At 66.1% G+C, this 106,980-nt stretch carries 121 protein-coding genes and 2 pseudogenes (2 of these 123 running past the window's edge); 46 read left to right on the forward strand and 77 right to left on the reverse strand.

Features of this window, described 5'->3' with window-relative positions:
* The 8 genes and pseudogenes from KLP42_RS01660 to KLP42_RS01695 all read right to left on the reverse strand — a co-directional run.
* A protein-coding gene (locus tag KLP42_RS01660; RefSeq protein ID WP_215564205.1) for a baseplate multidomain protein megatron crosses the window boundary here: on the reverse strand, positions 1–954 show its 5' end (the start). It extends 2,859 nt beyond the left edge of the window; the window shows 954 of its 3,813 coding nt (coding positions 1–954); it begins with the start codon at positions 952–954; the stop codon falls past the left edge of the window.
* Positions 955–1,003: 49 nt separating this feature from the next.
* Positions 1,004–1,444: an NlpC/P60 family protein gene (locus KLP42_RS01665; protein ID WP_215564207.1), complete on the reverse strand. Its 441-nt coding sequence runs from the start codon at positions 1,442–1,444 to the stop codon at positions 1,004–1,006.
* The gene (locus KLP42_RS01670) at positions 1,441–2,316 is read right to left on the reverse strand and encodes a phage/gene transfer agent baseplate hub protein (protein ID WP_215564209.1); all 876 of its coding nucleotides are present in this window, start codon (positions 2,314–2,316) and stop codon (positions 1,441–1,443) included. The genes KLP42_RS01665 and KLP42_RS01670 overlap by 4 nt, the downstream gene beginning before the upstream one ends.
* Positions 2,313–2,951 carry a DUF2460 domain-containing protein gene (locus KLP42_RS01675; protein WP_215564211.1) on the reverse strand — a complete coding sequence of 213 codons (639 nt, stop codon included), beginning with the start codon at positions 2,949–2,951 and terminating at the stop codon, positions 2,313–2,315. Before KLP42_RS01675 ends, KLP42_RS01670 begins: the two co-directional genes overlap by 4 nt.
* A gap of 13 nt (positions 2,952–2,964) precedes the next feature.
* Positions 2,965–3,522, reverse strand: a complete 558-nt coding sequence (locus KLP42_RS01680; protein WP_215564213.1) for a phage tail tape measure protein — start codon at positions 3,520–3,522, stop codon at positions 2,965–2,967.
* Positions 3,523–3,534: 12 nt separating this feature from the next.
* Positions 3,535–3,777, reverse strand: coding sequence for a rcc01693 family protein (locus KLP42_RS01685; RefSeq protein WP_215564215.1), 243 nt, complete (start codon positions 3,775–3,777; stop codon positions 3,535–3,537).
* Between the two features lie 140 nt (positions 3,778–3,917).
* A pseudogene (locus KLP42_RS01690) lies at positions 3,918–4,280 on the reverse strand (gene transfer agent family protein); the annotation flags it as partial.
* Entirely contained in the window at positions 4,280–4,687 is a 408-nt protein-coding gene (locus KLP42_RS01695) for a phage major tail protein, TP901-1 family (protein ID WP_215564219.1), read from the reverse strand. The pseudogene KLP42_RS01690 and the gene KLP42_RS01695, both read right to left, overlap by 1 nt.
* Before the next feature lie 373 nt (positions 4,688–5,060).
* Here KLP42_RS01695 and KLP42_RS01700 point away from each other — a divergent pair, with 373 nt between their 5' ends.
* Complete coding sequence (locus KLP42_RS01700; protein ID WP_215564221.1) at positions 5,061–6,290, forward strand: MFS transporter; 1,230 nt, start codon at positions 5,061–5,063, stop codon at positions 6,288–6,290.
* 6 nt (positions 6,291–6,296) lie between these two features.
* Here KLP42_RS01700 and KLP42_RS01705 read toward each other — a convergent pair whose 3' ends face one another.
* From KLP42_RS01705 to KLP42_RS01740, 8 genes are all read right to left on the reverse strand, one after another.
* On the reverse strand, positions 6,297–6,695 hold the full coding sequence (locus tag KLP42_RS01705) for a DUF3168 domain-containing protein (RefSeq protein WP_215564223.1): 399 nt from the start codon (positions 6,693–6,695) through the stop codon (positions 6,297–6,299).
* Positions 6,692–7,027, reverse strand: a complete 336-nt coding sequence (locus KLP42_RS01710; protein WP_215564225.1) for a phage head closure protein — start codon at positions 7,025–7,027, stop codon at positions 6,692–6,694. Before KLP42_RS01710 ends, KLP42_RS01705 begins: the two co-directional genes overlap by 4 nt.
* Positions 7,027–7,596: a head-tail connector protein gene (locus KLP42_RS01715; protein WP_215564227.1), complete on the reverse strand. Its 570-nt coding sequence runs from the start codon at positions 7,594–7,596 to the stop codon at positions 7,027–7,029. The genes KLP42_RS01710 and KLP42_RS01715 overlap by 1 nt, the downstream gene beginning before the upstream one ends.
* A 178-nt stretch (positions 7,597–7,774) precedes the next feature.
* A complete protein-coding gene (locus tag KLP42_RS01720) occupies positions 7,775–9,028 on the reverse strand; it encodes a phage major capsid protein (protein ID WP_215564228.1) in 1,254 nt (417 codons plus the stop codon).
* Positions 9,029–9,032: 4 nt separating this feature from the next.
* Positions 9,033–9,605: an HK97 family phage prohead protease gene (locus tag KLP42_RS01725; protein ID WP_215564230.1), complete on the reverse strand. Its 573-nt coding sequence runs from the start codon at positions 9,603–9,605 to the stop codon at positions 9,033–9,035.
* Positions 9,606–9,718: 113 nt separating this feature from the next.
* Positions 9,719–10,042 (reverse strand): DUF6107 family protein, encoded by a 324-nt coding sequence (locus tag KLP42_RS01730; protein WP_215564232.1) that lies wholly within the window; start codon positions 10,040–10,042, stop codon positions 9,719–9,721.
* A gap of 243 nt (positions 10,043–10,285) precedes the next feature.
* Positions 10,286–11,506, reverse strand: coding sequence for a phage portal protein (locus KLP42_RS01735; RefSeq protein WP_215564234.1), 1,221 nt, complete (start codon positions 11,504–11,506; stop codon positions 10,286–10,288).
* 257 nt (positions 11,507–11,763) lie between these two features.
* Entirely contained in the window at positions 11,764–12,411 is a 648-nt protein-coding gene (locus KLP42_RS01740; protein WP_215564236.1) for a hypothetical protein, read from the reverse strand.
* A 331-nt stretch (positions 12,412–12,742) separates the two neighbouring features.
* Here KLP42_RS01740 and KLP42_RS27085 point away from each other — a divergent pair, with 331 nt between their 5' ends.
* On the forward strand, positions 12,743–12,877 hold the full coding sequence (locus KLP42_RS27085; protein WP_286675426.1) for a hypothetical protein: 135 nt from the start codon (positions 12,743–12,745) through the stop codon (positions 12,875–12,877).
* A gap of 293 nt (positions 12,878–13,170) precedes the next feature.
* Here KLP42_RS27085 and KLP42_RS01745 read toward each other — a convergent pair whose 3' ends face one another.
* Positions 13,171–14,598 carry a DNA-packaging protein gene (locus tag KLP42_RS01745; protein WP_252192688.1) on the reverse strand — a complete coding sequence of 476 codons (1,428 nt, stop codon included), beginning with the start codon at positions 14,596–14,598 and terminating at the stop codon, positions 13,171–13,173.
* Positions 14,576–15,190 (reverse strand): hypothetical protein, encoded by a 615-nt coding sequence (locus KLP42_RS01750; RefSeq protein ID WP_215564238.1) that lies wholly within the window; start codon positions 15,188–15,190, stop codon positions 14,576–14,578. Before KLP42_RS01750 ends, KLP42_RS01745 begins: the two co-directional genes overlap by 23 nt.
* Positions 15,191–15,644: 454 nt before the next feature.
* Between KLP42_RS01750 and KLP42_RS01755 the strand changes: the two genes are divergently transcribed.
* A complete protein-coding gene (locus tag KLP42_RS01755) occupies positions 15,645–16,037 on the forward strand; it encodes a GFA family protein (protein WP_215564240.1) in 393 nt (130 codons plus the stop codon).
* Between the two features lie 34 nt (positions 16,038–16,071).
* Here the strand turns inward: KLP42_RS01755 and KLP42_RS01760 are convergent, their stop codons facing one another.
* Complete coding sequence (locus KLP42_RS01760; RefSeq protein WP_215564242.1) at positions 16,072–17,604, reverse strand: protein adenylyltransferase SelO; 1,533 nt, start codon at positions 17,602–17,604, stop codon at positions 16,072–16,074.
* A gap of 212 nt (positions 17,605–17,816) precedes the next feature.
* Between KLP42_RS01760 and KLP42_RS01765 the strand changes: the two genes are divergently transcribed.
* Positions 17,817–18,455, forward strand: coding sequence for an outer membrane protein (locus KLP42_RS01765; RefSeq protein ID WP_215564244.1), 639 nt, complete (start codon positions 17,817–17,819; stop codon positions 18,453–18,455).
* A gap of 88 nt (positions 18,456–18,543) precedes the next feature.
* Here KLP42_RS01765 and KLP42_RS01770 read toward each other — a convergent pair whose 3' ends face one another.
* The 8 genes from KLP42_RS01770 to KLP42_RS01805 all read right to left on the reverse strand — a co-directional run bounded on the left by KLP42_RS01770 (position 18,544) and on the right by KLP42_RS01805 (position 26,808).
* Entirely contained in the window at positions 18,544–18,747 is a 204-nt protein-coding gene (locus KLP42_RS01770) for a heavy-metal-associated domain-containing protein (RefSeq protein ID WP_143126661.1), read from the reverse strand.
* 53 nt (positions 18,748–18,800) lie between these two features.
* Positions 18,801–19,238, reverse strand: coding sequence for a Cu(I)-responsive transcriptional regulator (gene cueR, locus KLP42_RS01775; RefSeq protein ID WP_215564246.1), 438 nt, complete (start codon positions 19,236–19,238; stop codon positions 18,801–18,803).
* A complete protein-coding gene (locus tag KLP42_RS01780; RefSeq protein WP_252192689.1) occupies positions 19,235–21,775 on the reverse strand; it encodes a heavy metal translocating P-type ATPase in 2,541 nt (846 codons plus the stop codon). Before KLP42_RS01780 ends, cueR begins: the two co-directional genes overlap by 4 nt.
* 277 nt (positions 21,776–22,052) lie before the next feature.
* Positions 22,053–22,823: a class I SAM-dependent methyltransferase gene (locus tag KLP42_RS01785; protein ID WP_215564248.1), complete on the reverse strand. Its 771-nt coding sequence runs from the start codon at positions 22,821–22,823 to the stop codon at positions 22,053–22,055.
* Positions 22,824–22,915: 92 nt separating this feature from the next.
* Complete coding sequence (locus KLP42_RS01790; protein ID WP_215564251.1) at positions 22,916–24,022, reverse strand: hypothetical protein; 1,107 nt, start codon at positions 24,020–24,022, stop codon at positions 22,916–22,918.
* A gap of 39 nt (positions 24,023–24,061) precedes the next feature.
* Positions 24,062–24,598, reverse strand: a complete 537-nt coding sequence (locus KLP42_RS01795; protein ID WP_353844783.1) for an ImmA/IrrE family metallo-endopeptidase — start codon at positions 24,596–24,598, stop codon at positions 24,062–24,064.
* 341 nt (positions 24,599–24,939) lie between these two features.
* Positions 24,940–25,833, reverse strand: a complete 894-nt coding sequence (locus tag KLP42_RS01800) for an NAD-dependent epimerase/dehydratase family protein (RefSeq protein WP_215564253.1) — start codon at positions 25,831–25,833, stop codon at positions 24,940–24,942.
* A gap of 111 nt (positions 25,834–25,944) precedes the next feature.
* Positions 25,945–26,808: a DMT family transporter gene (locus KLP42_RS01805; protein WP_215564255.1), complete on the reverse strand. Its 864-nt coding sequence runs from the start codon at positions 26,806–26,808 to the stop codon at positions 25,945–25,947.
* A 453-nt stretch (positions 26,809–27,261) separates the two neighbouring features.
* Here KLP42_RS01805 and KLP42_RS01810 point away from each other — a divergent pair, with 453 nt between their 5' ends.
* Positions 27,262–28,620, forward strand: coding sequence for an aminotransferase-like domain-containing protein (locus tag KLP42_RS01810; RefSeq protein WP_215564257.1), 1,359 nt, complete (start codon positions 27,262–27,264; stop codon positions 28,618–28,620).
* Positions 28,621–28,645: 25 nt separating this feature from the next.
* Here KLP42_RS01810 and KLP42_RS01815 read toward each other — a convergent pair whose 3' ends face one another.
* On the reverse strand, positions 28,646–28,825 hold the full coding sequence (locus KLP42_RS01815; RefSeq protein ID WP_252192690.1) for a type II toxin-antitoxin system RelE family toxin: 180 nt from the start codon (positions 28,823–28,825) through the stop codon (positions 28,646–28,648).
* A gap of 236 nt (positions 28,826–29,061) precedes the next feature.
* Positions 29,062–29,529, reverse strand: coding sequence for a YcgN family cysteine cluster protein (locus tag KLP42_RS01820; RefSeq protein ID WP_215564259.1), 468 nt, complete (start codon positions 29,527–29,529; stop codon positions 29,062–29,064).
* 197 nt (positions 29,530–29,726) lie between these two features.
* On the opposite strand from KLP42_RS01820, the gene KLP42_RS01825 reads away from it, so the two are divergent.
* From KLP42_RS01825 to KLP42_RS01840, 4 genes are all read left to right on the forward strand, one after another.
* The gene (locus KLP42_RS01825; RefSeq protein WP_215564261.1) at positions 29,727–31,913 is read left to right on the forward strand and encodes a transglycosylase domain-containing protein; all 2,187 of its coding nucleotides are present in this window, start codon (positions 29,727–29,729) and stop codon (positions 31,911–31,913) included.
* 75 nt (positions 31,914–31,988) lie between these two features.
* Positions 31,989–32,576 (forward strand): DUF1214 domain-containing protein, encoded by a 588-nt coding sequence (locus tag KLP42_RS01830; protein WP_215564263.1) that lies wholly within the window; start codon positions 31,989–31,991, stop codon positions 32,574–32,576.
* Positions 32,569–33,123 (forward strand): DUF1254 domain-containing protein, encoded by a 555-nt coding sequence (locus KLP42_RS01835; protein ID WP_215564265.1) that lies wholly within the window; start codon positions 32,569–32,571, stop codon positions 33,121–33,123. Before KLP42_RS01830 ends, KLP42_RS01835 begins: the two co-directional genes overlap by 8 nt.
* 72 nt (positions 33,124–33,195) lie before the next feature.
* A complete protein-coding gene (locus KLP42_RS01840; RefSeq protein WP_215564267.1) occupies positions 33,196–33,345 on the forward strand; it encodes a hypothetical protein in 150 nt (49 codons plus the stop codon).
* A gap of 46 nt (positions 33,346–33,391) precedes the next feature.
* Here the strand turns inward: KLP42_RS01840 and KLP42_RS01845 are convergent, their stop codons facing one another.
* Positions 33,392–33,577: a hypothetical protein gene (locus KLP42_RS01845; RefSeq protein WP_215564269.1), complete on the reverse strand. Its 186-nt coding sequence runs from the start codon at positions 33,575–33,577 to the stop codon at positions 33,392–33,394.
* 799 nt (positions 33,578–34,376) lie between these two features.
* Between KLP42_RS01845 and KLP42_RS01850 the strand changes: the two genes are divergently transcribed.
* Positions 34,377–35,399, forward strand: coding sequence for a DUF2336 domain-containing protein (locus KLP42_RS01850; protein WP_252192691.1), 1,023 nt, complete (start codon positions 34,377–34,379; stop codon positions 35,397–35,399).
* 128 nt (positions 35,400–35,527) lie between these two features.
* Here the strand turns inward: KLP42_RS01850 and KLP42_RS01855 are convergent, their stop codons facing one another.
* A complete protein-coding gene (locus KLP42_RS01855) occupies positions 35,528–35,869 on the reverse strand; it encodes a DUF1491 family protein (protein WP_215564272.1) in 342 nt (113 codons plus the stop codon).
* Positions 35,870–36,209: 340 nt separating this feature from the next.
* Here KLP42_RS01855 and KLP42_RS01860 point away from each other — a divergent pair, with 340 nt between their 5' ends.
* Positions 36,210–36,443: a hypothetical protein gene (locus KLP42_RS01860; RefSeq protein ID WP_215564274.1), complete on the forward strand. Its 234-nt coding sequence runs from the start codon at positions 36,210–36,212 to the stop codon at positions 36,441–36,443.
* Positions 36,444–36,554: 111 nt separating this feature from the next.
* Here KLP42_RS01860 and KLP42_RS01865 read toward each other — a convergent pair whose 3' ends face one another.
* On the reverse strand, positions 36,555–37,415 hold the full coding sequence (locus KLP42_RS01865; protein ID WP_215564276.1) for a peptidoglycan-binding domain-containing protein: 861 nt from the start codon (positions 37,413–37,415) through the stop codon (positions 36,555–36,557).
* The gene (locus tag KLP42_RS27230) at positions 37,387–38,925 is read right to left on the reverse strand and encodes a sensor histidine kinase (RefSeq protein ID WP_215564278.1); all 1,539 of its coding nucleotides are present in this window, start codon (positions 38,923–38,925) and stop codon (positions 37,387–37,389) included. The genes KLP42_RS01865 and KLP42_RS27230 overlap by 29 nt, the downstream gene beginning before the upstream one ends.
* A gap of 447 nt (positions 38,926–39,372) precedes the next feature.
* On the opposite strand from KLP42_RS27230, the gene KLP42_RS01875 reads away from it, so the two are divergent.
* Entirely contained in the window at positions 39,373–39,822 is a 450-nt protein-coding gene (locus KLP42_RS01875; RefSeq protein WP_215564280.1) for a DUF5330 domain-containing protein, read from the forward strand.
* Positions 39,823–40,088: 266 nt separating this feature from the next.
* Positions 40,089–40,508: a SufE family protein gene (locus KLP42_RS01880; RefSeq protein ID WP_215564282.1), complete on the forward strand. Its 420-nt coding sequence runs from the start codon at positions 40,089–40,091 to the stop codon at positions 40,506–40,508.
* A gap of 106 nt (positions 40,509–40,614) precedes the next feature.
* Here KLP42_RS01880 and KLP42_RS01885 read toward each other — a convergent pair whose 3' ends face one another.
* From KLP42_RS01885 to KLP42_RS01930, 10 genes are all read right to left on the reverse strand, one after another.
* Complete coding sequence (locus KLP42_RS01885) at positions 40,615–41,385, reverse strand: DUF6456 domain-containing protein (protein WP_215564284.1); 771 nt, start codon at positions 41,383–41,385, stop codon at positions 40,615–40,617.
* 88 nt (positions 41,386–41,473) lie between these two features.
* Positions 41,474–41,899, reverse strand: a complete 426-nt coding sequence (locus KLP42_RS26810; protein WP_252192692.1) for a helix-turn-helix domain-containing protein — start codon at positions 41,897–41,899, stop codon at positions 41,474–41,476.
* 461 nt (positions 41,900–42,360) lie between these two features.
* Positions 42,361–42,789, reverse strand: a complete 429-nt coding sequence (locus tag KLP42_RS01895; protein WP_215564286.1) for a Ros/MucR family transcriptional regulator — start codon at positions 42,787–42,789, stop codon at positions 42,361–42,363.
* A 416-nt stretch (positions 42,790–43,205) separates the two neighbouring features.
* Positions 43,206–43,541, reverse strand: a complete 336-nt coding sequence (gene mnhG / locus KLP42_RS01900) for a monovalent cation/H(+) antiporter subunit G (RefSeq protein ID WP_215564288.1) — start codon at positions 43,539–43,541, stop codon at positions 43,206–43,208.
* Entirely contained in the window at positions 43,538–43,915 is a 378-nt protein-coding gene (locus KLP42_RS01905) for a cation:proton antiporter (RefSeq protein ID WP_215564291.1), read from the reverse strand. Before KLP42_RS01905 ends, mnhG begins: the two co-directional genes overlap by 4 nt.
* Complete coding sequence (locus tag KLP42_RS01910) at positions 43,915–44,388, reverse strand: Na+/H+ antiporter subunit E (protein WP_215564292.1); 474 nt, start codon at positions 44,386–44,388, stop codon at positions 43,915–43,917. Before KLP42_RS01910 ends, KLP42_RS01905 begins: the two co-directional genes overlap by 1 nt.
* Positions 44,385–45,941: a Na+/H+ antiporter subunit D gene (locus KLP42_RS01915; RefSeq protein ID WP_215564294.1), complete on the reverse strand. Its 1,557-nt coding sequence runs from the start codon at positions 45,939–45,941 to the stop codon at positions 44,385–44,387. Before KLP42_RS01915 ends, KLP42_RS01910 begins: the two co-directional genes overlap by 4 nt.
* A gap of 12 nt (positions 45,942–45,953) precedes the next feature.
* Positions 45,954–46,331 (reverse strand): Na+/H+ antiporter subunit C, encoded by a 378-nt coding sequence (locus KLP42_RS01920; protein ID WP_215564296.1) that lies wholly within the window; start codon positions 46,329–46,331, stop codon positions 45,954–45,956.
* Positions 46,331–46,750, reverse strand: a complete 420-nt coding sequence (locus KLP42_RS01925; RefSeq protein WP_215564298.1) for a Na+/H+ antiporter subunit B — start codon at positions 46,748–46,750, stop codon at positions 46,331–46,333. Before KLP42_RS01925 ends, KLP42_RS01920 begins: the two co-directional genes overlap by 1 nt.
* Entirely contained in the window at positions 46,747–49,110 is a 2,364-nt protein-coding gene (locus KLP42_RS01930) for a putative monovalent cation/H+ antiporter subunit A (RefSeq protein ID WP_215564300.1), read from the reverse strand. Before KLP42_RS01930 ends, KLP42_RS01925 begins: the two co-directional genes overlap by 4 nt.
* A 192-nt stretch (positions 49,111–49,302) precedes the next feature.
* On the opposite strand from KLP42_RS01930, the gene msrB reads away from it, so the two are divergent.
* Together msrB and KLP42_RS01940 are read left to right on the forward strand one after the other, a co-directional pair.
* Positions 49,303–49,710 carry a peptide-methionine (R)-S-oxide reductase MsrB gene (msrB, locus tag KLP42_RS01935; RefSeq protein ID WP_215564302.1) on the forward strand — a complete coding sequence of 136 codons (408 nt, stop codon included), beginning with the start codon at positions 49,303–49,305 and terminating at the stop codon, positions 49,708–49,710.
* Positions 49,711–49,982: 272 nt separating this feature from the next.
* Positions 49,983–50,891, forward strand: a complete 909-nt coding sequence (locus KLP42_RS01940; RefSeq protein WP_215564304.1) for a DMT family transporter — start codon at positions 49,983–49,985, stop codon at positions 50,889–50,891.
* Between the two features lie 63 nt (positions 50,892–50,954).
* On the opposite strand, the gene KLP42_RS01945 is transcribed toward KLP42_RS01940, so the two are convergent.
* Positions 50,955–51,857: a LysR family transcriptional regulator gene (locus tag KLP42_RS01945; protein WP_215564306.1), complete on the reverse strand. Its 903-nt coding sequence runs from the start codon at positions 51,855–51,857 to the stop codon at positions 50,955–50,957.
* 119 nt (positions 51,858–51,976) lie between these two features.
* Between KLP42_RS01945 and KLP42_RS01950 the strand changes: the two genes are divergently transcribed.
* Positions 51,977–52,495, forward strand: coding sequence for a phenolic acid decarboxylase (locus KLP42_RS01950; RefSeq protein WP_252192693.1), 519 nt, complete (start codon positions 51,977–51,979; stop codon positions 52,493–52,495).
* 137 nt (positions 52,496–52,632) lie between these two features.
* Here the strand turns inward: KLP42_RS01950 and KLP42_RS01955 are convergent, their stop codons facing one another.
* From KLP42_RS01955 to KLP42_RS01975, 5 genes are all read right to left on the reverse strand, one after another.
* A complete protein-coding gene (locus KLP42_RS01955) occupies positions 52,633–53,145 on the reverse strand; it encodes a GNAT family N-acetyltransferase (RefSeq protein WP_215564308.1) in 513 nt (170 codons plus the stop codon).
* A 129-nt stretch (positions 53,146–53,274) separates the two neighbouring features.
* On the reverse strand, positions 53,275–53,742 hold the full coding sequence (locus tag KLP42_RS01960) for a nuclear transport factor 2 family protein (RefSeq protein WP_215564310.1): 468 nt from the start codon (positions 53,740–53,742) through the stop codon (positions 53,275–53,277).
* A 128-nt stretch (positions 53,743–53,870) separates the two neighbouring features.
* Positions 53,871–54,539, reverse strand: a complete 669-nt coding sequence (gene trhA, locus KLP42_RS01965) for a PAQR family membrane homeostasis protein TrhA (RefSeq protein WP_215564312.1) — start codon at positions 54,537–54,539, stop codon at positions 53,871–53,873.
* Between the two features lie 149 nt (positions 54,540–54,688).
* On the reverse strand, positions 54,689–55,009 hold the full coding sequence (locus KLP42_RS01970; RefSeq protein WP_215564314.1) for a TraR/DksA family transcriptional regulator: 321 nt from the start codon (positions 55,007–55,009) through the stop codon (positions 54,689–54,691).
* 14 nt (positions 55,010–55,023) lie between these two features.
* Positions 55,024–55,434, reverse strand: coding sequence for a universal stress protein (locus KLP42_RS01975; RefSeq protein ID WP_215564316.1), 411 nt, complete (start codon positions 55,432–55,434; stop codon positions 55,024–55,026).
* 193 nt (positions 55,435–55,627) lie between these two features.
* Here KLP42_RS01975 and KLP42_RS01980 point away from each other — a divergent pair, with 193 nt between their 5' ends.
* Positions 55,628–56,494 (forward strand): VOC family protein, encoded by an 867-nt coding sequence (locus KLP42_RS01980; protein ID WP_215564317.1) that lies wholly within the window; start codon positions 55,628–55,630, stop codon positions 56,492–56,494.
* A gap of 90 nt (positions 56,495–56,584) precedes the next feature.
* A complete protein-coding gene (locus KLP42_RS01985) occupies positions 56,585–57,745 on the forward strand; it encodes an AI-2E family transporter (protein ID WP_215564319.1) in 1,161 nt (386 codons plus the stop codon).
* A gap of 23 nt (positions 57,746–57,768) precedes the next feature.
* Here KLP42_RS01985 and KLP42_RS01990 read toward each other — a convergent pair whose 3' ends face one another.
* A complete protein-coding gene (locus tag KLP42_RS01990) occupies positions 57,769–58,164 on the reverse strand; it encodes a DUF930 domain-containing protein (protein ID WP_215564321.1) in 396 nt (131 codons plus the stop codon).
* A gap of 147 nt (positions 58,165–58,311) precedes the next feature.
* On the opposite strand from KLP42_RS01990, the gene KLP42_RS01995 reads away from it, so the two are divergent.
* Both KLP42_RS01995 and KLP42_RS02000 read left to right on the forward strand, forming a co-directional pair.
* On the forward strand, positions 58,312–58,581 hold the full coding sequence (locus tag KLP42_RS01995; RefSeq protein ID WP_215564323.1) for a hypothetical protein: 270 nt from the start codon (positions 58,312–58,314) through the stop codon (positions 58,579–58,581).
* Between the two features lie 188 nt (positions 58,582–58,769).
* Entirely contained in the window at positions 58,770–60,887 is a 2,118-nt protein-coding gene (locus KLP42_RS02000; RefSeq protein ID WP_353844784.1) for a S9 family peptidase, read from the forward strand.
* Positions 60,888–60,895: 8 nt separating this feature from the next.
* Here the strand turns inward: KLP42_RS02000 and KLP42_RS02005 are convergent, their stop codons facing one another.
* Positions 60,896–61,990: an acyltransferase family protein gene (locus KLP42_RS02005; protein WP_215564325.1), complete on the reverse strand. Its 1,095-nt coding sequence runs from the start codon at positions 61,988–61,990 to the stop codon at positions 60,896–60,898.
* A gap of 492 nt (positions 61,991–62,482) precedes the next feature.
* On the opposite strand from KLP42_RS02005, the gene KLP42_RS02010 reads away from it, so the two are divergent.
* Positions 62,483–64,114 (forward strand): GGDEF domain-containing protein, encoded by a 1,632-nt coding sequence (locus tag KLP42_RS02010; RefSeq protein ID WP_215564327.1) that lies wholly within the window; start codon positions 62,483–62,485, stop codon positions 64,112–64,114.
* Between the two features lie 232 nt (positions 64,115–64,346).
* Positions 64,347–64,634, forward strand: a complete 288-nt coding sequence (locus tag KLP42_RS02015) for a hypothetical protein (protein ID WP_215564329.1) — start codon at positions 64,347–64,349, stop codon at positions 64,632–64,634.
* A gap of 82 nt (positions 64,635–64,716) precedes the next feature.
* On the opposite strand, the gene KLP42_RS02020 is transcribed toward KLP42_RS02015, so the two are convergent.
* The 4 genes from KLP42_RS02020 to KLP42_RS02035 form a co-directional block, all read right to left on the reverse strand.
* Positions 64,717–65,067, reverse strand: a complete 351-nt coding sequence (locus tag KLP42_RS02020) for a hypothetical protein (RefSeq protein WP_215564331.1) — start codon at positions 65,065–65,067, stop codon at positions 64,717–64,719.
* Positions 65,068–65,169: 102 nt separating this feature from the next.
* Positions 65,170–66,321 carry a CDF family Co(II)/Ni(II) efflux transporter DmeF gene (gene dmeF, locus KLP42_RS02025; RefSeq protein WP_215564333.1) on the reverse strand — a complete coding sequence of 384 codons (1,152 nt, stop codon included), beginning with the start codon at positions 66,319–66,321 and terminating at the stop codon, positions 65,170–65,172.
* Between the two features lie 85 nt (positions 66,322–66,406).
* Positions 66,407–66,679, reverse strand: a complete 273-nt coding sequence (dmeR, locus tag KLP42_RS02030; RefSeq protein WP_215564335.1) for a Ni(II)/Co(II)-sensing transcriptional repressor DmeR — start codon at positions 66,677–66,679, stop codon at positions 66,407–66,409.
* Between the two features lie 157 nt (positions 66,680–66,836).
* Complete coding sequence (locus KLP42_RS02035) at positions 66,837–67,586, reverse strand: cation efflux transmembrane domain-containing protein (protein WP_215564806.1); 750 nt, start codon at positions 67,584–67,586, stop codon at positions 66,837–66,839.
* Between the two features lie 87 nt (positions 67,587–67,673).
* Between KLP42_RS02035 and KLP42_RS02040 the strand changes: the two genes are divergently transcribed.
* Positions 67,674–68,087 carry a MerR family transcriptional regulator gene (locus tag KLP42_RS02040; protein WP_215564353.1) on the forward strand — a complete coding sequence of 138 codons (414 nt, stop codon included), beginning with the start codon at positions 67,674–67,676 and terminating at the stop codon, positions 68,085–68,087.
* A gap of 5 nt (positions 68,088–68,092) precedes the next feature.
* Here the strand turns inward: KLP42_RS02040 and KLP42_RS02045 are convergent, their stop codons facing one another.
* Together KLP42_RS02045 and KLP42_RS02050 are read right to left on the reverse strand one after the other, a co-directional pair.
* On the reverse strand, positions 68,093–68,416 hold the full coding sequence (locus KLP42_RS02045) for a type II toxin-antitoxin system RelE/ParE family toxin (protein ID WP_215564807.1): 324 nt from the start codon (positions 68,414–68,416) through the stop codon (positions 68,093–68,095).
* Positions 68,416–68,688, reverse strand: a complete 273-nt coding sequence (locus KLP42_RS02050) for a hypothetical protein (protein WP_215564355.1) — start codon at positions 68,686–68,688, stop codon at positions 68,416–68,418. The genes KLP42_RS02045 and KLP42_RS02050 overlap by 1 nt, the downstream gene beginning before the upstream one ends.
* A gap of 330 nt (positions 68,689–69,018) precedes the next feature.
* On the opposite strand from KLP42_RS02050, the gene KLP42_RS02055 reads away from it, so the two are divergent.
* Both KLP42_RS02055 and KLP42_RS02060 read left to right on the forward strand, forming a co-directional pair.
* The gene (locus tag KLP42_RS02055) at positions 69,019–69,507 is read left to right on the forward strand and encodes a GNAT family N-acetyltransferase (RefSeq protein ID WP_502941253.1); all 489 of its coding nucleotides are present in this window, start codon (positions 69,019–69,021) and stop codon (positions 69,505–69,507) included.
* A gap of 91 nt (positions 69,508–69,598) precedes the next feature.
* The gene (locus KLP42_RS02060; protein WP_215564359.1) at positions 69,599–70,162 is read left to right on the forward strand and encodes a type 1 glutamine amidotransferase family protein; all 564 of its coding nucleotides are present in this window, start codon (positions 69,599–69,601) and stop codon (positions 70,160–70,162) included.
* A gap of 12 nt (positions 70,163–70,174) precedes the next feature.
* Here the strand turns inward: KLP42_RS02060 and KLP42_RS02065 are convergent, their stop codons facing one another.
* The 4 genes from KLP42_RS02065 to KLP42_RS02080 form a co-directional block, all read right to left on the reverse strand.
* Entirely contained in the window at positions 70,175–71,146 is a 972-nt protein-coding gene (locus KLP42_RS02065; protein WP_215564361.1) for an ornithine cyclodeaminase family protein, read from the reverse strand.
* 81 nt (positions 71,147–71,227) lie between these two features.
* Positions 71,228–72,142: a c-type cytochrome gene (locus KLP42_RS02070; RefSeq protein WP_215564363.1), complete on the reverse strand. Its 915-nt coding sequence runs from the start codon at positions 72,140–72,142 to the stop codon at positions 71,228–71,230.
* Positions 72,143–72,229: 87 nt separating this feature from the next.
* Entirely contained in the window at positions 72,230–72,673 is a 444-nt protein-coding gene (locus KLP42_RS02075; protein ID WP_215564365.1) for a c-type cytochrome, read from the reverse strand.
* A gap of 179 nt (positions 72,674–72,852) precedes the next feature.
* Positions 72,853–73,692 (reverse strand): metallophosphoesterase, encoded by an 840-nt coding sequence (locus KLP42_RS02080; RefSeq protein ID WP_215564808.1) that lies wholly within the window; start codon positions 73,690–73,692, stop codon positions 72,853–72,855.
* Positions 73,693–73,830: 138 nt separating this feature from the next.
* Between KLP42_RS02080 and KLP42_RS02085 the strand changes: the two genes are divergently transcribed.
* Entirely contained in the window at positions 73,831–74,355 is a 525-nt protein-coding gene (locus tag KLP42_RS02085) for a GNAT family N-acetyltransferase (RefSeq protein WP_252192695.1), read from the forward strand.
* Between the two features lie 462 nt (positions 74,356–74,817).
* On the opposite strand, the gene KLP42_RS02090 is transcribed toward KLP42_RS02085, so the two are convergent.
* On the reverse strand, positions 74,818–75,420 hold the full coding sequence (locus KLP42_RS02090) for a superoxide dismutase (RefSeq protein ID WP_215564367.1): 603 nt from the start codon (positions 75,418–75,420) through the stop codon (positions 74,818–74,820).
* Positions 75,421–75,634: 214 nt separating this feature from the next.
* Here KLP42_RS02090 and KLP42_RS02095 point away from each other — a divergent pair, with 214 nt between their 5' ends.
* The gene (locus KLP42_RS02095; RefSeq protein WP_215564369.1) at positions 75,635–76,150 is read left to right on the forward strand and encodes a DUF4142 domain-containing protein; all 516 of its coding nucleotides are present in this window, start codon (positions 75,635–75,637) and stop codon (positions 76,148–76,150) included.
* A gap of 166 nt (positions 76,151–76,316) precedes the next feature.
* Here the strand turns inward: KLP42_RS02095 and KLP42_RS02100 are convergent, their stop codons facing one another.
* Together KLP42_RS02100 and KLP42_RS02105 are read right to left on the reverse strand one after the other, a co-directional pair.
* On the reverse strand, positions 76,317–77,204 hold the full coding sequence (locus tag KLP42_RS02100) for a branched-chain amino acid aminotransferase (RefSeq protein ID WP_215564371.1): 888 nt from the start codon (positions 77,202–77,204) through the stop codon (positions 76,317–76,319).
* A gap of 210 nt (positions 77,205–77,414) precedes the next feature.
* Positions 77,415–77,570, reverse strand: coding sequence for a hypothetical protein (locus tag KLP42_RS02105; protein ID WP_215564373.1), 156 nt, complete (start codon positions 77,568–77,570; stop codon positions 77,415–77,417).
* A gap of 133 nt (positions 77,571–77,703) precedes the next feature.
* On the opposite strand from KLP42_RS02105, the gene KLP42_RS02110 reads away from it, so the two are divergent.
* From KLP42_RS02110 to KLP42_RS02120, 3 genes are all read left to right on the forward strand, one after another.
* Positions 77,704–79,164: a phospholipase D-like domain-containing protein gene (locus KLP42_RS02110; RefSeq protein WP_215564375.1), complete on the forward strand. Its 1,461-nt coding sequence runs from the start codon at positions 77,704–77,706 to the stop codon at positions 79,162–79,164.
* Between the two features lie 31 nt (positions 79,165–79,195).
* Entirely contained in the window at positions 79,196–79,819 is a 624-nt protein-coding gene (locus KLP42_RS02115; protein WP_215564377.1) for an exopolysaccharide biosynthesis protein, read from the forward strand.
* Between the two features lie 197 nt (positions 79,820–80,016).
* Positions 80,017–80,844: an aldo/keto reductase gene (locus KLP42_RS02120; protein WP_215564379.1), complete on the forward strand. Its 828-nt coding sequence runs from the start codon at positions 80,017–80,019 to the stop codon at positions 80,842–80,844.
* A gap of 51 nt (positions 80,845–80,895) precedes the next feature.
* Here KLP42_RS02120 and KLP42_RS02125 read toward each other — a convergent pair whose 3' ends face one another.
* Positions 80,896–81,483 (reverse strand): YqaA family protein, encoded by a 588-nt coding sequence (locus KLP42_RS02125; protein WP_215564381.1) that lies wholly within the window; start codon positions 81,481–81,483, stop codon positions 80,896–80,898.
* Between the two features lie 110 nt (positions 81,484–81,593).
* Positions 81,594–82,070 (reverse strand): MarR family winged helix-turn-helix transcriptional regulator, encoded by a 477-nt coding sequence (locus tag KLP42_RS02130; RefSeq protein WP_215564383.1) that lies wholly within the window; start codon positions 82,068–82,070, stop codon positions 81,594–81,596.
* Positions 82,071–82,256: 186 nt separating this feature from the next.
* On the opposite strand from KLP42_RS02130, the gene KLP42_RS02135 reads away from it, so the two are divergent.
* From KLP42_RS02135 to KLP42_RS02145, 3 genes are all read left to right on the forward strand, one after another.
* Positions 82,257–82,679, forward strand: coding sequence for an organic hydroperoxide resistance protein (locus KLP42_RS02135; RefSeq protein ID WP_215564385.1), 423 nt, complete (start codon positions 82,257–82,259; stop codon positions 82,677–82,679).
* Between the two features lie 96 nt (positions 82,680–82,775).
* Complete coding sequence (locus KLP42_RS02140) at positions 82,776–83,159, forward strand: MbcA/ParS/Xre antitoxin family protein (RefSeq protein ID WP_215564387.1); 384 nt, start codon at positions 82,776–82,778, stop codon at positions 83,157–83,159.
* Entirely contained in the window at positions 83,119–83,907 is a 789-nt protein-coding gene (locus KLP42_RS02145) for an RES family NAD+ phosphorylase (RefSeq protein ID WP_215564389.1), read from the forward strand. Before KLP42_RS02140 ends, KLP42_RS02145 begins: the two co-directional genes overlap by 41 nt.
* Here the strand turns inward: KLP42_RS02145 and KLP42_RS02150 are convergent.
* The gene (locus tag KLP42_RS02150) at positions 83,879–84,325 is read right to left on the reverse strand and encodes a MarR family winged helix-turn-helix transcriptional regulator (protein WP_215564391.1); all 447 of its coding nucleotides are present in this window, start codon (positions 84,323–84,325) and stop codon (positions 83,879–83,881) included. The genes KLP42_RS02145 and KLP42_RS02150 overlap by 29 nt on opposite strands.
* 74 nt (positions 84,326–84,399) lie before the next feature.
* Here KLP42_RS02150 and KLP42_RS02155 point away from each other — a divergent pair, with 74 nt between their 5' ends.
* The 3 genes from KLP42_RS02155 to KLP42_RS02165 all read left to right on the forward strand — a co-directional run bounded on the left by KLP42_RS02155 (position 84,400) and on the right by KLP42_RS02165 (position 86,501).
* Positions 84,400–85,128, forward strand: a complete 729-nt coding sequence (locus KLP42_RS02155) for a DUF899 domain-containing protein (protein WP_215564810.1) — start codon at positions 84,400–84,402, stop codon at positions 85,126–85,128.
* 49 nt (positions 85,129–85,177) lie between these two features.
* On the forward strand, positions 85,178–85,645 hold the full coding sequence (locus KLP42_RS02160) for a DUF1579 domain-containing protein (protein WP_215564811.1): 468 nt from the start codon (positions 85,178–85,180) through the stop codon (positions 85,643–85,645).
* A 61-nt stretch (positions 85,646–85,706) separates the two neighbouring features.
* Positions 85,707–86,501: a VOC family protein gene (locus KLP42_RS02165; RefSeq protein ID WP_215564393.1), complete on the forward strand. Its 795-nt coding sequence runs from the start codon at positions 85,707–85,709 to the stop codon at positions 86,499–86,501.
* A gap of 22 nt (positions 86,502–86,523) precedes the next feature.
* Here the strand turns inward: KLP42_RS02165 and KLP42_RS02170 are convergent, their stop codons facing one another.
* On the reverse strand, positions 86,524–87,891 hold the full coding sequence (locus KLP42_RS02170) for an MFS transporter (protein ID WP_215564395.1): 1,368 nt from the start codon (positions 87,889–87,891) through the stop codon (positions 86,524–86,526).
* 59 nt (positions 87,892–87,950) lie between these two features.
* Between KLP42_RS02170 and soxR the strand changes: the two genes are divergently transcribed.
* The 5 genes from soxR to KLP42_RS02195 all read left to right on the forward strand — a co-directional run bounded on the left by soxR (position 87,951) and on the right by KLP42_RS02195 (position 91,249).
* Positions 87,951–88,421: a redox-sensitive transcriptional activator SoxR gene (gene soxR / locus KLP42_RS02175; protein ID WP_215564398.1), complete on the forward strand. Its 471-nt coding sequence runs from the start codon at positions 87,951–87,953 to the stop codon at positions 88,419–88,421.
* An 86-nt stretch (positions 88,422–88,507) separates the two neighbouring features.
* Complete coding sequence (locus KLP42_RS02180; RefSeq protein WP_215564399.1) at positions 88,508–88,864, forward strand: HNH endonuclease signature motif containing protein; 357 nt, start codon at positions 88,508–88,510, stop codon at positions 88,862–88,864.
* Between the two features lie 126 nt (positions 88,865–88,990).
* Positions 88,991–89,794, forward strand: a complete 804-nt coding sequence (locus KLP42_RS02185; RefSeq protein WP_215564400.1) for a DUF2243 domain-containing protein — start codon at positions 88,991–88,993, stop codon at positions 89,792–89,794.
* Positions 89,795–89,875: 81 nt separating this feature from the next.
* Positions 89,876–90,892, forward strand: a complete 1,017-nt coding sequence (locus KLP42_RS02190; protein ID WP_252192696.1) for an aminoglycoside phosphotransferase family protein — start codon at positions 89,876–89,878, stop codon at positions 90,890–90,892.
* A 54-nt stretch (positions 90,893–90,946) separates the two neighbouring features.
* A complete protein-coding gene (locus KLP42_RS02195) occupies positions 90,947–91,249 on the forward strand; it encodes an alkylphosphonate utilization protein (protein WP_215564401.1) in 303 nt (100 codons plus the stop codon).
* Positions 91,250–91,304: 55 nt separating this feature from the next.
* On the opposite strand, the gene KLP42_RS02200 is transcribed toward KLP42_RS02195, so the two are convergent.
* Together KLP42_RS02200 and KLP42_RS02205 are read right to left on the reverse strand one after the other, a co-directional pair.
* On the reverse strand, positions 91,305–91,445 hold the full coding sequence (locus tag KLP42_RS02200) for a hypothetical protein (RefSeq protein WP_215564835.1): 141 nt from the start codon (positions 91,443–91,445) through the stop codon (positions 91,305–91,307).
* Positions 91,446–91,658: 213 nt separating this feature from the next.
* The gene (locus KLP42_RS02205; protein WP_215564403.1) at positions 91,659–93,272 is read right to left on the reverse strand and encodes a helicase HerA-like C-terminal domain-containing protein; all 1,614 of its coding nucleotides are present in this window, start codon (positions 93,270–93,272) and stop codon (positions 91,659–91,661) included.
* 58 nt (positions 93,273–93,330) lie between these two features.
* On the opposite strand from KLP42_RS02205, the gene KLP42_RS02210 reads away from it, so the two are divergent.
* The 4 genes from KLP42_RS02210 (at position 93,331) to KLP42_RS02225 (ending at position 97,361) form a co-directional block, all read left to right on the forward strand.
* Positions 93,331–94,347: a YihY/virulence factor BrkB family protein gene (locus tag KLP42_RS02210; RefSeq protein ID WP_353844787.1), complete on the forward strand. Its 1,017-nt coding sequence runs from the start codon at positions 93,331–93,333 to the stop codon at positions 94,345–94,347.
* Between the two features lie 146 nt (positions 94,348–94,493).
* The gene (locus KLP42_RS02215) at positions 94,494–94,883 is read left to right on the forward strand and encodes a hypothetical protein (RefSeq protein WP_215564404.1); all 390 of its coding nucleotides are present in this window, start codon (positions 94,494–94,496) and stop codon (positions 94,881–94,883) included.
* Between the two features lie 121 nt (positions 94,884–95,004).
* Positions 95,005–95,826 carry a CPBP family intramembrane glutamic endopeptidase gene (locus KLP42_RS02220; protein ID WP_215564407.1) on the forward strand — a complete coding sequence of 274 codons (822 nt, stop codon included), beginning with the start codon at positions 95,005–95,007 and terminating at the stop codon, positions 95,824–95,826.
* 164 nt (positions 95,827–95,990) lie between these two features.
* Positions 95,991–97,361: a serine hydrolase gene (locus KLP42_RS02225; protein WP_502941254.1), complete on the forward strand. Its 1,371-nt coding sequence runs from the start codon at positions 95,991–95,993 to the stop codon at positions 97,359–97,361.
* A gap of 52 nt (positions 97,362–97,413) precedes the next feature.
* Here KLP42_RS02225 and KLP42_RS02230 read toward each other — a convergent pair whose 3' ends face one another.
* The 6 genes and pseudogenes from KLP42_RS02230 to KLP42_RS02255 all read right to left on the reverse strand — a co-directional run bounded on the left by KLP42_RS02230 (position 97,414) and on the right by KLP42_RS02255 (position 104,852).
* The gene (locus KLP42_RS02230) at positions 97,414–98,142 is read right to left on the reverse strand and encodes a L,D-transpeptidase (RefSeq protein WP_215564411.1); all 729 of its coding nucleotides are present in this window, start codon (positions 98,140–98,142) and stop codon (positions 97,414–97,416) included.
* 159 nt (positions 98,143–98,301) lie between these two features.
* Positions 98,302–99,126, reverse strand: coding sequence for a L,D-transpeptidase (locus KLP42_RS02235; RefSeq protein WP_215564413.1), 825 nt, complete (start codon positions 99,124–99,126; stop codon positions 98,302–98,304).
* A gap of 78 nt (positions 99,127–99,204) precedes the next feature.
* On the reverse strand, positions 99,205–100,188 hold the full coding sequence (locus tag KLP42_RS02240) for an alpha/beta hydrolase family protein (RefSeq protein ID WP_215564414.1): 984 nt from the start codon (positions 100,186–100,188) through the stop codon (positions 99,205–99,207).
* Between the two features lie 71 nt (positions 100,189–100,259).
* On the reverse strand, positions 100,260–101,909 hold the full coding sequence (locus KLP42_RS02245) for a cisplatin damage response ATP-dependent DNA ligase (protein ID WP_215564416.1): 1,650 nt from the start codon (positions 101,907–101,909) through the stop codon (positions 100,260–100,262).
* 364 nt (positions 101,910–102,273) lie between these two features.
* Positions 102,274–103,285 (reverse strand): annotated as a pseudogene (locus tag KLP42_RS02250) (ligase-associated DNA damage response exonuclease).
* Between the two features lie 61 nt (positions 103,286–103,346).
* A complete protein-coding gene (locus KLP42_RS02255; protein WP_215564418.1) occupies positions 103,347–104,852 on the reverse strand; it encodes an MDR family MFS transporter in 1,506 nt (501 codons plus the stop codon).
* Between the two features lie 117 nt (positions 104,853–104,969).
* Here KLP42_RS02255 and KLP42_RS02260 point away from each other — a divergent pair, with 117 nt between their 5' ends.
* Complete coding sequence (locus KLP42_RS02260; RefSeq protein WP_215564419.1) at positions 104,970–105,551, forward strand: MarR family winged helix-turn-helix transcriptional regulator; 582 nt, start codon at positions 104,970–104,972, stop codon at positions 105,549–105,551.
* Positions 105,552–105,567: 16 nt separating this feature from the next.
* On the opposite strand, the gene KLP42_RS02265 is transcribed toward KLP42_RS02260, so the two are convergent.
* Positions 105,568–106,980: the 3' portion of a diguanylate cyclase domain-containing protein gene (locus tag KLP42_RS02265; protein WP_215564420.1), read on the reverse strand. The gene runs 105 nt beyond the window's last position; the window shows 1,413 of its 1,518 coding nt (coding positions 106–1,518); its start codon lies off the right edge, out of view; the stop codon is at positions 105,568–105,570.

Raw genomic sequence — 106,980 nt, forward strand, 5'->3', positions numbered from 1 at the left:
ATCGCTCTGGCTGACGAGATGGGCCGCGTCGCGGCCCAGGCCGGCCACCTGCCAGTCCATCGAAAGTCCCGACCGCGCCGCCACCTCCACGCCCGGCAGGATGCGGCAGTCGCCGGCCCTCAGATCGGTGCCGAACCAGCTGACCACCAGCGCCACGCTTTGCAGGTTCGGGCACACCGCCTGCAATTCGTCGAGCGAGGCCTGCCAGTCGGTTGCGGCCTGCAGCGTGTGGCGGTTCAGCAGACGGGCGGTGCCGGTGCCGTCCTGCTCGCTCACCGGCACGGTGGCATAGCCGAATTCGGTGGCGCCCGGAATGATGGTAACCGCCCGCACCTGGCTCTCCAGCTGCCCGACCGGGCGCAGCACCTCGAACTGCAGCAGCGGAATGCGATTGCCGAAACTGTCGATCGGCAGCCGCTCGAACACCACATAGGCAAGGCCGCGATAGGCGGGAGCGTTGCCCGCCCCCTGTTTCGCCTCGATCAGCGGGTCCGGCAGCTGGTCCTCGCTGCCCCGGTAAAGGCGCATCTCGAGGGTCGTCAGGTCCAGTTCCCGCCCGTCCGCCCAGACGCGCCGCACATGCGCGATCTCGCCCTCGCACAGCCCGACGGCAAGATTGGCATAATAGCTGAAGTTTTCCACGCGGGTGCTGCCGCCGCTCGCCTTGCCGCCCTGGCGCTCCACGGTCACCTCCTCCTCGAAGCGCGTCGCCCAGATCAGCGTGCCGGCAATGCGCGCCGTGCCATAGACACGGGCAATCGGCGCGCCTTCATCGGCACCGGGCACGCGGGCGGTCGAAAGCCTTGTGCCGGTCACCGTGCTGGTACCCGCGATCAGCGCCTTGTCGAGCGCCGCGCCGGCAAGCCCGCCGGCCGCCCGCCCCAGCATCGCGCCGACAGGCCCGAGCACCGAACCGAGGGCTGCCCCGGCCGCCTGGAAAAGAAGTGTCGCCATGGAGGGAAAGCCTCGTTCAGGATGCCATCAGGAGGATGGCAGGAAAGCCTCAGGGAAAGCGATGAACGGCGACGATGCGCCGCCGCCAGGCCGGCACCAGGGCCGAGCGCGTCACGGCCTGCTGTTCATAGGCATGGATGAAATGGCCGGCATCGCACAGAACACCGGCATGCTTGGCGGCACAGCCGGCCCGCCAGCGAAACAGCAGCACATCGCCGGGTGCGGCGTCAGCCAGCGGCAGCGGCGGCCCGAACAGACGAAGCCCGGCATCCAGCAGCCGCTCCTCGCCGGAACGTTCCGCCCAGTCCGGTGCATAGGGCGGAACGGCTTCCGGCTCGGCCCCGTAAAGCTCCCGCCAGATGCCACGGATCAGGCCGATGCAGTCGCAGCCCACGCCGCGCGTCGCGCCCTGATGGCGATAGGGCGTGCCGATGAAGCCTGCGGCAATCGAAAGGACCGCAGCGCCCCGGCAGTCAGCGATGGCGCTCATGAAAACAGCGCGCCGCCGTCATGCAGGCGCTCCCCGTCGACGTAGGAATAGGCAAAATCGCTGCCCGGCACATGCGGAAAACCGCGGAAGTTCAGGTGATTGCCGAAGCGGGCCCTGCAGGTGGAAAAACTCTTGTCGCAACCGGCGGTCAGCACGAACCCCTCGTCCGCCGCAAGCGCCCGCTCCAGCGGCAGCCAGAGCGTGAGAGAGGCCGTGCCGTCGGCCTCGCGCACATGCCCATCCACCTGAGCCGTCTCGCCGCCGGAAAGCGCCAGCATGCCCCGGTCGAAGAAGCCGGTTGCAAAGGCGGAAAGCCCCGCCACCAGCAGACGGCTGCGGCTTTCCATGGCCAGCACCGTACCGGCAGCACGAAAGGCGGAGAGGTCCACCCGGCAGCGGGCGTCGCCCAGGCTGGCATCGCAGCGGCGGTTGTAAAGCCGGCCCTGCGGCTGGTCCAGCCGGTGCGCAAGGCTGCGCAGCTCGGCGGTGAAGCGGCCGCCGGCCCGCGTCACCTCGCCGATCTCGCGCACCGAAAGCCGCAGATGCTGGCTGGGATCGGCCCAGTTGACCAGATAGAGTTCCACCACCGCGCCGTCGAAGCGGCCGGCGGCCAGATCGGCCTCCGCAATGGCATCGTTCGAAAAGCCGCCCGCCACTTCGGCGGCGCTGGCCGCCATCCCCTCGCCCAGTTCCGCCTCGCTCGCCGCAAAGCCGCTCGCGGCGCGAAAGAGCGTGCCGTCGAAGGCAAGGTCGCGGTCATGGTCGGTGAAGCCCAGCACCACGCCGTCCTTGCGGCTCACCCGCCAGGCCTGGCAGGTCGTGGTGGCATCGCCGGAAAGATGCGCGGCAAGCGCATCGGGGATCGTCCTCATGGCAGGATCTCCGTCATCGGAATGGCCGGAATGCTGCCGGCATTGAAGGTCGAGAGGTTCACTTCGATGCGGTCGGTGGCAAAGCGCACCGGCACGTCGAATTCGAAGCCGGCCCGCACCGCCGCCCCCGGTGCCGGCACATGGCCGGAGGCGAAGGTGACGATTCCGGTCGTGACGTCGCAGGCGAAGGCGGAGGCAGGCTTCACCACGCCGGCCACCGACACCGTCACCGTGCCGGCCACCGGCTTGGCGATCGGCCGCTGATGGCTGCCGGCCGCATCCGCATAGGTCTTGCAGAGCGCAAATTCGGCGGTAGCGCCATCGCCGGTGCCGATCAGCTGGTCGCTGGCGGCAGGCACCTGCAGCGGCCCGCAGGATTTCCAGTCCACCGGATCGCGGAAGCGGAAGCCGTAAAGCTCGCCCAGACGCGCCTCGAAGAAGGCCTGCACCTCGTAGAGATCGGCGATCGACTTGATGCCCGATCCCGCATCATAGGCCCGTCTGGCATGGCGCCAGCGGGCATTGCGCTGCTCGCGCCCGTTCGACAGGTTGACGATGTCGGTGCGTCGCACAGGCCCGCCCGTGACCCCATGCGCCAGCCGCAGCGGAAAGCGCACCTCGTGAAAACCGCTCATCTGGATTTGCCCCTCACAGCCCGCGCCGGCCGCGCGCCACGCTGCGCGCCAGCATGGCGGAGACCTGCCCCTCGCTCTTGCGGAAGCTCGCCGCATCGGTCGCCGTCACGTTGAAGACGATCTGCGTGCCCCCGCCGCCACCGCCGGCCGCCACGCCCAGCGAACCATCCGCGCCGCGCTTCAGCGGCAGGATGGCCTCCGCGCCCGCTTCCCCCATCAGGCCGAGATCGCCACCCATCGGAAAATAGGTCGGCGCGCGCACCACCCCGCCGTCGGCAAAGGCGGTCACGGAGGTCGAGCTGCCCATCAGGCTGCCGCCAAGACCGGACACAAGGCTGGACAGGGTGCTTTCCAGCGGCTTCAGCGCCGAGGACAGCGCCAGATCGGTCAGCCGGTTGCCGAGCCCCTTCAGCACATCCTCCAGGCTCCGGCCGCTCACCGTGGCCGATCTCAGCGCGCCGGTCAGTGCCGCCCCGAACCGCTCGGATCGACTTTCCAGATCGCTCATCGCCTCGCCGAGCGCGCGCGTCGCCGCAAGCCTGTCGTCCAGCGTCTCATTATCGGTGTCCATCCGTCATCTCCCTCAATTAGTGCCGCCGTCCGCGCCGGAAGGCCGGTCCGGGAAGGCGCGCATCAATGCCGAAAGCCCCTCGCGCTTCAGTCCGCCCGGCCGCTCGGCCAGACCGCCGGCCATCGCGAAAAACTCGCGCGGTGTCAGCTGCCAGAAGTGATCGGGAGGAAGCCGCAGCAGGCAGAGCCCGGCATGCATCACTGCCTGCCAGGGAAAGCGCGGAACGGGGGCATCCCCGCCTGCTGCGGCCCTCAAGGGTTTGGCTCAGGCCCCGCCCCGCCCGCTGTCCGGTCATCGCCGCCGGCGCGTCCCTCGCCGAAGCTTTCCACCGCAACGCCTTCATGCCGGGCGCCGTCCGGTTCTGCGCCGTCCTGCTTGGTGCGGCCGGTACCGGCGGGCCTCGCCGCCGCCTCCCCCTCGCAGCCGAAGGCCGCTTCCAGCAGGGCTGCGGCAATCGCGGCAAAGGCCGCCACGCCGCCCTCTATGCTCATCTCGGCCACCTCCTCGTCGGAAAAGGTGTTGCCGCCGCCGCGCAGGCCGGCCCCCAGGATGCGCACCAGGTCGGTCGCGCTCAGCCGGCCGCGGCCAAAACGGGCGGCAAGCGCTGCCAGGTCGTCGGCGGCAAAGGCCGTCTCCAGCTCCGCCAGCGCGCCGAGTGTCAGGCAGAGAATGCGCCGCTCGCCGTCGATCAGCGCCTCGATCTCGCCGCGCCGCCGGTTGGCGCGATGGCCGGCCGCCGTCTGTCCGAACCGCGCCATCACAGGGCTCCGAAACTCAGGCTGCCGGCCGATTCCAGCGCCAGCTCGAAGCGGATCTCGCCATCGTGCTCGCCGGAATATTCAAGCGCGGTGATCTGGAAGGGACCGCTGATCGTGCCGAAGCCCGGCACCAGCACCTGCCACGCAAGGATCGAGCCGGCAAAGAAGGTGCTGCGCACCAGAAGGTCGGAGGCCTGATCCTTGAAGATCCCGGCGCCGGAAATGGCGGCGCGCTGCACGCCCGCTCCGGCCAGAAGCTCGCGCCAGCGTCCGGCGCTGCCGGCATCCGTCACGTCCACCGTCTCGGCATTGAAGGCCAGCCGGCGCGAGCGCAGGCCCGCCACCGTCAGCCAGCTGCCGCCATCATCCACCTTCAGCAGAAGGTCCTTGCCCTTTTGCGCCACCATGCGCCGTCTCCTTCGTCCGCGTTGAAATTTCTGTGACCGCACCGAACCGCGCCCGTCACTGCGGCCCGTCCGGCCCGGCAGCCGCTGCAAAGCCGATGCCGGGCACCGCAGCCTCTCCCCCTCGCACCGGCCGGCGGCCTCGGCGCAGCCCGCCTGGCCGTCGCCACACGCTGCCCGGCCACAAAGGCCGCGACAGGTGGCAATCTCCTGCGCGCCTGCCGATTGGTGCGCATGGCAGCTTGCGGCGGCGCGCCGGTTTGCTAGAACAGGCAGGCCGTCTTGCCCGCATCTTCGCATCCTTGCCGATTCCTGCCCCATCCTTGCCCGGCGCCTTTCCCTCTCGCCGTCACGGCATTCCGCTTCCGGAGCCCGCATGTCTGCCTTTCTCACCCGCACCCGGCTGATCGCCGTCCTGTCGCTCACGCAGATCATCGGCTGGGGCAGCGGCTTCGACATGGTGGCCGTTATCGGCCCGCGCATGGGGGCGGAGATCGGCCTGTCGAATGCGGTCATCTTCGGCGGCATCACCGTCATGATGGTGGTGAGCGGCCTTGCCGGCCCTTCGGTCGGGCGCATGCTGGCCCGCCACGGGGCGGCCCGGGTTCTCGCCATGGGCTCGGCCTGGCTGGGGGTCGGTCTGCTGCTGCTCAGCGCCTGCCATCATCTCCTCGCCTATGCCGCCACCTGGGTGGTGATCGGCTGGGGCGGCGCGCAGGCGCTGTCGACGCCCGCCTTTGCAGCGATCGTCGAGCGGGAGGGGGCGGCCGGCAAGCGCGTCATAGGGCTCACCATGATCTTCACCGGCCTGTCGGCGACGGTGTTCTGGCCGATCAACACCTGGCTGGCGGATGGCATCGGCTGGCGCAACACCCTGCTGGTGCTGGCCGCCCTGCAGTTCTTCGTCTGCCTGCCGCTGCATCTCTTCGCCCTGCCGAAGACCAGATCGAAAGCCGACGGGAGTTCGCAGCCCGAACCGGCGCCCCTCACGCTGTCGGAGGCCGAAAAACGCATCGCCTTCCTGCTGGTGGCGGCCAGCACCACCATCGCGGCCTTCGTCTCCTTCGGCTTTTCGCCGACACTGCTGGAACTCCTGCAGAAATCCGGTGCCTCGCCGGCGCTTGCCCTGCAGCTCGGGGCGGCACGCGGCGTCATCGCCATTTCCGCCCGCGCAGTGGATTTCGCCTTCGGCCGTCGCGGCAGTCCGCTTCTGACGGCACTCACCGGCACGCTCTGCATGCTGGCAAGCTTCCTTTTGCTGGCGCTGCTGCCCGGCACATCGCCGGTGCTGATCGGTTTCGTGGTGCTCTACAGCCTCGGCGCCGGCATCATGGCGGTGGCGCGCGCCGTGCTACCGCTCGCCGTCTTCTCGCCGCAGGAATACGGCCTGCAGTCGGCGCGCATCTCGCTGCCGCAGAACATGGCGATCGCCGTCGGCCCGCTCGCCTTTGCCGCGCTGATGGATGCCGGCGGCACGCTGCCGGCCCTTCTCGTCGCAAGCCTTCTGGTGGGCCTCTCCATCCTGCTGCTGCTGCGGCTCGGACAGCTGATCCGCAGCCGCAGGCGCGAGGTTCCGCCCGGCCTGCCGCCGGGCGCCATGGCCTGACCTTTCTCACTCCGTCACCGCCCGGAACGACAGTTCGACGACGAAGAGCTTCGTCTTCGGCTCGCGCCGGCTGCGCGTATTGCGCAGGAGCAGGCTGACCAGCACCGCGCCGGAAAGCGCAAGCGGCGCATCATGCAACAGCACCCGCAGCCGCTCGGCCACCGTCTCGGCCGCCTTGCGTCCCTCTCCTTCGGCCCAGACCTCGAGCGTCAGAAAATGCTCGGCCCCTGCCTCGGTCGCCGTGGAATAGTCGCGCGTCTCCACGCTGCCCGGCACCACGCAGGGAAGCCGCGGGCGAGGCAGCAGCCGGTCGCGAAACCCGTCCGGCCCGATCAACCCGGAGAGCACCGCGTCGCCGGCAAGCCGGGCGCGGATCGCCGCCAGCAGCGCATTCACCGCACTCATGACGCCTCCTCCTCGCAGTCGCAGACCAGATAACGTCCGCTTTCGTCCGGATCGCGCACCGCCTGGATCGCAAAGATCCGCGTGCCCTGGCGCAGCCGCTGGCCGGCAGCAATCCCGGTCTGCCACGGGATCCAGATGCGATGCGTCAGCACCACCCGTGTCGCGCCGGCCACCTCGGACGTGGCATGCGACACCGGCTCGATGCGCGCCCACACAGCGCCGGCTGAGTTCCAGGAGAGGCTTGCGCCGCCCTGCCCATCTGCCACCTCAACCGGCACCTCGCGCGTCAGCCGCGCCGTCCGCTGGCCGGGATCGAGAAGCGCCGCGCCCATCACAGCCTCCGCATCCGGTAGGGGGCGATCAGCCGCTCATAGCCCGCCGGCACGCCGGCCGGCTGGTCTTCCAGCGAAACCACGCCGCGAAAGGCATGCATATGCGCCACATGCAGCAGGATGGCGCGGGTGAGTGAAGCGGGCACATCCGCCCCCGCTTCGCCGAAGCCTGCAGTAAAATCGATCTCGATGCCGTTGATCGCCCGGCCCGGCAGCGGCCGGTTTTCAAGCCAGAGCCGTGCCGGCTGACGACCGGCATCCAGCACATGGCCGGTGAGCGGCACCGGCATCGCCTGCCCCAGCCCGTCATAGACCGAAACATCCTCGATCGTGCGCACCGGCCCGCGGGCAAGCGCCACAAGGCCATCCGCCGGCCAGTCGTCGAGGCACAGCCGCCATGCCTGCACCATCAGGCAAAGCCCTGTCTCGCGCTCCAGATGCGCCCGCGCCACCCGGATCAGCCCGGCAAGCAGCGCATCTTCCTCCGCATGGTCAAGACGCAGATGCGCCTTCACCTCGGCCAGTGTCACCGGCTCCGCAAGCGGCGGCTCGGTCAGGATATAGGTCATGGAAAAATCCTCGTGGATGGGATGTGGTGGCAGCGCACAGGCTGGGCCGCCACGCTCGTCTGCGTCCGAAACATCGTGGCTCGATCGGCACCAGGGCAGGCACGAGCCGGCTCTGCCTCGGACCTCGTACTGCCCAGAGAAGGCAGGCCACACCTGCCTCCCCCGCGGGCAACCCGCCTCAGCTTGCGGCGAACTTGATCAGCTTGATCGCCTCGAAGTTCTGCACGCCGCCGCCCACGCGCTTGGTGGTGTAGAACAGCACATACGGCTTGGCGGAATAGGGGTCGCGCAGGATGCGCACGCCGGCGCGGTCGACGACGAGATAGCCGGCGCGGAAATCGCCGATGGCAATCGACAGCGCATTGGCGGCGATGTCGGGCATTTCCTCGGCCTCCGCCAGCGGATAGCCCATCAGGGTCGCCGGCTGGGCGGCGGTCGCCGGGGGGCGCCACAGATAGTTGCCGTCGGCATCCTTGAACTTGCGGATTTCCCCTTGCGTCTTGCGGTTCATCATGAAGGTGGCGTTCTGCCGGTGGCCGGCGCGCAGCGAATAGACGGCATTCACCAGCACGTCGGACGGGCTCGAGGTGGCAAAGGCGCCGGCGGCACCGGTGGCGATATAGCCGAGATTGCCCCAGCTCCAGCTGGCATCGGCCACCGTCGTATAGGCGAGAAAGCCCTTCGGCTTGTTGGTGCCGTCGCCGCGCACGAAGGCATCGCCCTCCTGCTCGGCAAACACGATGTCCACCTCGCCGGCGATCCAGTCCTCGATATTGACGGCCGCATCGTCGAGCAGCGCCTGGGTGGCGGCCGGCATGGCGTAGAGTTCCATGGTCGGGAAGGAGAGTTCGGCCAGAGACGGCGTGTTGGTTTGCGGCCGGCTTGCCGTCTCCGCCACCCAGCCGGTGGAAAGCCCGGCCGTGGCAAACGGCTTCTTCAGCACCGAGGCGGAGACGGTGCGCACGGTGGACAGCGCCCGCATCGGCGAGACGACGGAGATGCGCCGGCCGATTTCGCTGTCGGTCTCGGCCGGCACCAGATAGCCGCCATCGGTGGCGGTGCCGACGGAAAAGGCCTTGGCCTGCAGTTCACGCAGGCCGGCCTCCTCGCCGCGGCGCACATAGGCGTCGAAGGCCGCCTTGTGCTCGGCCGCCTCCGGGCCGGCCTCGCCGCCGGCGCCAAGGGCAGGCCTCGCCTTCTTCAGCACCAGCTGGTCCAGCATCTTCTTCTGGTCGTCCATGGCGCGGTTGATGCGGTCCATCTTGTCGCGCGTCACCACGTCCGAGGAGAGCTTCTGCTCGATTTCGCCAAGCCTTCGGTCGTTCACCTCCTTGAAGGCCTCGAAGGCCTGCATGAAATCCTCGAAGGCGGCCGTCACCGTCTCCGGTACCGCCTTCACCTCCGGCGCATGAGCCCGTGCTGTGTCCGTCATGTTTTCATCCCTTGAACGTGGTTGCCATCATCAGTTTCGCCGTTCGCCGCAGGTTGCGGACGAGTTCGGTTTCCCGGTCGCGGAAGAACCGCGCATGCTTGACGTTGGAGACCCTCGCCGATGGCAGCATCGGAAAGGTCACCACCGAAATTTCCCAGAGATCGGCCTCCAGAATGCGCCGCACGCCGGTCTTGGCGTCCGTGCGGGCCTTCACGGTGCGAAAGCCGATGGAGAGCCCGTCCAGCGCGCCGCTCTTCATCAGCGAAAACACCTCGCGGGCCCGTGCCACACCACCGGACAGCAGGCCCTCGACATAGAGGCCGCGCGCATCCTCGCGGATGACCGTCCAGGCGCCGATCGGCTCGTGCGGGTCGTGCTGGTAGAGCATGCGCACGCCCCCCGCCCCGCGCTCCACCAGCGAATGGCGAAATGCGCCGCGTTCGATCACGTCCTTGCCGAGATCCACCTCGCCGAACACGCTGGCATAGCCGGAAAAGGTGCCGTCCCCGCCGAGGCCGGAGAGTTCGAGGCTGGCGAATTTGCGCGCGGTCGGGCGCGGCCCGCGATAGGCGTGCATGGCGTTCTCCTCAGAGGATGGAGTGGAAAAGGGGCCGCCGGCCTGCCGGCGGCGGTGCAGCGCCAGGACGCGCCGCAGGGGGCCGGACGCAAACGACCGGCCGTTCGGAAATGTCAGCGCCCGTCGCGGCTGCCGCCGTAGCGGCTGGCGAGCCGCTCCACCGCGCCCAGCACCCACCAGGCCGTCAGGCTGGCGGCAGCAGCCCCCGACAGCATGGTCTCGACCGGCGTAAGCTGGCCGGCAAGACCCAGCCGCTCGGAAAGCCAGAGGCCGGTCGGTCCCCCGAACATGATGCCGCAGGAGAGCCCGGTCATGAAGCGGCTTGCCGCCTCGCGCCCGCTCTTCGGCACCAGATAGACGAGCGAGACCCAGGCTCCCGCCGCCGCCCCGATCACCCGGGCGGCCAGCATGCCGCCCTCATGGCCCATGTCCGCCATGGCTTCATCCTCCCGATGCTCTGTGCTATAAGGGTTGCAAGGTTGCGTGCGCCTCCCGCAGGGGGCGGGCCGCCAATGTGAGTGCGTGTCAGCGGCCAGTGCCGCATTGTTGAATCATCGGAATCGCTTGGCAGCGCCGGTTGATGTGGCGCCTCCGCATCTTCACAAGGTGAGTCAACCGCCCGGCTTGCAACCGGGCGGAACGGCATCGGCGCAGCCGTTCAACTCCGCCCGATGTCCCCCTCACCCGGCGGAATAGCCGACGGCCTGCCGCTTTTCCGCATCGCTCAGAAAATCGGCGGACCCCACCCGCGCCCACAAGGCATCGCGTTCGGATGCCAGCCCCGGCACCTGGTCGAGATCGGGACGCAAGGTCAGCGCCTCGCCGTAAATCTCTGAAAACCAGTGAGAAAAGCGCGCCGTCGTCCGCGTCAGCAGCGGCACCACGGTCAGCCGGTAGAAGGCGCGATGCGCTTCCTGGTAATTGGCAAAGGTGTTGTCGCCGGGAATGCCGATCAGCATCGGCGGCACGCCGAAGGCCAGCGCAATGTCGCGGGCGGCGGCATTCTTTGCCTCGATGAAATCCATGTCCTTCGGCGAAAGCCCCATGGCCTTCCAGTCCAGCCCGCCTTCCAGCAGCAGCGGGCGCCCGGCATTCACCGCGCCGCCATAGCCGCTCTCCAGTTCGGCGCGCAGCCGCTCATACTGGTCGGGCGACAGATTGCCGCCATCCTTCGGCTGGTAGACCAGCGCGCCGGAGGGGCGAGCGGAATTGTCGAGCAGCGCCTTGTTCCAGCTCGCCGCCGCATTGTGCAGGTCGAGCGCGGCACCGGCGGCCGAAAGCGGCGGAAAGCCGCCATGGTCGTCGAGCGGGTGGAACAGCGTCAGGTGCAGCAGGCCGGGCCGCTCGCCATCGCCAAGCGCCGGCAGGCGGCGCAGCAGTCCGCCCACCCGGTAGTCATAGACCAGCGGCCAGCCATCGGCGCCCACCACCACGCTCACCCGGTCGGGCCGGAGCAGATGCAGTTCCCGCACCGCGCCGCCAACCCACAGCCCCTCCACATAGGCATTGCCCGACAGCAGCAGATGGCCGAACAGCGCCTCCAGAAAATCCGGCCCCGCCATGCGCGGGTTGGGCCGCGCGATCAGCGCCAGCGCCGGATGCGCCGACATTTCGCGCTCCCCCTCATAGGCGAGCCAAGGTACCGAGGCGGCGGCTTCGGCGATCATGCGCACCGCGCGGTAGACCACCGGGTTGCGCATCAGCCCGACCCGCGCCAGCGCCGCATAGGAACGGCCGGACCAGTGCGGCCCGCCCTCGCCGGAGACGATGGCGAAGCCAGCCGGCTGCGCCTTCCGGTCATGCGGCAGCGGCGCGCCGACCGCCGGCTCACGCTCTTGAGGACCGGGCACGGCAAGGCGATCCGCCGTGGCGCGCCACGGCAGGCGAAAAGGCATCTTCATGGGATCACATCCTCTGCAAGGGCACGCGAAGGCCGCCACCGCCACAGGCGATGGAACGGCCGCATGCCGGGTCTCGGGGCATGGCGCCAGGGTTCGACGCCCGGCTCACCCTCCGTCGCGGCGCCGGGGGCCGGACCGGCCTTCGGCAGCCAGCTCCGTGCGCAAGAACATTATCGGCGCGCCCGTCACCAGACGCGCCTGAGGCCGGCAAGCCCGCTCTGCGCCGCATCGAACGACGGACCGCCATGGTCCGGCGCTCAGGCAGCCTTGGTATAGCTGATTGCCGCGTAGAATTTCCGGGCATAGCCGGCAATGTCATCGGCCCGGTCCAGCCGGTTGATGATCTGGCGGGCGCCGCGCCAGTCCTCCAGCGAGCCGTGGAAGAAATCGCCGAGCTTCTTGCCGGTGAAGCGTCCGTGGATCATGCCGTCAAACAGGATATGCGCGGCCACATCGTCGTCGAGCGCCTTGTCCGGGTCGTTCTCGATGCCATAGGTGCGGTAATTGCTGCGTCCGGTGATCTGCACCAGACCGCGTCCGCGAAAGCGCCAGCCATCGCCGCTGGCCTCGTTGCCATTGCCGATCCGGTTGGCATAGGCGCGGTTGGCGATCTTTTCCGGGTTGCGCTGGCAGGCCTCGGCATCCGCCGGCGAAAAATACTTCGGAAACACCGCCAGCAGACGCTCGGCGCGGTAATTCAGGTTTTCCTGCACCGGCTGCATCGCGGCACCCGTCTCGTGATAGGCCGTGGCCAGCGCATAGGCGAGCCAGCGGTCGTCCTGCTCGGCATAGTTTTTCAGCCAGTGAATGACGATGCCTTCCAGTCCGTCGCCCTGCGTGGGCGTCATGCCCCTGGGAAACAGGCTCTGCGTCACCTGATCAAAGAAAAACACCGTGTTGATCATGCCTCTACCCCCTCCTTCTCTTTGGCCACGCGCCAAAGCAGGCGGCCGTTCCCTGCCGCCACGGCATCATGCCACAGATCGATTGCACTGCGCGAGACTTGTTCTTGTCCTTTACTTGATCGTCGCGTTTCCACACAAAATCCGCCTCCGATGCTGCGGCGCACCATCCTGCCAAACCCTTCAATCGATTTTAAATTTAGCTAATCGGTTTAGACGCCGAAGGCCCTCTTTACTTTCCGCTAACGCTATGGAACCAAACGATCACGGGGATGTTATTGCGCCCGCAACCTGTGGCCACACCCTTGGCCACCTCTGGAAGGAGATCACGATCATGCAGCAGCCCGCGACCGCCGCCGCCACTGTCACGACCCCGAAGCCGCAGATCCCCCAGCACCTGGTCGAGCGCCTGGAATCCGAGTGGAAGCAGATGCGCGAAGCCGCGCCCGCGCCGGGCAAGTCCCGCTGATCCCGTTCATCCATTGAGGCCGGAGGCAGGCTCTGCCCCGGCCCGACATGGCATGCCGGGGGCAGTCTGCTGCGCCCGGCCTCCTTTGCCCGGCTTTCTGTGCCCACCCTCCAATGCCCAGCCGCCAGTGCCCACCCCAGGTGCTTCGGCGGCAAGGCGGTTCCAGAACCGGGTCCGAGAGTCCGCAGGGCACACCGCCCCTTCCCTGAAGGGCATCATGTCCGCAAAGGCATCGCGCCCAAGTAGCGCCAAAGCAGCGCCCAAGCAGCGCCATCATCCTCCCCGAGCCCGCCTCACAGCCCGCGCACCCTGGGTTCCGCCTGCCCCTCCAGCAGCAGCGCCGTCAGCGCCCAGACCAGCGCATCGAGCCGGTCCGGAGAGCGGCCGCCGGACAGCCCGTCAGGCCCGAAGTCGCACATCTGGTCCTCCAGTTCGGCAAAGCGGCCGGCATGCGCCACCCGCCCCTGCTCGTAGAGCGCCGCCACCGGCTCGGCCCGCAGAAACTTGCCGCGCGTGGCGCGCACCTGTGTCAGCGGCAGGGTTTCGTCGACACTGCGCAGCATCGCCGCCACCATCTCGCCGCCCTGGTTCACCTCGGCCACCACCCGGTCGGCAGCGAAGCGGCGGAAGGTTTTCACCACCGCCTGCGCCCAGCCGGCAGGGCTCAACCCCTCCACCGAGCAATCGGCCAGCACCACGGCCCGCCCGCCCGTTTCCAGCCCGGCCACCACGATGCCGCAGCAGGATTTTTCGCCCTGCCCGGACGGCGGATCGACCGCCACGACGATGCGCCGCAGCGCCCCGGTAAAACGGATGACCAGCGCCTCGAGATCGGCGCGTTTCCACAGCCCGTCGCTGCGGTCCTCGATCAGTTCGCCCTCCAGTTCCTGCCGTCCCAGCCGCGTGCCGCGATAGCGCTCCTCCAGCGCGGCGAGAAATCCCGGCGCCAGATGCTCGGCATTGTCGCGGGTGGCGATCTTCACCAGCCGCGTGGCCGGATCGGCGATCAGCCGCTTCAGCACCGGCACCGGCCGTGGTGTCGTCGTCACCAGCTGGCGCGGTGCGGCCCCCAGCCGAAGGCCGAACTGCAGCATGTCGAACGTGTCGTCGGCATGTTTCCACTTGGCCAGCTCGTCGCACCAGGCAAAGTGAAACTGCGGCCCGCGCAGGCTTTCCGGGTCCTCGGAGGAAAAGATCTGCGCCACCGCCCCGGTCGGCCAGACCAGCCGGCGGCGGGAAATCTCGAAATCGGGCGCCAGCCGCCCGGCAATGCGGCAGATGCCGGAGACACCGTCGATCATCACCTCGCGGGCATCGCCCAGCGTTTCCGCCACCAGCGCAATGCGCAGGTCGCAGCGGGGCAAGGCGGTTGCCAGCCCATGCACCCATTCGGCGCCGGCGCGTGTCTTGCCGGAGCCGCGCCCGCCCATCACCAGCCAGGTGCGCCAGTCGCCGGCCGGCGGCTTCTGCTCGGCACGCCCCGCAAGCGTCCAGCTGCGGCTCAGACGAGCGGCCTCGCGCACCACGCGCTCCGGCAGGTCGATGCCGTGCCGCTGCAGGTCCATCACCGGCTCGCAAGGGACAGTCGCAACCGTTGCCACGCCCTGCGCCACATCCTTCGGCAGTCCACCAGCGCCGGGGGCTGCGCTTGCTGCCTTGCGGCCCTCGCCAACATGCTTCATGCCGTCGGAGAACTCCTCAAGCAGCGTCTTCGCTGACATCAATGCCTTCTGCCCCACCCGCGATGGGCGGTCCGGCCCCAGCCGCACCGTGGCCGCCGTCGACAGGGCGGGAAGTGCCGTGCTCGTTGTGTTCGCCTTCCATCTGCCAGCGCCGGAACAGTTCTGTCGCCCGCGCCTCGATAAGCTGCCGGACATCGCGCAGCGCCTCCTCAAACCCGGTTTCCTCGGCCCGCCTTTCGGCCTCCTCCGCCCGGTCGCGGGAAAGCTGCCGCTGCAGGCTGTCCACTTTCTCCAGCGTGCGCACGATCAGCGACATGGCGTCGGTCGCCGCCTTCAAATCGGCACGCGCCAGCTTCTGCGCCGCCTCGTCACCCTCGGCCGCCTGCCGCTCCGCCTCGGCACGCAGGGCCCGGAAGGCGAGGAACTGCGCCCGCATCTCGCGCGTCATCTCGTTCAGCAGCAGCCGCAGATCCTCCGCACCCGCCGCCGCCTCCGCCGATTTCAATTCCAGAAGTACCGCATCGGCTTCCTGCGTCAGCGCCGCATCGGCCGGCCGGCCGGCAGACAATGCCTCCGGCCCGGCACCGAACAGGCCAAACAGCGAAAGATCCACATCGACAAACGCATCCATGCGCCTCACCCCTTGCCCTTGCCCCGGCCCCGTCTATCGGCACAGACTGTCCCGACCTCGCGGGATGTTCCCCGCGCGGATCTCAAGCCCCTCGCCTCTGCGGATAAAAAAACGGCCCCAGGTTCGTGACAGAACCATGAGGCCGCAGACTGGAAGTTATCGCCCCGGCGTCGCCGCCAGTCGCAACTCTTCGACTATGCCTAGATCATGTCACAGCACCGTCACGCCGTCAAGGATTATTTTCCTATAACGCTGCATTTCCTGTCGGACCGGCGGGAGATCGGGCGACATGATACACCGTGAAACCGGCCAACGCATCGCTCACCCAGCCCCTGAGAGGTTGGAGATCTAGCCAGACACGCTGGAGGTTTTCCGGCACCCGTCCGCCGCCCCCGCCTTGAAACACCCCCGGCCTCATGCCAGTCAGGAGGCAAACCAGGGAAGGAGAAATCCGATGAACCCTCTCGAAGGCGGGTGTCTGTGCGGCAGGGTGCGGTTCGTGGCAAGTGGCGCTCCCTATCGCGTCGGCCTCTGTCATTGCCTCGATTGCCGCAAGCATCACGGCGCGCTGTTTCATGCCTCGGCGATCTTTCCGGAGGATGCGGTCGCGATCGAGGGCGAGACCGGCAGCTATGCCGGCCGCTTTTTCTGCCCGCATTGCGGATCGCCGGTCTTTGCGCGAACCGGCGATGAGGTGGAGATCAACCTCGGCTCGCTCGACCAGCCGAACCAGCTCGTGCCCGCCTATGAGCTCTGGACGCTGCGCCGCGAGGCCTTCCTGCCTGCGTTTGCGGGCCTGAAATCCTATCCCGGCAATCGCACCTCCAGCAGCCGGTCGGAGCCGTAGCGGCAAGCGCGCCTGACCGGAACAAGGCCGCTCCTCACGTCCCGCAAAAGGTCCGCAGCACCCGTTCCTCGTCCTTCGGCGCCTGCCTATAGTCGGCAAACTCCGGGCGGTCGCGATAGGGGTCGGAAACCGCCTCCAGCAGGCGGTGGAAGGGGGCAAGATCGCCCTCGGTCGCCGCCGTGATTGCCTCCTCGATGCGGTGGTTGCGCGGAATGATCGCCGGGTTGACCGCGCGCATCAGCGCCGCCGGGCTTGCTGTCCCGTCGCCCGCCGGCTGGCGGGCCAGCCGTTCGCGCCACAGCGGCAGCCAGCCCTCCGCCATCTGCCAGGGCGCGAAGCCTTCCACGAAGGCGGCTTCGGCGGCAAGCCCCGCTGCCCCGCCCGCCGCGTCCGCCTCGGCCAGCGCGGAAAGCCGGCGGAAGGTCAGGGTAAAATCGGCCCGCCCCTCCTGCATGGCGGCAAGCAGCCTCTGCGCCAGCTCGCCATCGCCCGGCTCCTCCGTGACAAGCCCCAGCTTGCGGCGGAACACGGCGATCCAGGCCGCCTGGAACTCTTCGCCAAACGCCTTCAGCACGCCGTTTGCCGCCTCCACGGCGCGCTCCTCGTCGGCGTCCAGCAGCGGCAGCAGGCATTCCGCCAGCCGCGCCATGTTCCACTGGCCGATGCCCGGCTGGTTGCGATAGGCATAGCGCCCCTGCTGGTCGATGGAGGAGAACACCTTCATGTGGTCGTATTCGTCGAGAAAGGCGCAGGGGCCGAAATCGATCGTCTCGCCCGAAATCGTCATGTTGTCGGTGTTCATCACCCCGTGGATGAAGCCGATACCGAGCCAGCGGGCAATCAGTTCCGCCTGCCGCGCCGCCACCCGCTGCAGCAGGGCGAGCGCCGGCCTGTCGGCCCCCTTCAGGTCCGGATAATGCCGGTCGATCACGTAATCCACCAGCTGCTGCACCGCCTCATTGTCGCCGCGCGCGGCAAAATACTGGAAGGTGCCGACGCGCACATGGCTTGCCGCCACGCGGGTGAAGACGGCGCCCGGCAGCACGGTTTCGCGATAGACCGGATCGCCCGTCAGCACGGCCGCAAGAGCCCGGGTGGCCGGAATGCCGAGCGCGGCAAAGGCTTCCGAAACGATGTATTCGCGCAGCACAGGCCCGAGTGCGGCCCGCCCGTCGCCGCGGCGGGAAAAGGGCGTCGGCCCCGCTCCCTTCAGCTGGATGTCGCGGCGCACGCCCCCGGCATCCACCACCTCGCCGAGCAGGATCGCGCGGCCATCGCCCAGCTTCGGCACGAAATTGCCGAACTGGTGGCCGGCATAGGCCATGGCGAGCGGCGCCGCGCCGGGCGGCAGCACATTGCCGGAAAAAATCGCCGCCAGGCGCCCGGTGTCGTTTTCGTCAAGGTCAAGCCCGAGATTTTTTGCAAGCGGCCCGTTGAAGGCAATCAGCACCGGGCCGGACACCGCTTCCGGATAAACGGAGGCGTAAAAACGTTCCGGCAGGCGCGCATAGGAATTATCGAATGGAAACAAAGCATTACTCCCTGTTGGATCGGCGTGCCGCGCCATCGTGCCCCCGCTCCGTTCGCCGCAGCATAAGGGCCTCGTCCCCCGAACCGCAAGCGGTGAAAAAGGCTCCAGCCCTGCCCATTTTGCGGGCGTCCACCCGGCGGCAGGCCTCATTTTCGATCATTGCTGATACTGTGTTGTATATTAGCTACAGCCGTTTGAACCGCACGCCCTAGATGCGAACCTGTTGCTCATGAAAGGGAAACGAGACCATGAAGAAAATCCTGCTCCTGGCCACGGGCCTTGCACTCTCCACCTCCACCGCAGCACTTGCGGCCGATGCCATCTACGAAGCACCGCAGGCACCCGTTGCCCAGGAGCCGATGGCCCCTGCCTTCACCTGGACCGGTCCGTATATCGGTCTGCTGGGTGGCTATGGCTGGGCCAATGGCGATTTCAGCGGTGCGGCAATCGGTTCTGACGATTTTGACGGTGGCCGTCTCGGTGGCTTCGTCGGCTACAACTGGGAAATGTCCAGCGGCTTCATCGTCGGCATCGAGGGCGACGTGAACTATGACTGGAACGACAACGACTATGCGGGCGGCTTCAGTGCCGGCACCGACTGGTCGGGTTCCGTGCGTGGCCGCGTCGGCTATGCGATGGACCGCGCGCTGCTGTTCGCCGCCGGTGGCTGGACGGCTGCCAACGGCTTCGTCGACGGACCGGGCATCGATTCGGAAGAGACCTTCAACGGCTGGACCGTCGGCGCCGGCGTCGATTATGCCTTCACCGACAAGATGTTCGGCCGTCTGGAATATCGCTACAACGACTTCGGCGACAAGGATGTCGGCGGCATCAATGCCGATTTCGACCAGCACGTCGTCAATGTCGGCATCGGCGTCAAGTTCTGATTGCCCGCGCGGTCATCCGTGCAGAAGCCCTCTCCCCGCCCGGCGGGGAGAGGTTTTCCGGCAGGCCTCCCGCCGGCCGGCAGTTTTCTCAGGCAAGCCCCAGCCGCTCCGGGCTGTAGCCCGCGTCACGGATCGCGGCTTCCGCCTTGCCGGCGTCGCCGCCCTCGATCGTCACCCGGTGGCCGGCGAGATCGACTGCGACGGGAACGCCCGGCAGCGCTCTGTCCAGCGCCTGTTTCACCGTCTTTTCGCAATGGCCGCAGGTCATGTCGGGCACGTGGAACGTAGTCATCTTTTCATCTCCTTCAGGGATATCAGGGTCTCGAATATGCCGCTCGTTGCGCCTCATTGCGCCCGGCGGCGCGGACGCGGAGCAGCCGGTGTCGGCGGTGGTGCGTGGCCGGCCAGATCCTCCAGGATCGGGCAGTCGGGCCGCCCGTCGCCGCCGCAGCAATGGGCAAGATGCGAAAGCGTCTTCACCATGCCCTCCATCTCGGCAATGCGGCGCTTCAGATCGGCAATGTGCTGCACCGCCACCGCCTTCACCGAAGCACTCTCGCGCGAGCGGTCCTGCCACAGCGCAAGCAGGCGCTCGGTCTCTTCCAGCGAAAAGCCCAGCGAGCGGGCCCGCTTGATGAAGCGCAGCACATGCACCTCGTCCTCGCCATAGACCCGGTAATTGTTGTCGCTGCGGGCCGAGGGCCGGATGAGGCCGATCTGCTCGTAATAGCGGATCATCTTGGCCGAAACGCCAGAGGCCTCCGCCGCCTGTCCGATGTTCATCGCATGCCTCCCGAAAGGTCGAGCGTCTTCAGCCGCAGCGCATTGGTCAGCACGAAGACGCTGGACAGCGCCATGGCGCCGGCGCCGATCATCGGCGACAGCTGGATGCCGAAGGCCGGATAGAGCGCGCCGGCCGCCAGCGGAATGAGCGCCACATTGTAACCGAAGGCCCAGAACAGGTTCTGGCGGATATTGGCAAGCGTGGCGCGGCTCACCGCAATCGCATCGACCGCCGCCGTCAACTCGCCGGCGGAAAGCACCACATCGGCGCTTTCGATCGCCACATCCGTGCCGGTGCCGATGGCAAGGCCCACATCGGCCGCCGCCAGCGCCGGCGCGTCATTGATGCCGTCGCCGACAAAGGCCACCCGTTCGCCGCGCGCCTTGAACGCCGCCAGCGCCTCCACCTTGCCGGCCGGCAGCACCTCGGCCACCACCTCGTCGATGCCGACCTGCGCGGCAATCGCGCGGGCCGTCAAGCGATTGTCGCCGCTCACCATGGCCACCTTGAGGCCCATGGCCTTCATCCGCGCAATCGCCGCGCGGCTCGATGGCTTCAGCGGATCGGACACCGCGAGGATCGCCGCCAGACGCCCGTCGATTGCGGCATAGAGCGGCGTCTTGCCGGCATTGCCCAGCGCCTCGGCCGTCTCGGCAAAAGATGCCACCGACAGGCCGAGCCTCTGCATGAACCGGTCGGCACCGACGGTCACGCGGCGGCCTTCGACAATCGCCTCGATGCCATAGCCCGCCTCGACCCGGATCGCGGAGGCTTCCGGCACGGCAAGTCCGCAGGCTCTCGCAGCCGCGAGGATGGCATCGGCCACCGGATGTTCCGAGCGCGCCTCCACTGCCGCGACGGCAGACAGCACAAACGCCTCGTCAAAACCCTCGGCCACCGCCACATCGGTCAGTTCCGGGCGCCCGCGCGTCACGGTGCCGGTCTTGTCCAGCACAACCATGCTCACGCCCTGCAGTTCCTGCAACGCATCGCCCTTGCGAAACAGCACGCCGAGTTCTGCCGCGCGGCCGGTGCCGACCATGATCGAGGTCGGCGTCGCAAGGCCCATGGCGCAGGGGCAGGCGATGATCAGCACCGCAACCGCCGCCACCAGCGCATGCGGCAAGGCGGGTTCGGGGCCGAAGAGCAGCCAGATCCCGAAGGTCAGCACAGAGACCGCCATCACCGCCGGCACGAACCAGGCCGTTACCCGGTCCACCACCGCCTGGATCGGCAGCTTGGCGCCCTGCGCCTGTTCCACCAGCCGGATGATCTGGGCAAGCAGCGTATCGCCGCCCACTCTGTCCGCCCGGAAGCGGAAGCTGCCGGCGCCATTGATCGTGCCGCCCACCACCGCGGACCCGGCCGCCTTTTCCACCGGCAGCGGCTCACCGGTCATCATCGATTCATCCACATGCGAGGCGCCGTCGAGCACGGTGCCATCCACCGCGATCCGCTCGCCGGGGCGCACGATCAGCACGTCGCCGGGCTCCACCGCCTCGGCCGGAATATCGACGGTTTCGCCGTCGCGCTCCACCCGTGCCGTCTTGGCCTGCAGGCTGAGCAGGCGGCGGATGGCAGCCCCCGTGCGGCCCCTTGCCCGCGCCTCCATCAGGCGCCCGGCCAGGATCAGCGTCACGATCACGGTCGCCGCCTCGTAATAGACATAGCGCGCCTCGGCCGGCAGCAGGTGCGGCGCGAAGGTGGTGACGAGCGAATAGGCATAGGCCGAGAGCACGCCGAGCGCCACCAGCGCATTCATTTCCGGATGGCCGCGGAAAAGCGCCGGCAGCCCGGTTTTCAGGAAGCGGAAGCCGGGGCCGAAGATCACCGCCGTGGCCAGCGCGCAATAGCCCAGATAGAGAAGCCGGGTATCGATCGCCCCCATCAGCCAGTGATGGAAGGGGGCATAGAGATGCCCGCCCATTTCCAGCACGAAGAGCGGCAGGGTGAGGAGAACGGCAACCGCCAGATCCCGCTTCAGCCGCGCGGCATCCTCTTCGTGATGATCATGCGGGCCGGCGCCGGCGGCCTCTCCCTGCGCATGCCCCGGCGCCTGCGCAGGACCGCCACCTGCCGCGACGGAGGCCCCCGGCTGCGGCGCAAGACCTTGCGCCTTCACCACCGCGCGCAGGCTGCGGGAAAGATCCCGCCCGAAGGCCTCCACCGTAACACTGGCCGCCCCCGGCGCAGGCGACACGGAGACGACGCCGGGCAGCGCCGCAAGCGCTTCGGCAAGCCGCGCGGCCTCGGCCTGCGTCGGCACCCGCTGCAGCGTAAGCGTCACCTGCTCCGGCTTCGGCTCGTAGCCCGCCTTGCGGATCGCCTCGGCCAGCAGGCCGGCGGAAAACCCCTCGCCCGGCTCAACCGTCAGGCTTTCGGTCGCAAAGTTGACGGCGCTGGAGGCCACCCCCGGCACCTTCGCCGCCGCCTGCTCCACCCGCCGCACGCAGGATGCGCAGCTCATGCCCTCCACGGGAATGATCAGCGGCTCGGCGCCGGAGAGTGTGCGGGCGGTGTTCACGGTCTGGTTCATGGCTTCAATCCTTCCGGGAGGCCTCAAGGGCATCCCTGTTTTCCCCCATGTAGGGCTTCCCATCATGGGAAGGTCAAGGGCGGGCAAAAACATTGGCCGGTGACAAAGCGGCGCAAGGACCGAGGCCCTGCCTTGCCCGGATCAGGTCTAGCCCGGATCAAGTTTTTCGGGGCTCGGGTTCTGGAGAGCGCAGGTCCGCAAGGCTCAAGCCGATGCAGGCAGGCACACGGGGATCAGGCCAACCGGGATGGGACCAGCCGGGCAGCTCATGCGACTGTCAGGCCTTGCCCATTTCGTAGAGATAGAGCTGCGTCCGGCGCCGGTCGGGCAGTTCCCACACGGCATCCGGCTCCACCTCCGGCACGGCAAAGCTGTTGGAGACGAGCAGGCTTCCGGGCCGCATCTCGGCCTTGGCCTTGGCAAACAGTCTTGGCATGGGTTCGGGCGAGAGGAAGGCATAGACGAGATCGGCCTCCGACAGATCCGTCGCCCACAGATCCTGCCGCAGAATGGTTCCGCGCCCGGTGAGGCGGGAAAGCGCTTTCGAGACGAGAAAGGCCATCGGCGCCGTTTCCACCCCGGTGGCCCGGCACTCTTCCCCCGAAAGCGCCCGCACCACGCCGCCAAAGCCGGAGCCGAGATCGAGGGCATGGCGCACCCCGCGCTCCCGCGCCAGATCCGCCAGCGCCGCCGCCGTGGCCCGGTTCGTCAGATAAAGCGGCACCCGCTCGCGCGCCGTGTTGGAATAGAAGAGATAGAGCAGCACGAAGGCCAGCCCGAAGGGCCAGGCGGGCAGGCTGCCGAATGTCAGCCCCAGCCCGAGCGCTGCCGGAAACAGAAGCGCGATCCACACCCACCAGACCGGCAGCCGCAACAGAACCGTCACCCCCGCCGCCACCAGCGCCTGCCCTGCCACCGCCGCCCACGGCCACCAGCCCCCCGCCGGCAGCAGAGGCCGCAGAAGGAGAAGCAGCGCCAGCACCAGCCCAATCGCCAGCCCCTGCGCCAGCACCGCACCAAGAATGGGAAACCGCCGGATCATGTTCATGCGGGGGAGGATAGAGGAAATTCGGGGGGAGCGGGAGTGGGGTTGAGCCGGAAGCTCTACTAGCTAGGATGAGGCCACCCAAGCGGACCTCGTTAGAAGGGCATCAGACGCGAACTCGAGGAACTGTCTTCGCTATCGGCCGAACCAAGTTTGCCATTGTCCTCCAGTGAAGGTACCAATTCGTCGAGAAAAGACTTCGCATCATCTAGCGAGTTATCATTCGGCACATCAGGATCGACAGCGTCTGCGATCTGCCGCACGTTCGCATCATCGATCTCAAGATGTTCATTAAACGCCGCTTGATAACGAAGATAACTCTCGGGCCATTCATCCCCCCAAGCCTTCTGCCCTTCGCCCAGACATGGACGATCGATGTTAGCCACCTCCATGAACGTTTCAAGGAAGTCACACAATGAGTGAGCTTGGACGGCGGCGTCTCCAGTCAAAGCTGCCTCTCGGCTTTTCAGTTTCGACTTGATTTCGCTACGTTCGGTATCGACGGAAATAACGGGATAAGGAGCACCATCGACTACCCCCTTCAAAGCTTCCCGGCCATGATATCCAAAAGAGTGCGGAAATTTCCTCCGGGCAGCAGCCTGCGCGAGTACGTAACCCAGTTGGACCGATACCACAAATCGATCTTCCGAAGCGTTTTTGGCTATTCGAAAGCCAGTATCTATCCCTTTCCCAAGAAAATCGAACTTACTCGGCGCATCGTCGGCGGCTCGCTCAAAATCCTCTGTATTTTCACTCGGCATCAATGCCGCTTCAGAGTGACCGGCAATGAGGTCAGACGTTACAGCGATGCTAACATTAGGTGCGGGGAACGCTGCCAGCCAACCGGCTCCCTTGAGTCGAAGCGGCTTGTCGTCCGCTTCCAGGCGCTTCGAATATTGCTCCAACGCCTTAAGAAAGGCGGACACAGAACTGGCCGCATGCTCCACGCTGTTCACGCGGCCGCAGAAGATAATTTCATCACCGATGGTCTTCCAGACCCGTGGTCGATTGCTTACTTCGCCCAGCAACTCTTCCCCATGCGCTCTTATAACCAAGTCGTAAGCACTTGCGACCGAGAATGGAAAATCCTTGTAGAAGGTACGAAACTCATCAATCCAAGCCGGCGACGGACTGCCATTTTGAGGCTCAGAGTGCTTCTTGCTAGCTTTGAACGCTGTCGATCCGACTAAATCGACCGACATGAAAAGGCGCATCCGGTAATGTGGACAAATCACCAATTATTAGATACCCAAAGTGCTCGCGCGAATTTCTGCTGCGCTTTGACTGACCCCAAAACACTTTGCCAACTCTTCGGAACTTCTGCCTACCGCATGGTGGCGTTGGCGGAAAATCTGTTCGGGCATCAGAAACGCTGCAGCAAACCAGTTCGCCTCCCACTCTGCACGTCTTTGTACTTGGTCAGCGGGATCAATTTTGCGCGTCGCGACCATAGGAACCCCGGGGTGGTCACGCTTGACTTTGGGAAAATGTAAGAACAAGTGTCCAAGCTCATGTGCGATCGTAAAACGATCACGTTCCGCCGTAGTCACGGTCGGCAGGAATATTTGAAACTCGCCACTTGGCTGCACAATGATCGACTCGGGAAACTCGTCACCAGGCTCAATTTCTTCGTGGAATGAAATTCTTCCACCCAAGCGCGAGATAAAAGCGCGCATATTTTCGCCAATCTCGTACTTCACGTGTTTGGCAACGTCTTCTGCAAATCTGTAAACGGCCGCTTTGCTTGCCCCAAGGGGGCTGGGTTTAACGAAATTCACGCCATCCTCCTCTCGTCTCGACTCGCCTGACAGGCACCATATGACTCAAATATGCATAGGCACCATTAAGGTTTCAATCCTTCATGGGTCTACAGCTGCGAATATAGGCGCCAGGACTCCATCTGGTAACTCGTGCTAGCCCTATAGCTTGCATTATTTTCCGACCCTGTCCCCTACCTTACCTATAGCAGGATTAAAAGTGCAGCCGCAGGCGATCGGAAGGCGGATCGACAACTATCGGGAATTCGAGTTCCATCTTAGACAGCCATAACTAACACGCAAAGCCGACAAGGACCCCGAGGAGAAGTTGCACGCAGGAGGCGAGCGCCCCCCCAAACAACCTACCGCATCACATATTTCCGCCAGTCGTGTTCCTCGCGAAAACCCAGCACCTCGCGGATCTTGGCATTGCTGATCGGCGCGTCAAAACCGTCGAGCGAACCGGTGATCGGGGTGCCGGGGGCCCATCGGGCGAGGAAATCGCGGGTGGGTTCGTCGGCGGTGATCGTGTCGTTGACGGCGTTGAACACCTGGAAGCCGAGGCCGTCCTTGCCCAGGCAGAGATCGACGATCTGGCCGAGGTCGCGGGCGTCGATATAGCTCCAGGCATTGCGCTTGCGCATCGGCGGATTGGCGAGATACTGCGGGAAGTTCGCATAATCCTCGGGCGAGACGACATTGCCGATGCGCAGCGCATAGATATCCGCCTTGAAGCGCATGGCAAAGGCGCGCGCCGTCTTCTCGTTCACCACCTTGGAAAGGCCGTAGCTGTCCATGGGGTCCACGTCATAGTCTTCCGTCAGCGGGAACTGGTGGTAATCCTTGTCGCCTTCCGCAAAGCACACGCCATAGGTGGTTTCGCTGGAGGCGATGACGACCTTCGGTATACCAAGCTTCATCGCCGCCTCGATGACATTGTAGGTGGAGAGCGTGTTGGCGGCAAAGGTGGTGTTGTCGGGCTGGATGAGAATGCGCGGCACGGCGGCAAAATGCACCACGGCATCCACCTTGGCCGGGCCATCCCCCGTTTCCAGCCCGTCGAAGCCAAAATGCTGGGAGAGCGCGTTGAACACTTCGCCGGAATGGGTGAGGTCGGTGATCAGCGTCTCCACGCCCTCGCCCGGAAAGGGTTTGAGGTCGAGGTTCAGCACCCGGTGCCCCTTTTTCTGCAGATAGGGCACCACATGCCGCCCCGCCTTGCCGCTGCCGCCGGTGAAAATGATCCGCTTGCCCATGGTAAAACGCCTCCCGAGTGATTGTTTCGCAGAGAGATAGGGGATGGGCAGGCGAATGGGAAGAGGTACGTGCGTCAGCGTCGCACGGCGCGGCTCGCCCCGGGCCCGGTCTCAGCGGGCAAAGCGGCGGGCGCCGGCCACGCAGGCCACCACGCAGAGCGTCACGGCCAGCATGGCGGGGCTGACCGCCTCTCCCAGCACCAGGGCTGCCAGAAGCAGGCCGAAGAAGGGCTGCAGCAGCTGCAGCTGGCCGATCGCCGCCGTGCCGCCGAGCGCCAGCCCCCGATACCAGAAGATGAAGCCCACCATCATGCTGAACACCGAAACATAGGCGAGCCCCGCCCAGGCCGGCGCCGAGATGGTGGCGAACGAGGCCGGTAGCGTCAGTGCCGCCATCAGCGCCATCACCGGCAGCGCGATGAGAAGCGCCCAGCAGATCACCTGCCAGCCGCCGAGTCTTCGCGAGAGTTTTGCCCCTTCCGCGTAACCCAGCCCGCAGAGCAGGATTGCCGCACACATCAGAAGATCGCCCGCAAGCGCGCCCTCGCCACCCTTCGCCAGCGCAAAGCCCACCACGCAGGCGCTGCCGAGGCCGGAAAACAGCCAGAACAGCGGCCGCGGCCGCTCCGCGCCTCTGAGCACCGCAAAGCCGGCGGTGGCGAGTGGCAGAAGCCCGATGAACAGGATGGAATGGGCCGACGTGATGGTCTGCAGCGCGAGCGCCGTCAGAAGCGGAAAGCCGACGACGACGCCAAGCGCCACGACGGCAAGCGGCACGAGATCCGCCCGCTCCGGCCTCTTTTCCCGCATGGCCAGCAGCAGGGCAGCACCGATCAGCGCGGCAATCACCGCGCGCGCCGAGGTGAGGAACAGCGGCGCCAGATCGCCGACCGCCACGCGGGTGGCCGGCAGAGAACCGCTGAAGATGATGACGCCCAGCAGACCGCTGCCGACGCCCCGGAAGGAGGTGTGCATGAATCCCTCGCCTGATATCCATGGAGATTCGCACCCTGGCAGAAGGCAGGGCTTGCCGGCGAGATACAGTCCGGTACAATTTCGCCAAACTGTATGGGCTCCATCTGCCATACAGTGACCGCGAGGACATGCATGCCGACCGCCCCTTCCCGCACCGCCATCGATGCCACACCGGCCACCATCGCCGCCCCGGCGCCGCCAGACCCGGTGCCGCAACCCCTTTCCCTGCCGGCTGTTTCCGCGCCAGCCCCTGCCCCGCCCGCCCCTGCCCCGTTCAGCCCTGCCCCGCTAGCCCCCGCCCCTCTAGCCTCTGCCCCGCGACATCCCGGCCCGCCAGACCCTGGCCCGCCCGGCACCGCCGCCGCGGGAGGCCCGGGTGAAGCCCCGTCCGCCGCCGCTCCCGTCGCCGCCGCCACGCTCGGCGCTGCCGCCCAAGGCCGCACGCGGCTGGTGATGGACACCATCCGCCTGCGCATTGCCGCCCGCGCGCTTGGCCCCGGCGACCGGCTGCCCTCCATCCGGGGGCTGGCGGCAAGCCTCGGCGTTTCGCCCTCCACCGTGGTGGAGGCCTATGACCGGCTGGCGGCGGAGGGGCAGATCCGTGCCCGGCGCGGCGCGGGCTTCTTCGTGGCACCGGGCGCCGCCCCGCCGCTGTCGCTGACGCAAACGGCAAGTGCCTCGGCCCGCGCGGTCGATCCCTTCTGGGTCACGCGGCAATCGCTCGATGCCGTCGGCGATCAGCCGAAACCCGGCTGCGGCTGGCTTCCGGCGGACTGGATGCCGCAGGCGGCGCTGCGCAAGGCCTTGCGCCACGTGGCGCGCGGCGACAACCGCCTGCTGACGGATTACAGCCCGACGCCAGGCGCGCTGTCGCTGCGCCGGGTGATTGCCGCCCGCCTTGCCGAGGAGGGGCTTGCCGTGCCGCCGGAGCAGATCCTGCTCGCCACCTCGGCCACGCAGGCGCTGGACCTCGTCTGCCGCTTCCTGCTGAGGCCCGGCGATCCGGTGCTGGTGGATGATCCCTGCTTCTTCAATTTCCAGGCGCTGCTGAAGGCGCATCGGGCGCGCATCGTCAGCGTGCCCTTCCTGCCGGGCGGACCGGATCCGGACGCCTTCGCGGCGGTGGTGGAGCGGGAGCGGCCACGCCTCTACCTCACCAATGCCGCCCTCCACAATCCGACAGGCGCCTCGCTCCTGCCGCAGGTGGCGCACCGGCTCGTGGCGATTGCCGCCCGATACGACATGCCGATCGTGGAGGACGATATCTTTGCCGATTACGAACCGGACCCTTCGCCGAGACTTGCGGCCCTTGACGGGCTCTCCAGCGTCATCCGCATCGGCAGCTTCTCGAAAACGATCTCCGCCTCGCTGCGCACCGGCTATATCGCCGCCCGGGCCGACTGGATCGAACCGCTGACCGACCTGCAGGTGGCCGGCCATTTCACCGGCCCGAGCCCCTTCGTGGCCGAGGTTCTGGCAGAACTGCTCACCGGCGGCTCCTACCGCAAGCACCTGGACGACCTGCGCCGCCGGCTGGCGGGTGCAAGGCGGGCGGCGGTGCAGATGCTCGCGCCGCTCGGCATCTCCCCCGTGCTTCTGCCCCGCGGCGGCTTCACCCTGTGGTGCCGCCTGCCAGACGGCGTGGATGCCGTCGCCATGGCCGAGGCCGCGCTTCGCCACAAAACCGTGCTCGCCCCCGGCAATGTCTTCAGCCCGACGCTGTCTGCCCCGAACCTGATGCGCTTCAACGTGACCCAGATGACCGATCCGCACCTGCCGGAGGTGCTGAGGGCGGCGATGCGGGGGGCGTGAGGGCGTGCCCCTCTGGCCGCCGCCATCACCGCCGATAGACCTCACGAGGATTGCCGACACGCACCACCGCGATCACGACATCCCGGTCCTGGATGCGGGCGATGATGCGATGGTCTCCGACCCGGTATTTCCACAGGCCCGCCAGATCGGGACCTCTCCAGGACTGCGGGGATCCTCCAGCCCGGCGAGCCGCTGGTGCAGGCAAAGCAGAATGTGCCGGACGACAGTGGCGCCCAGCGCATCGAGTTCCGTCGGCAGACCGTTCGAATTCAATCCGAGAGCCCGTACCGTTTCATCACATCAGACAGCGGCACCGTCTCGCCCTCCCCCGGTCAAGGCGGGAGAGACGCTCCGGCGCGATCCAGCCGTCTTCCAGATCATCGATATGAGAGGCAATCGCTTCCTCGGCCAAATCCGCACCGGCCCGAAAGACGCCAGGATTTACCGCCCCCGCGCCGTCTCCCCCACCGTCAGCGGCCAGTCCACGAGGTAATCCTCGAAATCATCGACATCCACCTCCTCCTCGGAAATGGTGCGGCCTTGGGCGGAAATGCCGGCCTGGTGCACGGTGTCGGGGTCGCCGGAGACGAGCGGGTGCCACCAGTAGAGGTCCTCGCCGTCGCGCACCAGGCGATAGCCGCAGGTGGGCGGCAGCCAGGAAATGTCGTGCACGCTCTCCACCGTCAGCTGGATGCAGTCCGGCACCGTCTTCTGGCGGTTCTCGTAGTCCTTGCAGCGACAGCTTTCCCCGTCGAGCAGGCGGCAGGCCACCGAGGTGAAGGCCACCTCGCCGGTGTCCCAGTCCTCCAGCTTGTTGAGACAACAGAGCCCGCAGCCGTCGCAGAGGCTTTCCCATTCGGCCTGGGTCATTTCGTCCAGGCGTTTCGTCTTCCAGAACTGATTTTCCATCTTGTCTTTTTTAGCACCGGCTGATCATAGTCGGAAGGTGGGTCCGGCAAAGCGGTTGCGCCCGCGCTGGCGTCAACCATTTGTCAGCCATTTTTGCCGTACTACCGGGGTCTCCGGCATCTGCGGTCGTGGGAAGGCTTTTCCTGCTTCGCGGCGCAAGCGTCAAGCCGTCCCGGTCCCAGCAAGGAATTTCCAAGGTGCAGGACGATCCCCATCCTCCCCGAAAACCGCGCCGGCGCAAGCGCCATCTGCTGCTGCGCATCGACAGCTGGATCGATTCCACCGTCTGGACCGCCGGCTTCCGGGCCGCCGAGATCTGGGAGGAGATCACCATCTTTTCGCGCCGCTTTCGCGTGCGCGGCTGGAAGCGGGTGGTGGTGGAACTGGCCGACGAGGCGATGACCTTCGGCACGGCGGGCTTCGTGCTGCTGCTCGCGCTGGCGCTGCCGGCCTTCGAGGAAACCAAGAAGGACTGGCGCAACCATGGCGATTTCGCCGTGACCTTCCTTGATCGCTACGGCAACGTGATCGGCCATCGCGGCATCATCCACGAGGATTCGGTGCCGATCGACAAGCTGCCGGATCATCTGGTGAAGGCAGTGCTGGCGACCGAGGATCGCCGCTTCTTCGACCATTTCGGCATCGACTTCCTGGGTCTTGCCCGCGCGCTCAACGAAAACGCCAAGGCAGGCGGCGTGGTGCAGGGCGGCTCGACGCTGACGCAGCAGCTCGCCAAGAACCTGTTTCTCACCAACGAGCGTTCGCTGGAGCGCAAGATCAAGGAGGCCTTCCTGGCGCTCTGGCTGGAGGCGAACCTGTCGAAGAAGGAGATCCTGCGCCTTTATCTCGACCGCGCCTACATGGGTGGCGGCACATTCGGGGCGGCGGCGGCGGCACAGTTCTATTTCGGCAAGAACATCACCGATGTGAACCTTGCTGAAGCCGCGATGCTCGCCGGCCTGTTCAAGGCGCCGGCCAAATATGCCCCGCATGTCAACCTGCCGGCGGCGCGCGCCCGCGCCAACGAGGTGCTGACCAATCTGGTGCAGGGCGGGCTGATGACCGAGGGCCAGGTGGTGGCGGCGCGGCGCAACCCGGCCAGCATCATCGACCGGGCCGAACAGCCGGCGCCGGATTACTTTCTCGACTGGGCCTTCGAGGAGGTGCAGCGGCTGGCGGCGGAGGGCCGGCTGAAGAAGCATTCCGTCATCGTGCGCACCACCATCGACATGGGCCTGCAGCAGGCCGCCGACGATGCGGTGGAAAGCTCGCTGCGCGAATATGGCGACAGCTACAAGGTCAAGCAGGGCGCGCTGGTGATGATCGAGACCGGCGGGGCCGTGCGCGCCATGGTGGGTGGGCGCGATTACGGCGAAAGCCAGTTCAACCGCGCCACCAGGGCGCTGCGCCAGCCGGGCTCCTCCTTCAAGCTCTACACCTATACGGCTGCGATGGAGCACGGCTTCACGCCGGAGACGATGATTTCCGATGCGCCGATCACCTGGCGCGGCTGGTCGCCGCAGAATTATGCCCGATCCTACAAGGGCCGCGTGACCCTGCTGACGGCCATGGCGCAATCGCTCAACACCGTGCCGGTGCGCCTTGCCAAGGAGGAGCTCGGCATCGACGTGATCGTCGAGACGGCAAAGAAGATGGGCGTCGAAACCCCGCTGCGCTCCGACAAGACCATTCCGCTCGGCACCTCGGAAGTCACCGTGATGGACCAGGCCACCGCCTATGCGGTGATGCCCTCCGGCGGACTTCAGACGCGGCGCCACGGCATTGCCCAGGTGATGGATTACGAGGGCGACGTGCTCTACGATTTTGACCGCGACGAGCAGCCGGCCCAGCGTATCGTCAGCGAACAGGCAACGGCCTCGATGAACCGCATCCTGACCCAGATCCCGGTGATCGGCACGGCGCGGCGCGCAGCGCTCGATGGCGGCATCGTCACCGCCGGCAAGACCGGCACCTCGCAGGCCTATCGCGATGCCTGGTTCATCGGCTTTACCGGCAATTACACGGCCGCCGTCTGGTTCGGCAATGACGACTTCACCTCCACCAACAACATGACGGGCGGCTCGCTGCCGGCCATGACCTTCAAGAAGCTGATGGATTACGCGCACCAGGGCATCGAGCTGAAACCCATTCCCGGCATCGACAATCCGCTGCCGAACGGCAACCACGCGACCGGCACCACGGTTGCCGCGGCCAAGGGTACGGAGCCCGCCCTTCCGGGCCTCAGCCGCCCGCGTTCGCTTTCGGCCGAAAGCACGCGGCTTCTGCGCCGCATTTCCCGTGATCTCGCCCACGCCCCGCCGCTTCCCGCCCGGAAGGTGGCGGAGGCAGTGCCCGCGGCCATCAACGCGCGCGTGGAGCGGTGACCGACCTTCGCCATTTGCCGGCCCGGCAAACAATGCTACCGCTCCTCATCCCGAACCGCAGAGGTTGACTCGCTCGTGTTCCGCCTGCCCCTTCTCGTCGCGCTCGCCCTGATCGTCGCCTTCGGCGTCGGCATCGGTTCGACGCTGGTGGCGCTTCGGGCCACCACCGGTTTCGGCGCCATCCGGCTGGGTGCCTGGGAAGCCTTTCCCGAGGCACAGACCATTGCCGCCGATCCCTATGCCAAGGCGCACCGCGCCAATGGCGGGCGCCTGCTGTACGGCAGCGCCGAGGGCCTCACCTTCACGGCGGCGGTGGATGAGGGGGGCGAGAGGCTGAACGGCAACTGCACCTATCTCGTTTCCGGCCAGACCCCGCAGGCACGGCTGTGGACGCTGTTTTCCGCCGTGGCGGAGGATCGCCTGCCGAATGCCGCGACCGGGCTGCCGGTGGCGCTGAATTCGCGCATGGTGCTGCGCGAGCGCGATGGCAGCTTCGTCATCAGCGTCGCGCCGACGGCGGAGCCGGGAAACTGGCTGGCCGTGGAGGCAGCAAAGCCCTTCCGTCTGGTGCTGACGCTGCTCGACACGCCGACGGCCGGCAGTTCCGGCCTCATCGACCTTTCCATGCCGCGCATCGACCGCATCGGGTGCGGCCATGCTTAAGATCCTGCTGGCCATCCTGACGGGCCTTGTCGGCGCTGCATTGCTGCATCTGGTGATCATTCTCGCCCTGCCCTATTACAGCGAGCGCGATGCCTATAGCCGCGTGCTGGGCGAAGGCCAGCCGTTCCGCTTCCACTCGCTGGGGGCAAGCCGCGATGCCGCCGGGCTGAGCCGCAACGATCCCTTCCTCGACCTTGCCGTCTGCGCCTTCGACCTGGACGAAAATCCGGTGCGGCTGACGGCCTCGGGCGCCGTGCCCTTCTGGTCGCTGGCGACCTTCGACAGTGCCTCCAACGAAACCTTCAGCATCAACGACCGCACCTCCGTCGGCGGCACGCTGGACGTGATCCTGGCGACGCCCCTGCAGGCAACCCGGTTGCGCAAGGCGCTGCCGGCCGCCCTCGACCAGTCGATCATCGTCGAAACATCCGCACCACAGGGCTATGCGGTGCTGCGCGCCATGGCGCCGCAGGCAAGTTTTCGCCCGGGGGCCTTGCAGTTCCTGGCGCAGGCTACCTGCAGCCCGATGGAGATGAGTGCCAATTAATTCGCGACGTTTGCGTCCTATGTCGCGGCGATCCGCAGCCACGGAATCGCGATCATCGACAAGGGCGCCTCGGTGCCGGATGCCAGGACTTTCGAGAATGGCAGCCTGGTTGTCGGCCAGAATGTCGGTCTGCTGCGGGCCATCCAGCCGGCAAGCGTCATCATGCAGGACCTGATTGCCGGCTACTGGCGGGTGGCCGCGCACGAGTTGGCTGCGGAGTGAGCGCCGGGATCTCCTCGCCGCAGGCAACAGCCGGCCAGAGGCCGGTTCAGTGCTTGTCGAGCCTGAGCGCCATCTCGTCCATCAGGCGGTGGCTCATCTCCTCGGGCCGCTCGTAGCGCACGCCCGTAAACAGAAGCACCGCCGCCTCGGCTGTCTCCGGCGGCCGCGATGACGGCTGCGGGCGACGTCGATGCTCTGCCCGCCATGTGTTCATGACCACGATCTCTGCCATGCTCGTCTCCATCAAAAGAGTTCGAGACGGATGAAGGACGGACCGATTTCACCCTGCCCCCTTTCGGGGCCGGCGCACCTCGCCTGCGAGGCATCTGCGCCTTTCTCGTCAGCCCCGGCGGCCTCGCAGCCGGGAATCTGCGCCAGAAGAAACGCATGGAACCGATGCCGGTTTCACGGGTCTGCAACTATATGCGGCCGGGTTCGAACCGGATCATCGCGGAACAGTGGGTTGCAGAATCATTTATGCGTTCCCACTGAAATACAGCCACAACGACGTTAACAATTCGCTAAAGGCAGGGCAATGCGCCACACTCTCTGCCGCGCCTGCAGCGCCCCGTTGCGGGCCTGTTGCGAAAGCGGCAGCGGGCCGTCCCCCAGCTGTCGCAAAAACTGTGGAAAAGGTGGGGTTTGCCGCGCGCTCTTCACGCAATGGGCGATCGGTGCGGCGCGCCGCTGGGGCCGCAAAAGCCGGCCACGCCGCCCGTTTTGCGCCTCTGCGACCTGCCACGGGGCGATACAGGACGAGGCAGGGCAACACAGGCAGGCAGCCCGCAGGCCCGAAGCGGCACGCCGTCTTCACCAGCCATTAACCTCATTCCGGTAGCATGCTTTAACCATGCCATGACGATCGGGGAAGCCGTTGCGACGGTCCCTCCCGACGTCATCGACTGCCCGTCCAGAGGAGATGACGGCGGCCCCCGGGGGACCTGCGCGCACGCTCTGAGCCTTGTATCGTTTGTAATGCGTCGGTGGATAGGACCGTGGACCGGTATCGTGAACTTGAGAGGCCGCAGGCCATGCGCAGAAAGGATGTGGTGCTGATGGCCACGGTCACGAGTTTCGAGGAACTCGAGCGCCCGACGAAGTCGGAACTGCGCCAGTTCGCGGAACTCTTCAAGCCGCTTTTCCAGGCCTCCGGCGACGAGGCCAGACGCCAGGCCGTTGCCGCCCTCTCCCGATCCCCGAACATTCCCCCCGCCGTCGCCTTCTTCATCGCCAGCCAGCCGATCGCCATTTCCGCGCCCTTCCTCGCCGGTTCCGCCTGCCTTACCGACGAGATGCTGATCACCATCGCCCGCACGCAGGGTGGCGACCACGCCCGCACCATCGTGCGGCGCGAGAACCTGTCGCCGAAGGTCATCGATGCACTGGTGGGTCTGCGCCATGCCCGCCGGGCACCGGAGAGCGTGCGGCGGATCGAACAGGCTGACGCACAGACGACCGATGCGGCCGCCGCCCTGCCGCTGCAGGATGCCGTGGCAGCGCCCGTCACGCCGGCCGAGGCGCCTCTTTCCGAAGGCGCGGCGCGCGCCGCCCGCGAGGAAGCGCTGCGCCAGCAGATCAAGAACCTTGCTGCCCATCTGCACCGCGCCCCGGAGGACAGGCTGGGCCTGCGCACCGTGACCGAGGTGCAGGAAGCGCTGCTGGTACGCTTTGCCCGCGCCGGCGAGGCCGACGGCTTTGCCACGACGCTTGCCGACACGCTCACGGCCAGCCGCTGGCTTGCCGAACGCATCATGCTGGACATTACCGGCCATCAGCTTGCCACCACGCTGAAGGGCATCGGCATGCGCGAGAGCGAGGCGCTTTTCGTGCTGGAGCGTTTCTATTCGCCGCTGCGGGAGCGGATCGGCGACGTGACGCGCAGCCGGATCCTGTGGGACGCACTGGAAGAGGATGCCTGCGGACGCCGCGTCGAAGCCTGGCGCCGCGCCGACCGCCATACCTATGCCGAACCGGTGGCGCCGACTGCCCCGGTCGAAGACAGCGCGGAACGGCTTGCCGTCCACGATCTGCAACGGCGGCGCCTCGCCCGCTGAAGGCGGGGTTCGCGGCCGGCAAGACAGCGTAAAGGCGAAATCACCCCAGGCACGGGACGGACCCCTGCGTGCCGCGCCTTCCAGCCCCCGCAGCCCTCAGCCGGCAGCAACCTGCCCGGCCCGGCCCTTCAGGCGCTGGCGCCCACCACCGCAAACAGGCCGTCCACCGTCTCCGTCTCCAGTTCCACCAGCCACAGGTCGCTGTCGAAGCGCCGCTCGCGGGCAATCAGCGCCTCCACCTCGGCAGGGTCGGCGCGGTGCAGGCGCCGTTCGAACGCGCGCTCGCCATCCTCGCCGGCCAGCATCTGCGGTGCCGGTCCGTAGAGGTCTTCCGTGCCATCGCGAAAGCGGTGACGGATGAAGATGGCGCCTGCCTGATCGGCACCGCGCTTTTCCACGGCAGCAAAGCCACCGGCGGAAAACACCCGGCGCAGCAGGGCCGAGACGACGATATCGGATCTGAGACGCATTGCCTTTCCACGCTGCTGAACGGCCGGCAGGACCGCAATTCCTTCGCGTATGCGCCAGTTGCGCCCGCAACACAAGCGCAGCCTGTGCGATCAGGGTTTCTGCCGCGACATCGGCTGGAGTTTCGACCGGAGGCCCGGCCGGTCGTCGAACCGGGGGCGGAGACGACTGCGCGGCCGTGCCTTGGCCCCTGCGGTTCGAAACGGGAAAGTCACGCCGGCCCTTCAGCCTTTGTTTATCGCTTGCACCGCAGCATCGGCTGCCGCCTTCGGGCAAGCTTCACCCCTTATCAGCGGAGTGGCGAGCGGTAGAACAGTGATCCCGTCACCAAAAGGAGGGAAAATGGCGAAATACAAGTACCAGGAGCATCTGGTTTCGTCCAACGTGCCGGCCTTCGACAAGGAGTGGCAACCCGGACAGATCCCGCCCAATTCCGGCATCTATCGCTGCAAGACCTGCGGCGACGAGATTGCCCTCGGCAAGGGCCAGGCCCTGCCGCGCGATCATCACCAGCATCCGGTGCTGGGTCCGGTCGCGTGGGTCATGCTCGTCTTTGCCCAGGAGCACCCGAAATGAGGCACTGTCGCCCGCCCGAAAGCGGGGGCCTCGACGCGTCCGGCGCCTGACGCGGCTGCAGGCAAGGCTGGAACGGGCTTTTCCTTCGGTCCATGCCGCGAAGGCGACAGATCAGAGTGCTCCGATCGATTTCAGCTTGTCGAGCACGGCCTGCGACGGTTCGCCGGTGACCGGCAGGCGGTAGTGCTTCTGGAAATGGCGGATCGCCGCCTTTGTCTGTTCGCCGACCACACCGTCCACGGTCACGTCGCGATAGGCGATGTTCTGCAGGCCGCGCTGGATCTCGATGATCCGCTCCACCTCGGCGCCAGCCGAGACCGGCACCGGCTTCAGCACCGCCTCGCCTGCCTGCCGGGCCCGCGATACGGCGGCGATATCGGCCGGCGGGCGCGGCGCCGGCGCGGCGGCCGGCAGGGTGTCGGATGCGCGGATGGCGGCCGCCACCGGATCCGGCGCCTCGGGCAGCAGTGCGGGGCGCGGCAGCGGAATGACCTGCGGAATGACAGCCGGCATCTCATGCGCCGCGGAGCTTGCAGCAGCAGCCGGCGCGGCGGCGGGAACGGCTGCGGCAGCAACCGGCGGCACGGACGAGGCCGCTTCGTCCGCCGCCTTGACGAGTGCCGCAACGGCATCCTCGGCGGCAGGGCTCGGCTTGGCCTCCGGCGCCCGCTCGATATGGAAGGTGGTCACATCGACGGGCGCGGCGAACCGCATCGGCCGGTAGCCGGCAATCGCTTCCGGATCATCGGGATCGCGCGTGGCGAGGAAGGGCGAGGGATGGCTGCGCGGCTGATACCACAGCGCATTGGCGGCCACGAAGGAGAAGACGACACACAGACCAAGCGTGCCGAAGACGGTGCGGGGATAGCGCGCGGCCTGGCTGGCGGCAGCCGAAAAGACCTGAACCACAAGGCTCGGCCGTCGGGCCGGAGCCTTTCTGCGGTCAGGCGATTTTCGCTTTCGCGCCGTCATGCGCAAATCCCTGTCTACTCGTTGCGGGTCCGGCGGCAAGATGGGCCAGACGCGGGGGGAATTCAAGCGGCTCGCAGGCCTCATCCGGTGTATCGCTCTCGCCGCGACCTTCCGCCGGAAGGGTGACGCTTACCACGGTTCCTTCGCCAGGGCGACTTTCGATCCTGAACTGTCCACCGTGCAGGGACACCAGTCCCTTGACCAGGGCAAGGCCGAGCCCGGTGCCCTCATGGGCGCGGTTATAGGCATCGTCCACCTGCATGAAGGGCTGGCCGACCAGTGCCAGCTTGTCGGCGGCAATGCCGATGCCGGTATCGCTGACGACGAGCGTCACGCCACCTTCGCCCGAAGCCACCGCATCGATGGCGACGACGCCGCCGGCCGGCGTGAACTTGATGGCATTGCAGGCGAGGTTGATGAGGATCTGCTGCACGGCGCGGCGATCCGCCACCAGATCGCCCAGCCCGCGTGCTACGCGCGTGGTCAGCGTAACGCCCTTGTTGCGGGCCTGCAGGTCCAGCATGGCACGGCAGGCTTCCACCGCCTCGCCGATGCGGAACGGCTCGGTGACCAGCGCATAACGGCCCGCTTCCAGCCGGCTCATGTCCAGCATGGTGTTGACCACCGAAAGAAGATGCGTGCCCGACTGGCGGATCAGTGCCACATATTCCTTCTGGCGCTCGGTTTCCAGGCGGCCGAAATATTCGCCGGCCAGCACGTCGGAAAAGCCGAGAATGGCATTCAGCGGCGTGCGAAGCTCGTGGCTGACGGCGGCGAGGAAGCGCGACTTCGCCTCGTTGGCGCAGCGCACCTCGGCGGCGCAGGCCTCCACCTCGTCGCGCAGGCACTGCTCGGCGGTGATGTCGCGGATCTGCACGAAGACCTGGCGCAGGTCGCCCGCCGCATCGGTGACGGCGGAAAGATCGAGCCGCATGCTGAGAAACTGGCGCCCGCCCTGCACGGTGAAGCCCTGTTCGACGCGCAGATCGACGCTCGCCCGGCTGTTGCCCTGGCGCAGACCATCCAGCGCCTGCAGCACGGCGATGCGATCGGAAACATGGGCGATCTCGGCCAGCATCAGGCCGTCGCGCTCGCGCAGCGCCGCCGGCAGCAGATCGCGGTCGCGGCCGCCGAAGCGGATGATCGCGCCCTGCGGATCGCAAAGCAGCGCGACGCCGGGGCAGACCTCGAAGGCCGGATCGATCTGTTCGCACTCCGCCGCTTCGGGACGCACGACACGCGCCAGCGCAACCGCGCCGGCGGAAACGGACAGCAGGCAGACCAGAACCAGAGAGACGCCAAGCGGCAGCGCCAGCGCCGGGCTGGTGACCAGGGACAGCGTGAGCGGCAGAAGAACGAGACCGAGCAGCGCGCAAAGCGCCAGCATGCGCAGCGTGGACCGGTCGCAGGCGCGCACCTGGTCCCGATCGCTCATCTGCTGCAGCCAGCCAACAGCCAGGTGATCCAGCACATGGATCGCCCTGCCGCCAATGGAATTGAATACGCGCACGCCTGTACCTTACCGCGAACTCTGAATGGCCGACCATAGGCGCCAGTGACTTAAGGAAAGGATAAAAACAGCGGCCGCCGGACGGGACGAAGGGCGCAATTTCGCGTTTTAGGTGTTCCGGTTTGAAGCATCTACCGTTGTGGTTAACGGCGTGTAAGCGCGGATTTGCGCCTTATTTTAGCGAAAATGTTAGGTTTCGGTGCAAGCGACACAAAAGAATCTCTTTGTTTTCTCGCAAAGGCACGGTAATGAAGGTTAACGCGATCCGCTAAAATGAGACCGAAAGTCGTTTGGAACTCTCGCGGCGGGTTGTTCGTTAAAATGCGATGCAAATTCGAGATGAAGTTGAGCAGTTGCTGTAATAGCGCGTTTTTCCAGTGCCTCTAGGCTCGGTGTCGCGCCCCGGACGTGGGTCCGAGTGGGTGCCGAGCAGGCGGGTGAAGGCAGATGTGGTTTCTGATCAAGGGTAGCGTTTTCTTTGCGATGGGTCTTGTCGTGCTGTCCTATTTCAGCACGAACACCAGCATTGCGCCTGCTGGCGAAAAAACCTTCCAGATCTCCGACGCCATCAGCGCCGCGACCGAAGCCTATTCCTATCTGAGCGCCATCTGCGACGAAAAGCCGGATGTCTGCCAGAAGGGCAGCGAAACGCTGACGGCGCTCGGCTTCCGCGCCAAGGAAGGTGCCCGCGTGGCCTTCCAGTTCCTCGACAGCCAGCTGGCAACCGCCGAAGCCCCGGTCGAGACCGCGCCGGCCGCAACGCCCGCGGTAGTCGATGTACCGCGCGGCGCCCGCCAGCCGATGCCGCAGCGGGTTGCCAACAACCAGTTCGTCCGCACCGACGACCAGTTGTCGACCGGCTCCGTGCCGGTGCCGCTCGCCCGCCCGATTCACTGATTTCCCTCCCCGCCCGACCCGACAAAGCGGCCGCCATGCGCCCTTTCGGCATGGATCGCCGCCCCTTTGCATGATGAAAGCTGTGGCCGGGGCGCAAGCCTCAGGTTTCCCTCGCCTGCCGAGGCGCCTATATGTGAAGACAGAAGGCTGAGACGAAACGCGCACCCGACGGAGCGGTGGCGCGTTTCGTCATCCCAGCCGTCCCGGCCGGCCCCGTGACGCGGGCAAGGCCGGGCCCTGCCAACCGAAGCCATGCGGAAGCCGCCATGACCAGCATCGACCAGATCATCGACGATTTTGCCTTTCTCGACGATTGGGAGGATCGCTACCGCTATGTCATCGAACTCGGCAAGGCGCTGCCGGATCTCGCCGAGGAAAACAAGACGGCGCAGAACAAGGTGAATGGCTGCGCAAGCCAGGTCTGGCTGGTCACCCATCGCGGCGACGGCGCCGACCCGGTGCTGACCTTCGAGGGCGATTCCGATGCCCATATCGTGCGTGGCCTGGTGGCCATCGTGCTCGCCGCCTATTCCGGCAAGACCGCATCGGCCATTGCCCATTATGACGTGTTCGACGTGTTCAACCGTATCGGCCTGGTGGAAAACCTCTCCTCGCAGCGGGCAAACGGCCTGCGCTCCATGGTGAAGCGCATCCGCGACGAGGCACAGGCGCTGGCCGCCGCCTGAGGGCGTTCGACCGAAAGTGTTCGACCGCAGGTGTTTGACTGGGGGCCTTCGACTTCGGCCCTTCGCCGGGCGCCGCACCGGGTGCCGGCCCCCGAAAGCCGGCGCCTCATAGTTCCGGGCGATAGCCTTCCGCACCCCAGGCGTGGCGACGGCGCGCCCGCACGTCTGGCGGTGCGTAATGCCGTTCGAGCGCCAGAAGCGCCGTGCGCAGCATCAGCTTGGCCGAGCGCACCGGCCAGCCGCGCTCCTGCTCCACCCGTTCCAGCCCCTTGCCAAAGCAGCAGACATCGAGCGCCACGCCGGACAGTTCCGGCCCCATGGCCTCGACCGCCCGCCCCACCCGCAGCCGGGCGGCCATCGCGCTGTCGGTGAGATCCGGCTGGCCGCCCCGCATGCCGGGCGTGCGCGTCGACAGCCGTGGTTCCCAGCTTGCGGTGACGCACGGCGCCAGATGGCCGCGCTCGAAATCGACCGACAGCCGTTCGCCGGCCTCGATGGTTCCGGGCGGGAAGAAGGGCTGCCCTTGCCTGTCCTTCAGCCGGCCGAGATGGGCAAGCGGCGATTCCAGCAGGTTGCGGCGCACCGTCTCGGCGGCGCCCGCCACCTCCACCCTGTCTTCCACCAGCAGGCGATGCTGGCCGGCAAAGGTCTCCTCACCCTGTGTCGCAAGATGCCGGCGCAGATAGCTGGCGGCCTCCTTGCGGGCATGCACGGTTTCGCCCTCCTGCGTGAGCAGGCCGGCAGCCAGCGCCGCCTGAAGCAGGCCGGCAGCATGCACGGTCTGCCCGCCCTCCCCGGTCAGAGCAAGCATCCGCGCATCGGCCTGCGCCTCCACCCGGCATGGTCCACGCAGCACCTGCCGCAGAAGACGCAGCATGGGCCGCCCGGGCGACGGTTCGCAGGCCCCTGTCGCAGCGGTTTGCGGCGCCGGGCCTTGCGCTGCACCCCGCCTGGTCTTGCTCCGTTCATTCATAGCGCGGCACCTCGCGGCAGCCGAACACGGTGGCCACCATGCGCTCCACCGTCGAGACCAGATCGTCGAAGGCGGCATCGTCGCGCCGGTCCTCCACCACGCTGCAGGCATGGCCGACCGTCGAGCGGTCGCGGCCGAAGGCATCGCCGATATCGCCCTGGGGAATGCTGAGCGACACATGGCAGACATACATGGCAATCTGCCGCACATGGCACAGCATCCGGCGCCGGTCGCGGCGAAAGCTCGCCCGATCCGCCGTCATCATCACCAGTTCCGCCACCAGATGCCGCACGATGCGGCAGACCTGCGGCAGCGGCAGGCTGGCGGGCGCAACAAAGCATGGCAGCGGCGCAAGGGCCGCCGGATTCTCCGGCTGAGCAGGAAATGCCGGTGTCTCTGTTCTGTTGATATCAGGCATGAACAACTCCCGTGATAGGAATTAATTCATACACCCTATGCCGAAACGGGGGACGAGCGAAAGCCTGCGCCGCCAAACATCCGTTGATTTTGCGCGGAAATTTTATGACAGACTGTAAAATTTTTGGATTATTTTCCTCACCCTCTACCGAATTTGAGGGGGAAGACGGGGGAATGCGACCGTGCGCACCACCTTTGCCGGGCTCAAGGCGCGAAGGCTATGCCAGGCAATGACCGTAAACGACCGGTTTTCGGAGGCTCGCCCCCTGATCGACACCGGCCGCTGACTGGCATCATCTGCCGGTCGACAACCATCGGCATGGAAAAACACCAGCGGCGTGGATGGCAGGCATGCGCCGACGGACTCAGACAGAACGCGCCGCCGGGGCGGCAGATCCGCTCCGGCCGACACATGTGGCAATGACCGGCGGGCGATGCCCCTGCAGGCCGGTCATCCGCCGTTTACTTGGCGCGCTTGCGGCGCTGGCCGAGACCCATTTCCTTGGCGAGGCGCGAACGGGCCTCGGCATAGGAGGGAGCCACCATCGGATAGTCGGCCGGCAGGCCCCACTTCTCGCGATATTCTTCCGGCGTCATGTTGTAATGCGTCATCAGGTGCCGCTTCAACGACTTGAACTTCAGGCCGTCTTCCAGGCAGATCAGGTAATCGTCCTCGATCGACTTGCGGATCGGAACCGGCGGCTTCGGCTTTTCGACTGCAGCAGGCACAGGCGCAGGCGAAGACGTGTTGCTGAGTGCATTGTGCACGTCGGAAATCAGGTTGGACAGATCGCCCACCGGAACGACGTGATTGCTGACATAGGCGGCTACGATATCGGCGGTGAGTTCCACCAGCAGATCGGAGCCCTTGCCCGCGGTAACTTCGGTCATTTCAAATCTCCTGTTCGTTTCGCTGGCAACTGTATCACCCTGATACAGAGCCGTCGCAGAGCAGCCCGAAGAACTCCATTCCAAACCCGCTTTTCGACCAAAACATGGATCCACCCCTAGATCCATACGGGTCTGAACGAATTTCCCGGCGCCATCAGAAATACCGGCCGATGGATTCTGTGCCCTTTTGCCTCGTGTGACCGCTGGCGGACATCAAACGCTGGCAAGAGGCACCCCGAACTCGGTCGATATTCGTGCTCTACTGGAATGCGATTAGCATTGTTCGCCGCAAAGTCCAAATACAATCTTCGTAACTTAGACTATTAGGCACTTTGTCCTACGAGTTTAAGCGCTTACTGATTGATTATCGCACAGACCGCGGCAAGCGGAAGTAAATGTGTCAGACACACCGATTATCAAGGGTTATCCCGGCGCAGATGGTCGACCACGGTCGAAGCGTGCAGCCGGTAGCCGACCTTGTGGGCGGCGCGCGCCAGCAGGTGGGCGGAGATGGGCGCGGTGAGAATGAAGAAGAGGAAACCAGCTAAGGCTCTGGAAAACGTAGACAAATCGCCCGAATGCAGGCCTGCGGCAAGCAGCAGGAGACCCGATCCCACCGTGCCGGCCTTGGAGGCGGCATGCATGCGGGTGAACACATCCGGCAGCCGGATCAGGCCGATGGAGGCCACCAGCGCGAAGGCGCCGCCGGCCACCAGAAGTAGAACCGTCACGAGCGTCAGTACAAGGCTCATTGCTTGCCCCCATGTGCCATTTTGGATCGCTTGCCGGATCCGGATCGGTGTCCCGGGCGCGGCCGGGCGGCATTTTCCGGCTCGCCCTCCTCATCCGCCGTGCCGCGCGACAGGATGAAGCGGGCAAAGGCGACGGTGGCCAGGAAGCCGACAAGGCCGAGAGCGATCGCCACGTCGATGTAAAGGGTAAAGCCGGTCTTGATCGCGATGACGGCGATGAAGCCGATGGCGATGCCGACCAGCATGTCGAGCGCCACCACCCGGTCGGCCAGCGTCGGCCCTGCTACCACGCGGCAGACGGTGACGAGGAAGGACAGGGCCAGAAGCGCCAGCGACAGCCAGATACCGGCGGAAAGGATCAATGCGTCGCTCATCAGCGGAAAGCCTCCATGATCTTGCGCTCGAACCCGTCGCGGATGTCGCGCCGCGCCCCTTCGATGTCGGAGCAATCGACCGCGTGGACATACAGCGTGCGGCGGTCTTCCGACACGTCGACCGACAGCGTGCCGGGCGTCAGCGTGATGAGGTTGGCAAGCAGGGTGATCTCGAAATCGCGATCGACCGTCAGCGGAAAGGCGAAGATGCCGGGCCGCGCCTCAAGCTTCGGCCGGGTGACCAGCACCGCCACCTTCCAGGCCGACAGCGCCAGTTCCCTGAAGAACAGCAGCACCAGCGACAGGATGAGCCCGATGCGGCGCAGATAGCTGACACCCTGTGCCTGCTCGCGCACCAGCCCGATGGCGAGCGCCGAGACGACGAAGCCGAACAGGAAGTTCAGGAAGGTGGCGCTGCCGCTGACCGCCACCCAGACGACGGCAAACAGCACGTTCATGGAAAAGGCGGTCATTGCGCACCTCCCGTCGGGAAGACAGAGCCGATATAGGCCGAAGGATCAAGCAGCCCGCCAGCTGCCTGCTGCGACAGGGCCAGCGGCCATTCGGGAAACAGGCCGAAGCCGGTGATCAGCAGCACGAGCGCCAGGATCGGCCCGAAGGCGCGCCAGTCGAGCCGCGCCGGTACAGCCAGCGGCACCGCCGCCGGCCGCCAGTAGGCGAACAGGAAGACGCGGCCAAGCGCGATGGTGGAGAGGAAGCCGGACAGCAGGATGCTGCCGGCCAGCCACCAGGCGCCGATATCGAGCGAGGCCTTGACCAGCACGATCTTCGGCCAGAGGCCGGAAAAGGGCGGCAGGCCCGCCACCGCGAAGAACAGCGCCAGAGACACGAAGGCAAAGCCCGGCTGGCGGGCATAGATGCCGCCGATCGACTGAAGCGTCCACTGGCCGGTCAGCGCCGCGGCACGGCCGATCACCAGATAGAGCGCCGTCATGGCCAGGATCGAATGCAGCGCATAGAAGATCGCCCCGGACAGCCCCGCCACGCTGCCGATGGCGATGCCCGCCATCATGTTGCCGATGCCGGCGATCACCGCATAGCCGGCGAGACGGCGCAGGTCGTTCTGGGCGATCATCGAAAGCGCCGCCAGCACCATGGTCAGCGCCGCAACCACGGCCACCACCAGGCTGAGTTCCTCCGTCTGCAGCGGAAACAGCATCACCATCACCCGCAGCAGCGCATAGATGCCGATCTTGGTCAGCAAGCCGCCGAACAGCGCCGACACCGTGATGCGCGGCGTGTGATAGGAGGCCGGCAGCCAGAAATTCACAGGGAAGGCGGCGGCCTTCATGGCAAAGGCGAGGATGAACAGCGCCGAGAGCGTCATCAGCGGCGCACCGGAGGCGGAGCGCACCTTCAGCACCAGGTCGGCCATGTTGAGCGTGCCGAATACCGCATAGAGATAGCCGACGGCGATCAGGAAGAAGGTGGTGCCGAGCAGGTTCAGCACCGCATATTTCATCGCCCCGTCGATCTGCTCGCGCTCGGAACCGAGGATCAGCAGGCCGAAGGAGGAGATCAGCAGCACCTCGAACCAGACATAGAGATTGAAGATATCGCCGGTCAGGAAGGCGCCGGACACGCCGGCCATCAGCAGCAGCAGGAAAGGGAAGAAGCCGTAGCGCAGGCCGCTGTCGCTGATATCCGACAGCGCGGCAACGGCCGCGGCCAGCGCCACCACCGCCGAGACCAGCGCCATCACCGCGCCGAACACGTCGACGGAGAAGGCGATGCCGAAGGGCGGCAGCCAGCGGCCCATCACCATGGTGACGGGGCCTTCGGCGAGCACCTTCCACAGCAGAAGGGCATCGATCAGCACCAGCAGCGCAAGGCCGGCAATCGCGATCGGCCCGTGCAGGCGGATGCGGTGGCGCAGCATCATCAAGACGGCGCCGAGGCCGATCATCAGCGCCGGCGGCAGCACCACCAGCCAGTCGGCAAGCGCGGTCGGCGTCATGACGAGCGCGGCGGAGAGATCGACGGGGGTCGAGGTCGTGGCGGCCATGGTCGTCCTTCCTCAGTAGCCAAGCGGCGGCATGGGGTCATCCTTCGGTTCGGCGAGCCGCATCTCGTCCGTGTTGTCCGTGCCGAGCTCCTGATAGGCGCGATAGGTCAGCACCAGCAGGAAGGCGAAGAAGGAGAAGGAAATGACGATGGCCGTCAGGATGAGCGCCTGCGGCAGGGGATTGGCGGTGCCCGGCGGCAGCGCATCGAGCCCCTTGCCGATGATCGGCGGCACTTCGCGCGTCAGCCGGCCACCGGTGAAGATCAACAGGTTCACCGCATTGCCGAGAATGGCGATGCCGAGCAGCATGCGCACCGAATGCTTCGACAGGATCAGATAGATGGCGGCGGCGAAGAAAGCACCGACGAGAACCGAAAGCAGCACTTCCATCAGTCGCTCTCCTTCTCTTCCAGAGCAAGCGCGATCGAGGTGATCGCACCGACGACGACCAGATAGACGCCGATATCGAAGGTCATCACGCTGGACAGCGGCACCTCGACGCCGAAGAGGTGCGGATAGATCCAAAGCCCGGTCATGAACGGCACGCCCAGAAGGACGGAGACGAGGCCGGAGACGGTGGAGAGCAGCAGCCCGAAGCCGGCAATCGACATGGGATGAAAGCGGATCGCCCGGCGCACCGCGGCCACGCCATAGGCAATGCCGTAGATGGCGAAGGCGGATGCCGCGATCAGCCCGCCGATGAAGCCGCCGCCCGGTTCGTTATGGCCGCGCAGCAGCACGAACACCGAAAAGAGGATCATCAGCGCCGTGAGGAAGGGCGCGACCGTGCGGAAGATCAGCGTGTTCATGACTTGCCTCCTGCGCGGCTCGCATCCGCCGCGTCCGGATCATTGTCGGCCGGGCGCAGCGTGCTGCCGGCCCGGATCCGGATCAGCGCCAGAATGGCAAGGCCGGTGATCATCACCACGGCAATCTCGCCCAGTGTATCGGTGCCGCGGAAATCGACGATGATGACGTTCACCACATTGGCGCCATGCGCGATGGCCTTGGAATAGGCGTTGAAGAATTCGGTCAGGCGGTTGTCGAACACGCCCTCGGTCGATTTCAACAGCAGCAGCATGAAGCCGAGGCCGCAGGCAATCGCGATCGTCGCGTCGAACAGCATCTGGCCGATGGGGCGATGGTCGGAGGGCGACAGCCTCAGCCGCGTCATGGCGAGCGCCAGGATGACCACCGACAGCGTTTCCACCATGAACTGGGTGAAGGAGAGGTCCGGCGCGCCGAACAGCAGGAAGATCACGGCAACCGCAAAACCCTGGATGCCGAGCGAGACGATGGCCGACAGCCGGTTGCTGGCCCTCAGCACCGCCACCAGCCCCGACAGGGCGATGAGGAAAAAGGCCCATTCATGGATCATCACCCCGGATGGCAAGAGCGGCGCGCCCGGCCATTCGCCATAGACGAAGGGAGGCACCAGAAGGGTGAGCGCCAGAAGGATGAAGGTGGCGGTGACATAGATCTCCAGCCGGCCCGGCTGGATGATGCGCGTCACCCGCACGGACAGACGGACGAGGCCGGCAATGGCCGCATCGAAACCGCGGTCCGGCCCCGGCCCGATCGCCTCGAGCAGCCGAGACATCAGTGTGCGGATGCGGCCGATCTGCAGATAGAACAACACGCCGAGCCCGACGGTTATGAGCGACAGCAGCAGCGGAATGCCGAGATGCGGTATGGTGGAAATGGTGACTGTGGTCGGCGCTCCTTCGACGGCGCTGGCCATCGGCGAGGAGATGAAGCGGTGCACCGGCCCCGACACAAGGCCCGCGGCAAGCCCGAGCACGGCCAGAACCACCGGCCCCAGCCACAGCAGCACCGGCCCCTCATGCGCGTGCTTCGGCGTTTCCACCGGCCGCCCCAGGAAGGGCTTCAGCGCCACCGCGAAGGCGAGCGCGAACATCAGCCCGTTGCCGAGCATTGCCACGCCGGCAAACAGCATGGAGCGCAGATCGCCCCCGGCCAGCGCATAATAGATTTCCTCCTTGGCGAGAAAGCCGAGGAAGAGCGGCAGGCCGCCCATGGAGAGCGCTGCAAGCAGGGCTGCCGCGAAGGTGATCGGCATGGCGCGGGCAAGCCCGCCGAGACGGGTCACGTCACGCGTTCCCGCCTCGTGGTCGATGATGCCGGCCACCATGAACAGCGCGCCCTTGAACAGCGAATGCGCCACCAGATAGAGCACCGCCGCCTCCACCGCATGCGGCGTGTCGAAGCCGGTCAGCATCACCAGCAGGCCGAGCGAGGCCATGGTGGTATAGGCCAGCATCAGCTTGAGATCCGTCTGGCGCATGCCGAGGAATGTGCCGGCAATCAGCGTTATGCCGCCGAAGAAGGGCAGCAGGATCTCCCAGGCCGGCATGTCGCCCAGCACCGGGTTGAGGCGCATCAGCAGATAGACGCCGGCCTTCACCATGGTGGCCGAGTGCAGATAGGCCGAGACCGGGGTCGGCGCCTCCATGGCGTTCGGCAGCCAGGCATGGAAGGGAAACTGCGCCGACTTGGTGAAGCAGCCGCCGAGGATGAGGAGGAGTGCGGCCAGATAGAAGGGGCTCTGGCGCACCAGTTCGCCCTGATGCACGACCAGCGACAACTGCGTCATGCCGGTGATGTTCCACAGGAAGATCAGCCCGGCCAGCAGCAGCAGGCCGCCGCCGCCGGTGATGACCAGCGCCTGCAGCGCCGCGCGACGGGCCGCTGCCCGCTCGTGGTCGAAGCCGATCAGCAGGAAGGAGGTGATCGAGGTCAGCTCCCAGTAGACGAACAGCATCAGGAAACTGTCGGACACCACCACACCCAGCATGGCGCCCATGAACAGCAGGATGAAGGCGAAGAAGCGTCCCTGCTGCGGATGGCCCTTCATGTAGCCGCCGGCATAGAGCACGATCAGCGTGCCGATGCCGGTGATCAGCAGGGCAAAGGTCAGCGACAGTCCGTCGATGAACCAGGAGAAGGAAAGATTGAAGCTGGGCGCCCAGGCATAACCGCCCGTCACCACCTCCCCGGCGGCGATTTCGGGCAGATAACCCAGAAAGTAAAGGCAAGAAAAGGCAGGGGCGAGCGCCAGAATCCAGGCGGCCCGGTGCCCAAGAAATCGCGTCAGGGAAGGAGCAGCCAGTGCCGCCATGAATGGCAGGAACAAACATACCAAGGTCATTGCGGCGATATCACCCTCCTGCCAGCGCGTCGAAATTCGTGTGAAGTCTCCACCCCCCGGCCGAGACAAGCCAGCCCTACTTAAGGCATGGTTTTCCACCTCTCAATGTTTTTAGAGGAAAAATCGCCGCCCAAGCCGCCTTTATGACCCGGATGTGAACACCTATCTACCGTTGGAACACAGGAGACGCCAATGCAAGACCAGATCAAGCCGAAGCTGCAGAAGACGGATGCCGAGTGGCGCGAACAGTTGACGGGCGAGCAATACCGCATCCTGCGCGAACACGGCACAGAGCGTGCCTTCACCGGTCCATACTGGAACAGCAAGGAGAAGGGTCTCTACCGCTGCGCGGGCTGCAACGAGCCGCTGTTCGTCTCCGACACCAAGTTCGATTCCGGCTGCGGCTGGCCGAGCTATTTCGCCCCGGTGCGCGCGGATGCGGTGGTGGAACTGCGCGACACCTCGCACGGCATGGTGCGCACGGAGATCCGCTGCGCCACCTGCGACGGGCATCTCGGCCATGTCTTTCCCGACGGCCCGAAGCCGACCGGGCTGCGCTACTGCATCAACGGCCATGCCATGGTGTTCGAGGCGATCTAGCGGATCGACGCCGCAGCCCCAAGCCGCATATCGCCCGACGGCCTATCCTGACGGATCCGCTGCGGGCCGCGCCGGCAGGATCCGGCGGGAACGCATCAGGGTGCCGGTGGGCTGCGCCGGCAACCGCCCGGCCAGACAGGCGAGGTCGACAAGGGCGCCGCCGCCGCGGTGCGTGGCGGACCACCGGGACGAGACAGTTTGACCGCGGCCGAAGCATCCCCTGGCGGGAAGAGGATAGGTTCCGGACAAGACCGACAGGAACCGACAGCCCGATGCCCGAGAAAACCTCCCTTGCCCGCGAACTCCTTCTGCTTCTGCTGCTCGCCACCTGCTGGGGATCGGCCTATACCTTCATCAAGGTGGGCATCGAGACGATCCCGCCGGTCACGCTGATTGCCGCGCGCACCCTGATTGCCGGCGGGCTGCTGCTCGTGATCCTGCGGCTGCGCGGGCTTCGCATGCCGCGGGACCGTACCGTCTGGCGCCGCTTCCTGGTGCAGGCCTGCCTCAACAGCGCTGTCCCCTTCACGCTGATCGCCTGGGCGGAACAGAGCGTCGATGCGGGACTTGCCGTCATTCTCAATTCGCTGACGCCGGTCGTCACCTTCCTCATCACGGCGCTCGTCACCCGGCACGAAGCGGTATCCGGCCGCAAGCTTCTGGGTGTCGTGGCCGGACTGACGGGCGCGAGCCTGATCATCGGCGTCGGTGCCCTGGATGGGCTGGGACGCGATGTGGTGGCACAGTTCGCCGTGGTGGCCGCCACCGTCTGCTATGCCTGCGCGGCCATCTACGGCAAGAATTTCAAGGGCCTCGATCCGATGATGCCGGCGGCGGGGTCGCTGGTCTGCGGTGCCGTTCTGCTCTTTCCCGCAAGCCTCGTCCTCGATCATCCCTGGACGCTGAGCCCGTCGCTGCCGTCGCTCGTGGCCCTGCTGGCGCTGTCGGCCTTCTCCACCTCGCTAGCCTTCGTCATCTATTTCCGGCTTGTGCAGACGCTCGGTTCGGTCGCCACCACCTCGCAGGCCTATCTGCGCGTGCCGATCGGCGTGGCGATCGGCGCCATCTTTCTCGGCGAGCGGCTGTCGCTGACCGCCTGGATCGGGCTTGCCTTCGTGATGATCGGCGTGATCGCCATGACGCTGCCCGCCCGTCGTGTCTCGCCTCAGAGCTCACCATAAACAAGGGGATCCGGCCTTCCCCTGCGGACGGACGAAGACCGGGAAAGCTGGCATCTGCCCGGTTCAAGTTGAACCCGGCAGATTGCCGGCGACATCGCCCTCGCGCAGCAGCCGGCCTAAAATGGCGGCGGGATGTTCGCCGTGCAGATCCTCGCGCGCCATGCACAGGCCATGCAGAACCGGGCGCATCTGGCCGATGCCGATGGGCAGGCTGCGCAGCGTGCCGCGCTCCAGATCCTCGCGGATCGCATCGAGCGGCAGCCAGCCGAAACAGAGCCCGTTGCGCACCGCGTCGATGGCCGAGTCCATCGTGTTCATCCGCCAGATGCGCCCCTGCGGCGACACGTCCCCGCCATTCGCTTCCAGCCCGCGCACCTCCACGCACGGAAAGCGGGCAAGTGCCGCCTGCCGCAGGCCCGATGGCAAGGCATGCAGCGGATGCTGCGCATGGGCGACCGCGATCAGGTCGACATGGGATATGATATCGACCCGGCGCTGGCCGGGGGCGGCGACGAGGACCCCGACATCATAGGCATCCGCGTGCGTATCCTCGATCGTCCAGCGGACGGTCTCCGTCAGATGCACTTCCGCATCCGGACAGCGGACGGAAAAGGCGCTCAGGGCGGCGAACAGGCGCCGGCGGGAAAACAGCGTATCCACCAGAAGGCGCACCGCGACTGCCCCGCCCTTCTCCAGACGCTTGCCGAGCCGCTCCACCCGCATCAGGTCGTCCAGCAGCGGCGTCACCTCTGCCAGCAGCATGGCGCCTGCTTCGGTAAGCGCCGCCCGCCGGCCCTGGATCGACAGAAGCTCGACGCCCACCGCCTCGTGAAGGCGGGCCACCGCATAGCTGACGGAGGACTGGCTGCGGTTGAGCCGCTCCGCCGCCGCGGCAAAACTGCCCTCTTCGACAATGGCGCGCAGCACGCCCCAGTGTTCGAGGCTGGAGCGGGGAAGCAGGGACATGCGGCCCTCCCGGACAAAGATCAATCGGATAATTAGATTAATTACACCCAACTTCAGGTCTGGAACAAGCGAAACGCTACGATAACATGCCAAATATCCGATCAAACAAGGAGTTTCCCATGTCCGACCCCTTTGAATCCACCAAGCCCGAAGAGCTGACGGCCTTCATCGGCAAGCACTTCATCTACACCTATGAAAACGGCTGGCAGTACGAAATGTACATCAAGAACGACCGTACCATCGATTACCGCATTCACGGCGGCATGGTGGGCGGGCGCTGGGTGCGCGACCAGATCGCCCATATCGTGCGGCTTTCGCCGGACGTCTTCAAGATCTCCTGGGACGAACCGACAGGAACCACGGTCAGCGTCGCCGTCAACCTGGCGAGCCGCCGCCTGCATGGCGTGATCTTCTTCCCCGCCTGGATCGCCGCCGATCCGATCAGGACGGTCTGCTTCCAGAACGAGCATCTGGATCAGATGCGTGCGTTTCGCGATGCAGGCCCGACCTATCCGAAGCTCGTGATCGACGAGTTCGCCGACATCACCTATCTGGAAGATTGCGCCGCCAATGACGAGACCATCATTGCCTGCGCCCCCGACAGGCTGCCGCAAGGCTATGCCTCCCGCCGCAACTGATCCGGTTGTCACAGGCATTCCTCACCGCGCCGCCACGGCCTTCGACGACAGACCACGGATCGGATAGAAGATCATGCCTCGTGGCGAGATAGGCCAGAGGTGCATCAGAAGCGACGGGAGAGGCCCTCCCGTCGCCGTCACTGCGCCCCGCTCACCTGCAGTTCCAGGCAGGCGAGATCCAGCCAGCGGCCGAACTTGATGCCGACTTCGCGGTGAATGCCGACAAGGCGAAAGCCAAGCCCCTCATGCAGACGCAGGGAGGCGGCATTGCCAGCCTCGACGCAGGCGATCATCACATGGATATTGCCGGCCCTTGCCCGTTCCACCAGGCGGCGCATCAGCGTGCGGCCGATGCCGCCGCCCCGCTGGTCGCGCCGCACATAGACGGAATGCTCCACCGTGTGGCGGAACCCTTCGAAGGCGCGCCAGTCGCCATAGGAGGCATAGCCGGCCACCCGGCCATCGACATCGGCCACCAGCACCGGAAAGCCGCGCGCCTGACGGGCGGCAAACCAGTCGCGGCGATTGGCGAGATCGACCAGATTGTCGTTCCAGATCGCGGTGGTATGGGCAACCGCGTCATTATAGATCTCGAGGATGGCGGGAAGATCCGCGTCCGTTGCGTCGCGGATCAGCGGTTCGGTCGGCATGGGCGTCGTCCACTATAATTTACAACTTGTCTCTGATAGCAGACTCCATTGTCGAACGTCCAGTGGCGCGGCAGCCGCGGGCGACCTTACGCCAGTTGGCAAACCAAGGTCCCTCCCCGCCGGTCGCGCTCAGGAATAGCCGCCCTGGGCACGCTGTTCGGCCATTTCCTCCTGCGCCCGGTCCAGCTCGCTCTCACCGGCCCTATCATCGGCCGTGCCGCCGGCGGCGGACTGCAGCGACGGGATCCGGGCCGGATCGAAATAGCTGCGCAGCGCGGCAATCTGCCCGTCCTTCTCCTCCAGCACGGTAACGCCGCCATAGGAAAAGGGCTTGCCGCCGATCATGCCGCGGCTTTCCCATTCGAGAAACGAGATGTTGCCCTGGCTTGCCGTCTGGCGGAATTCGGAGGCGACGTCCTTGAAGCTTGCGCGATAATCGCGCCAGAAGCGCGCCGGCCCGTCGCTGCCCGCCTCGCGGCTCAGCACCGGGTTGGAAACGGTCGCATCATCGCGGAACAGGGAGAGAATGGCCTCCACCTCGCCGGCCTGTTCCAGCTTGCGAAGCGCCTCGACGAAATCCCGTGCAAGTGTCGACATGGTTTTTCCTTCCTGATCGGATTGTGCTCAGGCACCAACCCGCGGAAGGCCATGCGGTTCCCTGGCCGGACGGCGACCGCCGCAAGCAAGGAGAAGAACGCCGCGCCCGAAAAGCCCGGCGCACGGCTTCAGATGCCGGGCGAGGACAGGCTGAAGCAGGTGAGCACCGCCGAATAGTGAACGGCCGCCGCCGCCACGACAAAGGCATGCCAGATGGCATTCTGGAAACGCAGACGCTCCCAGACATGGAAGATCACGCCGAGCGAATAGATGACCCCGCCGATGACGATCAGCCACAGCGTGACGGGCGCCAGCAGTTCCGACAGATGCGGCACCACCACGACGCCGCTCCAGCCCATGCCAAGATAGAGCAGGATGGTCAGCCGGTCGTAGCGGCCGGGAAAGGCGCATTTCAACACGATCCCGATCACCGCCATGCTCCAGACGAAGATCAGCATGGCAAGCACCAGCGGATCGGAGGCGCCGCGCTGCAGGAAGGGCGTGTAGGTGGCGGCGATCAGCACGAAGATCGCCGAGTGGTCGAAGCGGCGCAGCAGCCATTTGGTGCGCGAATGCGGCCAGATATTGTAGGTGAACGAGATCGACAGACAGAGCAGAAGGCCCAGGCCATAGGTCCAGGCGGCCGCCAACTGGCCGTAGCTGGACCACAGGGTGGCATAGAAGATCAGCGCCGTCACGCCGATCAGCGCAAACACGATGCCAATGCCGTGCACCACGCCATCGGCGACGATCTCGTGAAAGTCATAGGTTCGGCCGAAGCGGAACAGGTCACTCATGCAATGCAATCTCCGTCTCGCACAGGATGCAGGTCCGGCATGAAAACGCAACGGGCAGCCGCCCGTTGCACCATCACATTGCATTGTGATCTGTTAAGACTTTTTGACCGTGATGCGGCGGCTGGCCGCATCACGGCTGTCGGGCCGCCTCACGCCTCGGCCATGCAGTCGCTGCAGAGCGCCGCATGCGGCACGGCGGCAAGCCGCTCTTCGGCAATCGGTTCGCCGCAGCGCGCGCACAGGCCGAACGTGCCGGCGGCAATGCGCCCCAGCGCCGCCTCGATGGCCGCCAGTTCCTTCTGCCCTGCCTCGCCCAGCCCCTCCAGCACCTCGTCATTGTTGCGCTCGATGGCGCGGTCATCGTCATCCGGATTGCCCGGCTGGTCGAGATCCTGCTCGATCTTCTGCAGCCGGCGGTCCAGTTCGGCGCGACGCGCTTCCAGAACGCGCCGGTAATGATCGGTGTCCATCCGTCGTCTCCCGCTCAGCGATCGACCAGCACCGAGCACTTGGCGTGCCGCACGATGCGGTCGGCGGTGGCGCCGATGAAATAGTTGGAAAAGTCCGGAACATGCGAGGCAAGCACGATCAGATCGGCGTGATTGGCCTCGGCAGAAGCGAGGATCTCATGCGCCGGCCCGCCCTGGCGGATCTCGATCGAGGCATCGAGGCCGAGCTTGTCGCGCAGCGCGCCGATCCGCGCATTGGCATCCGTGCGCGCCTGCCCCATCAGATCGGTCGGGATGTCGATGGTGAGATAGCCCGGCACCTCCTCGACCACGTTGACGATGGTGATCTTGCCGTCCGTATCCAGAAGGGTCGCTGCCTTTTCGAGAATGCGCTCTCCCTTTTCCATCTGGGCAATATCGATGGCGACGACGATGGATCTGTACATGATGTTCTCCCGGATCGTGTGAATGGCGCCAGTCTCCACCCGCAGGAGGTGCTGCGCCTTGAGCAAGGTCAAATGGGGAAGACAGCATCGTCTTCTTTTATCGAACGAAGTTTCGCCGGTTTGCCATCTATGTTGAACGCGCCCGCACGCCTATATCGGGCCGGGTTCCTCCTCTCCCGGAAGGCGATGTGCCATGACAGACCAAGCTGCTCCCTCCTTCGCGCTGACGCGACCGGCCCATGTGGATACGGCGCATCTTGTCGTGCAGGATCTCGACCGCGTGGCGGGCTTCTATCGCGACATCATCGGGCTCACACCGCTCGACGCCTCGGCAAGCGGGCAGGTGCTCGGCGTTGCCGGCACGCCGCTGCTGACGCTGACGACCGACCGGACGGTGGCGAAGGCGCCGCGCACGGCGGCCGGCCTGTTCCACACCGCTTTCCTGGTGCCGAACCGTCGCGCGCTCGGCGCCTGGCTTGCCCATGCGGCGCATGCCGGCGTGCGCCTCGACGGCGCCTCCGATCATCTGGTCAGCGAGGCGATCTATCTCTCCGATCCGGAAGGCAACGGCATCGAGATCTACCGCGACCGCACGCCGATGGAATGGACCTATTTCCCGGACGGCACGGTACAGATGGCGACCGAACGGCTGGACCTGCAGGCGCTCTACGACAGCGCGCCGAAGGGCGCCTGGGGCGGCATGGAGGATGGCACCGCGATCGGCCACATCCACCTGCAGGTCGGCAATATTCCGGAAGCCGACGCCTTCTATCGCGACGTGCTGGGCCTGAAGATCATGGCGCGCTATCCGGGTGCGAGCTTCTTCGCGACCGGCGGCTATCACCATCACGTGGCGGCCAATATCTGGAACAGCCGTGGCGCCGGCGCCCGCGGCACCGGCATGACAGGGCTTGCCGGCTACGCGCTGAAATTCAACGAAGAGGGCGAGCTGGCGCGGGCGCTGGCTGGCCTGGAACGCCTGGAAATCGCCGCCACCCGCAGCGCGCAGGGATGGTCGCTCAACGATCCCTGGGGCATAGGCCTGACGCTCTCGGCCTGAGGAAGCGGGTCCGACTGCCGTTTGGCGGGACCGGAGCCGGAACCGGCGCAACTCTCGCGCGTTGACGCGGCGCAAGAGGGACCCCGGACAATGGCAACGACTTCCGCCCGCCAGGGCAGGCAAAATGGCAGCATGAGACGGCGCGTGATGGAAAAGGGGTCGACGGACGACGTCGCCGTCTACCGCGCCGATGCAACGGAATTGCTGCCACTGGGGCGCGAGGCCCTGGAGGTGGCCAAGGCCTGGGCGGTGATCGGCATCTTCCTGATCATCGGCTTTGCGGTGGTGCATCACCTGTCGCTGATCCTGAAACCGGTGACGCTTGCCATCGTCATCGGCATGATCCTCGGCATGGTGGCCGAGCGGATGGGCGAATTCGGCATTCCCCGCTTCGGCATCGCGCTGATCCTTTCCACGCTGGTGATGGCCTCGGTCTTTCTCGTCATCAACGCGCTGGCCGAGCCGGTGGCGACGCTGCTGCAGGACGGTCCACGCGTGGTGGAGAACGCGATTGCCCGCATCACACCCTTCCTGGAACGGCACCACTGGCTGAACATCACGCCCGCCACCTTCGAGACCGGGCCGATGTCGATGGAGAAACTGATCGAGAACAGCGGCAATATCCTCAGCATCGTCTCGGTCAGCCTGACGCCCGCCGTCGTGCAGGGGCTGATCTTCTTTGCGGCGCTGCTGCTGTTCCTCTACGGGCGTCTGCGGCTGCGCCGCACCATCATCATGGCCTTTCCGACCCGCCGCCAGCGGCTGCTGGCCATCCGCATCATCAATGCGATCGAGGAGGTGCTCGGCTATTACTTCGCCACCGCCAGCCTGATGTACATGGGGCTTGGCGTGGTGATGACGCTGATCGCCTATGCCGGGGGGCTGCCCATGCCGGTGCTCTGGGGCATCTTCGCCTTTCTCTCCAGTTTCATCCCCTTTCTCGGCATCACGGTGATGACGCTGTCCGTGGCAATTGCCGGCATCCTGACGCATGAGGCGCTGCTTCTGGCGCTGCTGCCGGCCACGGTGTTCTTCCTGGTGCACCTGGTGATGGAGAATCTGGCCTTTCCGGCGGTGATGGGGCGGCAGTGGGAAATCAATCCCTTCGTGGTCTTCCTCGCCATCCTGTTCTGGACCTGGATGTGGGGTGCTGTCGGCGCCATGCTGGCGCTGCCGCTCTCGCTGATCGTCATGACCATGGCGCAGGAACTGTTTCCGGAGCGCCGGACGATGCCGCAACTGCCCGATTGAGGCGGCTGCGGCACCGAAACCCTTCAGTCATAGAGGTAGTACTGTTCCCACCGCTCGCGCGGCACCTTGGCGCCCACCTTGTAATCGAAGGACTTGATGTCCAGCCCGTCATTGGCGGTCAGGCACTTGTAGCGCAGGCGATACCAGTCGCCCCGGCTGCGGAAGACAGCGCCGGGTGCGCGGATGAGATCTCCCTTTTCCACCGTGTCGCCAAAGGTATAGGCGATCACCTTGTCGGGCCGGAACCCTTCCTTTTCCCGGGCGATCCGGTTCATCGCCTCGATATCGCACCGCTGTTCGCGCCGTTCCTGTGGCGTCAGCGCATCGAGCTGGCGCACGATGCGATTGTCGATCGCCTGGGCAGGCAGCGCGGGCAGGACGGCCAGCACCACCGCGGCAAGAGAAATTGATCGTTTCATGCGTTTCATTTCCAAATCACGTCGGACGCGGCGAAACCTAGGGAAGGTGTGCCGGAATGACCACCTACCGGAAGACGAATCGCGCAAAATGTGATCAACAATCCCGGACGGCGGCGCGCGGCGACCAGCCGACACGGGAGCACCGGCATGGTGGAGGCAGAACCGGAGAGTGCGAGCATCCGACCGCTTTCGGATGCACGCAAGGAGCAGATCAAGCTGCGTGCCACCTTTCTGAACGGGATCGGCATCGGCGTGATGCTGATCGGGGTGTTTACCCCGGTGACGCGGATGATCTACGGCGACATGCGGCCGGATATCAGCCAGATCTGGCTTGCGGGAGGGACCCTTGGTTGCTTTGTGCTGGGCAGTACATTACATGTGTTGGCGGGCTGGATCCTGCGAGGGTTAAGCGAATGATGGAAAATCTGTTGCTCATCAGCTTACCGGTGATCGGTGTCGCCATGGCGATCGGCGTCGTCTACTGGCAGAGCTGGCGCGACGGCGTTCTGCCCGGCCAGCGCTCGAAGAAGAAGTAAGCCTCCTTGCTCTTGGCCTGAGTGCCGCCTATCTCTGGCAGACCTTTCAGTCGATGCCGGAGTTTTCGCGTGAACAATCCCGTGGCCCGTTCCAGGGCTCTCTTCCAGAACCTCCCCACCCCGCCGAAAGCCGACAAACGGCCGGTGAACGACAGCCGCCACGGCATCACCCGCACGGACGACTACGGCTGGCTGCGCGCCGACAACTGGCAGGCGATGTTCAAGGATCCGTCGATCCTCGATCCGGCGATCCGGGCGCATCTGGAAGCGGAAAACGCCTACATGGAAGCCGCACTCGGCGACACGGCCGACCTGCAGAAGACCCTGTTTGCCGAAATGAAGGGCCGCATCAAGGAGGATGACAGCTCCGTGCCGATGAAGGATGGCCCCTTCGCCTATGGCACGCTCTATGTCACCGGCGGCGAGCAGGCGCACTATTTCCGCACACCGCGCGACGGCGGCGAGCGGCAGGTGCTGCTGAACGGCGACCGCGAGGCCGAAGGCAAGGATTACTTCCGCCTTTCCGGCATCGACCACTGCAGCGACCATTCGCTCGGCATCTGGGGCTATGACGACAAGGGATCCGAATATTTCACCCTGCGCGTGCGCAATCTCGAAACCGGCGAGGATCTTCCCGACGTCATCGAGAACACCGCCGGCGGCGGTGTGTGGGCGCCGGACGGCAGAAGCTTCTTCTATACGCTGCAGGACGAGAACCACCGCCCGTCGAAAGTCTTCCACCACCTCCTCGGGCAGCCGCAATCGGCCGACCGGCTGGTCTATGAGGAGAAGGATCCCGGCTTCTTCATGGGCGTCGGCGGCTCGCTGCTGGACGATGTGATCTATATCGACATCCACGATCACGAGACGTCGGAATACCGTATCCTCTCGACCACGGACCTGACGGCCGAGCCCTTGCTGGTGGCGGAGCGCGAAGAGGGCGTGGAATATTCCATGACCGAGGGCGGCGAGATCTTCTACATCCTGACCAATGACGGCGGCGCCAAGGATTTCAAGATCATGGCCGCACCGGTTGCCGCGCCGGGCAAGGAGAACTGGGTGGAGGTGGTGGCGCATGAGCCGGGCCGCCTCATTCTCTCGCATGCCGCCTATGCCCGCCATCTCGTCTGGCTGGAGCGCCGCGAGGGCCTGCCGCGCATCGTCATCATGGACCGCGCAAGCGGCGAGCAACATGCGATTGCCTTTGCCGAAGAGGCCTATTCGCTGGGCCTGCAGGGGGCTGCGGAATACGACACCGACGTCATCCGCTTCTCCTACTCCTCCATGACGACACCGAGCCAACTCTTCGACTACAACATGGCAACCCGCGAGCGGGTGCTGTTGAAGACGCAGGAAGTGCCCTCCGGCCATAACCCGGACGACTATGTGACGCGCCGCGTGATGGCGCCCGCGCATGACGGCGAACTGGTGCCGGTTTCGCTGCTCTATCGCAAGGATACCCGGCTTGACGGCTCGGCGCCGTGCCTTCTCTATGGCTACGGTGCCTATGGCATCACCATTCCCGCCTCCTTCTCGACCAATACGCTGTCGCTTGCCGATCGCGGCTTCATCTACGCCATCGCCCATATCCGCGGCGGCAAGGACAAGGGCTTTGCCTGGTACGAGGACGGCAAGATGGAGCACAAGGAAAACACCTTCCGCGATTTCATCGCCGCCGCCGACCATCTGGTGAAGGAGGGCTTTACGTCCTACGACAACATCATTGCCGAAGGCGGTTCGGCCGGCGGCATGCTGATGGGGGCGATCGCCAACATGGCGCCGGAGAAATTTGCCGGCATCATTGCGGCCGTGCCCTTTGTCGATGTCTTGAACACCATGCTGGACGACACGTTGCCGCTCACCCCGCCGGAATGGCCGGAATGGGGCAATCCGCTGGACTCCGAGGAGGAATATCGCTGGATCGCAGCCTATTCGCCCTATGACAATGTGGCAGACAGGCCCTATCCGCCGATCTTCGCCATCTCCGGCCTTACCGATCCGCGCGTCACCTATTGGGAACCGACCAAGTGGATCGCCCGCCTGCGCGATACGGCGCCGGAGGCAGGCCCCTATCTCCTGAAAACCAACATGGCCGCCGGCCATGGCGGCAAATCCGGGCGCTTCCAGCGCCTGGAGGAAATCGCCTTCGAATATGCCTTCGCGATCAAGGTGGCGGGGAAGATGTAACCGAAGGCTCAGCGGGCGTCGAGGGCGGCAGGTGCCGATCCTCGGCCCGCCAGCCGGCGGCGCACCGGCTCGTCATAGGCACGGTTCAGCCAGACGCAGAGAAGCGCCGTTGCCGGCACCGCGCCCCACAGGAACCACAGATCCCGCTGGTGCACGGAAAGCCCCAGCCAGCGGGACAGGGCGGCCATCAGGCTCATCAACGGCATGTGCAGGATATAGATCCCGTAGGAGGCCTCGCCCAGCGCATGGGCCGCTCGCCGGATGGGACCCGCAAGCCGGACACCGGACGCCAGCCGCAGCAGGCAGGGCCAGACGACAACCACTACCGCGAGATCGAATTGCGGGCGAAGCGCTACGGCGGGCGTTGCTGCAAGGACGAAGGCGCCCGCCATCAGCACCAGCGGCAGCACCGGGCCAGGAACCGGGCCGAGTGGCAGGAAGCGGCGCATGAAGATGCCGCACAGGAACGAGAAGAAGATCCACCCCAGGCCGCCCTCCAGACTGTCCCAGCGGGTTCCGACATCCAGCCCGGCATGATGCCAGGTGACCAGCGCGAGCAGCAGTCCGGCGAGGCCGATCAGCCAGGCCAGCCGCCGGCGCGTCAGCAACAGCGCCATGCAGCCGAAGGCAAGGTTGAGGAGGATTTCGAGAAACAGCGACCAGGCGGGACCGTTCAGCGGAAAGAGCTGCGTCGGGCTGATCGACAAGGCCGGCGGCACCGGCAAGAGGACGGCGGAAAGAACGAAGCTTGCCGCGAGATCCAGCCGGGAAAAGGCACCGATGCCCTCACGCCCGATCCGCTCCAGGACCACCAGGGCCGAGATGAGAAGTGACAATGCGTAGAGCGGGTAGAGGCGCGCCAAACGGCGCCGCAGGAAGACCAGCGGCGAAAGCCCCGTCCGCAAACGCGCATCATAGGCATGGGCGATGACGAAGCCGCTGAGAAGGAAGAACAGGTCGACCGCGAGATAGGCACCCGGAAGCCATCCATCCGCAAACCGGGTATAAAACTGCAGGTGAAGACACATGACGGCGATGGCCGCAAGTCCCCTTGCCCCATGCAGGGCATCGAAGCGCTGGGTCTCTGTGGCGGCTGTCTGCATCGACTGCATCCTCCTTGAAGGTGGGGACGGAAGAACCGGTGCGGTAGGCAGGCACGGGAACCCAGCCCCGGACCTGCGCCGCGCCCCCCCGCAGCCGCGGCCTGTCATAGACCCGCCGGGCCGTTGCCGGCACCGCCGCCACGTCCCTCGAACCGATAAGACAGCAATAGGTTCTGCCAACCGGAGACAAAACGGGGCGCATTAGCGCGCAGGCAACGTCTGCCGCAGCAAGATCGGCGCCCGTTGCGCGCGATCGGCTGTATTCACCCCGACGCTCAGCCGGAAATAGTGTCGAAAAACAACATTTTTTCGCTTTGTCATGCAGATGTGACGCTCGTGTTTGCCTGAATTTGCTACATGTCGTCCTGGGGAAGCGCGAATCGCCGGGGAACAGGCCGCAGGCAGGCGGCGAGGCGCAAAGATCTGCGGCATGATTGTTGCCGAGTCGTGCCGATTCGCTACAATAACCCAAAAGGGGCGGGGTAAGGCATTTTGGAGACGTCAGTCGGGCTGCTCGGAGCGACAATCGTTCTGGCGCTGATCATCATCGTTGGCACGCTGCGCGCACCCAATGCGCCAGGACGCTATGCCTTTGCCCTGTCCGTGCTGATGTCGCTATGGTGGACGGGCTGCGTGCTCTATCGCCACAGCGTGGCCGATTTCGAACAGCAGCTGGTGGCCACCAAGCTCGCCTGGTTCGGCATCATGGGCACGCCGCTTTACTGGTCGCTGAGCTTCGTCACCTATGCGCGCGGCCGCCAGCCGGAAACGCTGGGGCAGATGGTGGTGATCGGCCTGATCTCCACCTTCTTCGGCATCATCGCGCTCACCGATTCCTGGCACCATGCCATGTATCTGGAGCTGCTGGATGCGGATGCCATGCTGTTTCGCCACGGCTGGGCCTATTGGGCCGCCCTCGGCATCGCCTATTCGACGATGACGGTGGCCTCCATCACCGGCACGGTGCTGACCATCCGCCACCGCAGCATCCACCGCTGGCAGATCCTGTCGCTGCTGATCGCCGCGCTGGTGCCGTGGATCGCCAATATCGCCTATACGCAGTACAATTTCACGCTGTTCAACGACGATCCGACGCCTTTCGTTTTCGTCGGCGCCGGCGCCTTCATGCTCGGGGCGCAACTGCTGGGGCGGCTGTTCGTGGTGCCGCCGATCGGGCGGGAAGCGATTTTCTCGATCCTGCCCGATCCGGTGATCATTCTGGACGAGGCCGGGCGCATTCTGGAACTGAACCCGGCTGCGGCAAGCCTGCCCGGCCTTCCCCAGCACCCGATCGGCGAGGTATTGCGCGAGCCGGCCGAACTGACCGCACTTCTGGCCCGCACCGCCCATGGCGACGAAGAGCGGCACGAACTGACGCTGGCCGGAAGCGGCGCCTCCTACGAAATCTCGATCCACTCGCTGAAGCCCTGGGGCCGCATGGGCGGACGCATGATGGTGATGCGCGACATCTCCCTGCGCAAGGCCGACCAGAACCGGCTGGCGAGCCTGTCGCACGATCTGGAAGCGCGGCTGCAGGAGAACCTGCGCCTGCAGGAACTGCTGCGCGAGGAGGCCTTGCGCGACCATCTGACCGGGCTCCACAATCGCCGGCACGCACAGAACATTCTGCCCGACCTCCTGTCGGCCCAGACCTGCGGTGGCGTCGCGGCGCTCGCCATTCTCGACATAGACCACTTCAAGAGCTTCAACGACCGGTTCGGCCATCAGGTGGGCGACGAGGTGCTGAAGGTCTTCGCCGAAACGCTTCTGACCGGTCTCGGGCCTGGCGACAGCCTGTTCCGCTGGGGCGGCGAGGAGTTTCTGATCTATCTGCGCGGCACCAGTCGCGCCGAGGTGCTGGCCTGCTGCGCGCGGTGGCGCGAGGCACTGCGCGACATCCGCGTGCCCGGCCTGCCCCATGCGAGCCTCACCTTTTCGGCCGGCATATTCCTCTGCCCGGCAACCGGCGCAAGCCTGGAAGCCGCGATCAAGGCCGCCGACCAGGCGCTTTACGACGCCAAGGCTGCCGGCCGCGACCGCTGCTGCCTGGCGGGCGACCCGCGGTCGGGCTCCTGCCCGACGGCAAGCGGACCGGCTCGTCAGGGCATTGCCTCGCTCGTCTGAGATTCGCCGCACCGGGATCCGGCGGGCAGTTTCGGCGAGCCGATTCCCGCATACAACCGATCCGTCCCGCCGAAATGCGTAAAAACGCGCCCCTTGCGGGCAAATCAGCCGGCACCCCGGACAAGCGCCTGTCTGTCAATGCCCCGTTTTTCGCATTGCGAAAAGCCGCAAGCCTCGCGCAAGCTTGATAAGTTAACACTTTCTTAACGATAACCAGCACGGACACACAGCCATGCAGATCCAGAGCGGGCTGAGCGGCTACGGCTATTCGGGGCGTTCCTACAGTATCGAACGCCGAACCGAAGCGGCGACCGAACAGCGTCAGACAGATCAGCCGCAGCGCTCCGCGTCTGCGCTGACCGGCAGCAGCACCCTTTTATCCTCCTCCCTTGCCAACGCCCTGTGGGCGGTGGAAAACGCCCGCAGCGATGCGGGACAGGCCGGCCATGAGACGGCTCCCCTTCTCCAGACTCCGGCCGGCTCGATCGAGAAGGTCGAGGACGTCTATTCCGAGTTCTGACGGCGCCGGGGCGGAACAGCCCTCCCCGGCAACCTTATTGCAGAGCAACATCTGAGACCCACATCAGGGCCAGCGTGTGCCCTTAGTTCGTTGGCGAATAGCAGTCGATCGCCAAGCTTCCCCGTTGTCCAACGACCCGGCAATCCCTGTAGACGCAACGATAGCCGTTGTTGAAACTGGTGTTGTCCGCCGCCGGGATAACGACATTCATGTACGTCGCGCTGGTGACGGCACCATTCAGCGTCACCGCAGCCGCATTGGGCTGCAGAACGACATTCCTCCCATCCTGGAAGTTGACAGTCACATCTTGCGTGCATGCATTGCGGGTCGGGTTATTGTTGAATGTCTGCACATATTGAGCATGGGCAGGAACAACGATCGTTGTGAGAGCCAGGCACAATGCGCCAAGGAGTGAGAAAAGATACCGGTTCATCGGATGTCTCCAAGTTTGGAATGAACCGCCCAGAATGCAATCATGAGGCGCATTTATAGTTTTTGCAATTATTAATTTTTCTTGCGTCCCTTGTCGCCCCCCTCACGCCGCCCGGCTCACCTCCACGGTGACATGCGAGAGCGTGTCGAGATCCTTCAGCCTGTCCTTGTAGGCCGCCGGCTCCAGCGGCTCGGAAGCCGAAAGCGCCACGATGGCGGCGTGGTGGCCGGGGCCGACCTGCCAGACATGCAGGTCCGTGACCTGCCCTTCCGCCATCGCCAGCCGGGCCCGGATCTGCTCCGCCAGCCGCCCTTCGTCCGGCACCACATCGAGCAGCACGCGGGAGGTGTCGCGGATCAGCGCCCAGGACCAGCGGGCGATCACCAGACCGCCGACAATGCCCATGACGGGATCGAGCCAGATCCAGCCATAGGCGCGGCCGAGCAGCAGGGCGAGAATGGCCAGTACCGAGGTCAGGGCATCGGCCAGCACATGCAGATAGGCGGCGCGCAGATTGTTGTCGCCGGCATGCCCGTGATGGCCGCCATGATGGTGGCCACCATGGCCGTGCCCGCCATGATGCCCCGCATGGTCGTGACGTCCGTGCGCTGTCGGCTCAGGGTGAGCATGGTGCGCCACATGATCCCGATGGTCGTGGTGATGATGGCCCGCCTCATGGTGGTCATCATCATGACCGTGAGGGCCATGATCCTGGGCATCATGCTGGCGGGGGCCGGCGTGACGGGCAGGACCGTGATGGTGACCATGGTCGTGACCGTGATGATGCGGCTCGTCGCGCAGCAGCCATGCGCTGACGAGATTGACGGCAAGACCAAGCACCGCGACCAGGATTGCCTCGCCGAAGGCGATCGGCACCGGTTCGGCAAGCCGGAACAGACTTTCGACCGCAATCAGCAGCGCGATCAGCGCCAGCACCACCGCGCTGGCAAAGCCCGCCAGATCGCCGAGCTTGCCGGTGCCGAAGGTGAAGCGGCCGTTTCGCGCCTCGCGCCGCGCATACCAGTAGGCGACCGCGGCAATCAGCATGGCGCCGGCATGGGTCGACATGTGCCAGCCATCCGCCAGCAGCGCCATCGAGCCGAACAGGCTGCCGGCGGCAATCTCGCCCACCATCATCGCCGCCGTCAGCGCGATGACGAAGCCCACCTTGCGTGCATTGCGATCGTGGTTTTGCCCAAGGAAGACATGCTCGTGGACAAGGCCATCGGGCGACGGAGGGGTCTGCGAGGTCATGGGGTTCCTCCCGGTTTGAAGGTCGGGCGCCGCATGGGCGCGTTCCCCGCCGCGGCGGATGCCACGGCGGCTTCCTGCATCAGGTTCAGCGTATGTAGGTGCGCAGCGCCGCCGCCAGTTCCTCGGCCGCCACGGCGCGCTCCGTCTCGCCTTCGGCATGCACCACATGTTCGGTGAGATGCGCCTCCATCACCTCTCCGGTGAGGCCGGAGAGAGCGCCACGGATCGAGGCCAGCAGTTGCAGCACCTCTCCGCACGGCTTTTCCGCGATCAGCGCCCGCTCGACGGCTTCCATCTGCCCCTTCAGGCGGCGCACGCGGGCCAGCAGCTTTTCGGCATCGCGAATGGTGTGGGACATGGGTGGCGCTCCAGTACTATACCCCCCTACCCTATGTTGGTGACACGAAAAGAACAAGACCCGGGAGGAAGCACGTGACGCGGGCCTTGATGCGGGTCTTGACGCGGCTTGGCGGATCGGCGGCGCACGGGGGGACGCCGCCTTCTGCCACCCTCCGTCAGCCGGAATGGGCGTGGTGGTGCACCCCATGGCGATCGCCGCCGGCATGATCAAGCGCGCAGCAGGCGGACGGGCTGCCGCTTGCTGCGGGCGCGCCGCCATGCGGATGCGCGCCATGATCGGGATCGACGGCACCGCCCGCCCGCCACTCCGCCCGGGACTGGCTGAGGATCTGCACCGCCGAGGTGAGGAAGAGACCGGCCATCACGGTGGCGACGGCAAGGTCGGGCCAGGCGGTGCTGGTGCCCCAGACGCCGAGCGCGGCGATCATGACGATGACATTGCCGATCGCATCGTTGCGCGAGCACAGCCAGACGGAACGCACATTGGCATCGCCGTCCTTGTAGCGGACAAGGAGAAGCACGCTGGCCAGGTTGGCGAGGAGCGCCAGCAGGCCGATGAGACCCATGACCGGCGCCTCCGGCACGCCGGCGACGAAGACACGATAGAGCGTGGCGCCGAACACGAAGAGCCCCATCAGCAACAGGCTGATGCCCTTGGCCGCCGCCGCAAGGCTGCGCACCTTCAGCGAGGCGCCGATGACGGCCAGCGAGATGCCGTAGGTGACGGCATCGGCGAAGAAATCCAGGGCATCGGCCTGCAGCGCCTGCGAGCGCGCCATCTGGCCCGCCGTCATCTCCACCACGAACATCGTCGCGTTGATGAGGATGACGGCCCAGAGCCTGCGTTTGTATGCGGGCGAAAGCCCCTCGAAACTCGCCTTGTGGTCGCAGCAGCCTGCGCTCATCATGTCACCTCTGTCGCTTGCAATTCTTCTGGTGACACCACAGATAATTCCTCTAGCGGCTAGAGGTTCAAGAGGCGGAGTGCAAAAATGTTTTCGATCGGCGAAGTGTCCCGCCGCACCGGCGTGAAGGTGCCAACCATCCGCTATTACGAGCAGATGGGCCTGATGGCGCCCTCCGAGCGGTCCGAGGGCAACCAGCGCCGTTACGGCCGGGGCGATGTGGAACGGCTGACCTTCATCCGCCACGCCCGCGACCTCGGTTTCGAGATCGACCGCATCCGCGAACTTCTGGCGCTCAGCCAGCATCCGGAAGCCCCTTGCGAGGGGGCCGACCGCATTGCCGGCGCGCATCTGACCGAAGTGCGTCAGAAGATCGAACAGTTGAAGCGGCTCGAAGCCGAACTGGAGCGCATCGTCTCCCACTGCGGCGGCCACACCGTGGAGGATTGCTATGTAATCCGCGCCCTTTCCGACCACGGATTGTGCGAACACGAACATTGAGGCGGCTATTGCCCGTCCGGATCATCCCGATAGAGCGCCTCATAGTCGCGCCCGCCATAGAAGATATTGGTGATCTCGACCTGATCCGAACGCAGGACATAGGCAATCACGGCCCGTCGCTCGAAGGGAACGGTCCGCAATCCGGGAACAAGGTCATCGCGTCGTCGACCGCCATCCGGCGCATCGCCGATACTGCGGCAGCGCGCCATCATGCGTTCGACAAATCCGCGCGCCGTCGCCTCGTTGCCGCTCCGCTCCAGAACGAACAGATAGATCGCACGAAGATCGGCCAGCGCATCTTGCCGGTAGGCCACCGGCAGCCGGCGGATCATCGCAGGGACGCGGCCGACCGCTGCATGAAGTCGCCCATTGACCGCTCGGCCTCATCGGCTGGAACCGGGGTCTTGCCGTCCTCCAGCGAATGCTGCACACGCTGTCGCAGCCGTTCCAGGCGCTGCACCGGGCCCTCCCCGCTCATCACACGCACGGCAGCCTCGATCGCCGCAGCCGTCGAGGGATAATCGCCGCGCTCCACGCTGAGGCGCAAAACCTCCAGCGTTTCCGACGAAAGATCAACGGCGATGCGTTCGGTCTTGCCCATTGCAGCCTCCGGCCATGGTGGCGATCCGACATCATCCTTATCCCTGCCTGCGCCTTCTGGCGACAGCTTGGCCTTGGAGACGGAACCGTGTTTGCGCAAGCCAATCATACCAGCCCCCGCCCCGCAAGTCACACACCCCTTGACACCTGCAGAAATCGGGCGCATGCATGGCGTCATGATGATCGAACGCGCACCCATTGCTGCCACGTATTTTTGGGCCTACCGGTAACGGGCGGCTCGACAGATCACAATGTCAACAAGCCGCCGTCAGGCGGCTTTGTTGTTAGAAGACGGCACCTGACGGCACGAGAAAACCAGAGGATGCCGCAAATGCCTGAAGATACCGAAATCTCCCTTCTCCGCCCGGCCGTGGTGAACATCCGCGTCGCCAAGCCGCGTGACCTGCCGGAACTCAACGAAATGATCGCCCTGCTCGCCGCCCATCACGGCGATGCCTCGGCCATGACGCCGGAAACGCTGGAGCGCGACCTGTTCGGCCCCATGCCGTGGATCCAGGCGCTGGTGGCCGATGGCGGCGACGGCCTGATGGGCTACGCCATTCTGGTGCCGCTCTACAGGGCGCAGGAAGGCAAGCGCGGCATGGACCTGCACCATCTCTTCGTGCGCGATGGCCATCGCGGCCACGGCATCGGCCAGCATCTGGTGGCGCGCGCCCGCGACTGTGCCCGCGCCCAGGGCTGCGACTACCTTTCCGTCTCCGCCGCCACCGGCAATTTCGCCGCCCACCGGTTCTACGAGCAGATGGAATTCATCGCCCGGCCCGTCACGGGCATGCGCTTCCTGCAGCCGCTGGCGTGACCCGTCCGCGTCACGGCGCGACAGGATCGCGCCTGACACCGGGGCGCCCCTGCCCCGCACCCGTGACATGCGAACCAAGGGAGAACCGCGCATGACCCGCATCGCCATTGCCCTGACGCCCGATTATGCCGACTGGGAGATCGGGCTTCTGATCGCCGTCGCCCGTAGCTTTCTCGGCGCGGAGATCGTCACCGCCTCGCCGGAGGGGGCGCCGGTCACCTCCATGGGCGGCCTGCGAGTGACGCCGGACTGCGCCTATGCCGGGCTTGATCCGGACGCCTTCGACGCGCTGGTCATTCCCGGCGGCATGAGCTGGGAAAAGGGCACGGCACCGGATCTGTCCGGCCTCGTCCACGCCTTTCGCGACCGCGGGCGCCTGGTGGCCGGCATCTGCGCGGCCGCCAGCGCGCTTGCCGGCACCGGCATCCTCAACGAAGTCGCCCATACCGGCAATGCGCTCGCCGCCCATCAGGCCGTGCCCGGCTATGGCGGAAGCGCGCTCTACCGCGACCAGCCGCAGGCGGTGTCCGAGAATGGAATCGTGACGGCGCCCGGCACCTCGCCCTTCACCTTCACCGTGGCAATTCTGACGGCGCTTGGCCTTTGGACGCCGGAGGCGGACGCGGAGATGGCGGGTTTCGGGCGGGAATTCTGACGCCGCCTCGCCTCAGTCGAGAAGGTCGATCCGGCGACCGAGCCCCGCCGCCACAGCGCGGCGATAGGCAAGCCAGCCGGCCGCCAGATCCTGGAAGGCAAGACCGACACTGCCGAACACGGTGATGGCATCCGGATCCGTGCGCCCGGCGCGCGTTCCCGCCAGCACTTCGCCCAGTTCGGCATGAATGACCTCGGCGCCAAGCCCGGCGCCGCCGACGGCGCCCATCTCGAGCGCCAGCCGGCGATCATCCACCACCACCCGTGCCCGCTCCAGCACCTCGGCTGCCACCTCGCATTTGCCGGGCTGGTCCGGACCGAGCGTGGTGATGTGCATGCCGGGCCGCACATGACGGCGGTAAAGGAAAGGCTCGCGTGCCCAGGTGGCGGTGATGACGATATCCGCCGCCTGCATCGCCTCCTCCAGGCTGCCGCAGCCGACCGCCGCGATACCGGCACAGCAGGGCTGCGCCAGATAGTCGGCCACCGCCTGCGGCACGGGATCGAAGACCTGCACCCGATCGATCCGCCGCAACAGCCGCAGCGCGGCCAGTTGCGCACGCCCCTGCGCACCGGCCCCGATGATTGCCACCGTGCGGGCCTCGGGCCGTGCCAGCGCATCGGCCCCCAGCGCACCGGCAAGGCCGGTGCGCAGCGCGGTCAGGTAACTGCTTTCCATCATCGCCAGGAGGTCACCGGTCTGCAGGTCGTTCAGCAGCAGCACGCCGCGGATCGCCGGGTCCCGGCCGGGAAACTTGGCATGCACCTTCACGCTATAGGCGGGAATGCCGGGCACCAGCCCGGGCGCCAGCAGCATGCCGGAAGCACCCGCCGGCACGTCGGAAACCGGCAGCGGCACCGGAATGCGCATCGCCTCCACGCTGCGGCGGGTGGAATAGGCGACAAAGGCCTGTCGCAGGGCATCGAGCAGCGCCTGCTCGTCCAGCAGTGCGCGCATGTCGGCGCGCGTCAGCATCAGGGTCATGACCGGTCCTTCGGGAAACCATGCGGCGGGAAGGCCAGCATGGCCGATCTCCCCTGCCCGAGACAAGGGGCGCGCGGGATTCTATCGCGCCGGAACCGCCTTCAGATAGGCGGCAATCGCCTGCAGATCGCTTTTCGGAAGGTGCGCCAGGTTCTGCTGGACCTCCACCATCGAGCCGCCGACGCTGTCGAAATCGGGGGTGAAGCCGGTTTCGAGATAGGTGACGATCTCCTCTTCGCTCCACTGGCCGATGGATTGCGAGCCGGGAGTGATGTCGGGAATGCGGCCCTCGCCTTCCGGGTTCGGTCCGCCGGCCAGCCACTGGCCGGCCTGGAAGCCGCCGAGCACATTGCGCGGCGTATGGCATTCGCCGCAATGGCCGGGGCCTTCCACCAGATACTGGCCGCGCTTCACGGCATCGCCGGCCTCGGCAAGATCGACACGCGGCGCATCCGAGAAATAGAGCAGTTTCCAGCCCCCGACCGCGATGCGCATGTTGAAGGGGAAGTTCAGCGCATGCGGCGGCGCGATCGCGTCGCTTGCCGGCAGGCTCTTCAGGTAGCCGAACAGGTCGTTGATGTCCTCGCGCGTCATGCGCGCATAGGAGCCGTAGGGAAAGGAGGGGTAGAGATGCTCGCCCTTCGCGCCGACGCCGCGGGTCATGGCATCGCCGAACTGCGCCAGCGTCCAGCCGCCGATGCCGGCCTGCGGATCGGAGGAGATGTTGGGCACATGGAAGGTGCCGAAGGCGGTGGGCAGCGCGCGGCCGCCGGACAGGACCTTCAGAGCCTCGCCCTGCGCCCCGGCGGCGGCATGACAGCTGGCGCAACCGCCGGCCCAGAACAGCACTTCGCCATGCGAAAGATCCGGCGCGGCAAGGCCCGCCCAGTAGGAGGCAGGATGCGGATCGGGCTTTGTCAGCGCATAGGCGACGCCGGCCCCCACCGCTGCGGCAACCACGCCGGCCAGGGCAAACTTGCTCCAGATCGAGGCCATCCCCTTCCCCTTTCGGTCAGCTCAGACACAACAAGACGATTCGCCGCCGGGTGTGGCCCGGCGGCGGCAAGACCGTTCGGACACGCCTCAGCGCTTCAGGCGATAGGTCTGGTGGCAGGCACCGCATTCGGATCCCAGCGTCTGCATGGCCTGGCCAACACCGGCCTGATCCGCCGGCATGGAGGCGAGAACCGTCTGGGCATCGCTGGAAAGCTTCTCGGCCTTGGCCTTGAAGTCGGCGGGGTTCTGCCAGATGGCCGGCGCCGCTTCCGTCTCGAAGCCGGTCTCGGAACCGGCCGGGAAGTGATTGGGGAAATCCTTGGCGGATTCGGCGATCGTGGAAAGCGCGGTCTTCACGGTGGCAGCGTCATAGGGCTTCTGGCCCTTGGCAATCGCGCCGAGCGCGCCCATCGAGCCGCCGATCTTCTTCATCAGATCCTGTCGTACGACCTGCGGTTCACCCGCAGCAAAGACGGCGCCCGCGCCAAGACAGAGCGCCAGAATGCCGGCGGTCACCAGTTTCAGTTTCATGGAAAATCTCCCCTTCTGTCGACGCCGGACCCACCCCGGCATTTCCTGCGACGGGGCATGATGGCATGGCATGCACTTGATTTACATGACGTTTGAGCAGGCACACACAGATGTGATGACCACGCGGAAAGCGAAAGGGCAAGGCGGCCTTGCCGGCCGTTGCCGAGCCTGCAGCCGGCTCAGCGCGGCAGAACCCGGCTTTCCTCGCGGCCGAAGCCGCGCACCTCGATGCGATCCTCATGCAGGCCGATCAGAGAGAAGGCATTCTGCCGCTGCGTATCCACCATGCCCCTGAGATTGAGGAACCAGCATTTGCCGGCACGCGCCACGCCGCCCGCATGATAGTGGCCGCACAGATAGGCAATCACATGCGGCGCGGACGAAAAGAGATCGGCAAGCGCCTCGGCGTCCCACAGGGCGTGGTCGCTGTGGGGATAAAGCGGGAAATGTCCCATGGCGATGACCGGCTGGCCAAGCGCGCGCGCCGCCTCCAGCTGGCCGGCGATCCAGGTGAACTGGCGCTGCGAAATGCCGGCATTCCACTCCATGGCATTGATCGCGCCCTTCGCCTTCAAACCCGCAAGCCGCGCCGAAGCCTGCGCATTGGCGTCGGAGCCGGGCATTGTGGCAAACAGGCTTTCCTCGCAGCCGTCGATCACGACGAAACGGATGCCGCCGCGCACGAAGCTGTAATAGGGCGCCGGCATGCCGAGCAGCGCATGCACGCTATCGAGATGCTCCGGATCGACCAGGAAATCGTGATTTCCGGGCAGGAACAGGCATTCGTGGCGCGAGCGCCGGTAGATGGAAAGCGGTGCCTCGAAATGCTCAATGCCCCGATCCACCAGATCGCCGAGCGTCATGACGAAGGAGAGATCCTCGCCCTCGAAGGTGGCGATCGCCTCGGCAAGCTTGCCGAGACTCGCCCGGAAATGACGGTCGAGCACCGTGTTCGGATCGAGATCGGCATATTGCGGATCGGCAATGAGGCCGAAGCGGAGGAGAGGCTGGTTTGGCATGCGGCGGCAATAGCCGGCTGGCGTGACACGGTTGTGACAGGCGATCTGCCACAGCCCCCGGCACGGGCGCGGCGCTTTGTCCATTGACCGCGCCACGTCACCGGCTTAACCGCCGATGCCCTGACCGGAGAAGACCCCATGAAAGACACCCTGCCGCCCCCCGCCGACATGATCGACCTTCGCCCCGTGCTGCGCAGCGACGCGGCCGATCTGCTGGCTGCCAATCTGGACAGCCTGCCGCAGCATCACCCCTGGGTCTGCCCGCCGACCGACGAACCGGGCTTCGAGGCCTGGTATGGACAGGTGGTGACGGGCGCCAATGTGAGCCTGATCGCGCGACTTGCCGCAACCGGCGGCATCATCGGCGTCTTCAACCTCAGCCAGATCGCGCTCGGCAATTTTCGCAGCTGCTATCTCGGCTATTACGGCATGGCAGGGCTTGCCGGGCGCGGGCTGATGACGGCAGCGCTGAACAGGGTGCTGGCTTATGCCTTTGACGAGATCGGCCTGAACCGCATCGAAGCCAATATCCAGCCGGGCAACCATCGTTCCATCGCGCTCGTTTCCCGCTGCGGCTTTTCGAAAGAGGGTTTTTCGCCGCGCTACCTGAAGATCAACGGCGTGTGGTGCGACCACGAGCGCTGGGCACGGCTGGCGGACTGAGGAGAGCGAGACGCCAGAAGCAAGACCGCCGGCCCCTTCCGGGCACCGGCGGTCTGCCTGTCGGATCAGAATTTCACGGCGAAGCCGGCACGCAGCCGGGACGGCTTCAGATCCTGCCCCGCAAGGCTGCAATCACTGATGCCGATCAGCGTGCCGATCTCGGAACGCCGGAGGATGAGGCGAAGCGTTTGGCAGGCTGCCGATACCGGGGCAGAAAGTCGGCTTCAGCCTCACAATTTCCGCAGTGTCATCCACCAGCACTACGGGGAGCGGTCCGGCCGGGTCCGGGACATGACTGTCTTCGGCTCTGGCGGGCGGACTTTTTCCTGTTTCATCGCGGGCGTTTTTCAGCGCCGCTCTGTGTCGGCGCGGGAAACCACGGCAAAAGAAAAGGCCCCGGCGCGAACCGGAGCCTCTCAGAAACGACAGGAGACCGGCAGAAGGCGCCGGTCCTTGCGCTGCTTACTTCGTGGCGGCTTCGTACATTTCCAGGACGTAGTCCCAGTTGATCAGGCTGTCGACGAAGGCTTCGAGGTACTTCGGGCGGGCGTTGCGGTAGTCGATGTAGTAGGAGTGTTCCCAGACGTCGACGCCGAGGATCGGGGATGCGCCGTGCACCAGCGGGTTTTCGCCGTTCGGGGTCTTGGAGATGACGAGCTTGCCGTCCTTGACCGAGAGCCAGGCCCAGCCGGAGCCGAACTGCGTGGTGCCGGCGGCAACGAAATCGGCCTTGAACTTGTCATAGCCGCCGAGGTCGCTGTCGATGGCGGCCTGCAGCTTGCCGGGCAGCTTGGTGCCGCCGCCATCCTTCTTCATCCAGTTCCAGAAGTGGATGTGGTTGTAGTGCTGGCCGGCATTGTTGAAGAGGCCGGCATTGGTGCCGTAGGACTTCTTGACGACTTCTTCCAGCGACAGGTCGGCCATGCCGGCTTCGGCGGCCAGCTTGTTGCCGTTGTCCACGTAAGCCTTGTGGTGCTTGTCGTGGTGGAATTCGAGCGTTTCCGCCGACATGAACGGGGCGAGCGCATCGTAGGCATAGGGGAGTGCGGGAAGTTCAAAGGCCATGATCTTACTCCTTTTCGGCAAAACACCTGAAGCGATGTTGAGGCGGAACATAGGTTCCAACGCGGCGCTAGGCAACCGTGCGCGCGGCTAAAACGGTACGCCATTTTTGCCATTCTCCCGCACCTTGGACACAGCGCGCGACGGGAGCCGCTTCAGCGGGAACTTCGCGGGCCGGCAGCGGTTCTGGGCGCGGGCGGAGCACAGGAGAGAGACCATGAACAGACGCACCATTCTGGCCGGCATGGCGCTGGCCGGCACGCTGCCGGTCGCCGGCCAGGCGCTTGCCCAGACAGGCCAGGCCACGCAGGCCGCTTCCGGCAAGGCGCTGGATCCGGCGAAGATGAAGGCACTGATGGGCGGCGATTTTGCCACCGCCAGCAGCGAGCTTGCCCGGCAGAAGGGCACCGCCAATGCGGTGAAGGTGTTCGCCCAGCTGGAGATCCGCGAGCAGGCCGCCGTTGCGAAAGCCTTCGGCGCAGAGCCCGGTTCGGCCGGCCTCAGCGAAAAACACCGGCAGATGCTTGCCAAGCTCGAGGCCGCCAGCGGCGCGGAATTCGACCGGATGTATATCGACGGCCAGATGGAGGGCCATCAGGAGCTTCTGGCGATCCACAAGCAGTATGCCGAAAACGGCGAGGACCCGATGGCCCGCGGCGCCTCGATGGTGGGCGTACCCTCCATCGAAACCCATCTCGGCATGCTGAAGACGATCCGGCAGTCGCTCGGCTGATCGGAGATCGGCACGGTCTTGCCGGAGAGGCCTGCCCGGCAGCAGCCCGGGCAGAGGGGCGTGCGAGGCACATCCCGCCTCTCTCCGCTCACAAGGCGCGATTGGCCCCTCACCCGCCGGGAGGGGCCATTCTTGCGCGAGCCGCGCGGCGGTCCGTGCGCAGGCCTCAGGCGGCCGCCTTCGTTCCGGCGCGCGCCCAGTCCATGTAGAGCTGCAGCGCCTTGCGGGCGAGCGGCCCCTCCTGGAATTCCTGGTCGTCCAGCCGGTTGATCGGCACGATCTTCGAATAGTTGCCCGAGGTGAAAATCTCGTCGGCCGTCTTGAAATCCTCGACCGTCAGTGTGCATTCGCGCACCTCGACGCCGGCGCCGCGCAGAAGCGCGATGACGCGCGAGCGGGTGATGCCGGCGAGGAAGGTGCCGTTGGCGACCGGCGTCATCACCACGCCGTCCTTGACCAGGAAGATGTTGGAGGAGGCGGTTTCGGCCACATTGCCGTTCATGTCGCGCATCAGCGCGTTGTCGAAGCCGCGGGCGCGGGCCTCGATGATGGCGCGGCCGCTGTTCGGGTAGAGACTGCCGGTCTTGGCGCCGGTCATCGCCACTTCCGGGTTCGGCCGGCGGAAGGGCGAGACGGTGATGGACGAGGGCTTTGCCGTGTGCATGGGCGCCTCGAACAGGCACAGCGCGAAGCGGGTGGATTCCGGATCGGCGGCCACCACGGAGGAGGCCATGCCGTGTTCGGCCCAGTACATCGGCTTGATGTAGATGGCGGTCTTGCCGTCGAACTTCCTGACGCCCTCCAGTGCCAGCGCCTCGATCTCCTCGGCGGCCATCGTTGCCTTCATGCCCATGGCGAGTGCCGAGCGGTTGACACGCTGGCAGTGCAGGTCGAGGTCGGGCGAGATGCCGTCGAACCAGCGGGCACCGTCGAACACGGTCGAGCCCAGCCACATGGCATGCGAGGTGGGGCCGATCAGCGGCGGATTGCCGGCGATCCAGTCCCCGTCGACGAAGGTCCAGGTGGTGCTGCGGGGGGCGGTATCGACAGGCATGTTATTCTCCGTGCGCGTGCAAAACTGGCGGAAATGAACGCGCCACCTCCCGGTCAGGTCAAGGGATTTTTGCGTGACGCCACGCAATCGAAAGAAAATTGCTCCGCACCCGCCCCTCGTTGATATCGCCGGTCGGCACCGGTGAACGGGGTGAATGAACCCATCACACCCGGTGATGGACAGGCCTGCCGCCACCGTCGCCGCGCGCCCTCAGGGACGCGGCGACGGTGGCGGCAGCAGCGGCGAGGTTTCTCCGGTTTCCGGACCGCGCGTGCGGTCTTCGAAGGCATTCCGGTCGATGAGCGGAATGCTCAGCACGATGGCAATCAGAATCGCGATCCACACCAAACACCAGGAAATTCGCATCGGCCCTCATACTCTCTCTTCCTGCCGTTCTGGCACGGCTATGCGGCACAAATTCGATGACGATCACATTTTCCGGAACAAACCGGCCGCGCCCGGCGTCTTGTGGGGTCTGGTCGCGGCAACGGAAGAAGGCATGAGATCCATATTGGCGGAGGGAGAGACCTGCTGGCGCTTGGCCGAGGCGGAGCGCTTTTCGGTGATCGTGGATGCCGCAGGCTTCTTCCTGTGCGCCCGGCAGGCCATGCGCAAGGCGCGCCGCTCCATCATCCTGATCGGTTGGGATTTTGACACCCGCATCCGTCTGACCCCGCAGGAGTCGGAGCATGACGGGCCCGACCGGCTGGGCCGCTTCCTGGAACATCTGGCGCGGCAGACCCCTGAGCTGCAGATCCATATCCTCAAGTGGGATCTGGGGCTGCTCAGTTCGATGACGCGCGGCGAGACGCCGATCCACATGCTGCGCTGGATGCTGTCCCGCCAGATCCACCTGAAGCTCGACCGGGCGCATCCGCCGCTGGCCGCCCACCACATGAAGCTTCTCGTCATCGACGATGCCATCGCCTTCTGCGGCGGGATCGACATGACGGTCGGCCGCTGGGACACGCGCGAGCACCGCGAGCATCACCCGCTGCGCCGCTCGCCCTTCGGCCTTGCCGAACCGCCCTGGCACGATGCCACCACCTGCGTGTCCGGCCCGGCGGCCCGGGCACTGGGCGATCTTGCCCGCGACCGCTGGCGCATGGCGACCGGGGAGGAACTGCGCCCGGTCGACAGCAGGACCGATGCCTGGCCCGAGGCCCTGGAGCCGGATCTCCGGAATGTGCCGATCGGCATTGCCCGCACCTCGCCGCGCTACCGCGACCGCCGCGAGGTGGTGGAGAGCGAGACGGCGACGCTCGCCATCATCGCCTCGGCGCGCAAAAGCCTCTACATCGAGAGCCAGTACTTTGCCTCGCGCCGCATCGCGGATGCCATGTCCCGGCGCCTTGCCGAACCGGACGGGCCGGAGATCGTCATCATCAATCCGATGAGCGCCAGCGGATGGCTGGAGGAAAAGACGATGGACACCGCCCGCGCACGGATGATCGAGCGCGTCAAGGCCGCCGACCGCTTCGACCGTTTCCGCATCTTCTATCCCGTCAATGCTCACGGGACGGCAATCTATGTGCATGCCAAGATCATGATCGCCGACGACCGCATCCTGAAACTCGGCTCCGCCAATCTCAACAACCGCTCGATGGGCTACGACACCGAAAGCGACGTGATCCTGGAGGCGCAGGAGGAGGATGCGGCGGTGCGCGAGAGCATCCGCCGCCGGCGCGACGATCTGCTGGCCGAACATCTGGGCGTCGAGACCGAAGCCGTGACGGCCGCCATCGGGACTTCCGGCGGCTCGCTGCTGGAGGCGATCGCCGCCCTGTCGCGCCCGGCCGGGCGGGGCCTCAGGCCGGTGGAGCGGCGCCCCATGCGGCTGGATGACGAACTGGTGGCCGAATCCGATCTGGTCGATCCCGAACGGCCGGCCGGTGTCGGCTACCGGACATCGCGCTTTCTGCGCAACCGGTTCGGCCGGCGGCTGTTTCCCTCACGCTGACACCGAAGCAACCTTCTGGCGGGCAAGACCCATGAACGATACGCGGACGGATACCGACAGGGATGGCAAGGCACCGGAGGGGGTGCGCGAGGTACTGCAGGCGATCGCAGACCTCGGCGAGGAGCGCCGGGCGGTGAGCGTCGCCGATATTCGCGCCACCATCGGCGAACGTTCCTTCGGCCCCTTCCTGCTGGTACCGGCACTGATCGAACTCAGCCCCATCGGCGGCATTCCGGGCGTGCCGACGGCGCTGGCCCTGATCATCAGCCTGTTTGCCGTGCAGATCCTCGTGGGGCGCCGGCACCTGTGGCTGCCCCGCTTCATCGAGCGCCGGCAGATCGACGGCGACCGCCTGAAGAGCGCGATGGACAGACTGATGCCGGTGGCCCGCTTCATCGACCGCCTGCTGCGGCAGCGCCTGACCTGGCTGACGCACGCGCCCTGGCGACAGGTGGCGGCGGGCCTCTGCATTGCTCTGTGCCTCACGGTGCCGCCGCTGGAACTGGTTCCGTTTGCCAGCAGCGCGCCGACCGGCGCCATTGCCCTGTTCGGTCTTTCCCTGATGGCGCGCGACGGCCTGCTGACCGTGCTGGCCGGCTTCGTGTCGCTTGGCGCCCTCTATCTGGTCTATACGGTGGCTGCCGGCGTGGCCTGAGGCGAAGAGCAGGAGCCGTCCCCACCGGATGAACATCCGGGGAATGCCGCTGCACACAGAGCGCGCCCCCGGCAGGAGGCGACCGCAGCCGACGGCCGCGCTTGACCTGCCCCATCGGGAACCCATGTAGACGGGGTTTCCCTTTCCGGCGGCCCTGACCGCCACCCATCCGAAAACCCCATCCGCAAGGAGAGATCATGCATACAGTCAGCGCCAATGGCGCCAACATTCCCGCCCTCGGTTTCGGCACCTTCCGCATGCCCGGCGAGGACATCCTGCGTGTGCTGCCGAAGGCGATCGAACTCGGCTTCCGCCACATCGACACCGCACAGATCTATGGCAACGAGGCCGAGGTGGGTCAGGTGATCGCCGATTGCGGCGTGCCGCGTGACGAGATCTTCCTCACCACCAAGGTCTGGGTCGACAGGTTCGCGGCCAGGGATTTCTCCGCCTCCGTCGATGAGAGCCTCAGGAAGCTGAAGACCGATCACGTCGATCTACTGCTGCTGCACTGGCCGCAAAGTGACGTGCCTTTGGCCGAACGCATGGAAAGCCTCAACGCCGTGAAGACGGCCGGCAAGGTGAAGCATATCGGCATTTCCAACTTCAACATCGCGATGATGAACGAGGCGGCGAGCCTCTCGGACGCGCCGATCGCCACCAACCAGGTGGAGTACCACCCTTATCTCGACCAGTCGAAGCTGCTGGATGCCGCCCGCGCCAAGGGCATTTCGCTGACGGCCTATTACCTGATGGCCGATGGCAGGGTGCCGAAGGATCCGGTGCTGCAGGACATTGCCGCCCGCCACGGCAAGACCGCCGCCCAGGTGGTGCTGCGCTGGGCCGTGCAGCAGGACGGCGTGATCGCACTGTCGAAGACGGCCACCGAAAGCCGCCTGAAGGAAAACTTCGACGTGTTCGACTTTGCGCTGTCGGCGGACGAGATGCAGGCGATCCACGCGCTGGCCAAGCCCGATGGCCGCATCGTCAACCCCGGCCACCTGCGCCCGCCGCACTGGGATTGACTTGATCGGCTACGCACCCGCCAGCAGCGTCCCTCTGGCGGGTCTCAACCTTCAGTGGCGCAGCATGTAGACCGCATAGACGCCGATCAGCGCGGTGGCGGCCAGGGCGGTGATCAGCTTCAGGCGCTTCTCGATGAAATGGCGCATGTCCTCGCCATAGGTGTTGAGCAGCCATGCCAGCGCGAAGAAGCGGGCGCCGCGGGCGATGATGGCCGACAGGATGAACAGGCCGAGATTGAAGTTGGCGACGCCGGACAGGATCGTCACCACCTTGATCGGCGGCAGATGGGCAAGGCCGGAGGTGACGAGCAGAAGCAGGATCGTCTTCCAGTCGACGGAAGCGGCAAGGCTGTCGAAGGTGTCGAGCTTGCCGTAGAAGGCCAGCACCGGCCTTGCCACCGCCTCGAAGGCATAATGGCCGATGGCCCAGCCGAGGATGCCGCCGATGACCGAGGCCGTGGTGGCAATCGCCGCATAGAGATAGGCGCGGCGCGGACGCGCCAGCACCATGGGAATGAACAGCACATCGGCCGGCACGAGGAAGAAGGAGCTTTCCACGAAGGCGATGACGGCCAGCCACCAGGCGGCAGCCTTGCGCGCGGCAAGCGCCATGGTCCAGGCGTAGAGATTGCGAAGCATCGGCAAAATATCCCCAGATGGAAACGATCAGGTCATGCAAAAGGCATAGGCAGCCATGGCTGCCAGATCGGGGATATCCTTCGCCTCGGCCACATGCAAGGTGCCGCGGCTCAGGGCCGGCCGGAATCCAGCCGCTCCCCCGCCGCGACCAGCTTGAGCTTCAGATCCTGCAGCCGGTCGCGTAGCGAGACGATCTCATCGAGCCCGCAGCCGGTGGCGCCGGCAATGGCGGCGGTCACGCTTGCGGCATCCGCCTCGAGCGCCCTGCCCTTCTCCGTCAGCGTGATGTTGACCTGCCGCTCGTCGCTGCGGGCGCGGGTGCGGGTGACGAGGCCCGCCTGCTCAAGCCGCTTCAGGAGCGGCGAGAGCGTGCCGGAATCGAGGCCCAGCGCCTCGCCGAGCCCCTTCACCGGCTGGCCATCCCTTTCCCAGAGGCTGATCATCACCAGATATTGCGGATAGGTGAGGCCGAGCGGCTCCAACAGCGGCTTGTAGGCGCGCGAGAAGGCGTGTGCTGCGCCATAAAGCGCAAAGCACAGCATCTGGTCCAGCCGGATCGTTTCGCCGGTTTGATCGTTGTCTGACATGGCGGGTCCTGACTTCATCGCGCATCGCTCTAGTTTTTCCATTGTCGCAGGCTTGACGCCGGACTTCAATGCGCATAAATGTATTGCACGCAATTTAATTGCGCAATACGGAATTCAGGCCGATGCGATCTCGGCCGCCGCAGACACCCGCAAACGTCAACAAGACCTCAACCCAAGGAGACGATCATGGCCATTCTCTACACCACCAAGGCATCCGCCACCGGCGGCCGCGCCGGCCGCGCCCATTCGGAAAACGGCGTTCTCGACGTCACGCTGACGGTTCCGAAGGAACTGGGCGGCGATGGCGCCACCGGCACCAACCCCGAACAGCTGTTTGCGGCGGGCTATTCCGCCTGCTTCCTCGGCGCGCTGAAGAACGTTGCCGGCAAGGCCAAGGTGAAGATCCCGGAAGACACCACGGTCACCGCAACCGTCGGCATCGGCCCGCGCGATGACGGCACCGGCTTCGGCATCGAAGTCTCGCTGCTGGTCAACATCCCCGGTCTCGACAAGGCGCAAGCGGAAGATCTGGTCGCCAAGGCCCACATCGTGTGCCCCTACAGCCACGCCATGCGCACCTCGACAGAGGTTCCGGTCTCGGTGGCCTGAACCATCGGACAGGGACGAAACGGAAAGGGTCGCGCAAGCGGCCCTTTCATTTGACGGGTTCCATGCTATATTCTTTCGCATGAAAGGATGATGTCCATGAACATGCATTCCCCCTCCCGAGCCGATCCCGCCGCGGAAGGCGCGGTGGTCAGCAAGGCCGTGATGAAGGCGGCGGAGCGGCTCGGCATCAGCGGCCGGGCGCTTGGCGGCATCCTCGGCCTGTCCGAAGCCTCCGTCTCGCGCCTTAAGCGGGCCGAACTGACGCTATCGCCCGGCGAAAAGAGTTTCGAACTCGCGCTCCTGTTCATTCGGCTGTTCCGCTCGCTCGATGCGATCACCGGCGGTGACGAGACGGTGGCAAAGGCCTGGCTGCGCAACGAAAACACCGCGCTCGGCGGCATTCCGCTGGACAAGATCATCACCATTGCAGGCCTCATCGATGTCCTTGCCTATCTGGACGCCCGACGCGCTCTCGTCTGAGATCCTGCCCGTTCGCGGCGCGTTCTGGCGGCTGGTGGAGGCGCAGCATCAGGTTTCAACCATGAAGCTGGTGGAGACCAGCGAGGAGCAGGCGCTGCTCGAAACGCTGCTGGACGAGACCAAGCCGCAGCTGCCGCCCGAGGCGCGCGGGCTGGATTATCTGCTCGCCACCCCCTTCCGCTATGGCGCAGCCTATCCGCATGGCTCCCGCTTTCGCCGGGCCGGCAGAACGCCGGGCGTCTTCTATGCCGCGGCCAGCGTGGCCACCGCGGTTGCCGAAATGGCCTTCTACCGGCTGCTGTTCTTCACGGAATCGCCCGCCACAGCCCTTCCCGCCAACCCGGCGGATTACACCGCCTTTGCCGTCAGCATCGCAACCGAGCGCGGCCTCGATCTCACCCGCCCGCCGCTGTCGCGCAATCGCGAGGCCTTTGAGCATCCGACGGATTACGCGGCCTGCCAGGCGCTGGCCGAGACGGCGCGAACAGCCTCGATCGACGCCATTCTCTATCGCTCGATCCGCGACCCCGCACGCGGCATGAACATCGCGCTTCTCAACGCGCGCGGCTTTGCGCAACGCGAACCGACGGAACGCCAGAGCTGGCGCATCCATCTCTCGGCCGGGCATGTGCAGGCGCTGTGCGATTTTCCACGCCACAGGCTGGGTTTTTCGCTGGCGGATTTTGCCGCCGACCCGCGCCTTGCGGCGCGGTTCGACATCAGCGGATCGACCCCAGATCGGCCCTGAGGCGCTGGGGACCACCCTCTCCGAGCAGGTCGTCGACTGCGGCATGGGTGTCGCGCCAGACCGGCACGGCGCGCGCAAGAAGCGCCGCGCCCTCCGGCGTCAGCTTCAGCAGGCGGCTGCGGGCATCCTTCGGGTCGGCCACGCTTTCCAGAAGGCCGCGCCGCTGCAGCGGCTTCAGCGCCGCCGTCAGCGTGGTGCGATCCATGTCGAGCAGCTGCGCGACCGAGCCCATCGTGGCGGGCTGCGGCCGGTTCAGCGACATCAGCAGGGAAAACTGGCCATTGGTCAGGCCGAGCGGCCTCAGCGCCATATCGAAGCGGCGCGCCAGCGCGCGGGCCGCGCGCTGCACATGCAGGCACAGGCAGGTATCGCGCACCTCCAGCGTAACCGAAAAGGGAATCACATTTTCATTTGACATGCCTTATATACGTTGATATCAACGTAATTGTCAAGATCAACGCCATCGGGAGGATGAAGATGGTCGGGAATGCGATGGAGCATGCCGTGGTCTCGCGGGAGGAATGGCTTGCAGCCCGCCAGGCGCTGCTCGTCAGGGAAAAGGAAATGACACGGCTGCGCGATCAGGTGAACCGCGAGCGGCTGGCCCTGCCCTGGGTGAAGGTGGAGAAGGACTATCGCTTCCACACGCCATCAGGCGAACAATCGCTGTCCGAGCTGTTTGACGGCCGCAGCCAGCTGATTGTCTACCATTTCATGTTCGGCCCGGACTGGGAGGCCGGCTGCCCCGGCTGCTCCTTCCTCGCCGACCATCTGGATGGCACGCTGCCGCATCTCAATCATCACGATGTGACACTCGTCTGCGTGTCACGCGCACCGCTCGACAAGATCGAGGCCTACAGGCGCCGCATGGGCTGGCGCTTTCCCTGGGTCTCCTCCTTCGGCAGCGATTTCAACTTCGATTTCGGCGTCTCCTTCACGCGTGAACAGCTGGCGGAGGGCTCCGTCTTCTACAATTTCCGCGACACGCCGAGCGCCAAGGCGCATGACGAGCTGCCCGGTCAATCCGCCTTCTTCAAGGACGGGCAGAACCAGATCTTCCACACCTATTCCTCCTATGCCCGCGGCGGCGAGGAGATGCTGGCCACGATGATGATCCTCGATCAGGCGCCGCTCGGGCGCAATGAAAGCGGGACCATGGATTTCATCCGCCGCCACGACGAATACGAGGATCAGCCGAAGGCCAATGGCTGCTGCCACTGAGCCCGCCCCTGAGACATGACGCACCAACCGGAGGGAAAAGCCCATGGACATGCCCATGCCGCAACCGCGTGCCGAGCACGCCTTCCTGCAAAGGCTCGTCGGCCGCTGGCGGGTTTCGGCCGCCGACATGAGCGACGGCGGCGACTGGATCGAGGAGGTGCGCTCGCTGTCCGGCATCTGGTTCGTGGCGGAAGGCCGCGGCAACATGCCGAACGGCGCGCCTGCCACCACGCTGCTGACACTTGGCCATAACGGCGCGACCGGCCGTTATCTCGGCAGCTGGATCGGCACGATGATGGAGCACATGTGGGTCTATGACGGAGACCTCTCCGAGGACGGCTCGACGCTCAGCCTCTACACGACAGGCCCGAGCTTTTCCGATCCGACCGTCACACAGGCGTATCGCGAACAGATCATCTTCACCGGCGAGGACACCCGCATCTTCACCTCCAGCGCCGGCCAGCCGGATGGTGGCTGGCACACCTTCATGCGCGCCGATTACCGGCGCCTTGCCTGAACGCATTGCCCGGCGGGCGTTCGCCCCGCATCTCACCGGAACCATCGCAAAAGGATCGCCCATGCCCTCTCCCACCCACGGCACCTTCATCTGGTGCGAGCTGATGACCACCGACATGGACAAGGCCGCCGCCTTCTACACCGCCGTGACCGGCTGGACGACGAAGACCATGCCGATGCCCGGCATGGAGGGCGAAGATTACGGCATTTTCGACACCCGGGCCGGTGACGCGGATTGCGGGGTTGCGGGTTACATGATCCTGCCGCCGGAAATGGAGGGCCAGATCCCGCCGAACTGGACGGGCTATGTCGGCGTAGACGACGTGGAGGAGACGGTGCGCCAGGTGGTGGCCGAGGGCGGATCGATCCGCAAGGAGCCCTTCGACGTGCCGTGCGTCGGCCGCATGGCGGTGGTGGCCGATCCGCATGGCGCGGTTCTGTGCATCATGACGCCCGTTTCGATGGACAATCCGCCGCCGATGGCTGCCCCCGGCAGCCCCGGCACCTTCGGCTGGAACGAGCTTTACGCCAATGACGGGCGCGAGGCGTTCGCCTTCTACGAAAAGCTGTTCGGATGGACGCTGGACCAGGCCATGCCGATGGGGGACATGGGCGATTATCTGATCTTTGCCCATCACGGCCGGCAGATCGGCGGCATGATGACGCGGCCGCAAAGCGTGCCGGTGGCCTGCTGGTCCTATTACATCACCGTGCCCTCGATCGGCGCGGCCATCGAGCGGATCAGGGCCGGCGGCGGCACCGTGGTGTTCGGCCCGCAGGAGGTGCCGGGCGGCAGCCAGATCGTGCAGGCCACCGACCCGCAGGGCGCCTATTTCGCGCTGGTGGGCGGCGCCTGAGACGAGACGCCCCGGATGCGTGTCAGGCGCCCGGCGGCTTCAGCCGCACGCCGCGCGCCGCGACAAGGGAGAGCGCCGCCATCAGCATGGTGACGCCCCACAGGGCAAAGATCCGCGGTGCCGGCGGCTCTGCCGCCAGCCGTGCCGGCAGGTTGAACAGCGGGCCGACGCCGCCGAGAAAGCTGGCGCCGATCACATAGCCGCCGGTTTCCACGGACGGTAGCAGGGCGCTCGTCGTCATGCGGTGCTCGGGATCGGCATCCTCGATGATCGCCTGGCTGGCGCTGCCGAACACCATGGCAAAGGCCGCGCCATTCAGCACCTGCCCCGCCAGAACCAGTGGCAGCAAGCCGAAATAGAGCCCGTTCGCCACCAGGGCTGCTCCCAGCACCTGCGACAGCGGGCCGATGCGCAGGATGGCCTGCCGCCGTTCCGCCGTGCGGATGCCGCCGATCGGGAAGGCGGCCACGCTCCAGCTGAGCGACAGCGTGATCAGCACCAGCCCCACCTCGACGGGCGACAGCTGCAGGCGGTGATGCAGCGTATAGGCGAGGAACACGGTGGACACGCACTGGCCGCCCGTCATCAGCAACAGCAGCCAGCTGCCGCGCCCGACGGTGGAGGAGAAGCCGAACAGCCGTGGCGGCAGCAGGCGATGCGGCACGAGCGGTGTCTTTGCCCGCCCTTCCCGCGGCAACGCAAACGGCATGGCGAGGAAGAACAGCGCCAGAAGCGGGAGACTGACCGACAGCGCCGGACGCCAGCCGAAATGCTGCACCACCAGTCCGCCAGCAAAAGGGCCGAGGATCGCCGCCATGGCCCAGACCACGGCTTCGGTGGAAAAGACGCGCGGCACCAGACGCGAGGGAAACAGATCGGCAATCAGCGTGTAGCAAAGCGCCACGATCCAGCCATCCGCCAGCCCCTGCACGGCGCGGCCGAACAGCAGCAGCAGGGCGGACGGGGCCGAGACCTGCAGAAGGATGCCGATGCAGTAAAGAAGCCCGGCCAGCATCAGCGCCCGGCGCGCCCCGAACCGGCGGCGCAGCGGCGCGGCCGACAAGCCGCCGGCAATCACCAGCGTGAAGAAGGCGGCATAGATGAAAGGCAGCAGCGCCAGGCCGCCGAGCGCCTCCATGGCAAGCGGCAGCACCGGGGCAATCGCCACCTCATTGAAGGCATGCAGGCCGATGCCCGCCGAAACCGCCATCAGCCGCAGGCCATAGGGTGCCGAAAGCAGCGCGCGCCAGCCGGTGGCCGCATCTGCCGCAGGCACCTCGGCAACCGCCGCGCGCGACACCACATCCCCCGGCACGCCGCCCGTCGCCGGCTTTGCCGCGGCAGGCCCGGCCGTTGCCACCTGTTTCGAACCACTCGTCATCTGATCCATGTTCCCATCCGATCCTTTTGATCTTTTCACGACCGGACAGAGCCTGTAGAACCTCAAGAATGGTTGAGGTCAAGGCGAAATCGGCGGAACGTGCCGTGCGGCGCGAGCTTTCGGTGGGCGAGGTCGCCCGCCGTGCTGGCGTTGCCGTCTCCGCCCTGCATTTCTACGAGGCGCAAGGGCTGATCCGCAGCCAGCGCGCGCCGAGCGGCCACCGGCGCTACGGCCGCGACGTGCTGCGCCGCATCGCGGTGATCCGCGTCGCACAGGCGGCAGGGCTGAGCCTGAAGGAGATCGAACAGGCCTTTGCCCGGCTTCCCGAGGCCCGAACGCCGACGGCAAAGGACTGGGCGAGACTGTCGGCCGGCTGGCGCGACCTGCTCAACGAGCGCATCCGCCAGCTCACCCGCCTGCGCGACGACCTGACCGGCTGCATCGGCTGCGGCTGCCTGTCGCTTGACCAGTGCCCGCTGCGCAACGCCGCCGACCGGCTGGGCGAGAGCGGTGCCGGCGCACGGCTTTTGGCGGAGTGAGGGCAGAAGCCGGCGGCGCCGGTGCCCCCTTCCCCCGCCGCCGCCGCAATCCTATCTCTGCAGGAAGGATCCACACCGGAACGGGCATGGCACGCAAGCATCGGGAAAAGGTCGCGCAATGGTATCATCCGCCGGAGGCGGAGATCTGTCCCCTGTGCGGACGCGAGATCCCGGAGGATCAGCGCGACCTGCATCATCTGGTGCCGAAGAGCCGGGGCGGCCGGGTGACAGAGGCGTTGCACCGCATCTGCCACAAGCAGATCCATGCTCTCTTCTCCGAGGCCGAACTGGAGACGGACTATTCCACCGTCGAGGCGCTGCTCGCCCATCCCGACATGGCAAAATTCGTGGCCTGGGTTTCCCGCAAGCCGCCGGGCTTTCAGGATGGCGCGCATCGCAGCAAGCGGCGGCGCGAGATGCAGAAACCTTCCGCCCGCTGGTAGCCCCGCCTGCAACCTTCCGCCCTCCCCTCCGTTTGCCGCGCACGGAACGCGATCGCAGCCGGCACGAGGCGGCGTCGGCCGAACCACAATTCCGGCACGGGACGGAGGGTGAAGCGAATGCAGGCGATGGCAAGGCGGACGCCGCACGGCAATGACGCGGGCGGCAAAGGCACGGGCGCGGCGGGCTATCTGATCGGCTTCGGGCTCGGCGGTTTCTTCGACGGAATCCTGCTGCATCAGATCCTGCAATGGCACCACCTGCTGTCCGCCGTCGACGCCGTGCGCGGCGACCTGCGGCTGCTGATCCTGTGGGACGGGCTGTTTCACCTGGCGATGTATCTCATCACCGGTCTTGGGCTGTGGGGTCTGTGGCGCCATCGTCAGCGGCTTGCAACTGCGGGCGGCGACCGGCGGCTGATCGCCCAGTCCCTGCTCGGCTTCGGCAGCTGGCATGCCGTCGATGCGCTTTTCTCCCACTGGCTGTTCGGCCTCCACCGCATCCGCATGGGCGTGGACAATCCTCTTGCCTGGGATCTTGGCTGGCTGCTGCTGTTCGGCCTGCTGCCGGCGCTGGTCGGCTGGCGGCTTCTGCGGGGACCCGCGCCGCCGGCGGCAGGCAGCCGGCGCGGGGCGGCATTTCTGGCAATGCTCGCCCTGCTTGCCGCGCCGATCGCCGCACGGTCTCCCGACTCCGCCTCCGGCGCCACGCTGATGCTGCTTCGCCCCGGCACCTCGCCCGGCATGGCCGCCGCCGGCCTGCAGGCGAGCGGCGCCCGGCTGTTGTGGAGCAATGCACAGGACACCGTCTGGGCCGTGGACCTGCCGGAAGGCGCCGATCGCGGCGTGCTCTACCGCCATGGCGCGCTGCTGCTGGGCAATGGCCTGCTGCCCGCCGGCTGCCTGGACTGGTTTGCGCCGCCCGCCACCTGAGCGCCGCCCGCGGCTTGCCCGCCATTCCGCAGGGCGGCAGGCGCTGCCCGGTCCGTCATCAAACTGCCGGCAGCAGCGGCTATGGCAACCGCGACGGACGGGTATCACGAGGGCAAGATCATGGCGGACACAGGCGCAGCGGGCAAGGACACGGCCGATCAGGGCAAGGCATGCACCGCCGATGACCGGCGGGCCGTGTCCCAGGAAACGGCGGCGGCGCTGGTGGCGGCACAGTTTCCGCAATGGGCAGCGCTTCCCGTTCGCCCGGTCGACGTCAACGGCTGGGACAATTGCACCTTCCGTCTGGGCGATGCGATGAAGATCCGCATGCCGACCGCCATCCGCTATGCCGCGCAGGGCGAAAAGGAGGCGCGCTGGCTGCCGCATATCGCCGCTCACCTGCCACAAAGCGTCGCGCACGAGCTTCCCGTGCCGGTGGCGATCGGCCGGCCGGGCGGAGACTATCCCTTCCCCTGGGTCATCCAGAGCTTCATTCCCGGCGAGAGCGCGGCGGCCTCGTCCGCCGTGGACCGCATCGCGCTTGCCGCCGACCTTGCCGACTGGCTGCTGGCGCTGCACCGGGTGCCGGTGGCGGATGCGCCGCCGGCCGGGCCGCACAATTTCTTCCGCGGCGGCGATCTTTCGGTCTATGACAGCGAAACGCAGGCCTGCCTGACGCGCGCCGCGGGACGCTATGACCGGGCATCGGCCGCAGCACTCTGGCAGGCGGCCCTCTCCTCCCGCTGGCAGACTGCACCTGTCTTCGTGCATGGCGATATATCGGCCGGCAATCTTCTGCTGCGCGACGAAAAACTTGTCGCCGTCATCGATTTCGGCTGCATGGGCGCGGGAGACCCCGCCTGCGATCTGATGATGACCTGGACCTTCTTTGCCGGCGAAAGCCGCGCGCTGTTCCGCAGCCGCCTCGGCCTTGATGCGGCAACCTTTGCCCGCGCCCGTGGCTGGGCGCTGTGGAAGGCATTGCTGGCACTCGACAAGCCGGACACGGACGATGGCACCGCCCATCAGGCCGCGCTGCTCGTCATCGAGACCCTGCTTGCCGAACACCGGGCGGCAGAGCACGGCGCCCCGCTTTGACTTCCGAGCCGCCAAGGCCTATGGCGCCTGAAACACCAGCCAAGGAAGAACGCCATGAGCGCCGATGACGACGATTACATCTATGACGAAGCAAGCGGCGAATGGCGCCCGGCCTCCGAGCTGAAGGCAGAAGCCGCCAAGGCCTCGGAAGTGCGCGACGCCTCCGGCAACCTGCTCGCCGACGGCGATTCCGTCGTGCTGATCAAGGACCTCAAGGTAAAGGGCGCCGGCCAGACCCTGAAACAGGGCACCGTCATCCGCTCCATTCGCCTGACCGACAACCCGGAAGAAATCGACTGCCGGCACGAGACGATCAAGGGCCTGGTGCTGCGCACGGAATTCGTACGCAAGCGGTGATGATTTGGGGGGCAAGGCGCGCCGGCTTTGCGGCGGGCCTCCCTTCTGCGGGCGCTTACGATCCGCCGGTTTCGTTTTTCTTCTTCTCCTGATCGTGGTGCCACTTGATGGCATAGAACATGCCCACGCCCAGCACGAGGATCTTCAAGGGGAAGAAGACGTAGGGGAACCAGTCCCAGATGTCGGATGTATTCACGGGCGTACTCGATCTTGCCTATTGTCAAAATGCCGTAGCGCGAAACGCATGCGAACGACATCGGCCATGTTGACGCAGATGAGCTCGCCGCAGCGTCGATGACGGGGCACGGGCGGTCCTGGCTCCCCTTTTGCGGGCCGCCTGCCGGCCGGACAAGCCAGGAACGGGGTTCGGCCGTTGCGGCCGGACGCGACAACGCCGTTCTTCCCGCCCCTACCGCTTCAGGCTTCCCAGAATGCCCCGCACAAGCGCGCGGCCGAGCTGGTTGGCGACCTGGCTCGCGACGGAGCGGGCGGCACTCTTCATGGCGGCCTCCAGCACGGTTTCGCGCTGATAGCCGCTGGAGCGGGTGCCGCGCGGGCTGCGTTGCGGATCGCGCGCCACGTCTTCCGAAGCGGGATCGAAGCCCGGCAGTTTCCAGCGACCGGCGGCCTTGTCTGCCGGCGGCGTGTGGCGGGGGCTTTCCCAGGGCGAGGCGGAGGGCTGCGGTTCGGGCGATGGGACCGCAGCGGCCTCGACGGACTTTCCGGCGCGGGCCATGAGGATTTCGAAGGCGGATTCGCGGTCGAGATCGGTGTCGTAAAGGCCGGCAACCGGGCTTTGCGCCATCACCTGCCGGCGCTCCTCGTCTAAGAGCGGGCCGATGCGGGCGGCGGGCGGGCGGATCAGCGTGCGTTCCACCACCGAGGGCGCACCCTTGCCTTCGAGGGTCGAGACCAGCGCCTCGCCGGTACCAAGCAGCGTGATCGCCTCTTCCGTGCGGAAATCCGGATTGGGCCGGAAGGTTTCTGCGGCCGTCCGCACCGCCTTCTGCTCGCGCGGGCTATAGGCGCGCAGCGCATGCTGCACCCGGTTGCCGAGCTGGGCGAGCACCGTTTCCGGCACGTCGAGCGGATTCTGGGTGATGAAATAGATGCCGACGCCCTTGGAGCGGATGAGGCGCACCACCTGTTCCACCCGCTCCAGCAGCACCTTCGGCGCCTCGGAAAACAGAAGATGCGCCTCGTCGAAGAAGAAGACCAGCTTCGGCTTGTCCGGATCGCCCACTTCCGGCAGCGCCTCGAACAGTTCGGACAGCAGCCAGAGCAGGAAGGTGGCGTAAAGCCTCGGATTCATCATCAGCCGGTCGGCGGCAAGCACGGAGATGACGCCCCGCCCATCGGGCGCCGTGCGCATGATGTCGGTGATCTCAAGCGCCGGCTCGCCGAAGAAATGCTCCGCCCCCTGGCTTTCAAGAACGAGCAGGCCGCGCTGCAGCGAGCCGATCGAGGCCCTGGAAACGAAGCCGAAGCGCTCGGAAATCGCCGTGGCCTCTCCGGCCATGTAGGTCAGAAGCGCCTGCAGGTCCTTGAGGTCGAGCAGCGGCAGGCCGCCCTCGTCGGCAATCTTGAAGGCGATGTTCAGGACGCCCTCCTGCGCCTCCGTCGCATCCATCAGCCGGGCCAGCAGCAGCGGCCCCATCTCGGCAACGGTGGCGCGAACCCGGTGGCCCTTCTCGCCGTAGAGATCCCAGAAGATCACCGGGAAAGCGGCATTGTCATAATCGGCAAAGCGGATTTCCTCCGCCCGCTTCAGCAGAAAATCCTTCGGTTCACCGAGGGCGGCGATGCCGGAAAGATCGCCCTTGATGTCGGAGCAGAACACCGGCACGCCGGCCGCCGAAAAGCCTTCCGCCAGCATCTGCAGCGTCACCGTCTTGCCGGTGCCGGTGGCGCCGGTGACGAGTCCGTGGCGGTTGGCGAGCGACAGCTGCAGATATTCCGGCTTCTTCAGCCGGTCATCGGGGTGGCGGCTGGCGCCGATGAAGAGTTTTCCCGCCTCGTCCATGCAACCGGCCTTCTCTCCGTTCGTTTCGGTCACACGATGTATAGGCCGGGCCGGGCGGATGGGCAACGCGGACGGCCTCGGCAACCAGCAGGAGCGGCAGACGATGGCGCAGACCACGGCAGGCGATGGCAGGGCACGCGGACGCGAGGCGGAGCGCCCGAGCGACATTCCGGCCCGCGGTCTGATGGACGTGCTGTGGCGCGTCTGGGGCGCGCTGCAGGAGGACCGGGCCATGCTGGTGGCCGCCGGCGTGACCTTCTATCTGCTGCTGGCCATCTTCCCGGCCATGACGGCGCTCGTCTCGCTCTACGGCTTCGTTGCCGATCCGGCGGCGATCACCGAACGGCTGTCCTTCCTGCGCGAGATCATGCCGGCCGATGCGCTGAACCTGTTCTTCGGCCAGTTGCAGTCGCTGGCCGGGGAGCAGCGCAGCGCGCTCAGCTTCGGTCTCGTCTTCGGCCTGTGCGTGGCGCTGTGGAGCGCCAACAACGGCGTGAAGGCGCTGTTCGAGGCGATGAACATCGCTTATGCGGAAGAGGAGAAACGCAGCTTCCTGCGGCTCAACCTGGTGGCCTTCGCCTTCACGCTTGGCGGCATGGTGGGCGTCATCCTGCTGGTCATCGGGCTCGGCGTCGTTCCGGCGCTGATCGCGCTGGTCGATCCCGCCGGCGCGGCCGGCCTGATCATCAACCTGCTGCGCTGGCCGGTGCTGCTGGTGCTGGTGGCAATCGGAATCAGTCTGCTCTACCGCTACGGTCCGAGCCGCGAACGCGCCAAGCTGCGCTGGGTGAGCTGGGGCGCCGGGCTTGCGGCGCTGCTGTGGCTTGCCGGATCGCTCGGCGTTTCCTTCTACCTGACGCGGATTGCCGATTACAACGCCACCTACGGCGCGCTTGGCGCGCTGATCGGCTTCCTGTTCTGGACCTGGATTTCCGCGATCATCGTCATCCTGGGCGCGGAACTCAATGCGGAACTGGAACACCAGACCGCCCGCGACAGCACCACGGGACCGGAACAGCCGATGGGCCAGCGCGGCGCCACCATGGCCGATACGCTGGGCGAAACCCGCTGCTGACGCCGGGCGGCCCGCTTGCGGCCGCGCCCTCTTTCCTTTTGCCGCATCGAGATTTCATCACGACATGCTACCCAGCCCGGACGGCTTGCATCCGGCCGGCGATTTATTTACCTTGACGTTAACGTCAAAAACCTGAGGAGAGTTTGATGAACGAGCTGGTTAGCCGCGTGGCAGACAATGTGGGCATCGCGCCGGACACTGCGGAAAAGGCCGTGGGCATGATGCTGGGCTTCCTGCAGCGCGAGGCCGATGACGGCGCGGTGGCCCGCATGATCGAGGCCATTCCCGGCGCGCCGGAACTGGTGGCGAAGTTCAACGGCGAAGGCGCCGGTGGCGGCGGGCTGCTCGGCGGGCTGATGTCGGCCTTCGGCGGTGGCGTGATGGCGCTCGGCCAGCAGTTGATGTCGCTCGGCCTCGGCATGGGCGAAATCACGGCACTTGCCCGCGAGACCATCGCCGTTGCCCGCGAACATGCCGGCAGCGAGACGGTGGACGAAGTGGTCAATTCGGTTCCGGGCCTGTCGCAGTTCGTCTGACGCCGTTTCCCAAATCCGCACGGCCACCCGTAGCGTGGCCGTGCGATAGGCTGCACCGGGGCGGCGGCCGGACAACCGCCGCAGGATATCAGCACGTTTCTACCGGGAGAAGCTAAGGGCAATGGCGCCGTCATCGCAAGTGCTGAAGGCTTTCATCGGCTTCGGCCTGCTGGCCTGTCTGTTCACCTGGATCTGCTGGCTGCCGCTGGCCTTTATCCCCGGCGCCGCCGCTTCCCCGCTGCGCTACCTGCATCTGATCGGCAGTCTTGGCCCGGCGCTTGCCGGCATCATCTGCACCGGCCTCTGCGGCGGACGCCCGGCCCTTCGTCAGCTGCGGCAGCGCCTGCTGCTCTGGCGCGTGCCCTGGCCCTGGCACGCTGCCGTCTGGTTCGGTCCCTTCCTGCTTCTGGCAATCGCCGAGATTGCCGCGTTCGGCTGGGCGGCGGGCGATCCGCGCAGCTGGTTGACCCGCAGTGCGGAATACCCGGCCCTTCCCCTTGCCGCTTATTGGGCCGCCACGCTGGTCTTCTACGGCTTCGGCGAGGAAATCGGCTGGCGCGGCTTTGCCCTGCCGCTCCTCCAGACCCGGCTGCACCCCGTACTTGCGACGCTTCTTGTGTCCGGCCTCTGGGCGCTGTGGCACTGGCCGCTTTTCCTGTTTTCGCCCGGCCTGAGCACGCTCGATGCGCCCGGCGTGGTCGGCTGGCTGTTCAGCCTGGTCACCGGTGCCTTCCTGCTGACGACGATCGTCAACCGCACCGGCGGCAGCCTGCTGCTCGCCGCCGGCTTCCATGCCACGATGGACATCGCCTTCCTGGGGCCGGCGCCCGTGATGATGATCGTCGGTGCGCTGACGACGCTGCTCGGCGTGCTGGCGGTCGTGGATTGCCTGCGGCGTGGAAAATCCCCGTTGCACAGGGTGACCCTCTCGTCCTGCCGCTGAGCCCTGCCACACCTTGCCAACACCACCCGGACGCCTCATGCTGGCACAGGCAGCCGCCGCTCTTCACCCTCCGTTAAGCCCGTCGGCAATCTCTAAAATTCGAACGAATTTGTTGCCGCAAAGCAGCCTTATGCATGGCATTCTTCATCCGAACGGGGACCGGAATGACGAAGATCGCGCAGGCTTTTTCGATGATGTTGGGAATGGCGGCGCTTCTGCTCGGCCTTGGCCTTGCGGCCGCGCCGGCCCAGGCGGGCTATGCGCATTTCGTCATGGACGCCAATACGGGCAAGGTGCTGGCGGCGGAAAATGCCGACGTGCTGAACCATCCCGCCTCGCTGACCAAGATGATGACGCTCTACATGACCTTCGAGGCGCTGCGCGACGGGCGCCTCCGATGGGACCAGAAGATCGTCATGTCGCGCAATGGCGCCAGCACCATTCCCTTCAAGCTCGGCATTCCCGCCGGCCAGACCTACACGGTGCGCGAGGCCGTCTATGGCATGGCGGTGAAATCCGCCAATGACGTGGCCGAAGGCATCGGCGATCATCTCTACGGCTCGGAAGAAAAATTCGGCCAGGCGATGACCCGCAAGGCCCGCCAGCTCGGCATGAGCCGCACCACCTTCCGCAACGGCTCCGGCCTGCCGGACAGCCGCCAGGTGACGACGGCGCGCGACATGGCAACGCTCGGCCTTGCCCTGATGCGGGATTTCCCGAAGGAATACCGCATCTTCGCCACCCGCTCCTTCAGCTTTCGCGGCCGCACCATCCGTGGCCATAACCATCTGATGTATCGCTACAATGGCATGGACGGCATCAAGACCGGCTATATCAATGCCAGCGGCTTCAACATCGTCAGCGCCGTCAACGACAACGGCAAGCGCGTGATCGGCGTGGTGCTGGGCGGACGCACGGCAAAGGCCCGCGACAACCGCATGGCCGCCCTTCTCGATGCCGCCATGCCGCAAGCCAGCATTCGTCGCGGTGCGGCACCGCAGGTGGTGGCCGGCGGCGTAGACCTGCCGGAACGTGGCGTGCCGCTGCCGGTCATGCCCGCGCATCGCGATCCGGTCGGCCGCAAGATCACGGCCCTGCAGGAGAGATCCGCGGACCTTGCCTATGCCGCACCGGCGCAGCCCTCCCCGGTCGCGGCACCGGTGATGGCCGAGGCCTCGCCCGTTTCCGCCCCTCTCGTTTCCACCCCCATGGCCTCAGCCCCGACACCGCCCGCCGGCCTTTCCGCCCCGCCGGCCGGCATCCCCTTCGCCGTGGTCAGCAATGCCGGCTGGGCGGTGCAGATCGCCGCCACCCGCAGCCAGTCGGAAGCCATCGCCATCCTGTCGCGGGCCATGCCGGCGCTCGATAGCCGCTTCTCGGGCGTGACACCCTACACCCAGACCGTCAGCGGCCGCTCCGGCCCGCTGCACCGCGCCCGCTTCTCCGGTTTTGACAGCCGCGACGCCGCCCAGTCCGCCTGCCAGGCACTCGCCGCCAGCCGCTTCGACTGCATGGTGGTCGAGGCCGACGGCTGAACGACGAAAGGCGCCACGACGGCGCCTTTCAAACCAGGCTTGCGCGGTCGCCCTACTGCCAGACGACGATGCGCGCCTTCTGCGGCACACGCTCGTAAAGGTCGATGATGTCCTGGTTCATCAGGCGCACGCAGCCCGAGGACACGGCCTTGCCGATGGAGTTCCATTCGGGCGAGCCGTGCAGGCGGTAGAGCGTGTCCTGGCCGTTCTGGAAGATGTAGAGCGCCCGTGCACCGAGCGGGTTCATCAGGCCCGGATCCATGCCGCCATTGGCGGCGGAATATCTGGCAAGTTCCGGCTGGCGGCCGATCATTTCCTGCGGCGGCGTCCATTTTGGCCATTTCTGGCGCCACTGGATGACGCCCTCACCCTGCCAGGAGAAGCCCTGGCGGCCGATGCCGACGCCATAGCGCATGGCGGTGCCGCCCGGCTCCACCAGATACAGGAAGCGCGAGGCCGTATCGACGACGACGGTGCCCGGCGGCTGGCCGGTCGGGTCCACGACGCGCTGGCGGTAGAAGCGCGGATCGATCTGCCAGTAAGGAACGGCGGGGATGACATAGCCGCCATCCACCGTCTCGCCATAGATGGCATCGAGTTCCGGCGAACGGCCGCGCATCGGCGGCGACGGCACATACTGGGAAATGCCGTCCTCGCCGCGATAGGTGATGCGAAGGCCACCGGGGCCGGGACTGGAGGAGGCGCAACTGGCAAGCGTGGAGGCGGTACCGACGGCCAGGAGACTGAGGAGTCGGCGGCGGCTGAAAAGATCTTTTGTCATGGGGCCGGAATTACTTCTTCACTGGAACGGCGGGAACAAGAACGGAAACCAACGAACTCTGCAACAATTTGTTCCGTCAATTATGGCCTAAAGAAGTATAGCGCGCCTTAATTGCCTGCCCAGCGCGCCAGGATGCACCTTGTCGTGAGAAGGGTGTGATCAGATCACCACAATCGGGGTGCGGGCCGGCACTCGGTCGAACAGGTCGATGACATCCTGGTTCAGCATGCGCACGCAACCGGACGAGGTAGCCTTGCCGACCGACTGCCAGTCGGGCGTGCCGTGCACGCGATAGAGCGTATCCTTGCCATCCTTGTAGATGTAGAGCGCGCGGGCACCGAGCGGATTGTTGAGCCCCGGCATGGCGCCGCCTTCCGCCGCGGAGAATTTCGCCAGTTCCGGCTGGCGCTCCACCATGTCCTGCGGCGGGGTCCAGCGCGGCCACTTCGCCTTCCACTGGATGACGCCGCGACCGGACCAGGCATAGCCCTCACGACCGATGCCGACCCCATAGCGCAGCGCCTTGCCGTTCGGCTGCACCAGATAGAGGAAGCGGGCCCGGGTATCCACCACGATGGTGCCCGGCGCCTCGGTGGTCGCATAATCCACCTCCTGGCGCAGATAGCGCTGGTCGATGCGTGAATAGGGAATGGCCGGCAGCGTGTGGCCGTCATCCTGCATGCTGGCGTAATAGCTGCGGAAGGCCGGATTGCTGATCGGCACGCCATAGGTCTGGTGGAACTGCGTCTGGTAGAGGTCGCGCTTCTGCGGAATGGGCTGCTGCTTGCGCACCGGCAGGGGCTGCGGCTCCGGCTGGCTGGCGCCGGCCATGTTGTAGAAGACCGGCGCCGTCTCCTGCACGAAGACATCCGGGTTCATGCGGCTGGTATCGGTGACCAGGATGCAGCCGGACAGCCCGCAGGCGATGGCAGCAAGACTGGCGGCCGCAAGAAGGCGTGAAACAGGGCGGGCGGTGCAAGGCATGGCGAGACTTCCGGCAGATGACGTCGGGGCACAGTCTGTCGGGCGTGGCTGGCGCGAGGCTGTCGTGAGAGAAGCCCCTCACGCCCCGTGGGCACGGAAGAAGCGGATGCTTTCCGCCACCGCGCCGGGCACCACGCCGTTATGCGTGCCGGGCAGCAGGCTGTGATCGATGGAAATGCCGGCGGAGCGGGCGCGATCGACCATCAGCTGGTGATTGCGGTCGAAGGGCCGTTCCTCCGTGCCGCGCAGGAGCAGCGTCGGGCACTTCAGGCTTCTGCCGAAGCAGACCGAGGAGCGCATGACGAATTCGCGCGGATCGGTGCGGTCGAAGCGGATCTCCTCGCGGTAGCGGCCGAAATAGCGCCAGGCATCGACGCCGGCAGAGATCGGCACGGCCGCGCGGAAGCGCCGTGTCATGGCGGCGAGAATCGCCAGCGTGCCGCCATTGCTGTGACCGGCGATGAACAGCCGCCCAGGATCGACGCCGGGCTGCGCCAGCAGATAGTCCGCCGCCGCCAGCGCATCGGAGGTTTCGTCGTAGAAGCCGGAATAATTGCCGGCCTGGCCGTTTTCACCGCGGAACGAGGGCAGCATGACGATGAAGCCCGCCTCGACATAGGGCATCACCAGCTGCCAATGGCCATCGCCGGTGGCATTGCCGCCATGCAGGAACAGCACCGCCGGCTTCGGTGCCCGCGATGGCTTGCCTTCGCCGATCCAGGCGATCAGTTCGAGCTCCTGTGCCGCGCCGCCGCGATAGAGCACCTTACGGGCGCCGGCCGGCGTGCCGAGCGGCGGCGCCGCCTCCGGTGCGGGGCCGAACTTCAGCAGATGGGTACGAAACTGGCGGCGGGCCTCGGCATAATCCTGCAGCTCCAGCGGCGGCTCCTCGGGAACCGGAAAGGGTGGCGGCCCGACGGGCCGTGCCGCCTGCGCGGGGGGCTGGGGCATCGCCTTGCCGGAGGCGGAAGCCCCTTCGGGCGGGGCAACGGAGGCGGCAGCGGCAGGCATGGCGGCTCCGGCGAGGAGACCGGCAAGCACGAGACGGCGGGAAAAAAGCATCGGCGGGACCGTGTTGATGAACGGACGGTCGAGGCTATCACCGCCGGCACGGCGAACAAGCCCCCGACCGTTCACGCTTTCTCGACCTGCCGCTCGTCGATCATCGCGACAAGCGTCGAGAGGCGGTCTGCGTCGCGCGGCAGTTTGTCGGGCCGCAGGCGGGCGATGCGGGGAAAGCGCATGGCCACGCCGGATTTGTGACGCGTCGAGCGGTTGATGCCCTCGAAGGCGACTTCCAGCACGAAGCCGAAGCCGGGTTCGGCGCGCACGGCGCGCACCGGCCCGAAACGCTCCACCGTGTTGTCGCGCACGAACTTGTCGAGGATCTCCAGTGCCGCATCGGTGAAGCCGAAATAGGCCTTGCCGACCGGCACCAGCAGCTCGCCCTCCGGCCCCTCCGTCCACACACCGAAGGTGAAATCGGAATAATAGCTGGAGCGTTTGCCGTGGCCGCGCTGCGCATACATCATCACCGCATCGACGTTGAAGGGTTCGCGCTTCCACTTGAACCAAGGCCCCTTCAGGCGCCCGGCCTGGTAGGCGCTGTCCCGCCGCTTGATCATCACCCCCTCGATGACCGGATCGGGTGGCGACAACCGGAGCGCATCAAGCTCCTGCCAGCTGGCAAAGGGCACCAGCGGCGACAGGTCGAAGCGATCGTGCGGTGCCTTGCCGATCAGATCCGTCAGACGCTCGCGGCGCTCCAGAAAGGTCCTGGCGCGCCGGTCCTCGCCGCCTTCGAACAACAGGTCATAGGCGCGCACGAAGGCCGGATAATCCTGCACCAGCCTTGCATTCACCGTCTTGCGGTTCAGCCGCTGCTGCAGATCGGAGAAGCTGCGGGTGGCGCTGTTCGACCGGGCGGTGCCTCCGACCAGCAGTTCGCCATCGATGACACCCTCGAAGGAAATCGCGTCGATCACATCGGGAAAGGCACCGGAAATATCGTCACCGGAGCGGGAATAGAGCTTGCGCGTCCCCCCGAAGGAGGAGATCTGCACGCGGATGCCGTCCCACTTCCATTCCGCCGCGTAATCGGCAGGGTCCAGCTTGTCGAGATCCCCCGCCTCGACCGGATTTGCCAGCATGACGGAGTGGAAGATGGCGGGTGTTGCCAGCACCGGCTTCTCCCCCCGCCCCTCCAGCCAGGCAAACAGCGGCTGATAGGGAGGGGCGAGGCCATGCCAGAGCGTCTCGATCTCGGTGACGTCCCTGCCGATGCCACCGGAACCGCTCATTTCCGCCAGCGCCTGCTTGGCAAGCCGCGCCGAAACCCCGATGCGCAGCCCCCCGGTCGCGAGTTTCAGGAAGGCGAAGCGGCTGGAATGATCGAGATGATCCAGCAGGTCGCGCACGGCGGCGCGCACCTCCGTTCGGCCGAGACTGTTCATGCGCGTGACGACCTCGCCGAGCCGCGGCTGGGTTTCCGCCGCCACCCGCTCCTTCGCCCCGCCATCCCAGATCAGCGCGATGGTTTCGGCGAGATCGCCCACATAGTCGTAGGAATACTGAAAGAGGACGGGATCCAGCCGCTCCAGCGCCAGTTCCTTCAGAAGCGCCGGCTTGACGCCCTTCAGATCGAGCGTGCCGGCGAGCGCTGCCAGCCCGTACCCGCGATCGGGGTCCGGCGTGGTGCGGAAGTAATCGACGAGCAGCGTCAGCTTGCCGTTGCGCGACGGGGTGAGCACCAGGCGGTCGAGGAGTGTGGCGAAGGCTTTCATGCGTGCCTCGCGCTGATGCTGGTCGAGGCTGAGATACCTCCCTCTGTCCTGCCGCCTGGGGGCGAGCGACGAGTCGATCTCCCCGCTTGTGGGGGAGATGGCCGGCAGGAGAGAGGGGGCTGAGCGACACCGCGCGCGCGACGGTTGGGGCCCGATGAGCGGTGATGTAAAACCCCCTCTGCCCTACCGGGCATCTCCCCCACAAGGGGGGAGACGACTCGCAGCGCCGTCTTCCCGAACAAACCACATTGGCGCAACCGAGCTACTTCGGAACGACGGCAGTGCGAGGCAGCCGAGCCCCTCCCCCTTGTGGGCAGGGGTTGGGGAGGGGTTTTCTCCCTGAGAGACCGAATGGCATGCATCCTCAATCCCCCTCGTCCTCGTAGCCCACCAGATGCAGCGGGCGGGCGGCGATGCCGGCAAGTTCGCACCAGCGCACCAGCGCCTCCTCGCGGCCATGCGTGACCCAGACCTGCTGCGGGGCGATCTCGCGGATGGTGTCGAGCAGTTCCGGCCAATCGCAATGGTCGGAAATCACGAGCGGCAGTTCCACCCCGCCCTGCCTGGCGCGCTGGCGCACCATCATCCAGCCGGAGGCAAAGGCGATCAGCGGTTCGTTGAAGCGGCGCGCCCAGCGGTCCTGGAAGGCAGAGGGCGGGCCGACCACGATGGCGCCGTGGAACGCCCCCGGCTCCTTCTTCTCGAGGGTGGCCGGGCGGAGCTCGCCGAGATCGATACCCTCGGCGATATAATAGTCGCAGAGTTTCGCCAGCGCGCCGTGAATGTAGATCGGCCGGTCATAGCCGCAATCGCGGATGAGGCGGATCACCCGCTGCGCCTTGCCGAGCGCATAGGCGCCGACCAGATGCGTGCGCTCGGGAAACTGGGCGAGCGAGGTGAGCAGCTTGCGGGTCTCCGCCTTCGGGTCCGGATGGTGGAACACCGGCAGGCCGAAGGTGGCTTCGGTGATGAACACATCGCAGGAAACCGGCTCGAAGGGGGGCGCAGGTGGGATCCACGCCGCGCTTGTAATCACCGGAGACGACGATGCGGATGCCAGCCTTCTCGATGGAAATCTGCGCCGAACCCAGCACATGGCCGGCCGGATGGAAACGCGCCGTCACGCCGCCGAGATCGATGGCCTCACCGAAGGTCGCCGCCTGGGTCGCGCCGGCAAAATCCGCGCCGTAGCGCAGACCCATGATGTCGAGCGTCTGGCGGGTGGCGAGCACGGCGCCGTGGCCGGCGCGGGCATGGTCGGAATGGCCGTGGGTGATCAGCGCCCTTGCTACCGGACGCACGGGATCGACGTGGAAATCGCCGGCCGGGCAATAGAGCCCGGCGGGCGTGGGATAGAGCAGCGCCTCAGGTTTCATCGCCCTGAAGATAGGCCGAAACCGGCACTTTGAAAGGGTCTTCTGCGGCAGACGCCGTTCTTCACCCCTTGCGCTCGCCGGCAGACGGCAGGCGCACCGGCTTCAGCATCAGAGCGGCGATCAGGCCGACGCCCGCAAGGCCGGCAGCCGTGAGGAACATCGGCTCGAAGGCCCGCGCATAGGCATCCGCCACCGCAAGACGCGCCGCCTCCGGCAGCTTCGCCAGCTGATCCGGGGTCAGCGTCGTGACATTGTCGACACCCGGAATGGTGACGCCATGCATGAAGGCGGTGATGACGGCGCCATAGATGGAAATGGCGATTGCCGCCCCGCCCATGCGCGTCAGGGTGACGGCGCCGGTCGCGGAGCCCACATCGGCGCGCGGCACGGCATTCTGCACCCCGATGACCGGCGCCTGCTGGCCAAGCCCGACGGAGAGGCCCTGCATCAGCATGACCAGCGCCACCAGCACCAGCGAACTGCCGGCATGCAGCTGCGAGAAGATGAGAAGGGTCACGACGTTCATCACCAGGCCCGCCACGACGAAGGGCTTGTAGCGGCCGGTGATCGAGATCAGCCGCCCGGCCGACAGCGATCCGACAACGATACCGCCGGTGACGGCGATGAAGAACAGGCCGGCACCGGTGGGGGTGAGGCCGGTCGTCGTCTGCAGGAAGAGCGCGAAATAGTTGACCATGCCGATCGCCACGCCGCCGGTCATCAGGGAAACGATGAGGAACAGCGAGAAGGTGGAATCACGGAACAGGCGCAGCGGAATGATCGGATCGGGCGCGCGACGCTCCACCATCACCCAGGCGACCGCCGACGCGGTGCCGATCGCCAGCACGGTGAAGCTTTCCCAGGAGAACAGCGAGCCGAACAGCGAGATGCCGTCGGTCAGCAGCACCACGGTGGTGCTGGCCAGCGCCAGGAGCACGGCGCCCATGTAGTCGATCTTCGGCTGCCGGCTCGGCCGGCGGTTCGGCAGCAGCATCATCAGGCCGGCCAGCACCAGAATGCCGATCGGCAGGTTGACCAGGAAGATCGACCGCCAGCCGAAGAGATCGCTCATCACGCCGCCGATCGTCGGGCCGACCGTGCCGGAGGCCATGATCACGAGGCTGGAATAGCTCTGGTAGCGGGCGCGTTCGCGCGGTTCGAACAGGTCCGCATTGACGGAAAAGATCGACACCATGATGCCGCCGCCGCCAAGCCCCTGGAAGACGCGCGCGGCAATCAGGCTGTCCATCGACCAGGCGAGACCGCACAGCAGCGAGCCGATGGTGAAGATGGTGACCGCAGCAATCATCACGTATTTGCGGCCGAACAGATCGCCCAGCTTGCCATAGACCGGCATCACGGCGCTGGTGGCCAGCAGGAAGGCGGAGCCCACCCAGCCGAACCGCTCCAGTTCGCCGAACTCGCCGACGATGGTCGGCAGCGCGGTGGAGACGATCTGGTTGTCGAGCGTGGCCATGAACATGGCCGTGAGGAGAAACAGAAAGATGGCGAGCCGCAGGCGCTTGTCGGTGACGAGCGGCTGGAACGGCTGGGGTGACATGTCCATTGGGGGCATCCTGAGGTTTGCCAATTTATGTGCCTTCAGCATATAATTGTCAACTGAATGCTCTTGCGTTTCGCATACACTTGAAGCCGCCTCACGATCTGGTGTACGACGTCGCCCATGACGAGAGATCCCGAACAGCCAGAGCCTGCCGCACAGACCGACGCGGACATCTTCCGCATCGGCCAGACGATGACGCGCATGCGCGTCATGATGGGGCGGCGCATGATCGGCCGCATCGCCATCGCGCGCGCCGCACCGGGGCTGGACCTGTCGCAGCTCGACATTCTGGAGGTGGTGGTACGCATCCGCCGCGAGGGCGGCGAAGCAACCGTCGGTGCCATTGCCGATGCGATGCGCATCGACCCGTCGCGCGGCAGCCGGCTGGTGGCCGAACTGGTCAGCCAGGGCATCCTGAAGCGCGACGCCTCGCAGGAAGACGGCCGCCGCTCGCTGATTGCCCCGACGGAGGCCGGCGAAGCCCTTCTGACGGAAATCCGCGCGGTCAAGCACGCCATCGTGGCGCAGGCCACCCGCACCTGGCAAGACGAAGAACGCCAGGCCTTCAGCCATCTGTTCGAACGCTTTCTCGATGGCTTCGAGCAGATCTTCCAGGCCGGGGACGGACCGGAGGATGCGGCCCTGCCGATGGCCGCGCAACCGGCCGCAGGCCCGGACGCACCGGACGGCCCCGCCGGCTGAAGGACACAACCCCGGCTCAGGCCGGAATGCGACGCATCACCTGCAGCGCATCGCGGCCCTGCGCCTTCGCCTCGTACATGGCGCGGTCGGCGGCTGCCAAAAGTGTCTCCGGCGTATCGCCATCCTGCGGATGGAAGGAGACGCCGATGCTGCAGGTGACGGAGGCGCGCACCGAGCCCACCCGCAGTTCCTGCGAAATGGCGCCATGGATATCGCGCAGGCGCATCAGCGCGCTTGCCTCGTCCTGATAGACATCGCCGATCACGATGGCGAACTCGTCGCCGCCGAGCCGCACGGCCAGATCGCCCGGCCGGATACGCTGCTCGATCCGCTCGGCGATCTGCTGCAGCACCTGGTCGCCCGTGGCGTGGCCGTGGGTGTCGTTGATCTGCTTGAAATTGTCGAGATCGATATAGGCCACCGTCAGCTTGCGGCTTTCGCGGCGCGCCTCGGTCAGCGCGCGGCCGAAATTTGCCCAGAACAGCGTGCGGTTCGGCAGGCCCGTCAGCGGATCGTGATAGGCCAGATGCTGGATGCGCCGCTCGTTCATGGCCCGCTCGATGGCGATGCCGGCAAGATCGGTGGCCATGGCGGTGAGCGCGATTTCCCGCTGCGCGGGTTCGCGCACCTCGCCGGAATAGAGCGCGAAGGTGCCGAGCACCCGGTTGTTGGCGCCCATGATCGGCGTGGACCAGCAGGAGCGCAGCCGGAAGGGGATGGCCAGATGGCGGAAATCGGCCCAGAGCGGATCCGAATTGATATCGCGCACCACGATGGAGCAGCGCCGCCAGACGGCCGTGCCGCAGGAGCCGACGGAGGGGCCGATGGCAATGCCGTCGATCAGCCGGGTATAGGCCGGCGGCAGGCTGGGGGCTGCCCCGTGCCGCAGGCGTTCGCCAGCCTCGTCAAGCAGCAGCACCGAGGCGAAGACGCCTTCCAGCTGGTTCTCGATCATGCAGCACAGCGCATCCAGCACCGCCGGCAGCGGCCGGCCGCGCGCCACCATTTCCAGCACCGCAGCATGGCCGCGCTCCAGTTCCGCCTCCTGCCGGGCACGGGTGATGTCACGCGACATCACCATCAGCCCCACCACCTCGCCCATGGCATTGCGCAGGCTGGTGCGGGTGGTCAGCAGCCATTTCTCCACACCGTCCGGCAGGCGCACCATCTCCTCGCGCTCGCAATTGGCGCCCTGCGCCATCAGGTCCTGCTCCAGGGCGAAACGCTCTTCGGCGGTGGCCCGGTCAAGAAAATCCAGCTCGGTGCGGCCGATCAGATCGGCCATCGAGCGGGCATCGACGCAGACGAGCGCCGCCGCATTGGCAAAGACGAACCGGCAGCGCCGGTCCTTGATGCAGAAATATTCGGAGAACTGATCGAAAAGCATGCGGGGATCGAGGGACTGGATGATGCGGGCGCCCTCCGCATC

Origin of the sequence: Rhizobium sp. CSW-27 (assembly GCF_018760785.1) — a bacterium.
Taxonomy (GTDB): Bacteria; Pseudomonadota; Alphaproteobacteria; order Rhizobiales; family Rhizobiaceae; genus Neorhizobium.

Excerpts from the sequence above, each read along its gene's own strand:
- KLP42_RS02035 (WP_215564806.1), bottom strand. The coding sequence starts at position 67,586 with ATGAGCGCAGGCTGCTGCGACCACAAGGCGAGTTTCGAGGGGCTTTCG.
- KLP42_RS02160 (WP_215564811.1), top strand. The coding sequence starts at position 85,178 with ATGCCCATGCCGCAACCGCGTGCCGAGCACGCCTTCCTGCAAAGGCTC.
- KLP42_RS01820 (WP_215564259.1), bottom strand. The coding sequence starts at position 29,529 with ATGGAAAATCAGTTCTGGAAGACGAAACGCCTGGACGAAATGACCCAG.
- KLP42_RS02150 (WP_215564391.1), bottom strand. The coding sequence starts at position 84,325 with ATGTCAAATGAAAATGTGATTCCCTTTTCGGTTACGCTGGAGGTGCGC.
- KLP42_RS01705 (WP_215564223.1), bottom strand. The coding sequence starts at position 6,695 with ATGAGTGCGGTGAATGCGCTGCTGGCGGCGATCCGCGCCCGGCTTGCC.
- KLP42_RS02230 (WP_215564411.1), bottom strand. The coding sequence starts at position 98,142 with ATGACAAAAGATCTTTTCAGCCGCCGCCGACTCCTCAGTCTCCTGGCC.
- KLP42_RS02080 (WP_215564808.1), bottom strand. The coding sequence starts at position 73,692 with ATGCCAAACCAGCCTCTCCTCCGCTTCGGCCTCATTGCCGATCCGCAA.
- KLP42_RS01860 (WP_215564274.1), top strand. The coding sequence starts at position 36,210 with ATGGCGAAATACAAGTACCAGGAGCATCTGGTTTCGTCCAACGTGCCG.
- KLP42_RS01925 (WP_215564298.1), bottom strand. The coding sequence starts at position 46,750 with ATGAACACGCTGATCTTCCGCACGGTCGCGCCCTTCCTCACGGCGCTG.
- KLP42_RS01920 (WP_215564296.1), bottom strand. The coding sequence starts at position 46,331 with ATGGAAGTGCTGCTTTCGGTTCTCGTCGGTGCTTTCTTCGCCGCCGCC.
- KLP42_RS01995 (WP_215564323.1), top strand. The coding sequence starts at position 58,312 with ATGGTGGAGGCAGAACCGGAGAGTGCGAGCATCCGACCGCTTTCGGAT.
- KLP42_RS02180 (WP_215564399.1), top strand. The coding sequence starts at position 88,508 with ATGGCACGCAAGCATCGGGAAAAGGTCGCGCAATGGTATCATCCGCCG.
- KLP42_RS01865 (WP_215564276.1), bottom strand. The coding sequence starts at position 37,415 with ATGACGGCGCGAAAGCGAAAATCGCCTGACCGCAGAAAGGCTCCGGCC.
- KLP42_RS01745 (WP_252192688.1), bottom strand. The coding sequence starts at position 14,598 with ATGTCAGCGAAGACGCTGCTTGAGGAGTTCTCCGACGGCATGAAGCAT.
- KLP42_RS01915 (WP_215564294.1), bottom strand. The coding sequence starts at position 45,941 with ATGGCCGCCACGACCTCGACCCCCGTCGATCTCTCCGCCGCGCTCGTC.
- KLP42_RS02060 (WP_215564359.1), top strand. The coding sequence starts at position 69,599 with ATGACCCGCATCGCCATTGCCCTGACGCCCGATTATGCCGACTGGGAG.
- KLP42_RS01845 (WP_215564269.1), bottom strand. The coding sequence starts at position 33,577 with ATGGCAGAGATCGTGGTCATGAACACATGGCGGGCAGAGCATCGACGT.
- KLP42_RS01990 (WP_215564321.1), bottom strand. The coding sequence starts at position 58,164 with ATGAAACGATCAATTTCTCTTGCCGCGGTGGTGCTGGCCGTCCTGCCC.
- KLP42_RS01760 (WP_215564242.1), bottom strand. The coding sequence starts at position 17,604 with ATGGCGCGGCACGCCGATCCAACAGGGAGTAATGCTTTGTTTCCATTC.
- KLP42_RS01960 (WP_215564310.1), bottom strand. The coding sequence starts at position 53,742 with ATGTCGACACTTGCACGGGATTTCGTCGAGGCGCTTCGCAAGCTGGAA.
- KLP42_RS02195 (WP_215564401.1), top strand. The coding sequence starts at position 90,947 with ATGAGCGCCGATGACGACGATTACATCTATGACGAAGCAAGCGGCGAA.
- KLP42_RS01730 (WP_215564232.1), bottom strand. The coding sequence starts at position 10,042 with ATGGCGGACATGGGCCATGAGGGCGGCATGCTGGCCGCCCGGGTGATC.
- KLP42_RS02140 (WP_215564387.1), top strand. The coding sequence starts at position 82,776 with ATGAACATGCATTCCCCCTCCCGAGCCGATCCCGCCGCGGAAGGCGCG.
- KLP42_RS01805 (WP_215564255.1), bottom strand. The coding sequence starts at position 26,808 with ATGCACACCTCCTTCCGGGGCGTCGGCAGCGGTCTGCTGGGCGTCATC.
- KLP42_RS01750 (WP_215564238.1), bottom strand. The coding sequence starts at position 15,190 with ATGGATGCGTTTGTCGATGTGGATCTTTCGCTGTTTGGCCTGTTCGGT.
- KLP42_RS02095 (WP_215564369.1), top strand. The coding sequence starts at position 75,635 with ATGAACAGACGCACCATTCTGGCCGGCATGGCGCTGGCCGGCACGCTG.
- KLP42_RS02005 (WP_215564325.1), bottom strand. The coding sequence starts at position 61,990 with ATGCAGACAGCCGCCACAGAGACCCAGCGCTTCGATGCCCTGCATGGG.
- KLP42_RS02205 (WP_215564403.1), bottom strand. The coding sequence starts at position 93,272 with ATGGACGAGGCGGGAAAACTCTTCATCGGCGCCAGCCGCCACCCCGAT.
- KLP42_RS01895 (WP_215564286.1), bottom strand. The coding sequence starts at position 42,789 with ATGACCGAAGTTACCGCGGGCAAGGGCTCCGATCTGCTGGTGGAACTC.
- KLP42_RS01680 (WP_215564213.1), bottom strand. The coding sequence starts at position 3,522 with ATGGACACCGATAATGAGACGCTGGACGACAGGCTTGCGGCGACGCGC.
- KLP42_RS02020 (WP_215564331.1), bottom strand. The coding sequence starts at position 65,067 with ATGAACCGGTATCTTTTCTCACTCCTTGGCGCATTGTGCCTGGCTCTC.
- KLP42_RS02055 (WP_502941253.1), top strand. The coding sequence starts at position 69,019 with ATGCCTGAAGATACCGAAATCTCCCTTCTCCGCCCGGCCGTGGTGAAC.
- KLP42_RS01670 (WP_215564209.1), bottom strand. The coding sequence starts at position 2,316 with ATGAGGACGATCCCCGATGCGCTTGCCGCGCATCTTTCCGGCGATGCC.
- KLP42_RS01980 (WP_215564317.1), top strand. The coding sequence starts at position 55,628 with ATGACAGACCAAGCTGCTCCCTCCTTCGCGCTGACGCGACCGGCCCAT.
- KLP42_RS01695 (WP_215564219.1), bottom strand. The coding sequence starts at position 4,687 with ATGGTGGCGCAAAAGGGCAAGGACCTTCTGCTGAAGGTGGATGATGGC.
- KLP42_RS01790 (WP_215564251.1), bottom strand. The coding sequence starts at position 24,022 with ATGTCGGTCGATTTAGTCGGATCGACAGCGTTCAAAGCTAGCAAGAAG.
- KLP42_RS01910 (WP_215564292.1), bottom strand. The coding sequence starts at position 44,388 with ATGACCGCCTTTTCCATGAACGTGCTGTTTGCCGTCGTCTGGGTGGCG.
- KLP42_RS02085 (WP_252192695.1), top strand. The coding sequence starts at position 73,831 with ATGAAAGACACCCTGCCGCCCCCCGCCGACATGATCGACCTTCGCCCC.
- KLP42_RS01755 (WP_215564240.1), top strand. The coding sequence starts at position 15,645 with ATGAACCCTCTCGAAGGCGGGTGTCTGTGCGGCAGGGTGCGGTTCGTG.
- KLP42_RS02135 (WP_215564385.1), top strand. The coding sequence starts at position 82,257 with ATGGCCATTCTCTACACCACCAAGGCATCCGCCACCGGCGGCCGCGCC.
- KLP42_RS02155 (WP_215564810.1), top strand. The coding sequence starts at position 84,400 with ATGGAGCATGCCGTGGTCTCGCGGGAGGAATGGCTTGCAGCCCGCCAG.
- KLP42_RS02115 (WP_215564377.1), top strand. The coding sequence starts at position 79,196 with ATGAACGATACGCGGACGGATACCGACAGGGATGGCAAGGCACCGGAG.
- KLP42_RS01850 (WP_252192691.1), top strand. The coding sequence starts at position 34,377 with ATGCGCAGAAAGGATGTGGTGCTGATGGCCACGGTCACGAGTTTCGAG.
- KLP42_RS01975 (WP_215564316.1), bottom strand. The coding sequence starts at position 55,434 with ATGTACAGATCCATCGTCGTCGCCATCGATATTGCCCAGATGGAAAAG.
- KLP42_RS02110 (WP_215564375.1), top strand. The coding sequence starts at position 77,704 with ATGAGATCCATATTGGCGGAGGGAGAGACCTGCTGGCGCTTGGCCGAG.
- KLP42_RS02130 (WP_215564383.1), bottom strand. The coding sequence starts at position 82,070 with ATGTCAGACAACGATCAAACCGGCGAAACGATCCGGCTGGACCAGATG.
- KLP42_RS02145 (WP_215564389.1), top strand. The coding sequence starts at position 83,119 with ATGTCCTTGCCTATCTGGACGCCCGACGCGCTCTCGTCTGAGATCCTG.
- dmeF (WP_215564333.1), bottom strand. The coding sequence starts at position 66,321 with ATGACCTCGCAGACCCCTCCGTCGCCCGATGGCCTTGTCCACGAGCAT.
- KLP42_RS01800 (WP_215564253.1), bottom strand. The coding sequence starts at position 25,833 with ATGGGCAAGCGGATCATTTTCACCGGCGGCAGCGGCAAGGCGGGGCGG.
- KLP42_RS02210 (WP_353844787.1), top strand. The coding sequence starts at position 93,331 with ATGGGCAACGCGGACGGCCTCGGCAACCAGCAGGAGCGGCAGACGATG.
- KLP42_RS01765 (WP_215564244.1), top strand. The coding sequence starts at position 17,817 with ATGAAGAAAATCCTGCTCCTGGCCACGGGCCTTGCACTCTCCACCTCC.
- KLP42_RS02015 (WP_215564329.1), top strand. The coding sequence starts at position 64,347 with ATGCAGATCCAGAGCGGGCTGAGCGGCTACGGCTATTCGGGGCGTTCC.
- KLP42_RS02125 (WP_215564381.1), bottom strand. The coding sequence starts at position 81,483 with ATGCTTCGCAATCTCTACGCCTGGACCATGGCGCTTGCCGCGCGCAAG.
- KLP42_RS26810 (WP_252192692.1), bottom strand. The coding sequence starts at position 41,899 with ATGCCTGATATCAACAGAACAGAGACACCGGCATTTCCTGCTCAGCCG.
- KLP42_RS01855 (WP_215564272.1), bottom strand. The coding sequence starts at position 35,869 with ATGCGTCTCAGATCCGATATCGTCGTCTCGGCCCTGCTGCGCCGGGTG.
- dmeR (WP_215564335.1), bottom strand. The coding sequence starts at position 66,679 with ATGTCCCACACCATTCGCGATGCCGAAAAGCTGCTGGCCCGCGTGCGC.
- KLP42_RS01740 (WP_215564236.1), bottom strand. The coding sequence starts at position 12,411 with ATGATCAACACGGTGTTTTTCTTTGATCAGGTGACGCAGAGCCTGTTT.
- KLP42_RS02235 (WP_215564413.1), bottom strand. The coding sequence starts at position 99,126 with ATGCCTTGCACCGCCCGCCCTGTTTCACGCCTTCTTGCGGCCGCCAGT.
- KLP42_RS01710 (WP_215564225.1), bottom strand. The coding sequence starts at position 7,027 with ATGGGCGCGGCGCTTCTCGATCCCGGCCAGCGGACGGCGCGGCTGACG.
- KLP42_RS01875 (WP_215564280.1), top strand. The coding sequence starts at position 39,373 with ATGTGGTTTCTGATCAAGGGTAGCGTTTTCTTTGCGATGGGTCTTGTC.
- KLP42_RS02100 (WP_215564371.1), bottom strand. The coding sequence starts at position 77,204 with ATGCCTGTCGATACCGCCCCCCGCAGCACCACCTGGACCTTCGTCGAC.
- KLP42_RS02165 (WP_215564393.1), top strand. The coding sequence starts at position 85,707 with ATGCCCTCTCCCACCCACGGCACCTTCATCTGGTGCGAGCTGATGACC.
- soxR (WP_215564398.1), top strand. The coding sequence starts at position 87,951 with ATGGTTGAGGTCAAGGCGAAATCGGCGGAACGTGCCGTGCGGCGCGAG.
- KLP42_RS01665 (WP_215564207.1), bottom strand. The coding sequence starts at position 1,444 with ATGAGCGCCATCGCTGACTGCCGGGGCGCTGCGGTCCTTTCGATTGCC.
- KLP42_RS02225 (WP_502941254.1), top strand. The coding sequence starts at position 95,991 with ATGACGAAGATCGCGCAGGCTTTTTCGATGATGTTGGGAATGGCGGCG.
- KLP42_RS01985 (WP_215564319.1), top strand. The coding sequence starts at position 56,585 with ATGGCAACGACTTCCGCCCGCCAGGGCAGGCAAAATGGCAGCATGAGA.
- KLP42_RS01930 (WP_215564300.1), bottom strand. The coding sequence starts at position 49,110 with ATGACCTTGGTATGTTTGTTCCTGCCATTCATGGCGGCACTGGCTGCT.
- KLP42_RS27085 (WP_286675426.1), top strand. The coding sequence starts at position 12,743 with ATGCAGCAGCCCGCGACCGCCGCCGCCACTGTCACGACCCCGAAGCCG.
- KLP42_RS01970 (WP_215564314.1), bottom strand. The coding sequence starts at position 55,009 with ATGGACACCGATCATTACCGGCGCGTTCTGGAAGCGCGTCGCGCCGAA.
- msrB (WP_215564302.1), top strand. The coding sequence starts at position 49,303 with ATGCAAGACCAGATCAAGCCGAAGCTGCAGAAGACGGATGCCGAGTGG.
- KLP42_RS02255 (WP_215564418.1), bottom strand. The coding sequence starts at position 104,852 with ATGGACATGTCACCCCAGCCGTTCCAGCCGCTCGTCACCGACAAGCGC.
- KLP42_RS02105 (WP_215564373.1), bottom strand. The coding sequence starts at position 77,570 with ATGCGAATTTCCTGGTGTTTGGTGTGGATCGCGATTCTGATTGCCATC.
- cueR (WP_215564246.1), bottom strand. The coding sequence starts at position 19,238 with ATGAACATCGGACAGGCGGCGGAGGCCTCTGGCGTTTCGGCCAAGATG.
- KLP42_RS01715 (WP_215564227.1), bottom strand. The coding sequence starts at position 7,596 with ATGACCTATATCCTGACCGAGCCGCCGCTTGCGGAGCCGGTGACACTG.
- KLP42_RS02040 (WP_215564353.1), top strand. The coding sequence starts at position 67,674 with ATGTTTTCGATCGGCGAAGTGTCCCGCCGCACCGGCGTGAAGGTGCCA.
- KLP42_RS02090 (WP_215564367.1), bottom strand. The coding sequence starts at position 75,420 with ATGGCCTTTGAACTTCCCGCACTCCCCTATGCCTACGATGCGCTCGCC.
- KLP42_RS02220 (WP_215564407.1), top strand. The coding sequence starts at position 95,005 with ATGGCGCCGTCATCGCAAGTGCTGAAGGCTTTCATCGGCTTCGGCCTG.
- KLP42_RS02240 (WP_215564414.1), bottom strand. The coding sequence starts at position 100,188 with ATGCTTTTTTCCCGCCGTCTCGTGCTTGCCGGTCTCCTCGCCGGAGCC.
- KLP42_RS01720 (WP_215564228.1), bottom strand. The coding sequence starts at position 9,028 with ATGACGGACACAGCACGGGCTCATGCGCCGGAGGTGAAGGCGGTACCG.
- KLP42_RS01780 (WP_252192689.1), bottom strand. The coding sequence starts at position 21,775 with ATGAACCAGACCGTGAACACCGCCCGCACACTCTCCGGCGCCGAGCCG.
- KLP42_RS01885 (WP_215564284.1), bottom strand. The coding sequence starts at position 41,385 with ATGCTGCGTCTTCTGCGGCAGGTGCTGCGTGGACCATGCCGGGTGGAG.
- KLP42_RS02070 (WP_215564363.1), bottom strand. The coding sequence starts at position 72,142 with ATGGCCTCGATCTGGAGCAAGTTTGCCCTGGCCGGCGTGGTTGCCGCA.
- KLP42_RS01955 (WP_215564308.1), bottom strand. The coding sequence starts at position 53,145 with ATGCCGACCGAACCGCTGATCCGCGACGCAACGGACGCGGATCTTCCC.
- KLP42_RS02185 (WP_215564400.1), top strand. The coding sequence starts at position 88,991 with ATGGCAAGGCGGACGCCGCACGGCAATGACGCGGGCGGCAAAGGCACG.
- KLP42_RS02120 (WP_215564379.1), top strand. The coding sequence starts at position 80,017 with ATGCATACAGTCAGCGCCAATGGCGCCAACATTCCCGCCCTCGGTTTC.
- KLP42_RS01945 (WP_215564306.1), bottom strand. The coding sequence starts at position 51,857 with ATGTCCCTGCTTCCCCGCTCCAGCCTCGAACACTGGGGCGTGCTGCGC.
- KLP42_RS01940 (WP_215564304.1), top strand. The coding sequence starts at position 49,983 with ATGCCCGAGAAAACCTCCCTTGCCCGCGAACTCCTTCTGCTTCTGCTG.
- KLP42_RS01835 (WP_215564265.1), top strand. The coding sequence starts at position 32,569 with ATGCTTAAGATCCTGCTGGCCATCCTGACGGGCCTTGTCGGCGCTGCA.
- KLP42_RS01770 (WP_143126661.1), bottom strand. The coding sequence starts at position 18,747 with ATGACTACGTTCCACGTGCCCGACATGACCTGCGGCCATTGCGAAAAG.
- KLP42_RS01785 (WP_215564248.1), bottom strand. The coding sequence starts at position 22,823 with ATGAACATGATCCGGCGGTTTCCCATTCTTGGTGCGGTGCTGGCGCAG.
- KLP42_RS01700 (WP_215564221.1), top strand. The coding sequence starts at position 5,061 with ATGTCTGCCTTTCTCACCCGCACCCGGCTGATCGCCGTCCTGTCGCTC.
- KLP42_RS02215 (WP_215564404.1), top strand. The coding sequence starts at position 94,494 with ATGAACGAGCTGGTTAGCCGCGTGGCAGACAATGTGGGCATCGCGCCG.
- KLP42_RS02245 (WP_215564416.1), bottom strand. The coding sequence starts at position 101,909 with ATGAAAGCCTTCGCCACACTCCTCGACCGCCTGGTGCTCACCCCGTCG.
- KLP42_RS02260 (WP_215564419.1), top strand. The coding sequence starts at position 104,970 with ATGACGAGAGATCCCGAACAGCCAGAGCCTGCCGCACAGACCGACGCG.
- KLP42_RS02065 (WP_215564361.1), bottom strand. The coding sequence starts at position 71,146 with ATGACCCTGATGCTGACGCGCGCCGACATGCGCGCACTGCTGGACGAG.
- KLP42_RS01675 (WP_215564211.1), bottom strand. The coding sequence starts at position 2,951 with ATGAGCGGTTTTCACGAGGTGCGCTTTCCGCTGCGGCTGGCGCATGGG.
- trhA (WP_215564312.1), bottom strand. The coding sequence starts at position 54,539 with ATGAGTGACCTGTTCCGCTTCGGCCGAACCTATGACTTTCACGAGATC.
- KLP42_RS01880 (WP_215564282.1), top strand. The coding sequence starts at position 40,089 with ATGACCAGCATCGACCAGATCATCGACGATTTTGCCTTTCTCGACGAT.
- KLP42_RS02190 (WP_252192696.1), top strand. The coding sequence starts at position 89,876 with ATGGCAACCGCGACGGACGGGTATCACGAGGGCAAGATCATGGCGGAC.
- KLP42_RS01950 (WP_252192693.1), top strand. The coding sequence starts at position 51,977 with ATGTCCGACCCCTTTGAATCCACCAAGCCCGAAGAGCTGACGGCCTTC.
- KLP42_RS01725 (WP_215564230.1), bottom strand. The coding sequence starts at position 9,605 with ATGCACGCCTATCGCGGGCCGCGCCCGACCGCGCGCAAATTCGCCAGC.
- KLP42_RS01810 (WP_215564257.1), top strand. The coding sequence starts at position 27,262 with ATGGACACCATCCGCCTGCGCATTGCCGCCCGCGCGCTTGGCCCCGGC.
- KLP42_RS01735 (WP_215564234.1), bottom strand. The coding sequence starts at position 11,506 with ATGAAGATGCCTTTTCGCCTGCCGTGGCGCGCCACGGCGGATCGCCTT.
- KLP42_RS01905 (WP_215564291.1), bottom strand. The coding sequence starts at position 43,915 with ATGAGCGACGCATTGATCCTTTCCGCCGGTATCTGGCTGTCGCTGGCG.
- KLP42_RS02050 (WP_215564355.1), bottom strand. The coding sequence starts at position 68,688 with ATGGGCAAGACCGAACGCATCGCCGTTGATCTTTCGTCGGAAACGCTG.
- mnhG (WP_215564288.1), bottom strand. The coding sequence starts at position 43,541 with ATGAGCCTTGTACTGACGCTCGTGACGGTTCTACTTCTGGTGGCCGGC.
- KLP42_RS02170 (WP_215564395.1), bottom strand. The coding sequence starts at position 87,891 with ATGGATCAGATGACGAGTGGTTCGAAACAGGTGGCAACGGCCGGGCCT.
- KLP42_RS02075 (WP_215564365.1), bottom strand. The coding sequence starts at position 72,673 with ATGAAACTGAAACTGGTGACCGCCGGCATTCTGGCGCTCTGTCTTGGC.